Here is a 109540-nt window from a genome sequence, read left to right on the forward strand (position 1 = left end):
GTTGAGGAATCACCCCTCGGCTGCGTTTTCGTGCAGCAGACGGCAGACGTAACACCAGAAGAAGGGCGATTCCCCCGAGATAGAGCAGCGGCTCCAACTGCCAGCCTTTGCGCAGCATGACGAAATGCACGCCGCCAAGGACAACCGCCGGATAGACCAGCCAGTGCAGCCGCCGCCAATTGCGCCCGAGCCTGCGGATCGCGGCGTTATAGGAGGTGGCCGCCAGCGGGATCATCAGGACAAAGGCCGCCATGCCGATGGTGATATAGGGCCGCTTGTAAATGTCGGCGATGATCTGGGACGGGATCTGGACATCGAGCACGATCCATACCAGCAGATGCAGCACGATATAGAAGAAGGCGATCAGCCCCAAGGCGCGGCGGAACTTGATCAGGTTCAGCCCGGCATAGCGGCGCAACGGCGTGATGCAGAGCGAGGCGATCAGGACCTGAAGCCCCAGAAGCCCGATCTTGTGTTCCATCGCCTTGACCGGGTCGACGCCAAGCTGCCCGCTCACTCCGGCATAGAAATACCACGCGGGCGGGATCAGCGCGCCAAGATAGAGCGGCCAGGTCGGAATGCGGCGGGCAAAGCGATTGAGGCGGTCCATCAATATTCCTTGCTCAAGTCCATGCCTTTATAAAGCGCACCGACCTGTTCCTCGTATCCATTGAACTTCACCGTGGCCATGCGGGAGGCAAAGACGCCGCCGCCGATGCGCCGTTCGGTGGCCTGCGACCAGCGGGGGTGGCTGACCTCCGGGTTCACGTTGGAATAGAAGCCATACTCGCGATGGTTCGCGGCCTTCCATGTATTCACGGGCTGCTCGCCGGTCAGGGTGATCTTGACCACCGACTTGATCGACTTGAAGCCGTATTTCCACGGCACCACCAGACGCAGCGGTGCACCGTTCTGGTTCGGCAGCTCCTGACCGTAAAGCCCGGTCGCCATGATCGTCAGCGGATGCATCGCCTCGTCGAGCCGTAGCCCCTCGACATAAGGCCAGTCGAGAATGGGTCGACGTTGCCCCGGCATTTCCTCCGGACGATAGAGCGTTTCGAAACGGACATATTTCGCGGAGGGCTCAACGCCAGCCAGATCGAGAAGCTGATTGAGTTCGAACCCGTTCCAAGGGATGACCATCGACCAGGCCTCGACACAGCGGAAGCGATAGATGCGCTCGTCGATGTCCACCTTCGACAGGATATCGCCCAGCCCATAAGAACCGGGCCGCTCGACCATGCCGTCGATCTCGACGGACCAGGGATCGGTGGTCAGGCTACCAGCATAGCGGGCCGGGTCGTCCTTGCCGGTGCCGAATTCATAGAAATTGTTGTAGTTGGTGATCTCTTCGAAGGTGTTCGGCGTCTCCGTGGTGTCGAAACCCTTGATCTCGAACTTCGGCATGTCTTGCGCCTGCACCCCGGAGGCGGCCAGAAGGCCCGCGCCCGCCATGCCGGCCATGACGGCGCGACGGTTGAGATAGGCCAGCTCCGGCGTGACCTCGGAATATGGCAGGTTGAATCTGGACGTCATGGGTCCCTCCCGATCTGATTTCCCCTAGGGTAAACCGGGCGGGACCACGCTCAAACCAAACTTATCTCACAGATGCGTTGGTCTTTTGTAACTTTCGCCCGCGTATTGGTCGTGGTGATAGCTCGGGACAAGACGGTCGAGCGGCACGGAGGTGCCGTCGGCCTGCACGATGCGCACATGCCGACGCCGCATCTGCCGCGGCTCCAAAACGCCGACCGAGTGGGCGATCATCTCCAGTTCATGGATCGTCGCCGTGGCATAGGCCGCGACTTTCTTGTACTTGTCCTGCACCACGAGACCGCGTTGCAGATGCGGATCATGGGTGGTGATACCGGTCGGACAGGTGTTCTTGTTGCATTTGAGCGCCTGAATGCAGCCGAGCGAGAACATGAAGCCCCGCGCGGAACAGACGAAATCCGCGCCCGCACAGATCGCCCAGGCGACATCCGCCGGGTTCACCAGCTTGCCCGCCGCAACGATGCGGATGCGATCGTGCAGCCCGTATTTGTCGCGCAGATCGACGATGCGGATGAGCGCTTCCTTGATCGGCATGCCCACGAGGTCAATGAGCGGCATCGGGGCCGCGCCCGTACCGCCTTCGCCACCGTCGATGGTGATGAAATCCGGCGCGCTTTCCTCGCCCCGCTCCTTGATCAGGGCAAAGAACTCTTCCCAGGGGCGCGACGAACCCACCACGAATTTGAACCCGACCGGCTTGCCGGTGACGTCGCGAATGTGGTTGATGAAATCCAGAAGGTCGTTGAAATCGTCCACCTCACGGTGCCGGTTCGGGGAGATCCCGTCTTCCCCCGGACGCAGGCCACGAATCGCGGCAATCTCCGGTGTGATCTTGGCGGCGGGCAGGATGCCACCCTTGCCGGGCTTCGCGCCTTGGGACAGCTTGATCTCGAACATCCGCACCTTTTCATGTGCGGCGGCCGCGCGAAGCTTGTCATCGTCGAGGTTGCCCTCCGCGTCCCGAATGCCGTATTTCGCCGTGCCGATCTGATAGACCAGGTCCGCACCGCCTTCGAGGTGAAAGGGCGACAACCCGCCTTCGCCGGTGTTGAGCCAGATCCCCGCCTCCTTCGCACCTTTCGAAAGCGCCAGAACCGCCGGTTTCGAAATGGCGCCGTAGGACATGCCGGAGATGTTGAAGATCGACTTCGCCGTGTAGGGCACCCGGCAATATTGCCCGATCAGCATCGGTTCGGTCACCGCGAACTGATCGTCGAGCGGCGGGAAGGCGGCGTTCATGAAGATCGGCGTGCCGGGGATGGAAAGCGAGCGGGTCGAGCCGAAGGCCACCGTATTGCCCTTGCCGTCGGAGGCGCGGTAAATCCAGTCGCGCTGCGCCCGGTTGAACGGCATCTCCTCGCGATCCATGGCAAAGAAATACTGCCGGAAGAATTCACCCAGTGTCGAGAACCAGTGCCGGAAATGCCCGATCACCGGATAATTGCGCAGGATCGCATCCCGCGTCTGCCGTTTGTCGAGCACGTAAAGCGCCAGAGCGACGAAGACCATCACCCCGATCACAACCACGAACACCAGCGCCAGAACCTGAAGCGCCATCATCGCCCAATGCCAGAAGGTCATCACCTTATCCCTTTGCATTCCGTTTGGCCCGACCCTGACAGAAGACACACAGAAGACAACCGCAAACCGGGGCGTGTTAGCGCTAAAATCTTAGCTGCGATGCGGCGTGACAGGGTCACATTCCTGTGCCTCACTCGACGCATAAACAGGGAGGAATATATCTATGCTCAAAGCACTCATCACCAGCGCGGTTCTCGCGCTCACCACAGGAATGGCCATGGCGGACGGTATCACCCACAAGATCGCGTTTCATATCGACGACAGCGACATGCGCCTGATGAACATGGCGCTCAACAACGCCAACAATGCCCGCAACTATTTCCAGTCGATCGGCGACGATGTCGTGTTGGAAATCGTGGCTTATGGGCCGGGGCTTCAGATGTTCCTGAAAGGTCAGAGCCCGGTGGCCGACAGGATCGAAATGATAGCGCTGGAATATCCCGATGTGACCTTTTCGGCCTGCGAGAACACCCTGCGCAACATGAGCAAAAACATGGACCGTCCTCTGGAGCTTCTCGAAGAGGCGCAAATCGTGCCCTCCGGCGTCGCCCGCCTCGTCGAGTTGCAGGAAGATGGCTACAGCTACATCAAGCCCTGATCCGGTCCCCATGAAAAAGGCGGCCCCGAAAGGCCGCCTCATTTTCCTTACTGTGCCGTCGTTCAATGAACGACAGCATCTTCCGGCGCAGGTCTGTTCGACCCGACGGTGCGCTCGCCGATAATCAGGCCATCGACTCCGGCGGAAACCGGAATGACGTCGCCATCCTTGACATCGCCCGCCAGCAAAAGCTCGGCCAGCGGATCTTGCAGCGCGCGTTGGATCACCCGTTTCAGCGGACGTGCGCCAAACACCGGATCATAGCCTTCATCGGCCAGCCATTGTTTCGCGGCCTCGTCGATCGCCAGCGAAATGTTGCGTTTCGCCAGACGTTTTTCGAGCCGGGCAAGCTGGATCTCAACGATCCCGCCCATATCGCCACGCCCCAGACGGTCGAAGATGATCGTCTCGTCGAGACGGTTCAGGAACTCGGGGCGGAAATGCGCCCGCACCGCGTTCATCACATCCCCTTTGGCCGTCGAACTGTCGGCCCCTTCCGGCAACTGGCTCAGCGCCTGCGACCCAAGGTTCGACGTCAGGATGATCAGCGTCTGTTTGAAGTCCACGGTGCGTCCCTGACCATCGGTCAGCACACCGTCATCGAGGACCTGCAACAGCACGTTGAACACATCCGGGTGGGCCTTCTCGACCTCATCGAACAGCACGACCTGATAGGGTCTGCGCCGCACGGCTTCGGTCAGAACACCGCCTTCGTCATAGCCAACGTAACCCGGAGGCGCACCGATCAGACGCGCGACCGCGTGTTTCTCCATGAACTCGGACATGTCGATGCGGACCATCGCATTGTCGTCGTCAAACAGGAACTCTGCGACGGCTTTCGTCAGCTCCGTTTTCCCGACCCCGGTCGGCCCGAGGAAAAGGAAGGACCCAAGCGGACGGTTTTCGTCATTGAGACCCGCCCGCGCCCGGCGCACCGCATTGGCGACGGCATGCACGGCGGCTTCCTGACCGATGACCCGTTTGTGCAGGCCCTCTTCCATCCGCAAAAGTTTCTCCCGCTCGCCTTCGAGCATTTTCGACGTCGGAATACCCGTCCAGCGTTCGACCACCTCGGCGATCTGTTCGGGGCGCACAGCCTCTTCGACCATGAGATCGCCCTCGGCTTCGATCTCTCCGGCTTCCGCGAGCTGTTTCTCAAGCTGCGGGATGATGCCGTAAGACAGCTCCCCGGCTTTCGCCAGATTGCCTTCGCGTTTGGCGATCTCCAAAGCGGCGCGGGCCTGATCGAGTTTCTCTTTCAGATCGCGCGTGCCTTCGAGTTTTTGCCGCTCGGCTTCCCATTTCGCCGTCATCGCATCCGACTGCTCCATGAGATCCGCAAGCTCCTGTTCGAGCTTCGACAACCGATGCTTGGACGCCTCGTCATCCTCTTTCTTAAGAGCCTCGGCTTCGATCTGAAGCTGCAGGATCTGACGATCGAGCGCGTCGAGTTCCTCGGGCTTACTGTCCACCTCCATCCGCAGACGCGATGCCGCCTCGTCGACAAGGTCGATGGCCTTATCCGGCAGGAACCGGTCGGTGATGTAGCGATGGCTCAAAGTGGCCGCCGCAACGAGGGCGCTGTCGGAAATCCGAACCCCATGGTGAAGTTCGTATTTCTCCTTGATCCCGCGCAAGATGGAAATCGTGTCTTCCACCGTCGGCTCCTCGACCACAACGGGTTGGAACCGGCGCGCCAGAGCCGCGTCTTTCTCGACATATTTGCGGTACTCATCGAGCGTCGTCGCACCGACACAGTGCAATTCACCCCGCGCAAGCGCCGGTTTGATCAGGTTCGCAGCATCCATCGCGCCATCGGTTTTGCCCGCACCCACAAGGGTGTGGATCTCGTCGATGAAAAGGATAATTTCGCCCGCGGCGGCCTCAATCTCTTTCAGGATGGATTTCAGACGTTCCTCGAATTCCCCGCGATATTTCGCGCCGGCGATCAGCGCGCCCATATCGAGCGCCAACAATTTCTTGTTGCGCAGAGATTCCGGCACGTCGCCATTGACGATCCGAAGCGCAAGCCCCTCGGCAATCGCGGTTTTCCCCACGCCCGGCTCCCCGATCAGGATCGGGTTGTTTTTGGTCCGGCGCGAGAGCACTTGCATCGAACGGCGAATTTCTTCGTCGCGGCCAATGATCGGGTCGATTTTCCCGGCCTCGGCGGCCTCGGTCAGGTCACGGGCGTATTTCTTCAGCGCCTCATAACCGTCTTCGGCAGAGGCGCTATCGGCCGTCCGGCCCTTGCGAATGTCGTTGATCGCCGTATTGAGTTTCTGCGCCGTCACACCCCCGGCATCGAGCGCGTCTTTCGCCCCCGAGCGGGTGATCGCCAGCGCCGTCAAAAGCCGTTCGACCGGCACGAAACTGTCGCCCGCCTTCTTGGCGAGCTTTTCGGCCTCATCGAGGACCTTCGCGGTCTGTTGATCGAGATAGGTCTGACCGGCATCGCCGGAGACCTTCGTCAATTTGTTCACGGCAGCCTCGTTGGCGGCCATGACGGCTTTTGCATCGCCCCCTGCCTTGTTGATCAGGTTGGCGGCAAAGCCTTCTTCATCGTCAAGCAAAGCCTTCAAAAGATGCTCGGGTTTCAGAGCCTGATGGCTCTCCCGCATCGCGATCGTTTGCGCGGCCTGAAGGAACCCGCGCGACCTCTCGGTGAACTTCTCCATGTTCATACCGTCTCTCCTCTTCCAAGCGCCCCGGGTGAATTTCCGCGCCCGCTTGGCGGCACGCATGAGGGTCGGGGCCTTCCATCCCTAGATGGGCATCGCGCCAAGGCCCCGCAAGAGGACCTGTTGCATAATTGGAACAAATTTAGCGATCCCGGCGTTGCCCCTCAAACGGCAAACATGCCGGAGCAGTTACGGAGAAATGCCATGCACAGCTACGGCGCAGAAATTCAGGGCCTCATATATAATGCAGCGCTTCAGGCCTATCAGGCCCGCGTCATCTTTCACGAGGCGGGCGAACGGATTACATTTCCCGTCGAGTTCACCGCCCCGATCAGCGCGGATTACGCGACCGTCAGTCGCGGCCTTGCGCTCCGCGCCCGCGCGCTGCGTCATCGCAAACGCGGGGCCAATGTCGCCCGATTGAAGGATGTCGCAGAAATCGCCGCCCATCAAGGCCGATTGAGCGCCTGAGCCTCTTGACCCGACGGGCCTGTCTGCGCAAGGAGGGGCGAACCAGAGAGGATGTGCCCATGACTGCCCAGACCGCCGATGACCGCCTGATCGTTGCTCTTGATGTCCCGAATGTCGTGCAGGGGCTCGACCTTGCCAATCGCATCGGTGATGCCGTGTCCTTCTACAAGATCGGGCTTGGCATGTTGACGGGCGGCGGCTTTGCCCTCGCCAACGAGCTCAAGCAGGAGCAGGGCAAGAAAATCTTCCTCGACATGAAATTCTTCGACATCGGCGCGACTGTGGAAAACGCCGTGCGCGGCGTGGCGCAGCATGACATGGATTTCCTCACCGTGCATGGCGACCCCTATGTGGTGAAAGCCGCGAAAGAGGGCGCTTCCGGGTCGGATATGAAAATCCTCGCCGTCACCATCCTGACCTCACTCGACCGCGCCGATCTCGATGGCGCTTTGATCAAGGACGGCGAAATTCGCGATCTGGTGCAGGAACGTGCGGGCAAGGCCTTTCTCGCGGGTGCCGATGGCGTCATCGCCTCGCCGCAGGAAGCCGCGATGATCCGCGCGCTCCCCGAAGCGGCGGGCAAGCTGATCGTCACTCCGGGTGTGCGTCCGGTGGGTGCCGCGCTCGGCGATCAGAAACGCGTCGCCACGCCCGCACAGGCGATCAAGGACGGGGTCGACCACATCGTCGTCGGGCGTCCGGTCTGGCAGGCGGACGACCCGCGCAAGGCGGCGCTCGCCATTCAGAACGAAATCGCCACGGCCTGAGCCGCAAAAACTCCGCACACAAACCAGACATCAAAAAACGGCGCCCGAAAGGACGCCGTTTCTTTTTGTTTCATCGAATGACGACTTATTCCGAAGCCGGCGCCTCCGGGGCGCTTTCCTCGGTCGTCACATTCAGCGACCCGCCATTGTCCGGCGCGTCGTTGTTGATCGTGACCGAGGCGCCATCAGCCCCTTGCGTCATCGGCGAGGTGTCACCGCCCAGCATCACATAGAGGATCACGCCAAGCACCACGACAATCGCGCCAAGGATAAAATACAGCCCGCCGTTGCCGCCCGAGCTTTGGTTGTAGGACTCATTCTGTGCCATGAGCTTTCCTTTGCGTTTCTATTCCAGTCACGGGGTCAACGCCCTCGCGTCACGCAAGGTTCCCGCTCTGCGCCAAATACCGTCCGAGACGGCCCCGCAGGCCGGTCACCACATCCTCGCGCGTCACGAAATCGCCCACCGGCATCCAAGCCCAACTCTGGCCCTCGTCGCCCAGACAAATCTCCCCATCCGTCAGCGTCTCCCACCGCGCCACGAAGAAATGCACCCGGCCCCCGGGATTGGTATGACCGGCCTCCTCGCGATGATAAATCACCCGCTCCGGCGCGATCTCGACGGACAATTCCTCGAATAGTTCGCGCGCCACGGTCTCAAATGGGCTTTCCACCCCTTCCCGCCCGCCGCCGGGCAGGTCCCAGTCGTTGGGATAGGGAATGTCGGGGCGGTCGTCGCGCAACAGCGTCAGCACATGCCCGCCTCGCAAAATCGCGATTTTGGCCCCGTCGAAGGGGCCAAAATCCTCAGACATCGTCATTGATGTCCTTGTCCCAGACTTTCACCTGGCCTTTGCGCAGGCCGAAAATCTTCCGCATGCCGAGCCAGGCGATCATCGAACAGACCGCGAAGATCAGCGTCAAAAGCGACACATTCGCCCCGATCCAGCCGAGAAACAGCAAAAGCGCCACCACCGCAGCCCCGATGCCAAAGCCAAGGAACAGAAAGCCCGCCGCGATGATTTCAAGCGCCATAAGCGCAATCGCCACCAGCCCCCAAAACCACCATTCGAGCAACAGAACCATGTGCTCCATCACGCCTTGCCTTTCAAAAGCCTGAACGCATCGCCAAAGGCCTCAAGCGCTGCCGAGGGCAGAACGATGGTCTGTTTACCGGTCCCCTCACCTAGCGCCGTCAACGCCTCGACCTGTTTCAGGGCCACCTGATATTGCGCCGCCTCGATGCCGTTCTTGGCAATCGCTTCGGCCACGACCTCGGTCGCATAGGCTTCTGCATCGGCCTGAATCCGGCGCGCCTTGGCCTTTTGCTCAGCGGCGTAAAGTTCGGCATCTGCGGCAAGCTCGACGGAGCGTTTCTCCCCCTCAGCCTCCATCACGGTCGCACGACGCGCACGCTCGGCATTCAATTGCTGCAACATCGCGGCGCGGGTGGCCTCGTCGAGATTGACGTCCAGCACCTCGGCGCGCGTCACCTCGATCCCCCAATTGTCGACCGCATCCTCGACCGCCACCTTGATCGTCGCGATCAGTTGCGAGCGGTTCGATTGCACCTCGTCGAGCTCCATTTTGCCGATCTCGGCCCGGACGATCCCGGCCACGGTCGTAGCAATCGCCGCATCGACATCGCGAATCCGGTAAACCGTCTTTTCCGGCTCGATGATGCGATAAAACACGGAGGTTTCGACCTTGACCAACACGTTGTCAGAGGTGATCGCATCCTGCATCGCATTCGGAAGCTGGCGTTCGAGGATCGAGATCTTATGCGCCACCACATCAATGAGTGGCACGATAAAGTTGATCCCCGGCCCCAAAACGGTGCGCAAACGCCCAAAGCGTTCGACCACGAATTTCTCAGACTGCGGTACGATCCGCACGCCTTTGAGCACCAGAAGAACGATAAACAGCGCCAGCGCCAGAGTGACGATATTGCCGCCGGTCAGAACCTGTGCCGGATCGATGGAATTCATGAGTAACCTCCCCCAAACTGATATGTCGGGGCGCATGGCCCCCTCTCGCAGATGGGTATAGAATAGAACCGGATCAAGAAAGCAAATGATGCCCGCTCCCGCCATGTCCTGTCTGTGCCGCGACTGCCTCACCACATTCGACCATGGAACACGGTGCCCAAGCTGCGGGCGGCCGCGGGTTTTGACACATCCCGAGCTTTTCACCCTCTCGATTGCGCATATGGATTGCGATGCCTTCTACGCCTCGGTCGAAAAACGCGACAATCCGGATTTGCGCGACAAACCGGTGATCGTCGGCGGCGGAAAACGCGGCGTGGTGACCACCGCCTGTTACATCGCCCGAATCAAGGGCGTGCGTTCCGCCATGCCGATGTTCAAGGCGCTCGCACTTTGTCCGGAGGCGGTCGTGGTGAAACCGAGGATGGACGCCTATGTGGCCGCCTCACGCGAGATCCGCGATATGATGGCGGAGCTGACCCCGGATGTAGAACCGCTGTCGCTCGACGAGGCTTTCATGGACCTCACAGGCACCACGAAACTCCATGGTCATCCCCCCGCCGTCATGCTCGCGCGCCTGGTGAATCGGATGCGCGACGAATTGCATCTCACCGGCTCCATCGGCCTATCGCACAACAAATTCCTCGCCAAGATTGCCTCCGACCTCGACAAACCTCGCGGGTTTTCGGTGATCGGCGAAGCGGAAACCATGGATTTCCTTGCCAACAAACCCGTGAGCCTGATCTGGGGAGTCGGACGGGCCACACAGGCCGCGCTTGAGAAAGCCGGGATTCGCACGTTCACCGATCTCAGGCGCTGGGAGAAAGACGATCTGCATCACCGGTTCGGCGCAATGGGCGACCGGCTCTGGCATCTGGCGCGCGGGCAGGACAGCCGCCGCGTTTCCGCTCATCGCCCGGTGAAATCCATCTCGAACGAGACCACCTTTTCCGAAGACATCGGAGCCGCCGACCTGCTCGAAGGTCATCTTTGGCGGCTGGCGCAGAAGGTCTCGGACCGGGCCAAGGCGAAAGACATCGCCGGACGCACCGTCACGCTCAAACTGAAGCGTGCGAGCCATGCCACCCTGACCCGGCGCGTGACCCTGCATGAGCCGACGAATATCGCCGACCGCGTCTACCGCACCGCGCGCGATCTGATGACGCCCGAACTGCCGCAGGGGCCTTTTCGGCTCATCGGCGTCGGGATTTCCGAACTGGGCCCTGCCGATCAGGCCGATCTCTCGCCCGATCTGCTCGATCCCGACGCCACCAAACGCGCCAAGGCCGAGCGTGCCAGTGACGAGATTCGCCGCCGTTTCGGCACGGATGCGATCATGAAAGGTCGGGCGCTTCGGTAAACCGGCACGTTATTCGGCGGCGAGCGGCAGTCCTTCGATCCCGATCTCCGCAATCGAACGTGCCGCCGCAGAGATACGGGTCCGCAACGCCGGAAAATCGGAGCGCGGTACAAGTGTGCGTTCGTTCATGTAGAGAGAACGGTCGATCTCCACCTGAATCGCGTGGCACCGAGACGAGGGGCGCCCGTAGTGCTGCGCCACATAGGCGCCCGCGAAGGGCACATTGCGCGAGACGACAAAGCCCTGCGCCCGAAAGGCCGCCTCCACCGCCGCAACGATCCCCGGCGCCGCCGAGGCCCCGTAACGATCGCCGATCACCACCTCGGGTCGCTTGCCCCGCGCAGTCCGGATCGCATTCAGCGCTTCGCGTGGCATGGAATGACAGTCGATCAGAATCGCCTGACCGAACAGCGACCGCGATTCGTCGAGCACCGCCTTAAGCAATTCGTGATAGGGTCTCCAGACCGTGTCGATCCGCGCCTCGGCCTCCGCCCGCCGGATCTTGCCCCGGTAAATGCTGCGCCCCCCGGCCACGACCCGCGGAACGACACCAAGCCCGGAGGCAATGCGCGGATTGAGTCCGACACGCGCCACATCCTCGACCAGCGCGGGATCGAGCTCATCGGCGCGCCGGTTGAGATCGACCCAGGCACGGGGATAGACAGCGGACAGGAGCACGGCCCCATAAGACGGTACATCGGAAAACAACCGATCCACATAGGCGTCCTCGGAAGAGCGCAACTGCAAGGGATCGAGCACGGAAGCCGCAATCATCTCCGCCGGATAGTCGCGCCCGCTGTGCGGCGAAGCAAAAACCACGGGGGAGCGCCTCCGCTCCGGTCTTTGCAACAGATAGGGCGCTTTGCTCATCGGGGCTCCTTTTCCTCAAAAACTATAGACACGGAAATTCTCTGCCAAAAGCCCTTGAACAATCACCCGACTCCTTTTATACGCTGCCGGACTGACGCGGGAAATGCCCCGCGTCTTGTTCTTTACGCTTCGAAGCGTGATTTGCAAGACGTGGAAATCCCGAGGAAGAATGGGCGTATAGCTCAGTGGTAGAGCACTTCGTTGACATCGAAGGGGTCACAAGTTCGAACCTTGTTACGCCCACCATTCTTCCAAAGTCGACTGGTTTTAACAGGCGCACGCAGGCGCCGCGACAAGGAGAAGAACATGAAAGTTCGCAACTCGCTCCGCTCGCTGAAAAACCGGCACCGCGACTGTCGCGTCGTGCGCCGCAAAGGCCGCGTGTACGTGATCAACAAGACGCAGCGCCGCTTCAAAGCCCGTCAGGGCTGAGCTTCAGCAGCGACTACAAAAAAAACCGCCCGATTTTCGGGCGGTTTTTTTATATCTGCGCTCAGCATGGGATTGGGCGCGCCCCAAAGGGCACGCCCGCAGCGCTCACTTCGACACGTCGATCAGAATCTTGACGTGTTCGCCAGAGGCATCGAGCAAAGCGTCGAACCCTTCGGTCACAGCCTCGTCCAGCACGATTTTCCTGGTCACGACTTTCTCCGCCGGAATCGCACCCGACGCGATCAGGTCGATCACTTTCGGCCAATACGACGTCGGATAGGCCCAGGCGCCGCGCACATCGACATCCTTGAAGGTCACGTCATGCCAATGCAGCTTGCTGTCCTTGGTGTGCAGACCGACCTGAACGATCGTGCCCTGTTTGCGCACGGCCTGAAGACCGGTGTTGAGCGCGGCTTCGTTGCCCGAGGCCTCGATCACCTTGTCACAACCGACGCCCCCTTCGGTCCGGGCGCGAATCTCGGCTACGACATCGTCCTTCATCGGGTTGAAGGTGATCACCTCAGGCAAGATTTCCTTCGCCATTTTCAACCGGGTTTCGTTCACGTCCGAGAGAAAGATCTTCGTCGCGCCGTAAGCTTTCGCCGAGAGCATCGCCAGCATCCCGATCGGACCGGCGCCCGTCACAAGCACGCTGTCGCCCGCCGTCACTTCGCCACGTTCACAGGCATAGACGGCCACGGCCGTCGGCTCGACCAATGCGCCCTCTTCCCAGCTCATGTTGTCCGGGATTTTCACCGCGTTGTAATCGTTGACGATAGCGGCTTCGGCCATGCCGCCGGACATCCAGCTCAGACCGACAAGCGCCAGATCTTCGCTCAGATGAAACAGACCGCGGTCGGCGAAATAGTCGCCCGAGCGCGGCATCACCAGCGGCTGCACCGACACGCGGTCGCCCGGTTTCACATGTGTCACACCTTCACCCACGGCGGTCACTTCGCCGCTGAACTCGTGGCCCAGAACCTGCGGAGCCTGTGCCTTGGTGAAAGGATGCGGCTCGACCGGCACGAAAATCGGCCCGGCGACATATTCATGCAGGTCGGTACCGCAGATGCCGACATATTTGTTCTTGATCGCAACCTGCCCGGGCCCCGGCTGGGGAATATCGTCAATCTCTTCGATGCGAAGGTCTTTCGCGGCATAGAATCTGAGAGCTTTCATGGGGGAGGTCTCCTTTAAAATTCAATCGGCCTCTGCCGGAGGCGTCGTGCCGCGACAGAGCTGCGGGCCGTCGTACCATCTGTGCGATCTCTCTGCCCGCTGCCCCTTACCTAAGGTTATATCCGCAAATGAAAACGTGCATCGCCGCACACAATTCTGTGTAAAGCGAGCCATTGCCACACCTGCGAACAAAAAAGCGCCACGCGGTAGCGCAGCGCCTTGCCGTTTCGTCTTAAAGCCCTCTCACACCTTGCGGTAAATCTCGTCCTCGATCTCGGAGGTATCCACGCCCAGGCTTTCCAGACCGTCCTCCAGATAGTCGGCCAAAAGAGGAATGCCGAGGAGGTATTTCTCCGTCGGGCCGATGGCTTCCTGCTTCGCAGTCTCGAAGGCTTCGTCATAGTCGTCGAAGGTCTCACGCCCAATCCACATGATCGCGACAAGTGCGGCTTTCTCGTCCTCGTTCAAACCGCGGATGAAACTTTGCAACTCGCGCCCGGTCCCATCCGACGGGCGGGATTCGAGGATCGTATCGCCATCTGCATCGTCGGACGGCGTGTCCCAACGACCGACTTTCGCCCCAAGTTCGCGCGCACGCACGATGACATAGGCGACTTTGTGCGGGCTGATATCCATGACAGGGGTCCTCCAATAATCTGACTGAGTGTGCATCTTACACGCATTACGGCACATGACCTAAGTCAAAGAATCAGGATTGAGAAGAGCGCTTTACGTTTTTTGCACAAGGGTCGCGGGGGCGACGGAGGGCGCATCCGGCGCCAGTTCCTCAAAATCGAAATTGTCGAGACGATGCGCGCGCTTGCCAGCCTTTTCGGCAGAGATCTTGATGTCTTCGAGGTCTTTCGCCGCCTGTCCGAAATGCCGGTCGAGATTGCCGACGCGGGTGCCGAGACGCTCGACATCGCCGTGCAAAAGCGACAGTTCCTTACGGATCGCCCCGGCCTGTTCGCGCATCCGTGCATCCTTGAGAATCGCCCGCATGGTGTTGAGCGTCGCCATGCAGGTGGTCGGCGAGACGATCCAGACACGTTTGTCGAAGCCTTCACGCACAAGCTCCGGGAAATTGGCGTGAAGCTCGGCATAGACTGCCTCGGACGGCAGGAACATCAGGGCCCCGTCCGCCGTTTCGCCTTCGAGGATGTATTTTTCGGAAATATCGGCGATGTGTTTTTTCACCGCCTGACGCATGAGTTTGGCGGCCTCGTTCAACTCCCATTGAGTCTCCGCACGCCGCAGCGCCTCATAGGCCTCCAGCGGGAATTTGCTGTCGATGGCAATCGGTCCCGGCGGGTTCGGCAGGTGGATCAGACAATCCGCCCGCCGCCCGTTCGAAAGAGTCGCCTGTAAACTATAGCTGTCCTTCGGAAGCGCCTTGCCCACGATATCGTTGAGCTGAATCTCCCCAAACGCCCCGCGCGTCTGCTTGTTCGACAGGATGTCTTGCAACGACAACACATTGCCGGAAAGCTTCTCGATATTGGCCTGCGCCTTGTCGATGGTCTCCAACCGCTCCTGCAACGCGCCAAGGCTTTTCGCCGTCCGCTGCGCCGAGCCCTGAAGGTTGACGTTCATCGTCTCGGTCACCAAAGCCAGCCGCTTTTCCATCAGCTCCAACATCCGCGCCTGCGAGGCAACCTGCGCCTCCGACACATGGGTCAGGCCACCGGCAAGCTGTTGTTGTCCGTCGGAGAGCATCTGCACCCGCTGACCGAGGTGGTTCATTTGCTGCGCAATCGGCAGGGCCATTTTCGCCGCCTCGCCGGAGCGTTTCAGCACCACGATCAGCAGAGCGAAAAAGACCAGAAGCACCGCCCCGCCAATCACGGCGGCCAGCGTCAGGGGATCGTTGAAATCGAGTGTCATGTGCGTCCGAATAGCCGTTCGATGTCGGAAAGTTTCAGCTCCACATAGGTGGGCCGACCGTGGTTGCATTGCCCGGAATGGGGCGTCGCCTCCATCTCCCGCAAAAGCGCGTTCATCTCTTCGGCATGCATCCGGCGACCCGACCGGATCGAGCCATGACAGGCCACGCGCGACAGAACCGCTTCAATCCGGGCCTGAACCGAGAAACTGTCGCCCAGATCGGAGAGCTCATCGAGAATGTCCTCGATCATCGCCTTGGCATCAACGCGGCCCAGAATGGCGGGCGTCTCGCGCACCGCAATGGCCCCGCCGCCGAAGGGTTCGATTCCAAGGCCAAGCCTGGCCAGATCGTCGGCCATGTCCAAGAGCATCTGCGCATCGTTCGCGGACAGCTCAACAATCTCCGGGATCAAAAGCGCCTGCGCCTTGACGCCATGTTCGGCCATCTGATGTTTGAGTTTCTCGTAGACCAACCGTTCATGCGCCGCATGTTGATCCACGATGACAATGCCACGCTCGGTCTGGGCGATGATGTAATTCTCATGCACCTGCGCCCGCGCGGCGCCGAGGGGCAGCGCCTCCGTCGCGGGGGCCGCTTCGACCTCTTCCATCCGTGCGGAGGGCACGGACATTTCGGCGAAACCCGGAGTTGCCACCGGCTCCCGGCGTTCCGGTGCCTGCCAGTTGTAGCTTTGTTCGATCACCCCGGAAGAGGGACGATAAGGCGCGGAATAGCTCTGCGACGGGCGATCCATCTGATAGACACGCGGCTCAGCCACCTCCGGGCGCATGGCCCCCAGAGTCGCCGTCGCGACCGTAGTGGACGCCCGATGCCCGGCCTCCGCCAAAGCGTGGCGCAGCGCCGAAACGATCAGCCCGCGCGCAATCCCCGGTTCGCGGAACCGCACTTCGGATTTCGCCGGATGCACGTTGACGTCCACCAGATGCGGATCGCAGTCGATGAACAGACAAGCCGCCGGATGGCGGTCCCTCGACAGGAAATCGAAATAGGCGCCGCGTAGAGCGCCGACCAAAAGCTTGTCGCGCACAGGTCGCCCGTTGACGAAGAGATACTGCGCCACGGCAGAGCCGCGCGAATAGGTCGGCAGAGCGGCATAGCCGGTGAGCGTCAGCCCCTCGCGCTCCGCATCAATCGCCAAAGCGTTCTCGGCAAAATCCTTGCCCAACACGGTCGCGAGCCGTCCATGCAGCGCATCGAACATATCGCCGCTCTCGGGGTCGGCGCGGAAGGTCACCCGGCCTTCGCCACCGCCCGAGACATCGCGGAGCGTAAAGCCCACATAGGGTTCCGCCATCGCGAGCCGTTTGATCACATCCGAAATCGCCTGCGCCTCCGCCCGGTCGGTGCGCAGGAATTTGAGGCGTGCGGGCGTGGCGTAAAACAGATCGCGCAGCTCAACGACCGTGCCGCGCGAGAGCGCCGCCGGTTTCACCGGCTCCGCCTTGCCACCGGACACGGACATGCTGACCCCCTCGCCGCCCTGCACGCGGGAGGTCAGTTTCAACCGCCCGACCGCACCCAAGGACGGCAAAGCCTCGCCGCGAAAGCCAAACGTATGAATGTCGAGCAAATCGGAACCGTCGATCTTCGACGTGGCGTGGCGGGACAAAGCCAAAGGCAGGTCCTCGGCACTCATGCCGCAGCCGTCATCACTGACCCGGATCAGCGTCTTGCCGCCATCGGCATAGTCCACTTCGACCCGCGTCGCCCCTGCGTCGATGGCGTTTTCCACCAGTTCCTTGACGGCGGAGGCGGGCCGTTCCACCACCTCACCGGCGGCGATACGGTTGATTGCGCCCTCGTCGAGCTGACGAATGACGGGACGGGGCTGATCCTGGCTTATGTTGCGTGCGGGAGAGTTCATGACACCAGAGGTAGCATGGACCCTCCCGATTCGACCATGAGGAAATCTCAGTTTGTCTGAAGCCCTTCGGGCGATCCGACCACGACGAAGGTCAGGGTCTCGGGGTTATAAAGCCGCTTGATTACCCGGTTCACGTCCTCAAGCGTCACCGCATTGACCAGATCGTTGCGGGTCTTGATATAATCCGGCGAAAGCCCGTCCATCTGCATGCCCACGAGGATGCGGGCGATCGTGCCATTGCCGTCGAAGCGCAGCGGGTAGGCCCCGGTCAGGTAGGTCTTGGTCAGGTCGAGCTCTTCCTGCGTCAGCCCCTTATCGGCGAATTTCGCCCATTCGTCCTTCACCACATTCACCGCCTCGGCGACGACCTCATTGCCGGAGGAAAACTGCCCGAGGATCATCTCGGCATGATCGAAAGACACGAGGTAGGAGCCGACACCATAGGTCAGCCCGCGTTTCTCGCGCACCTCTTCCATCAGCCGCGAATCCCCGTGACCGCCCAGAACCTCGTTGGCGATATAGGCCGGTATGAAATCCGGATCGTCGCGCTTGATGCCTTTCTGTCCGAACAGCACCACCGATTGCGGTGTATCGAACGGCACAACGGTCAGCCCACCCATCAGCGCGGGTTCGACAGTCTCCGGCAACGCCGCCCCGGTCTCCGGCAGATCGCCCAGAAGATCGTCGAGGAGACTGGCAAGTTCCTCGGCTGTGATATCCCCGACCGCACCGACATAAAGCCGGTCGCGGGCCATCACCCGGTCCTTGGCGGCGAACATATCCTCGGGCGTCAGCCCCTCGACACTCTCGAACGTGCCGTTATCGTCGCTGCCATAGGGATGCGCACCGAAAGCCATTTTGTAGAACACTTCGGAGGCGATATCGCCCGGATCGGTCGCCTTCGAGCGCAGGATGGAGGCCACCTGCCCCTTCACCCGCTCCACCGCATCGGCGTCGAATCGCGGCTGCATGATCGCCTGACGCAAAAGCGCCATGGCCTCGTCCCGGTTCTCGCTCAGGAACCGGGCGGAAATGCTCACGGTATCCATGCTGGCGTTAAAATTGAAACTGGCGGCCAGATCGTCGCGCGCCTCGGCGAAACCCTGCGCATCCATCTCGCCTGCGCCCTCTTCCAGCGTCGCCATCATCAGATTGACCTCGCCGCGCTTGCCCTCGCGATCCAGCGAGGTGCCACCACGAAAGCGGATTTCCAGCGCGGTGAAGGGGATGGAATGTTCCTCCACCAGCCAGGCCTTGATCCCGCCGGGGGTCTCTACCGTCTGCACATCGACGGCGGCCTGCACCGGCAGGGTGAACCAGATCAGCGCCACCAGCGCCGCAGCAAAGCGTTTCATCCGTCCGCTCCTTCATTCATTTCGGGCATCAACCAGCCGGTCACGGCGCGGCGGCGGTCGAATACCTCATGGGCGGCAGCCATCACATCTTCGGGCGTCACCGCCTGAAGAATGTCCGGCCAGGCCTCGATATCCGCAAGCGACAGGCCGAGCGCAAGTTCTTCGCCATAGCGCCGCGCCTGGCCTTCGACATCGTCCTCGGCATAGATCAGATTGGCGCGCAGCTTGGTTTTCAGCCGTTCGAACTGGTCGAGGTCGATGCCATCGGCCATGAATTGCGCCACGGCGGCGTCGAGCGCATCTTCCGCCTCCTGCATCGGCACCCCCGGCGAGGGCACGATCACCAGACCGAAGGTGGTATCGTCAATACTGGCCCCGTCGTAATAGGCTCCGGCATAGATCGCGGTCTGATCCTCGAAGGTCAGTTTGCGCGCAAGATAGGAGGTCGTGGAATTGCCGCCCAGAAGCGAGGCGAGAATTTCGAGCGCAGCGGCTTTGGTCTGATCGCCGGGATCGCGTTCCGGGGCGAGATAGCTGCGCATCACCGTGGGTTGCGCCACCCGCGCGTCCGTCATGGTCATACGCCGTTCGGCCAGTTGCGGCGGCTCCTGCGGGCGCACCCGCTCGCCCAGACCGGGCGTCGGCTCCAGCGGGCCGTACCACTCTTGTGCCAGCTTATAGACCTCATCGGGATCGACATCGCCCGCCACCACGAGAATGGCGTTATTCGGCGCATAATAGCGGTGGTAGAAATTGAACGCGTCGTCGCGCGAAAGCTTCTCCATCTCCTGCCGCCAGCCGATGATCGGGATGCCGTAGGGATGGTTGAGATATTGCGCCGCCCGCGTCTGTTCGCGGAACAACGCGCCCGGATCGTTGTCGATCCGCTGATTGCGCTCTTCCAGAATGACCTGACGCTCGGTCTTCACGTCGTCTTCGGTCATCTCCAGATCGCGCATCCGGTCGGCTTCCATCTGCATCATAAGACCCAGACGGTCGGCCGCAACCCGTTGATAATAGGCGGTGTAATCCCACGAGGTGAACGCATTGTCCGATCCGCCGTTGCGCGTCACGGTTTCCGAAAGCTCACCGGCGGCGAGATCGTCCGTACCCTTGAACATCAGATGTTCGAGAAAATGCGCGATGCCGCTCTTGCCCATGGGCTCGTCGGCCGCGCCGATCTTGTACCAGACCGTATGGGCCACCACGGGGGCGCGGTGATCTTCGAGCACCACGACCTCCATGCCATTCTCCAACTCGTAATGGCTCACCTCGGCCGCGACAGCCGGGGAACTCAGCGCGATCAGCGCCGCTGAGACAGCGTATTTCATGAAAACACCCTTGTGCGTCAGAATTGGCTTACTGTTGCCGCAAACGGCGCGCAGGACAACAGGGGCTGACGCGGATGTGAAGCAAAAGGATCGGGTTTGGCAAGGGGCGTGGCGTCAATCATGACGCTTTGCCAGTGCTCTTGGTCCTTGCCCGAGTCTCACTTCTCCGGCGGAGCGCTCGGCACCTTGACGCCAAGGGCGCGCAGGCGCAGCCATTCCTCATAGGCGTCGAGCGCAAAACGCTTGTAAGCGCGCTCGTAGCTGCCCCGGCCTTTGCGCTTTTTCGCATCCGCTTCGGCCAGCTCCGCCCGGATCGTCGGATCGACGCCATATCGCGAGGCATAATTGACGATACCGCCATCGACAGCGCCCGTCGGCACACGCCCGCCCAGCGCGACAATCGCGTCCGCATTCGGCGTCGCATCGGTCAGGTTCGCGCCGCCGGGCGTCGGCACCGGCAGGCTGCTGTAGCTCGCGGGCTCCTGAAGCGGCTTGGCCGGAACGACAGAAAACTCATCGGGTCCGGTTTTCACCTGATTCGCCATGCGGTCGCGAGACTGGCCACAGGCCACAAGGGCACTCAAAGCCATCAGGCACAAACCCGTCCGGAGCACATTCGAGACCATGAAAACCTTCCTCCGCCAAATCGCGTCAGAGCATGTGTAGACGATGGGCGCGCCAAGGTCACGCCCGGTTTTTCGTCTCCCCGGTGAAAAGGATGAGACCGAAAGCCCCGGCAAAGATCGCAATATCGGCGACATTGAAAGAATAGGGGTTGGCAAACCCGCAACAGGACATGTTGAGGAAATCCGCCACGGCGCCATAAACGATGCGGTCGATCGCATTGCCCAGTGCACCGCCGACCAAAAGCCCCGCGCTGATCTGACCCAACGTGGAAAACCGTTCGCGACGGACCCAGAACATGACCCATGTCGAAATCACCACCGCCAGGGCCACCCAGCCCCAGCGCAGCAGATCGCCATGACCGGACAAAAGCCCGAAATTGGCGCCCCGGTTCCATGCCATATGGAACACGAGATAGGGGGGCAGAACGTCGATCTGCCCCACCTCTTTGAGATTCATGCCCTGGACCACGGCCCATTTCGAAAGCTGGTCGATCACGAAAGTGATCAGCGCTGCGAGGATCGTGGTCCGCATGGTTTGACCTTAGTGACGGAAGTGGCGCATGCCGGTGAGGACCATGGCGAGACCGGCCTCATTGGCGGCGTCGATGACCTCTTGGTCGCGCATCGAACCACCCGGCTGGATCACGCAGGACGCACCGGCCGCAGCGGCTTCGAGAAGACCGTCGGCAAAGGGGAAGAAGGCGTCGGAGGCCACAGCAGAGCCTTTGGTGAGCGGCTCCGGCAGGCCCATGGCTTCGGCCATACGCTCGGCTTTCTTGGCGGCGATCAGCGCGGAATCGAGACGCGACATCTGACCGGCACCCACGCCGACGGTGGCTTGGTCTTTGACGTAAACAATGGCGTTCGACTTGACGTGCTTCGCGACTTTCCACGCAAACAGCAGATCTTGCATCTGCTCGGGCGTCGGCGCTTTCTCGGTCACGACCTTCAGATCGTCCACGCCGACAAAACCGGCGTCTTTATCCTGGAACAAATAACCGCCCGCAACCTGACGGATCGTGTTCGGCTTCGCCAAGACGTTCGGCAGGCCTTCGGTGGTCAGAAGACGCAGGTTCTTTTTCGCGGCGAAAATCTCTTTCGCATCGTCGGTGGCACCGGGGGCGATGACGACCTCGGTAAAGATCTCAACGATGGCTTTCGCGGTCTCCGCATCGAGCACCTGGTTCAATGCGACAATGCCCCCGAACGCAGAGGTGCGGTCACAATCGAAAGCGTTGTTATAGGCCTCCAGAAGCGTCGCGCCCTTCGCCACACCACAGGGGTTGGCGTGTTTGATGATCGCCACCGCGGGGGTCTCCGCCGGGTCGAATTCGGCGACCAGTTCGAACGCCGCATCGGTGTCGTTGATGTTGTTGTAGGACAGTTCCTTACCCTGATGCTGCACAGCGGTCGCCACACCCGGACGCTCGGAGCCATCGACATAGAAGGCCGCCGACTGGTGCGGGTTTTCGCCATAACGCAGGGTCTGTTTGATCTGGCCAGCCACCACACGACGACGCGGGGCCACTTCGCCAATCGCGGAGGCCATCCAATTCGACACGGCGGCGTCATAGGCGCCGGTGCGGGCATAGGCAATCTGGGCCATTTTCTGGCGGAAAGCGTAGGAGGTCTGGCCGTCGTTGGCGTCAAGCTCGGCGATCAGCGCATCGTAATCCTCGACATCCACCACAGTGGTGACAAACCCGTGGTTCTTCGCCGCCGCACGGATCATCGCCGGACCACCGATGTCGATGTTCTCGATCATCTCGTCATAGTCGGCCCCGCGGGCCAGAGCGGCCTCGAACGGGTAGAGATTCACGATCAACAAATCGATCCCACCGATGCCGTGCTCATCCATCGCGGCCACGTGTTCGGCATTGTCGCGCAGCGCCAGAAGCCCGCCATGCACACGCGGGTGCAGCGTTTTCACACGCCCGTCCATCATCTCCGGGAACCCGGTCACCTCGGAGACGTCTTTCACATCGAGCCCCGCCTCGCGCAGCGTCTTCGCGGACCCGCCGGTGGACAAAAGCTCGACCCCCTTGGCGGCCAGCGCCTTGCCCAGATCAACAAGGCCAGTTTTGTCGGATACGGAAAGAAGCGCGCGCTTCACGGGATAGAGATCGGTCATGGTGGCAGTCCATCTTTGTGGCGGTCAGATCAGGGTCTCGTCGTCCATCTCAAGATCGCGGAGCGTCGTCGGTGTCTCCTGCGCCTTGGCCAATGTCCAACGGACACGGGTCGCATAATCCATTGCCGCCGCAGATAGAACCACTTGTTTCGCCGCACGCGGCTTTAAGCGGTTTTTTTCGAGGTAAACCGAGCGTTCAAGGCTCATTTTCGCGCGACCGTCATGGCGGAACACCCAAATCTCTCCGGATTTGAGCGCCAGAGACACCGCAGCCCCCCCCATGTCGATCTCCGCATCCACGTCCGGATGCAGATGAAACCGAACTTGAAACGGGATGCCCTGAAGCTTGAGCTTGTCCATCATCCGGTCGAATTGCCGCTCGTCGGCTTCGGTGATCGTCGCCAGAGTGTCCTCGCCCGCGATCCCCCGCCCGTCTTTCGACAGTTCGATCTGGCGGATATGCGTCAGCCCATGAGTGCGCCCGTAGCCGTTGTGCCCGGCCACGAAGCCGCCGCCATCCTCGCTGGTGCGCAGCTCAAGCCGCACGTCATCGGGCACATCCACCAAAAGCTCGCGCAGATGCCCGCCGATCATCCGCTTGGCACCCAGACGCGAGGAGGAAAACCCCTCGATCCCCAAGGTCGAATGCGACGGCGTCGCCCGTCCGGCCCGGCGCCAGTCGGCCCCGAAACTGCCGCCCGCGCCGCAATTCACGATCAGGGGACGCCGCCCGGAGGTCAGCTCGAACGCCAGCGTCGAGGCATGGGCGTTGAACGAGGCCTCCACCCGTGGCGGAACAGCGGCATCGACGATGATCGAAGTCCGCCCCGCCGACAGCCGTAGAAACCCCATATGAAGTCCCTGCCCCGGCGGCGTCTTGTTACCAGAGGCCGCCAGCGCATGATCAAGCCGCCCTTCGGCGCCACGTCCGCCACCATGAAACCGCGCCAGCCCGCCATCGGAATGGCGCAACGCGCGCAATGTCGGCGCGATGCGTTCGATCGCCGCCAGATGCGCCTCCTCGGCGATCCGCCCCGCCTCTGACAAGGCCGCAGCCGCCCATGTCAAAAGCGTGAAAACCTCCAGAAGCTCTTCGGGATTGCGGGTCGGAATACCGCCTTCGAGGTCGATCTCGCTCTCGCATTCCTTCGAGAGCGCCTTCACCGCCGGCGCGACATGCTCCTCCATGCCGACAAGCGACAGCCCGGCATAGATCAACCCCGTCAGCGCCTCGAACCGCGGCAAGCCGGGGCTGGCCGTCTGCCAACGCCGCGCGAGAAAGATCGTCTGCTGCCCGAGCGTTTTATAGAAGGCGGTCGACACCTCCGTTTCCTGCCCCGACAGGAAAAACAGCGCGTGATGGATCCAGCGAATGAGCCGCCGCCCGGTCAGATCCGGCGTCCAGCCCGGTCCCTTGCCGCGCGCATAGCGCTCCATCCAGCCCTTGATCCAATCCTGCGCCCGATGCCGCGCGTTGTAATCGCCCACGGCTGCCAAATCATCGAGCCAGGCAAAGCCATGAATTTCTTCGACAAAACCGGATGCGGGCGCCTCGATGTCCCAGATCGAGGCATTCGGCGCCTCGACCAGATATCCGGCAAAAAGGAAATTCCCGCCGATCAACTGACGCCCACGCGCAAAGGAGCCGATGGATTTGGGTTCGGGTTGCGAAACGAATCCCATCGCGGGTTTTGCACGCGCCGCACGCAGCGCATGAAACCGGTTCATGCGGCGGACGTTCTTCGCGCGCCAATCCTCGCTTTGCGACATTGCCTGCCCCAGCCTGTCGGTTCGTTTTCGTTGCCCGGAAGATAGCGGGCGCACCCCGGGATGTCATCGGGAAATCCCCGAAACCTCCCTGTCGCTCATCCCCGTCGCAAGACCGTGATGAAGAATCCATCCATCCCGCCACGGTCCGCCCAGTAATCCGGACGGGTGCGCAGCCCCTCCGCGCCGATCCATTCCGGATCAATCCCGGGGATCTTCAGCGCATCGAGATCGACGGTCAGATCGGGATGTCGCTCCATCGCGTCGCGCACCTGTTCCTCGCCCTCGTCGATGAGCAGAGAACAGGTGCAATAGACCAGCTTTCCACCGGGTTTGAGCATCCCCAAAGCCCGGTCGATCAGATGTTCCTGCAACTCGAACAGCCCCGGAAAATCCGAGCCGTCCTTGACATGCGGCAGGTCCGGGTGCCGCCGGATCGTCCCCGTGGCGGTACAGGGCGCGTCGAGCAGGATCGCGTCGAAATCCGCCCCTTCGTATTCCAGCGCATCGCCGATGGCGATTTCCGCCGACAGACCGCAACGGGCGAGGTTTTCCTGAACCCGTGCCATCCTTGATTCGGAAATGTCGAGGGCTGTGACCTCGGCCCCCATGGCTGCGAGCTGCATCGTCTTGCCACCGGGGGCGGCACACATATCGAGAATGCGCGCGCCCTTTTCCGGGGCAAGGATTCGCGCAGGCAGGCTGGCGGCAGCATCTTGCACCCACCAATCGCCCGTCTCGAACCCGTCCAGTTTGGTGACTTGCACCGCGCCGCTCAGACGCACCGAGCCGGTCGGCAAGACCTCGCCGCCGAGCTTTTCGGCCCAAGCCTCGGGGTCCTGCTTGACGGTCAGATCAAGCGGCGCGCCCTTGGCCTGCGCCGCCTCCGTCGCGCTGACCGCCGCCTTGCCGAAATCCGCCACCAGCGGCTTGCGCAGCCATTTCGGCAGCATCGGCGCAGGAAGCGCGTCCCATTTCGCCTTTTCCCCGTCGATCTTACGCAGCACCGCATTGACCAGCCCTTTGAAATGGCTCGATTTCGGGCGCTCTTGCATCAGCGTGACATAGGCGTTCACAACCCCATGCGCGGCCTCGCCCATGGCGCAAATCTCGAACACGCCGAGACGCAGCGCATCCATCACATGCGGCGCGGGACGTTTGGCAAGATGCGGCCCAAGCATCCGGTCGCAGCGGTCGATGACGCGCAGAGCTTCGGTCACCAGACGCTGGGAGCGCGCACGATCCTCGGGCGACAAATCCTTGGTGCGCTGCAACAGCACTTCGGACAGGAGCCGTTTCTCCACGAGAACGGCATCCAGAAGGGCCAGAGCGGCCCGGCGGGCAGCGAGCCCGGCGACATCTGTTGATCTTGTTTTCATAGCTCAACCCCGTATATCACAAGGTCAAGCCGGACAAGATCATCCGAAAGGAGCTTCCGATGAGCGACGACACTCCAAAGACCCCCGAAATGCGCGACATCTCCCACCTGCCCGCCGCCGCCCAGCGCGCGCTGGCCGAAGCGGAAGAGCGGCGCAAAGCCCGTGAAGAGGCAGTCAAAGCCATGCCCACCGAATTGGGTGGACGCGACGGGCCGGAACCGGTTCGCTATGGCGATTGGGAGAAAAAAGGCCTCGCCATCGACTTCTAAAGAAAAACCCGCGGAAATCCGCGGGTTTTGTTTTGAGTATTTGGGCTGCAATAAAGCTCAGAGACCCAGAACGTCGAGCATGTCATATTCGCCCGGCTTCTGCCCCTGCCCCCAAAGCGCGGCCTTCAAAGCGCCCTTGGCAAAGAGCGAACGATCCGAGGCGACATGGCGCAGAATGATCCGCTCCCCCTCGCCCGCGAACATCACATCATGCTCGCCCACAATGTCGCCACCACGGATGGAGGAAAAGCCGATGTCGCCCTTCTTGCGCGCGCCCGTGATGCCGTCGCGACCCGAGTCGCGCACATCATCGAGTTTCACGCCACGCCCCTCGGCGGCCGCCTCGCCCAGCATCAACGCAGTGCCCGACGGCGCGTCCACCTTGCGGTTGTGATGCGCTTCGATGATCTCGATGTCGTAATCGGAATCCAGCGCGGCCGCGACCATTTTCGTGAGCTTGGTCAAAAGGTTGACGCCCAGAGACATATTGCCCGCACGGATGATCGTGGCGTGACGGGAGGCGGCTTCGATCTTTTTCAGTTCTTCGGGGCACATGCCCGTGGTGCCGATGACATGAACGCAACGCGCCTGCGCCGCCAGCCCCGCGAATGCGACCGTCGCGGCAGGCGCAGTAAAGTCGATCACGGCCTGCGCCTTGGCAAAGGCTTCCAGCGCATCGTCGGTCACGGTGACCCCGATCGCCGTGCCGCCCATGGCTTCGCCGACATCGCGCCCGACCCAATCGCTGCCCGCGCGCTCGACCGCCCCCACGAGTTTGCACTTGTCCGAGGCCAAAACGGTTTTGATCAACATCTGGCCCATACGGCCGGACGCACCGGTGATGACAATGCCGGGAAGCTCGCTCATGTTCTGCACTCCTAATTCAGTCGCGCGAGCTTTAGCGCGGCCAAGCGGATTTGGCAAAGCCCGCTTGCATGAAAGGCCAATCAAGACTATCTCGCGCCTATGGCAAAACGTTCTCATTCCGGCGGACCTTCGGGTTCGCATCGCACCCTTCGCATTGGCGAGGCCATTCGGCGTCGTCTGTCCGAGATGTTGTCCCGTGGCGAAATCCACGATCCCGATCTCACCGCGATGTCGATCACGGTGGGCGAGGTGCGTGTGACCTCGGACCTGCGGATCGCGACCGCCTATATCCTGCCGCTGGGCGGGAAATCGGCAGGCACCGCTCTGGAGGCGCTGCGTCGCAACAAGGGTGAGATTCGCCATCAGATCGGCAAGGCGCTTGGGATCAAGCATACGCCGGAGCTGAAATTCGAGTTCGACGATACGTTCGACCGGATGGATGCCACGCGCATTATGTTCTCTGACGAACGGGTTCAGCGCGACATTCATCACGACGACGCCCCCGACGAAGAAGAATAACGGAGACATTCAATGGCCCGACGCAAAAAGGGGCGCGCAGTTCACGGTTGGCTGATCGTGGACAAGCCCGCTGGCATGACCTCGACCTCCGTTGTCAACAAAGTGCGCTGGGCATTCGACGCCCAGAAGGCGGGCCATGCCGGCACGCTCGACCCGGATGCGACCGGCGTTCTGGCGGTGGCCTTGGGCGAGGCGACCAAGACCGTGCCGTTCATCACCGAAGCACTGAAATGCTACCGGTTCTCGGTCCGTTTTGGGCAGGCGACGAACACAGACGATGCCGAGGGCGAAGTGATCGCCGAGAGCGATACGCGCCCGACGGATGCACAGATTCTCGATGCGCTGCCGCAGTTCGAAGGCGACATCATGCAGGTGCCGCCGAAATTCTCCGCCGTGAAGATTGACGGCGAACGGGCCTATAAGCTGGCGCGCGACGATGAAGAGTTCGAGATTGCCGCACGGCCGCTTTATGTCGAAGAACTGAAATTCGTCGAGCGCGTCGATGAAGATCACGCGCTCTTTGAGATGACCTGCGGCAAGGGTGGCTATGTCCGCGCGATTGCCCGCGATCTGGGCGAGGCTTTGGGCTGTTTCGGCCATGTCGAATGGCTGCGCCGCGAATGGTCCGGGCCCTGGGATGCCGAGGACGGGATTTCCATCGCCGAGATCGACGAAATGGCCAAGACCGAAGCGCTCGACGCCTATCTGCGCCCGGTCGAAGAGGGCCTGTCCGATCTCGACGAGGTGATGTGTACCCCCGAGGGCGCAACGCGCCTGCGCAACGGCAACCCAGGCATGGTCTACCCGGCAAACGGGGTGGAATACGGCGATGAAGTCTGGGCCTCGTTCGAGGGCAAGCCTGTGGCAGTCGGCATCTACAAATCCGGCGAATTGCACCCGTCTCGGGTGTTCAACCTCTGACCGCTTGATTTCACCGGGCAGAGCGGCCATTCAGAGCGCATGATCACACGCACCCATACCAAGGGCGATGCGCCCTCCACCGCCGTCTATTCCGATTGCGAACGCTATCGTTACTCGCTGGTCCGGGTCTGGGAGCCGGAGGGGCGCAAGGCGCTTTTCGTCATGCTCAATCCCTCGACCGCCACCGAAGTGCAGAACGATCCCACCGTGGAACGCTGTGAACGCCGGGCCCGCGCCCTTGGGTTCGGGTCGTTTTGCGTGACGAATATCTTCGCGTGGCGCGACACCGATCCGAAGAAAATGCGCGCAGCAAGCGATCCGGTCGGGCCAGAGAACGACGCGGCGATTCACGACTGGGCGCTCTGGGCGGATCAGGTCGTTTGCGCCTGGGGCACCCATGGCGCGCATCTGGACCGGGGCGCCGAGGTCGAGCGGATTTTGCGCGGCACCGGACGCGATCTCTATCACCTCGGCCTCTCCAAAGCCGGACACCCGAAGCACCCGCTTTACATTGCCTATACGCAGCAGCCGGAACTCTGGCCCTGATCAGGCGGCGGAAAGCGCCGTGGGGCTGATCTCGACCACGATGTCGCCCAAGGTCACGTTGGGCGAGCCATACAGCACCGCCACCACATCGCCATTGACGACCACCTGGCTCGACAGCCCGTCGGCGGTCTGGCTCACCTCGACATCGAGCGTACCGTCATAGCTTTCACTCGGGTCGAGCGTCACGCGCAGCATGTCCTCTCCCTCGTTGAAATCGGTGATCTCGGCATGGCCGACATCGGCATTGGCATCGTAATAGAGCCAGAATTCATCGGCCCCCGCCCCACCTGTCGCGGTATCTTCCGCATCCATCAAGAGCGTGTCGTCACCATCGCCGCCATACAGCGTATCGGCCCCCTCATCTCCCGAGAGCACATAGGACGATCCCGCGTCATTCCCGGCATAGATCACATCGTCGCCCGCACCACCGGACAGGATCGCCGTGCCATCGCCGCCATAGATCGTATCATTGCCTGCGCCCGCATCGACAATCGCCGCATCGTCGCCGGTCGCGATCACATCGTCGCCCGCCCCGCCGGTCACGATATTCAGCGTGCCATCGGTCTCTATCGTCGGCAGGCCGTCTTCATCGAGAGTCAAGGTCGCATCCGTGCCGCCCTGCATCACGTCATCGGACAGAACCAGCGTTTCTCCCTGATCGCCCAGCACATGCTCCACCGTGTCACCGGTCGGTGCACCCGTTGCCATATCCTCATCCCCCTCCGGCGTCAGGACATCATCTTCCGGATCACCCGCGGGACCGGCCTCGTCAGGGATGCCCGGATCGTTCACCGCGAGCACGTAATCATCGGGATCGCCGTCAGGGCCGGCCTCGTCAGGGATGTCGGGATCGTTCGGGTCGATCGCTCCGAAATCGCCCAGTTCGCTCAGGGCATAGAGCGTGCTTTCCCCGGTTTCGGGGTCCAGCACTTCGACGGAGATATCGCCCACCGGAAGGGTGTCATGACCGAGGAAAGAGAGGGTGGTTTCATCTTCATCCGTGGCATAGGACAGGCTCGTACCGATCTCATTGCCCGCCTCGTCGGTCAGCGGTTCGACAATGAAATCCCCCACCAGGCCATCGGCCAGCGTCAGCGTGACATGATCCTCACCTTCGGTGAAACCGGAGAAAAGCGTTTCGCCGGACCCGCTCGCAACCGCGTAATCCTCGCCCGCATCCTCCGCCCCCTCCACGCCGGAAAATGTTTCATCGTCAGGAGAGGCCTCGGAACCGTCCTCGGGCAGATCGGCTTGCGTGTCGCCGCCCAAGGCGTCAGTCAGCACGTCCCCCTCACCGGGGTCATCGGCGACCTCATCGGCTGTTTCAGCCTCAGGCAGATCGCTCTCTGTCATGGAAGAGGCGTCGGAATCGTCCCCGATCATCGCCACCTCGCTCAAAGCGAGTGCGGCAGGCACAAGTCCCAGCAATGCAAAAGCCCATAACATGTGCCCACACCTCATAATTCACACACCCGCATGAATAATACGTTTTTGAGCCAAAAGGGGAAAGAAAATCTCGAGAAAATTTTATCTAAGCAACTGTTAAGAAAGGTTAATTTTCAATATTCAAAAGCTTTGCAAAAATCATGGTGCACATCTTCGGTCAAAATTCTTGAATCACGGCTTTTGGACAAAGACCGGACGTCCTATGAACAGCATATGCGCCCGCCTTCATCGGATGTGTTGTCTGAAGAGCCGGATGCGTGAGCAGAACGGGTGACTCGCAGGGATGGAGCAGGACATGTCGGACCAGGAAAACGAGCTCTCGAAAGACATCAAAGCGCTGACGGAAGAAATCGACCGGCTCAACAATCACAGGTTCATTCGCATCCAGAATTCCAAATTGCGGATGATGTGGTTTCAGTTCCTGCGCGGGCTGGCTTTCGGCTTCGGCTCGGTCGTCGGCGCCTCCATCGTGGTGTCGATCGTCGGCTATATGCTCAACCAGATGGAGGTTGTGCCGATCATCGGCGACTGGGCCAAGCAACTGGCCGGCGAGATCCTAAGTGAAACGCAGCGGGTCGAGACCGGACAGTAGACCGGACAACGACCGGAAAAAGCTTTCTTTTTCAAAAGAATCCGGTTAAACGCGCGCATTCCCGAGCCTCAGCGCCGGGAAGATTCTCCAAGGGCCCTGCTGGACGACATCCCGGCTTGCGCCATAACCCTTTGTTTTCGAAAGGAGACCCCGATGTCGATCACGGTTGAAGAGAAAGCCCGCCTGATCAAGGAATTCGGCACCAAAGAAGGTGACACCGGTTCCCCCGAAGTTCAGGTCGCAATTCTGTCCTCGCGCATCGCGACGCTCACCGAGCACTTCAAAACCCACAAGAAAGACAACCACGGCCGTCGTGGCCTTTTGATGATGGTCGCCCAGCGCCGCAAGCTGCTCGACTACGTCAAAGGCAAAGACGAAGCTCGCTACCAGTCCCTCATCGAGCGTCTGGGCCTGCGTCGCTAAGCCCGCGGCTGCGCCAAGGCGCACCCTCGTTATGTTTTTCAAAAGACCCTCTTCGGAGGGTCTTTTTTCATCTCGCAACGCTCCGCCGCCCTCAAATCAGCGGACGCTGTCCCACATCCTCTTCCTCGACCAACGCATAGCCCTGCAATGTCTCCCGGTCGAGTATCTGCAATTCGCCATCGCTCCAACGCGCAACATGGCGGCTGCGCAGCACGCCCAGCGTCTTGTTGGTGTGCACCAGAGACAGACCCAACGCGTCCGCCACATCCTGTTGCCGATAGGGCAAGGGCACGCGATTGCCTTTCGCCAGGCCAAGATGTTTCAACCGGTCAAACAGTTTCAATAGTGCCCAGGACACGCGTTCGAGCCCCTTGCGCTGACCGACCGTGACAAGGCTTTGCCCGAGAAACGCTTCCTCCGAGGCCGCCAGCCAGACAAGGTCATAGGCCCGCCCCGGATGGTTCTGAAACAGGCGCCAGAGATCGCTGCGCCGGAAGGTACACAGCACCATGGGCGTCGTCGCCTCGACCGAATGCCCGGCCTCGCCCATCACCCCTGCCTGAAGACCGACGAAATCTCCCGGCAGGATGAAGTTGATCACCTGACGCCGACCGTTCTCAAGTGTCTTGTAGCGTACCCCCATGCCGCTCAGAACGGTGTAGAGATGCGGCGTCTCGGAGCCTTCGATCTGAATCGTCGTGCCCGCATCCACACTCAACTCCCCACTTTTGAACCCTTGGGTAAAGCTCAGCTCCTGCGGCGAGAAGGGCTGAAAACACTCCTTCTGCCGCAAAGGGCAATTTTTACACTCGACGGTCACGCAAATATCCTCCGGCTATGTCGTAGTTTAATTCGCGAAACCTCCTTTTGGTTCATTCTGAGGATGATTTTTCAAGACAGGCTTGCCCAGATATGTTCTCCCACACTGCCGCACCCGCCGTTCAGAACGCGGTTTTCCTGATCCTTGCCGAGGATGGATCACTCGGGGAGAGCCTGCGTCTCGCGCTGCTCGAGATCGCCCCCGGCGCACAGGTGTATCGGGTCGAAAGTCCGGGTGAGGCCATCGTGGTACTGAGCAGGCTGGCCCATGTGACGGCCGCCTTTCTCGCGCTGCCCGCCGCCGAGCTTCATGCCGGTGTCCTGGGGCTGCGGCTGTCGCAACGCGGCGCCCGGATCGTTCTGCTGGTCTCGGCACCGTCCCCGATCCCATCGAACCATGACACTCTGATCTGGCCCCAGGACCCGAAGGCGCTGGTCGCGCTTTTGAACCCTGCGCCCTGCTGAAAGCCGCTCAGCGCGTGTCGTCCACCTGACGGATCACATCCGCCAGCTTTTGCCCGATCACTCGCGAGCCCTTCTTGGACGGGTGGATCATGTCCGCGCCATGAAAGGACCGGTCGCCCTCCGGAACAAGCTCTGACACATCGAGGAAATACACCCCGTCCATCGCCCGCACCATCTGCGTCAGCCGCGCTTCGAAGGCATCGCCAAGCTCGCGACACGAATCGATCACGGACTCCACCCCCGGGCTGCGCAGGTAGCCGAGGTAGATCACCCGCGCCCCGCTCTTGCGAATCTCACGCGCCAGATCCGGGATCGCGCCTGTGGTGCCCTGCTGGGAAATCATTCGGCTCATCTTACGCTCGCAGGCTCCGCAGCCGCAGCCCAGCCACAAATCGTTGCCACCGCCGTTGATCACCACCCAATCCACCGCGTCGCCGCGATACTGCTTGGTGATGTTCATGCCGATGGCGCCCGAAATCGGCAGGCCATACAGGATACGCGCGCCGCCCATGGCCCGATTTTCCACCGGCTCACCGAGGCTTTGCGACAACACATCGGCGATGGAGCTTTTCGAGACGAGATGCCAGGCCATCATGGAGTCGCCCAGCGCCAAAATGCGCGGACCATTCCCTTCGATCTGTGGCGTCTCATTCGCGAGAGCGGCCCGTGAGGCGATCTCATTGCCCGCCGCAAAGCCGGCTTCACCGCCTGCGATCACGGCACAGAGGCTCAGAAACAGGGCTTTCAAAAGGGATGTCATTCGGGCATGCAACATGGGCGACGCTCTTTTCATTCTGGCGACAAAAAAGATTCGTTGGCCCACCCAGCCTTTGTTCTTAAGAAATGCCACAGCGGCCAACCGCAGGGAAACCGAAAAATCGCACGCCCTGCCAAATAGTCAAATTTCCCAATGTTCCGCATTCGTACAGGATTTTTTTTCGTGCAAAAAATCCGAACAACCCAAATTCACCTTATTTAATGGGCGCTACAGTCTTTTCTTGTTTCAAAATGTCACATCTGCATTCTCCCGACAAAATTCCAACAAGGGGAAAACGTCATGGAATTGGGAGTATGGGTCAGTCTGATCCTCTATTTCGCGCTGATGCTCGCCATCGGCTTTTATGCGTGGCGCAAATCCACGGACACGGCCGAAGGCTATGTTCTGGGCGGGCGCAACCTTCACCCGGCCGTCGCGGCGCTCTCGGCGGGGGCCTCCGACATGAGCGGCTGGCTTCTGCTCGGCCTGCCCGGCGCGCTTTACGCCTCCGGCCTGATTGAGGCCTGGATCGGCATCGGGCTTTTCGTCGGCGCATTCATCAACTGGATCGTCGTCGCCCCGCGTCTGCGCGAACAGACCAAGCGCTATGACAACAGCCTCACCATCCCGGAATTCCTGTCGAACCGCTTCCCGACCGCAGCCACCACGCTGCGCGTCGTCTCCGCGGTGATCATCGTCCTGTTCTTCGCCGTTTACACCGCCTCGGGCCTCGTCGGCGGCGGCAAGCTTTTCGCCTCCGCCTTTGACGGCTCTTACATGACCGGCGTGATCCTCACCTTGGGCGTGGTGCTGATCTACACCGTCTTCGGCGGTTTCCTCGCCGTGTCGCTCACCGACTTCGTGCAGGGCTGCATCATGATGTTCGCCCTGATCATCATGCCGATCGTGATCCTCACCACCGGTCAGGGCAATGGCGTCGAACAGGCCGCCGAACGTCTCGCGACCGAGGTGGACCCGAACTACCTGTCGATGACCCACGGGCTGACGCTGTTGACCTTCCTGTCTACGGTCGCCTGGGGTCTGGGCTATTTCGGTCAGCCGCATATCATCGTGCGTTTTATGGCCGTGCGCTCCGTCAAAGAAGTGCCCGTGGCCCGCAACATCGCGATGCTCTGGATGGCGATCTCGCTGATCGGTGCCATCGGCGTCGGCATCTTCGGCCGCACTTATATGGAGCGCAATGGGCTGACGCTCGAGGACCCGGAAACGATCTTCATCGTGCTCTCCGAACTGCTGTTCCACCCGCTGGTGACCGGCTTCCTCTTCGCCGCACTTCTGGCCGCGATCATGTCCACCGTCTCGTCGCAGCTTCTGGTGTCCTCCTCGTCCCTGACCGAAGATTTCTACAAGGTCTTCTTTCGCCGTCAGGCATCGGACCACGAACTGGTCAACGTCGGCCGGATCTGTGTGGCGCTCGTCGGCGTGGCCGCCATCCTGATCGCCTCTGACCCGTCCTCCAACGTCCTGGGCCTCGTGTCCAACGCATGGGCCGGGTTCGGCGCCGCCTTCGGACCGCTGATGATCCTGTCCCTGACCTGGAAACGCATGACCGGCGCGGGCGCCGTCGCAGGCCTCGTCGTCGGGGCGGGCACCGTCGCATTCTGGATCATGTCGGGGCTGAACAAGAGCTTCATGGGTCAGGGTCTCTACGAGATCATCCCGGGCTTCGTCGCCTCCTTCATCGCAATCCTCGTTGTCAGCCTTCTGACCAAAGATCGCGGCGAATTCCGCCCTCTGGAAACGCCTGCCGAATAAACGGCGCCGAAAAGGGTAAAAAATGCGAACGGGCGGCCATGTGCTGCCCGTTTTCCTGTGTTTCACGCACAACTCGCGACTTGGCGCAGAGCGCATTTTGTTGTATGCGCCTTGACCATCTGAGACGTAACGCAACAGACCCCGGCGTTGTGAAGGTAAGATATGGGGTCGGCGGCAATGGGGCCGCCAGATAAACGGGAGACCCGAGAGGGCTCGGGAGCGCTCCCTAACAGGATACACTTGATGTTCAACGAAGTGAAAAAATCGATCCAGTGGGGCGAAGAAACCCTCACGCTGGAAACGGGCAAGATCGCCCGTCAGGCCGATGGCACCGTCATCGCCACCCTTGGCGAAACCTCCGTGATGGCCAACGTCACCTTCGCCAAGACCCAGAAAGAGGGCCAGGATTTCTTCCCCCTCACGGTTCACTACCAGGAAAAATACTACGCCGCCGGTAAAATTCCGGGTGGCTTCTTCAAACGCGAAGCCCGCCCGACCGAAAAAGAGACGCTGACCGCGCGTCTGATCGACCGTCCGATCCGCCCGCTGTTCGCCCCGGGCTTCAAAAACGAAGTTCTGGTGATGTGCACCGTTCTGTCGCACGATCTGGTCAATGACCCCGACGTCGTCGCGATGATCGCCGCTTCCGCCGCCCTGACCATTTCCGGCGCGCCCTTCATGGGCCCGATCGCCGGCTGCCGCGTGGGTTTCGAAGATGGCGAATACATCCTGAACCCGACCGTCGACGACATGCAGGATCTGCGCAACAACCCGGACCAGCGTCTGGACCTCGTTGTCGCCGGCACCAAAGACGCCGTCATGATGGTGGAATCCGAGGCTTACGAGCTGACCGAAGAAGAAATGCTCGGCGCCGTGACCTTTGCGCATGAACAGATCCAGCCGGTGATCGACCTGATCATCGACCTGGCCGAAGAGTCCGCGAAAGAGCCCTTCGACTTCCAGTCCCCGGATTACTCCGACCTCTTCGAGGCCGTGAAAGCCGCGGGCGAAGACAAGATGAAAGCCGCCTACGCGATCCTCGACAAACAGGAACGTGTGGCTGCCGTCGCTTCCGTCAAGGAAGAGATCAAAGCCGGTCTGTCCGAAGAGCAACTTTCGGATGCAAACCTCGGCTCCGCTCTTAAGAAACTCGAATCCAACGTGCTGCGCTCTTCCGTCGTGAAAGAGGGCAAACGCATCGACGGTCGCGCGCTTGATCAGGTTCGCCCGATCACCTGCGAAACCGGCCTGCTGCCGCGCACCCATGGCTCCGCTCTGTTCACCCGTGGTGAAACTCAGGGCCTCGTCGTGACCACGCTCGGCACCGGCGACGATGAGCAGATCATCGACGCGCTGCATGGCAACTTCCGCTCCAACTTCCTGCTGCACTACAACTTCCCGCCGTATTCGGTCGGCGAAGTCGGTCGTGTCGGCTCCCCGGGCCGTCGTGAAATCGGTCACGGCAAACTGGCATGGCGCGCCCTTCAGGCCGTTCTGCCCGCCGCCACCGACTTCCCCTACACGATCCGCGTGGTCTCCGAGATCACCGAATCGAACGGCTCCTCCTCAATGGCTTCCGTCTGTGGCGGCTCGCTGTCGATGATGGACGCCGGTGTGCCGCTCAAATCCGCTGTCGCGGGTGTGGCCATGGGTCTCGTGCTCGAAGACGACGGTGAGTTCGCCGTTCTGACCGACATCCTCGGCGACGAGGATCACCTCGGCGACATGGACTTCAAAGTGGCCGGGACCGAAAAAGGCATCACCTCGCTGCAAATGGACATCAAAGTCCAGGGCATCACCCCCGCGATCATGAAGCAAGCTCTCGCTCAGGCGAAAGAAGGCCGCATGCACATCTTGGGCGAGATGAACAAAGCGCTGTCCGGCGCGGGTGAATTCTCCGCCCATGCCCCGCGCATCGAAACGATGCAGATCCCGACCGACAAGATCCGTGAAGTGATCGGCTCCGGCGGCAAGGTCATCCGCGAGATCGTGGAAACCTCCGGCGCGAAAGTCGACATCAACGACGACGGCGTGATCAAGATCGCGTCCGCCAATGGCGAAGCGATCCAGAAGGCTTACGACATGATCTACTCGATCGTGGCCGAGCCGGAAGAAGGCCATGTCTACAAAGGCAAGGTCGTCAAACTGGTCGATTTCGGTGCGTTCGTGAACTTCTTCGGCAAGCGTGACGGCCTCGTGCACGTCTCGCAGATCGAGAACCGTCGCCTGAACCACCCGTCGGACGTTCTGAAAGAAGGTCAGGAAGTTTACGTCAAACTTCTGGGCTTCGACGACCGTGGCAAGGTCCGCCTTGGCATGAAAATGGTCGATCAGGAGACCGGCGAAGAGGTCAAGAAAGAGGAAGAAGCCGAATAATCGGTTCCCCTTTCGAGAAATCGAAAAGCCCCGCCGTAGGTGGGGCTTTTTTCGTGCGTATGACGCACATCACAGCTTTTGCCACTCGGCGAACTCCCGCCATGGACACCACAAGTTTACCACCTGTGGTTGTGAGTCAACTTTCATCACCTGAGAAAAGGTGTAATACGGTGCCCATAGATTGCCTCAGGCCCACATTCGAAAATCCAATGACAGACACCCGCCTCGACAGACATCTTCGCATCACGGTCGCCGCGCTGACCCGCAAGCGTCCGCAGATGGTCCAGGCGCTGATTGCCTCTTGGGGCGCGATGAAGCTCCCTGAGAACTGCACGGCGCGGTGCCTCATCGTCGAGAATGATGACACGCCGCGCACCCGCGACCTGATCGAGGCGACTGCGGTGCTGCCGAATGGCCTTGAACTCGATTATGTGCTCGAAACCGAGGCGGGCATCTCCATCGCGCGCAATCGCGCCGCGAAGGAAGCTCTGGCGCAGGAAGCCGATCTTCTCATCTTCGTCGATGACGACGAGACCGTGGCGCAGGACTGGCTCGTCAAACTCATCGCGGGCTATCGTCAAAGCGACGCCGTGTTGTTGGGCGCGCCGCTGCGCATCGCCCCGGCCGTCGACAACCTGACGGCTTTCCAGTCCCTGATGTACAAGAGCTTGACCGAGTTCTATCAGAAACGGGAACAGCGCGCGGCAGAGACCGCCACGCTCAACACCCCGGGACGCGCGGTGATCGCCACGAACAACTGGCTCGTGGAAACCCGCATGTTTCGCGATGAGAACATCTGGTTCGACAAAAAGCTGCGTTTCGCGGGTGGCGAAGACACAGAGTTCCTCACCAACGTGCAGGCCCGCGGTTTTACCGTCGGATGGGTTGCGGATGCCCTGGTCTACGAGACCCTTCCCCCCGCACGTCTCAGCTTTATCTATCAATATCGCCGGACACGGGATCAATCCAACACGAACTTTCATCGCCGGATGCGCGAGAAACCGAAGGCGCGCTACAAAATTTTCCTGCGTATTCCCGGCAAGCTCATCCAGATAACTGTGATCCTGATCGCCCTGCCATTCAGCCCGACCCACTCGCTTCTGAAACTCGCCAAAACGGCGGGCGGCTTTTGGGGGAAACTCGGCGCTGCTCTGGGAACACGGTCCCGGCATTATACCTCGACCACCGGTCACTGAGTCCGTTCAGCCCCCGGCAAACCACCGTTTCGCCGCCAGATCCTCGACGCTTTCCGCCTCGATCTGATCGACCTTGCGCATCACGCGTCGAACATGATCCGCCTCGTTCTGGGTCATGTTTGAGCCACGTTTGATCTTGGCCTGAAGCTCGCTGTTCGAGCGCGTGTAATAGTGGTTGAGCTGGATGTGATCCGCCGAATAGAACCCCGGCTTTTTGCGATCCCCGACCGAGGCCCGCACGCCCTTGTCATTCACACTATCCCCTGAGCCATCCGTCTCGATCGAATGCACTTTCATCGCGGTGACATGGCACGGATCCACGATCATCTTGAAATTGCACATGCCTTTCAGGGGGCTCATCGGCTCCGGGTGCCGCCGTGTGTAATTCGCCACGATCCCGCCCTCCGGCGGTTCCTCGAACCCGTTGCGCCCGAACATGTGCCAGGGCAGCGAAATATTCACCTCGCTCTCCAGATGCGCCAGACACTCCGGTAAGGTCTCCGCAGATTTCGGCACAAGGAATTCGTCCACGTCGATGAACGTCATCCAGCGGAACTGATCGCCGAAATTCGCCACCGCATGGGCATAGGCCAAAACCTGATTGTGGATTTCCGCCCCCGCCCCGTCGCGCAGTTTCTGATGCCACGGGATCACCGTGACGTTCTGTACCCCGACGGCGGCCACAAGCTGCACCAGCGTGCCATCGGTGGAGCCGTTGTCATAGACGTAGAAATGCCGCACGCCGGCCTTGGCATGAAACCGCCCCCATTCGCCGATATGGCGCTCCTCGTTGCGCACGATGAGCACCACTGCGATGCCGTGCCGGTCGGCCATGGGCGCGGGCGGATCGAGTGCGATGCGAGAGATGGATCTGGTGCGGCGCAGTGCTGAAAACATGAAAAACCCCTGTTCGCGGGCAGCCTAATGAATTGGGCCACGGGCGAACAGGGGCGATTTTTAATGGCTTACGCCGAAAGCCTTAGGCTTTCACGAAACGCAGGTACGGAAGCTTGATATCCACATCGCCGAATTTCTCGGCGGCCTGCTCGTCGGAGAGAGACAGGGCCGCAATCACGTCCTGACCCACGGTCCAGTTCGCAGGCGTGGCAAGCGGCTTGCCGTAGGTCTTCTGCACACCGTCGAGCGCGCGGAGCACTTCGGCAAAGTTCCGGCCCACGGACATCGGGTAGAGCATGGAAAGCTGCAGTTTCTTGTCCGGGGAGATGATGAACAGCGCCCGCACGGAGGCCGCATCGGCCGCGGTGGCGTTTTCATCGAGGTAAGCGTCGGCCGGCAGCATGTCGTAGAGTTTTGACACGGCCAGATCGGTGTCGCCGATGATCGGGAAACCCGCCGGCGCGCCGGAGAAGGCTTCGATGTCTTTTTTCCACGGGCCGTGCTCTTCGACCGGGTCGGTGGAGAGGCCGATGACCTTCACGCCGCGCTTTTCCCATTCTGCGGAAAGCTGCGCCACGGCGCCGAATTCGGTGGTGCAGACCGGGGTGAAGTCTTTCGGGTGGGAGAACAGAATGGCCCAGCTGTCGCCGATCCAGTCGTGGAAGTTGATCTCACCCTGATCGGTTTTGGCGGTAAAGTCGGGAACGATGTCGTTGATACGAAGACCCATGGTCATCTCCTCTGAATGTAAGTGCGTCGTCTGGTAACTTAGATACATTCTAAATTCTGGATTTCCACCCTGTTTTCAAGTACCGCGACAAATTTACTCGGATTTGTTCAAAACGGGCATTTCGCGGTAAAGGACAATCCCGCCCCACCGTCCGGGTGGCGAAAGCGCAATTGCTCGGCATGGAGCATCAGACGCGGCGCATCCCTGGCCTCGCCCTCCGCATAGAACGGATCTCCCATGATCGGGTGGCCGATGGCCAGCATATGCACCCTGAGCTGATGCGAACGCCCCGTTTTGGGCATCAGCCGCACGCGTGTCTGATTGCCCTCATAGCGCACCACCCGCCAATCGGTGACCGCCGGTTTACCGGTCTCGTGACAGACCATCTGTTTCGGGCGGTTCGGCCAGTCCACGATCAGCGGCAGGTCCACGGTGCCGGTTTTCTCCGCGATATGGCCATGCACCCAGGCGACATAGGTCTTTTTGGTCTGACGTTTCTCGAACTGAAGCCCCAAATGCCGCTGCGCATGGGGCGTCATAGCAAAGACCATCACCCCGGAGGTGTCCCGATCCAGACGGTGCACCAGCAGAGCCTCCGGGAAGGCCGCATTGATCCGCGACATCATGCAATCCGCAAGGTGTTCGCCCTTGCCCGGCACCGACAAAAGCCCGGAGGGTTTGTCCACCACGAGAATCTCGTGATCCAGATGCAGGATGTTCAGCGGGTCTTGCGGGGGATTGTAAGTGTCACTCATCGCGCTCTCTTTCGTCTCCCCGCGCGGGTATCACGCCCGGCTCACATTGGCAAAGACGCTGTCGAGAATCCTGCCAAGCCGCCCGGCATCCTCCTGGGTGAAGGCATCCGGAAAATCGCTGTCGAGATCGAATACGCCAAGAAGCTGCCCTTTCGCATTTTGCACCGGCAAAACAAGTTCCGAGCGCGTCGAAGACGCACAGGCGATATGGCCCTCGAAGGCCTCCACATCCGGGACAAGCTGCACCGTCCTCGTGCGCGCACAGGCACCGCAAACCCCGCGCGCGAACGGAATCAACAGGCAGCCATGCCCGCCCTGATATGGGCCGATCTTTAAAAGATCTTCGGAAACAACGCGATAGAACCCCGTCCAGTGAAAGCGGTCATCCGAGTGGTGCACTTCGCAGGCCACGGTGGCCATCAGCGCAACCTCATCCGTCTCCCCGGCACAGAGTGCGGCGACCCGTGCCGACAAACCGTCGTAATCCGGCATGTTTTTCTCCCTTTTCCTGCTTCGCGCAAACCCATTGGTAAGGTTTCTCCCGTAGGATCAAGCCCGATATAAGAACAAAGGTACGGCATATGAAACTGACCCATCAGGATTTTGATGACGTGCGAATCGTGAGCGTCGTCGAAAACCGCATCGACGCGGCCTGCGCCATTCAGTTCAAGGACGAGATGCGCGCGCTGAGCGACAGTGGCCCGGCGCGCATTCTCCTCGATCTCGGAAATGTCGAATTCCTCGACAGTTCCGGTCTTGGTGCCGTGGTCGCGGCCCTCAAGGCCGTGCGCAACGGGCAACGCCTCGAACTCGCCGCGCTGCACCCCACCGTGCAACGGGTCTTCCGTCTCACCCGCATGGATACCGTTTTCACCATTCACACCAGCGTCGCCGCTGCGGTCGAGGGCATCGCAAATGCGTCCTGAGGGAAATCTCAAACGTCAGGAGACCTGGGAGGTCCCGCCCGAACCGAAAGAGCATATGTTGAGACTCATCCTCCCGGCAACCGAAGCCGCAGTGCGCCGCGGATTGGCCAGTATCAAACACGGGCTGAGCACGGACCACTATGGCCCGGACGAGCTTGCCAGTCTCGAGATCGTCCTCGCCGAAGCGCTCAACAACATCGTCGAACATGCCTATGCGGATCGCTCCGACGGCATGATCGAAATCCACCTGTCCCAGACCCCGAAGGGCCTGTGGTGCACCATCCTCGACAATGGCCAGATGATGCCCGGCGGCGAACCGCCCCTCGGCCGCCGCGCCGATCTCAATTGCGACATCGCCGATCTGCCCGAGGGCGGCTTTGGCTGGTTTCTCATCAGGGAACTGGCGCATGAGCTGGAATATGTCCGGGAGAGCGATCACAACCGCCTCTGCTTTCGCATGTCGATCGGTCAGATGGCCTGAACGCCTCTTCGCTCTGCGCGCCCGACGGCTCAGTTCAACTGGAAATGCAACGGATAGGCGCCATCCTCGAACGGGCCGAACAGGTCGTCGAGATCGGGATGCTGCACCGGCTCCCCGGAATAATCCGCCACGAGATTCTGCTCCGACACATAGGCGACGTAAAAGCTCTGATCGTTTTCCGCGAGCAGGTGATAGAACGGCTGATCCTTGCTCGGGCGCACATCCTCGGGAATGGCGGCATACCATTCCTCGGTGTTGGAGAACATTGCGTCGACATCGAACACCACGCCACGGAAACTGTGTTTCCGGTGCCGGACAACCTGTCCCAGATGATATTTGGCGCGTGATGACATCATGACGTTGCAACCCTCATACTTGGTTAGTAGACCTTTAAAACGGTCTCTGTCCACGGGGGGCAGCCCGGGAAATGGGAAACAGTCTGTGAACCTTGTTTTGACAGTGCTCGAAATCGTGGCGCCGGTGTTCCTGCTGGCGCTGATCGGGTTCACCTGGGTCAAGACCGGCCACGAATACCGGCTGGAGTTCGTCACCAAACTTACCATGACGCTTTCCGTCCCCGCGCTGATCTTCACCGCGCTGGTCAAGGCCGACATCGAGCCCGCCGCGCTTTCCGCCCTCTCGCTGGCCTCGATCGTCGCCTATGGCGGGGTCACAATCGCGGCCTGGCTCGTGGTCAAACTGATGGGGCTCGACAGCCGCACCTACCTCGCACCACTGATCTTCGGCAACACCGGCAACCTCGGCCTGCCGCTCGCGCTCTTCGCCTTTGGCGAGGCCGGGCTGAGCTATGCCGTCGTCGTCTTCGCCGCCATGGCACTCTGGTCCTTCACCTTCGGGGTCTATGTCACCGCAGGCGGCGGCTCTCTCGGCAAGGCGTTCAAGGAACCGCTGGTCTGGGCCACGGCGCTTGGCGCGCTGTTCCTCTGGCAGGGCTGGACGCTCCCGACCTTTGCGATGAACACGCTGTCGCTTCTGGGCCAGATCGCCATCCCGCTGATGCTCATCACCTTGGGCGTCGCCGTCGCACGGCTGCATCCGCACGGGCTCGGGCGCGCCGCCGTCATGGCCGTCGGCAAGGTCGTGCTCTGCGCCGGCATAGCCGCCCTCGCCGGGCTCTGGTTCAACCTCGATCCGGTGCCCTTCGCCGTGCTCGTCGTCCAGATCGCTACCCCGGTCGCCGTCACCTCCTACATGCTCGCGGAAAAATACGGCGCGGATTCGGATGCGGTCGCCGCCCTCGTCGTCTCCTCGACTCTGCTGTCGGTGATCTACCTGCCGATCCTTCTGGCGCTCCTGATCTGAGCGTTTCCGAAACGCCCCCGTTCACAGGAATGCCATTTCACAGCCAGCCCAAATCCGCTATGCTCCTTGGAAAGATAAAGCGAGAGGCAGTTATGAGCAGACGTCTTCGCGCACTTGCGGTCCTTTTCCTGCTGTCCGCCTGCGGCGGCGGTTACAACAGTGCGCCCAGAAATCTCGACAACGCATGTTCCATTCTGGACCAGCGCCCGACCTATTTGCGCGCGATGAAGAAATCCGAACGCAAATGGGGCATCCCGGTGTATGTCCAGATGGCGACGTTCTATCAGGAAAGCAAATTCGACGGCGATGCCCGCACGCCGCACCAGTTCGTGCTCAACGTGATCCCTATGGGGCGGCAAAGTTCGGCCTTCGGCTATGCTCAGGCGCTCGATGCCACCTGGGACGAGTATCGCGTGGAGCAGAACCGCAGGGGCGCCAAACGCACCCGGATCGAGGACGCCACCGATTTCATGGGCTGGTACATGGCAGAAACTTCCGAACGCCTCGGCATTTCGAAATACGACGCCCGCAACCAATATCTCGCCTATCACGAGGGCCGCAGCGGATACGCCCGCGGCAGCTACAATTCCAAAGCCTGGCTCGTGCGGGTCGCCGGTTCCGTCGCCGACCGCGCCGAGGTCTACCGCCAGCAGCTCACCGCCTGCGGCAAGATCTGAACCGGATCAGTCGAGCGGCGTGCCGCGCCGCTTGGCTTCCGTGCGGATGTTGAATTCCCCGTCCGACACCGAACCGCCCAGTTTCATCCTGGTGAGCTGAACCGTGGTCGACCCGCCGGTTTCGTCATGGATCACCCAGGCCTTAAGCACCGGGGTCGCACTGAAAATCATGTCGATGGAGCCGTATTCCGGGTGATCCGGGTCCTGCGCCCGCACAACCGTATCGCCATTTTGTTCGGTGTGCGACACAACCATCTTGGCTTTGCTCAGGTCGACATTGCGCGCCAGCATCAGGGACAGCGGCGTCTGCGACAGCGGAAACCGCTGCGGCGGCTCGTTGGAGCCGGGATCGAACACCGCGACCTGACCGCCCGACACCAGCACAAGCGCATCGTCTCCCCCGCCGTAATCGAGCCGCATGCGCCCCGGGCGTTTGATCGTCACGGCACCTTGCGACCGCGAGCCGTCGTCATTGATCTGGGTGAATTCCGCCTCGACCGTTCCGAGGCCGTTGAGGTAGCTCGAAATCGTCGAGAGCGGCAGTTTCTCCGCCGCCGCAGGACCGGCGAAGGAGAGGGCGACAAGGGCAGGCGCGAGGGCCTTGAGGGAGGCCCGCACAGGGGCACTGAGAATCTGTTTCATGCCTGAGATATAGCCGCTCCCGACGCGACTTCCACCTCTCCTGACTTCACAGGTCGCGGAACTCCGCGTGAGCTTACTGCTCCGGCACCAGAATCTCGCGCTTGCCAACATGGTTCGCAGGCGACACCACACCCTCGTCCTCCATCTGCTCCACCAGACGCGCGGCCTTGTTATAGCCGATCGCCAGTTTGCGCTGGATGTAAGAGGTCGAGCATTTGCGATCCTTGATCACGATGGCCACCGCCTGATCGTAAAGCGCATCCTCACCCGAGGTATTGCCACCGGTGCCAAGCCCGAGAACCGCGTCGATATCGGCGGATTTCTCGTCATCCGGCCCCTCGACCACCCCGCCGACGTAATCCGGCGGACCGTAGGCCTTGAGGTAGGAAACGATCTTTTCGACCTCCTCGTCCGACACGAACGGCGCGTGACAGCGGGTGATCCGGCCACCGCCGCCCATGTAGAGCATGTCGCCCATACCCAAGAGCTGCTCAGCCCCCTGCTCGCCCAGAATGGTGCGGCTGTCGATTTTCGAGGTCACCTGAAACGAAATCCGGGTCGGGAAGTTCGCCTTGATCGTGCCGGTGATGACGTCCACGGAGGGCCGCTGCGTCGCCATGATCAGGTGAATCCCCGAGGCCCGCGCCATCTGCGCCAGACGCTGAATGCAGGCCTCAATCTCCTTGCCCGCCACCATCATCAGGTCGGCCATCTCGTCGACGACAACGACGATGAAGGGCAGCGCTTCGGGCTGGAATTCCTCGGTCTCGAAAATCGGATCGCCGGTCTCCTCGTCAAACCCGGTCTGCACCGTGCGGGAGAACAGCTCGCCTTTCGCCAGTGCCTCTTTGACGCGACCGTTGTAGCCGTCGATGTTGCGCACGCCCATCTTGGACATTTTGCGATAACGGTCTTCCATCTCGGCGACGACCCATTTGAGCGCCACAACGGCCTTTTTCGGGTCGGTCACAACCGGGCTCAGAAGGTGCGGAATGCCATCGTAGACGCTGAGTTCGAGCATCTTCGGGTCGATCATGATCATCCGGCATTCTGCGGGAGTCAGCTTGTAGAGGAGCGACAGGATCATGGTGTTGATCGCCACGGATTTCCCGGACCCGGTGGTCCCGGCAATCAGCAGGTGCGGCATCTTCGCAAGGTTCGCCACAACCGCATCGCCGCCGATATCCTTGCCAAGCGCCAGCGGCAGCGAATGCTTGCCATCGCCATAATCGCGCCCCGACAGGATCTCGCGGAAGGACACCATTTCGCGATGTTCGTTCGGCAATTCGATCCCGATCACCGAGCGTCCCGGCACGGTCGAGACACGCGCGGACAGCGCCGACATCGAACGCGCAATATCGTCCGCCAGACCGATCACCCGGCTGGCCTTGAGACCCGGCGCGGGTTCGAGCTCGTACATGGTCACGACCGGCCCCGGCCGCACCGACACGATCTCGCCCTTCACACCGTAATCGTCGAGCACATTCTCCAACATCCGGGCATTCTCTTCGAGCGCCTCGTCGGACAGCGTATGCCGCACGATATTGACCGGGTTTTCCAGCAGAGACAGCGGCGGCACCTCGTATTCGGCCTCTTTCGGGTCGAATTTCAGGCTGGGCTGCGCCTCTGCCTGGGCCTGTTTCGACGGCACGACAGGTTTGCGCACCGGGTGCTGCACCACGCGTTTCGCCTCGGGGGCTGCGGGTTGCGCATGTTCGAACCGGGCGGGCTGGGGCGCGATATATTCCGGCGTTTCCACCGGTTCATAACCCGCATCGTAACCATCGTCATAACCGTCCTCATAGGCCCCTTCATAGGCTTCGAGCGGCACATAATCCGCCTCGTACCCGTCGGCCTCATAGCCGTCATAAGACGCCTCATGCGGCTGCGGCGCCGCGATCTCGACCATCGGTGTCGCAACCGCAGGCGTGGTGTCGAGGATCATCGGGCGCGGGCCCTTCTTGTATTTCGCCACGGCCTTTTGCGCCGCACTCATCGGCGGCTCGACACGGGTCGCGCCCGGCACAATCGCCCGCGATCCGGCACGCGCCCGCGAGTTGATCACATTGGCGATCTTCGAACGGATGCGGTCGTCCTGCCCCGGCAGCATTTCCACATCGGGGGCCAGATCCCGCTCGATCAGCTCGGGCTCCGGGTCTTCCACCGCATTGCGTTTCAAAAGCGTCGGCATCTTGGCAAAGAGCGACGGCTTGGCCTCCACCTCCGGCGCGGGCATCGGTGCCGCGACCGGCGCCGCAACCGATGCGGAGGCATGCGCCTCCCGCATATCGGCACGGATCACCCGCGACCCGTGGTGCGCGGCCTGTGGCGTCTGCATCTGGGCGTCAAAGGCCGCCTGTTCCTCGGCAATCTGACGCTGCTCTTCCCGACGCGCCTCGCGACGCGCCGCCGCCTTCTCCGCCATGCGCTGGCCGAGATGCACCGAACCGCGCGCGCTGCGCCCCATCAGGTGCAGCATCAGCGCATAAAGCGATACCAGTCCCCAAAGCAGATAGCGACCGATGTCGACCATCTCCGAGCGCGTGAAACCGAAGGCGAAAAGCGCCAGAGCCAGAGCCGCAAAGAACGACAAAAAGGCCAGAACCTTAAGGCTGAGTGCCGCACCGAAAGGCACGATCTGGATCAGCGCCGCCAGAACCGTATCGCCGAACAGCCCGCCAAAGCTCTGCGGTGCGCTGGAAGCGTGAGTCGAGGCATAGACCGCCGCCACCGCAATGGCGATCGGCACGAAGACCGCCCGCGACAGGGCCCGCTCCGAGCCGCGATGGAAAATATACCGCAGCCCCCAGGCCGCAAACCCGAGCGCAAAACCCCACGAGGCCACGCCGACGATGATCATCAGAGGCGAGGCAATCGAGGCCCCGAAACGCCCCAGAATATTGTTCACAGGCGCTTCCGTCGCCGACAGCCAGCTCGGGTCCTCCGGCGTATAGCTTCCCAGCAGCAGCGCAAAGATCAGACCGACCAGCAAAAGGCCGAGCCCGATCAGCTCCTGCCCCCGGCGTTCCAGCAAGATCTGGGTGTTTTTGTCGAACAGCGGATCGCGACCACGTGCCTGATAGGATGCCATGCCTGCCTCTTAACCTTAACCGTACAAACAGTCGCGGAGCTGGATCAGCCCGCGCTGTGTCTCTTCTTTTGGGGCCACCAAGGCGACCCGGATGTAATGCTTGCCGGGGTTCTCCCCGTTCACTTCGCGCGACAGATAGGCCCCGGGCAAGACCCGGATGCCGGTTTCCGTCCAGAGCTTCATCGCCGCCTCTTCGCCATCCGTCACCGGCAGCCAGAGGAAAAATCCCGCCTGTGGCGCCTCCGCGCCCTGAATGCCCGCGAACACCTCATCGGCCATGTCGAATTTCTCAACGTAGAGTTTGTGCGAGGCGATGACGTGATCCTCATCGGCCCAGACACGGGCGGAGACCGCCTGGATCGGGCCGGGCAAAGGCGCGCCTGCATAAGAGCGCAGCCGACGAATGCGGAGCATGTTTTCCGGCCCCGACGCCACAAAGCCAGAGCGCAATCCAGGAAGGTTCGAGCGTTTCGACAGCGAATGGAAAATCACCACACGTTCGGGGTCCGCCCCCATCTCGCGCGCCACTTCCAACGCACTGACGGGCACTTCGTCACGGTAAATCTCGGAATAGCACTCGTCAGAAAACACCTTGAAATCGTGCTTTTCCGCCAAGAAAATCAAATCGCGCAAATAATCGCGCGAGGCAATCGCACCCTGCGGATTCGACGGGCTACAGATATAGGCAATCGCCGTGCGGTCCAGAACCTCGCTCGGAAGCCCTGCGTAATCCGGCAAAAATCCGGTCTCGCGCGTCGCAGGTACGAACACCGGTTCGGCCCCGATGGTCGTCGCGGCGACGGCATAGACCTGATAAAACGGGTTGGGCGTCAGCACGACCGGCTGTTTGCCATTCTTGGTCTCCGGGCAGAGCGCGATACAGGCATTCATCAGCCCCTCGCGCGTGCCGTTGAGCGCCATGATGTCGGTGACGGGATCGACCGTCACACCGAAACGGCGCTTGAGCCACCCGGCAATCGCATCCAGCAACTCATCCGTGCCATTGTTGTTCGGATATTTCGCAAAGCCCGCGATATTCTCCGCCAGAACCTCCCCCACAAAGGGCGGCATGGCATGGCGCGGCTCGCCGATGGTCATATGCATGACCTCGCCCCCCGGCGCATGCACGTCGAGAAGGCTCCGCAAACGCGGAAAGGCGTATTCCGGCAGGTTGGAAAACCGCTCAGGGAACATCATGAAACTGCTACTGCCTCTGTATTTCCGGATCTTTTCGCCCGGGTGTTTGGGATCAAGATAACCGCGCCGGGCCGATTGGTCCAGAAAAAGACGGGCCGCCCCAGCGCCCTCCCGCACAGGTTGTGACTTTTAGGCCAGAACACTCAGGTCAGCGCGGTCTCCGCCGCCTTGCCCAAGCGCAACAACCGCGCTTCGCTCATCGGCGGCGTTTGCAGGATCACGCCACAGGACGGAACCCCCGTCGGAAGTGTCAGCGCGGTCAGCCCCATCAGGTTGCCGACCCGCGTATTGCGCAGCGCCAGAAGGTTCTCGGTGACGTAATACTCCGCATCCGTCATCAGCCGCTCCGCATTGGGCGGCAGGATCGGCGCGGTCGGCAGGATGACGGCGTCATAGCCCGCCGTCGCCTTGAGATAGTCCGCCCGCAGATGCGCGAGTTTCTTCCAGCCGGCCACGAAATCGGCGCCGTTGAACGCGCCCCCCGCCCGGAACCGCTCAAGAATGCGCGGGTACATCACATCGGGATTGGCCTCGATCACCTCGCGCCATTCGGCATAGGCCTCGGTGGTAAACAGAATGCCGGACAGGTCCATCGCTTCGGTGACCGCGGGCACCTCCGCGCGCGTCACCTCGGCCCCGGCCTCCCGGAATTTCTGCACCGACGCCTCAAACGCATCCAGAGGCGCGTCGCGAATGTCGTCGAAGACCACGTTTTCCAGAACGAGCAAACGCTTGCCCTTGAGCGTCGCGCCCTTGAGATCGGGCGCAGGCGACCCATCGAGAATGGCGAGCACTTCGGCAGCATCTTCCACCGTCTTGACCAGCGGGCCGATGGTATCGAAAGCCGCCGCCAGAGGCACAACGCCCTCCAGCGGAATACGCCCCGCGGTGGTTTTCAGCCCGACAAGATCGTTCCACGCCGAGGGGATACGCACCGACCCGCCGGTGTCCGACCCGATCGCACCGGGCGCGAGGCCAAACGCCACAGACCCCGCCGCCCCCGAAGACGACCCGCCCGACACGGCGGCATGATCGTTGACGCAGGGCGTCGTGGCCGTCACCGGATTAAGCCCCAGCCCGGAGAACGCCAATTCCGACATATGCGTCTTGCCCAGCGCCACGAGCCCCGCGTTCGACGCACGCCGGAGCACTTCGGCGTCCCTCAATGGCACGCGGTCTTTCAGCAAAGCCGACCCGGCCTCCGTCGCCACGCCCGCCGTGTCGAACAGGTCCTTCCACGACACAGGAACCCCGTCCAAAAGCCCGCGCCGCACCCCGTCGCGGGCACGCCCATAGGCCGCCTCCGCCTCCGCCATGGCGCGGCCTTCCATCATCCGCGCATAAATCCGATCCGCAAAAGGATGCGCCTTGGCCATATCCAGAAACGCCGCCGCCAGATCGCGCGGATCGACATCGCCCGTGCCGATGGCCCGCCCCAGATCGCTCATGCTCATCTCTGTATACTCGACCATCGTCCGCCCTTTCCTGTTGCCGTCGCAAAGTAGCGGCGCAGGAGCGCATGGACAATCCCGTCTCGCGCGTCATATTTGCGACAAGGAGGCTCTCATGACCCAGAACACCATGCCCAAAAGCGATCTCATCATTGTCGGTGGCGGCCTGAACGGCCCGGCTCTGGCGCTGGCCTCCGCGAACGCGGGTCTGACCGTGACCCTGATCGACAGTCTGCCGAAAGCCCTGCGCATCGGCGACACGTTCGACGGGCGCGGCTATGCGCTCTCGCTCGGGTCCTACAAGCTGATGAAAGCCATCGGCATCCGGGACAAGGTGGCGGCGCATGCCCAGCCGATCCTCGATGTGAAAGTCACCGACGGCAAACCCGGCGAAGGGCCCGCGCCTTTCATGCTCGAATTCCGCGACGGCGAGATCGACGAAAGCCCGATGGGCTACATGGTCGAAGATCGCTATATCCGTCAGGCCTTTCTTGAGGCGCTCGACGCCCAGCCCAAAATCACCCAGATCGAAGGCGAAGTCATCGCGCAAGACGTCACGCTGCATGGCGCGACAGTCACGCTGAGCGATGGCACCGACATCTCCGGCAAACTGATCGTCGGCTGCGACGGGCGCCAATCCGGCACCGCTCTGCGCGCCGGGATCAAACGCACCGGCTGGGGCTATGGCCAGACCGCGCTCGTCTGCGCGATCTCGCACGAGTTGCCGCATCATGGCGCTGCGCATCAGTATTTCCTGCCCTCCGGTCCGCTGGCGATCCTGCCGCTGCCGGGCAATCAAAGCTCCATCGTCTGGACCGAAAAAGACAAACTCGCCGCCGAGATTCAGGCGCTCTCTGACGAGGACTACCTTGCCGTTCTGCGGCCGCGCTTCGGCGATTTTCTGGGCGAGATTTCACTGGCCGGGAAACGCTTTACCTATCCTTTGAACATCACCTTGGCGAATGCCTTTACCGCCCCGCGCATCGCCCTTGTCGGCGATGCGGCGCATGGTATGCACCCGATCTCGGGTCAGGGGCTGAACGCCGGGCTCAAGGATGTCGGCGCATTGACCGAAGTCTTGGTCGAGGCGCATCGGCGCGGCGAAGACATCGGACGCGAAGACGTTTTGGCGCGCTATGCGCAATGGCGGCGGTTCGATGTGGCGACGATGGCGCTCATGACCGACAGCTTCAACAAACTGTTTTCAAACGACAATCCCTTCCTGCGCGTGGCGCGGGACATCGGCATGGGCGCGGTGAACGCGATGGGCGGGCTGAAACGCGCCGCAATCCGCGAGGCGGCGGGGGTCAATGGCGACATCCCCAAACTGCTGCGCGGTGTGGCGCTTTGAGCGCTTGAGTATTTCGGCAGCAAAGGAAACGGGCGCTCAGTCTTCGAGTTTGCGCGCCTCTGACACCAGCATGATCGGAATGCCGTTGCGGATCGGATAGGCAAGGCCTGCGGTTTTCGAAATCAGTTCCTGTTTCTCCGCATCATAGCTCAAAACGCCATGGGTTTGCGGGCACACCAGCGCCTCGATCATCCGGCGGTCGAAAGTCGGTTGGGCATCCATCACATCATATCCTCGTCAGAGCCGCCATGCAGGGCGAATTCCATCAGCGTTATAAGCGTTTCGCGGCGGGTGGAAAGGGAGGGCGCCTCCAAAAGCGCCTGTTTGTCCTCGGGGCTGAACGGGCAGAGCATGGAAAGCGAGTTGATCAGCAATTCGTCTTCGGCCTGACCGAGGCTTTCCCAATCGGTGCGCAATTCCTCTTCGCAGAAATAGCGTTTCAGCAGGTCCATGAAGGGTTTGCGCATCAGCCCCGGATCGTGTTCGGCGGCGCCGAGATCGGCCCCGAAATCGGACCAGTCCACGGTGAATTTGCGATAGGGGCAGAACCCGGTGGTCTCCGCCAGAAGCCGGAACCGCGACACGCCGGTGAGCGTGATCATGTAGCGCCCGTCTTCGGTCTCGGAAAAGGCGGTCAGACGTCCGGCACAGCCGATGGTGTTGAGCTTTCCGGCCCCCGCCCCGCCGCGCGGCTGAATCATGCCGATCAGGCGCGCGGGCGTTTTCATGCAATCTTCGAGCATTTGCAGATAGCGAGGCTCGAAAATATGCAGCGGCAGGCGCGACCGGGGCAACAGAAGTGCCCCGGGCAGTGGAAAGACGGGGATCGTCTCGGGAAGATCGGCTGCGCTCAACATGGTCTAAAGTTAGAACGCAAACGCGATCAGGCAAACAGCATCGACGACAATTTCCGACGACCGTTCAGAACGATCGGATCGTTCGGTTTGAGGCTGTCGAAAATTTTGAACAGCTGTTCCTTGATCGCGCCATCGTTCCACTCACGATCCTGTTTGAACGCCGCCAGAAGCGTTGCGACGGCCTCTTCGACCTGCCCTGCGGCATGTTGCGCCACGGCAAGGTCAAACCGCGCCTGCATGTCGGTCGGGTCGGCCTCGACCTTGGCGGCCAGTTCCGCCACGGGTCCGGCGTTTTCCGCCTCGCGCGCCAGAGCGATCTGGGCATGCACCGCCTCAAGCGCTGCGTCATGCGAGACCTCGGCAGGCGCGCCGTTCAGCACGGCTTCGGCCTCGTCAAGCTCGCCTTTCGCGAGATGACATTTGGCAAGACCGGCATAGGCCCCGGCCAGTTTGTCGTCTTCCTCTAGGATCGCCGCATAGGTCTGCGCCGCGTCGTCGATCTCACCGGCTTCGAACATTTCGTCGGCAGCGGCAACCGCATCGGCGAGGCTTTCGTCCACGCTCAGCGCAGCGATCTTGGTCACGAATTCCTTGACCTGCGACGGCGGCAGCGCGCCTTGGAACCCATCCACCGGCTGCCCTTTATAAAAGGCATAGACGGTCGGGATCGACTGCACGCGCATCTGCCCCGCGATCATCTGGTTTTCGTCGACGTTGACCTTGGCCATCTTGACCTTGCCACCGGCGGCCCCGACCTCGGCTTCGAGAGCCGGGCCGAGCTGACGGCAAGGGCCGCACCAGGGTGCCCAGAAATCGACGATCACAGGGGTTTCCTGAGAAGCATCAATCACCTCGGCCATGAAATCGGCCTCGGTAACATCTTTCACATATGCGCCGTGCGCGGCGCCGTTGGTTTGTCCGAGATCCATCGTCGGTTCTCCCTATATCTGTTTGACGCATATATGCGCCTTTGGGCATGAGTTTTAAAGGTCGAAGGAAGCAAAGACCGGCGCGTGATCCGACGGTTGTTCCCAGCCCCGCGCCGCACGCAGAACCCGGCTGCCATGCGCCGCATTCGAGATGTCCGGCGTGGCCCAGACGTGATCGAGCCGCCGCCCCTTGTCCGCCGCACTCCAGTCTTTCGCCCGGTAAGACCACCACGAATAGAGCAGGCCTTCGGGAATATCCTGCCGCGTGACATCGACCCAACCACCCGCATCCTGCGTCTGCGCCAGATGTTCGACCTCAATCGGCGTGTGCGAGACGATTTTCAAAAGCTGCTTGTGATTCCAGACATCGTCCTCGCGCGGGGCAATGTTGAGATCGCCGACAAGGATGGATTTCTCCGGTTTCCCGGCATGAAACGCATCGCGCATCTCGGTGAGGTAATCGAGTTTTTGCCCGAATTTCTCGTTCACCTCGCGATCCGGCACATCGCCGCCCGCAGGCACATAGAAATTGTGGATCGTCACACCGTTCTCGAGCTTGCCCGCGATGTGACGCGCATGGCCGAGAGAGGCGTAATCCTCGGCACCGGCCTCGACCATCGGGATTTTAGAGAGGATCGCAACGCCGTTGTAGCCCTTCTGCCCCCGCGCCACCATGTGGGTGTAGCCCAGCGCCCGAAACCGCTCCATCGGGATTTTCTCCACCGGCGATTTGCACTCCTGAAGACAGAGCACATCGGGCGCCTCCTCTTCGAGCAGCTTGCAAACGATCGGCTCGCGCAGACGCACGGAGTTGATGTTCCAGGTGGCAAGGGTAAAGGGCATGGCGGGTCCTCGGATCAGATTTACGCCGAACCCTACCCGTCCGTCCGAGCCGTGACCACCCGAAAGCCGTGCAAACCCGTCTCTCAAAAAAATGCCCGGCACAAAGGCCGGGCGTAAGTCGAGGGACGAGGGACTGCACATCATTACCCCGATGTGCGAGGGGTCTTCAGGGGATGAACACGGGGCGGGTACAAAAGGTTCCCGCCTCGCGTCAAATCTCAGGATGCCAGACGATACCCGCCCGCTTCGGTCACAAGAATGCGCGCATTCGAGGGGTCGGGCTCGATCTTCTGCCGCAGCCGATAGATATGGGTCTCAAGCGTGTGGGTCGTCACACCGGCGTTGTAGCCCCAGACCTCATGCAAAAGCACATCGCGCGGCACCACGCCTTCGGTCGAGCGATAGAGGAACTTGAGGATATTGGTCTCTTTCTCGGTCAGACGGATTTTCTTGTCGTCCTCCGTAACCAACATTTTCTGCGCCGGTTTGAACGTATACGGTCCAAGCTGGAAGACGGCCGCCTCCGATTGCTCATGGGTGCGGAGTTGCGCGCGAATGCGGGCCAGAAGCACCGGGAATTTGAACGGTTTGGTCACGTAATCATTCGCGCCGCTGTCGAGACCCAGAATGGTGTCCGCATCCGTATCATGCCCCGTGAGCATCAAAATCGGACATTTCACACCGGATTTCCGCAGTCTTTTGCAAAGTTCGCGCCCATCCGTGTCGGGCAGGCCGACGTCGAGGATGATCAGATCGTAATGTCCTTCCTTCGACTTCTCCATGCCCGCAGCGCCGCAATCGGCTTCGAACACGTCGAAATCTTCGGTCATCACAAGTTGCTCGCTCAATGCCTCACGCAGATCGTCATCGTCGTCGACGAGCAGGATTTTCTTGAGAGTGGCCATCACCGTGACCTCCTTTTGTTGTGCCTTGTCCGTGATCTGAGCGTGACGGCGGTAAAGAACAAGATTTGCAACAAAGCTCTCACGCAAGCGTGTCAAATCACCGCGAAATGTTTCACTTTATGACAAAGATCGCTACATCAGAGCCCTGACACGACAACGGACCGCCGCCATGAGCCTTGCCCCGACCCTCTCCGAGATCATCGCCCGCGCCCGCGCGGACATGCGCATGGGGGTGCCGGTGGTGCTCCGCTCCGAGGCAGGTCATGCGCTCGCCGTCGCCGCCGAAGACCTTTCGACCGAGCGTCTGGGCGATCTGCGCGCATTGGGCGAGGCCTATCTCGCCATCACAGCCCGGCGCGCCGAAACGCTCTCCGCCCGCGCCTATGATTCCGATCTCGCCCGCCTGATCCTGCCCGCCGACGCCGATGTCGACTGGATCAACGCGGTGGCCGATCCCGCCGACGATCTCACCCATCCGATGAAAGGCCCGTTCCGGTCCCTGCGCGGCGGCAACGCAATCTGCGCCCGTGCCGCGATTGCGCTGGCGAAATCCGCCCGCCTTCTGCCCTCTGCCGTCATGGTCGATGTGAAAAACGGGTTTGAGATCGCCGCCGCCAACGGGCTCACCGTCCTGCCTGTCGAGGCCGCTCTGCCGTTGATGGCCGATCTCGCGCCGCTGCACGATATGATTCACGCCCGCGTACCTTTGATCGCGTCCGAGAAATCCCGCGTCCATGTGTTCCGCCCCGAGGACGGCGGCGAAGAGCATTATGTCGTCGAGGTCGGTCGCCCGGATCGCAGCAAACCTGTGCTGGCGCGTCTGCACTCGGCCTGTTTCACCGGCGATATTTTCGGCTCTCTGAAATGCGATTGCGGCCCGCAGCTTCACGCCGCGCTCAACCAGATGGGCGAAGAGGGCGAAGGCATTCTGCTCTATCTCAATCAGGAAGGCCGCGGCATCGGCCATGCCAACAAGATGCGCGCCTATTCCTTGCAGGATCAGGGATTCGACACGGTCGAGGCCAATCACCGCCTCGGATTTGAAGACGACGAGCGCGATTTCCGCATCGGAGCTGCGATTCTCAAGGAAATGGGGTTCAGCGCCGTGCGCCTCCTGACCAACAACCCGAAAAAAATCGCCCGGATGGAAGATCAGGGCATCACCGTCACCGAACGCGTGCCGCTCAAGGTCGGTGAGAATCGCTTCAACGAAGCGTACCTCGCCACCAAGGCGCACAAATCGGGGCATTTGCTGTGAGCAACGGCCCGATGTTAAAAGCCACCGACATCGTCGTCACGCGCTGGGGCGCCCGCTTCATGGGTCGCCGCTTTCCCTGCTCCATCGGCAAGGGCGGCATCTCGGACACCAAACGCGAAGGCGACGGCGCAAGCCCGCGTGGCAGTCACGCCCTTCCTGCACTCTATTATAGAGCTGACCGCATTCCCGCGCTGAACGGCGACAAGATTCGCGTCGGCGATCTCTGGTGCGATGCAGGCGATCATCCCGCCTACAACCATCTCGTGCGCGCGCCGTTCAAACCCAGCCACGAAAAAATGCGCCGCGCGGATCGTCTCTATGATCTGGTGATCATCACCGATTGGAACTGGCCGAATGCCACGCCGGGAAAAGGCTCCGCCATCTTTGTCCACCGCTGGCGCAAACCGCGCCACCCGACAGAGGGCTGCGTGGCCTTCCGCGCAGATCATCTGCGCTGGATCGCCGAACGCATCACGCCCGCGACAAGATTGGTCATTCGCTAATCTAAGCGTTCAGGGTCCGACGGAAGTCCGACAAAAGTCCGACGTTTTGCCGACACTGAAAATCGTCAGGAATAATCCCGCTCGCCAAAGATCGCGGACCCGACCCGAACGTGAGTCGCGCCCTGTGCAATCGCGGTTTCGAAATCGCCGGACATGCCCATGGACAGGCCTGCAATCTGATTCCGGTCGGCGATTTTTTTCAAAAGCGCAAAATGCAGCGACGGCTCTTCTTCGGCGGGCGGAATACACATCAGCCCCTCGATCGACAGCCCCAGATCGCGACACTCTTGTATAAAGGCGTCCGCCTCGGCGGGTAAAACCCCCGCCTTTTGCGGCTCCTCACCGGTGTTCACCTGAATGAAAAGACGCGGGCAATGGCCCAGTTCTTCGGCGAGGCGGGCAATGGTTTTCGCGAGTTTCGGACGATCCACCGTGTGAATCACATCGAACAATTCCATCGCCTGCCGCGCCTTGTTGGTCTGCAACGGTCCTATGAGATGCAGCTCGACACCATCGAAGCGGTCCTTGAACGCGGGCCACTTGCCAGCGGCCTCCTGCACCTTGTTTTCCCCGAAAACCCGCTGGCCTTCTTCAAGCACCGCCTCGACGCGTTCATTGGGCTGAACCTTGGAAACGGCAATCAAAGTGACGCTTTCCGGCGCACGCCCGACACGTTTTGCCTCGGTTTCGACCCGATCCTTGATCTCGGCAAGCCCCATATCTGCCTCCTTGGACGATACAACCCACATTCCTTGGATTTCTTATGCCGCAGAGCGTAGCTCATGCAACAGGTGTGTGGCTAAGTTGCATCATTTTTCAGAGAGCTATGCCCGCCGCCTCTCGTTTTCTTGACCCAAAGCACGGTTCAGCGCATTTCTCTGGCCATGTGTCGGGTAAGCCGGCATGCCTGATATTCAAAATTCCACGAGGGAAAAAATGAAAAATATCCTTCTTTCTTCCGCAGCGATCGCCCTGCTTGCTGGCGCCGCTTCCGCTGAAGTGACCTGGTCCGGTGACGCAGAAATCGGCTACAACGACGACTACGAAGACGGCTTCTACTGGGATGCCGGCCTCTACATCAACATGTCGCAAGAGCTCAACAACGGCTGGACTGCGTCCGCCTCGCTCGACATCGACCTCGAAGACAGCTCGCAAGGCTCCACCTTCAAGCTTGGCGATGTGGACTCCTCTGACTGGGTCGTGTCCATCTCCAACGACATGTTCGGCCTGTCCTTCGGCGACGTCGACACCGCTTACGCGTCCTTCAAAGGCGTGTCCGCTCTGTACGACAACGATTTCTTCGCTCCGATGGACGAAGCCGCTGATCTTCAAGACTTCATCGACGAACAAGTCGACAACGGCACGCTCCCTGCCCTGGGCGCTCCCAGCGTTGATGGCGGCCTCCTGCTGACTGCGGAATATGGCAACTACTCCGCTGCCGCATCCGTTGTGTCTGTGGACGGCGACACTGATGAAACCGGCCAAATCGCCTTGGCTGCCGATTTCGGCATGTTCACTGCTGGCCTGTTCTACGCTGAAAACGTGATTTTCTATGGCCTCCCTTACGATGACACCATCGTTGATGGCATCGACGACATGACCGTTCTGAGCCTCGGCGCTTCCTTCGGTGGCGCGGACTTCACCGCCTCCGTGATGGATTTCGCAGGTGAAACCGGCTATGGCCTTGAAGTTGCTTACCCGGTTGGCCCGGTGACCCTCGGCGCTTACTACGCCTCCTATGATATGCCGTTCTACGGCTCTGAAGAAGCTTACGGTGTTTCCGTCGATTACTCCGACGGCCCGCTCACCGTGGCTGCTTACTTCGAAGAGGACTTCGTTGGCGCTCAAGAATACGCCATTGAAGGTCAATACGACTTCGGCATGGGCCTGGTTGTGACCGCCGGTTACATCGACGGTGACGACGATGGCACCCTTGGCGCCCTCGACGGCGACGACGATTATGCAACCTACATCGTTGCTGAATACGACCTCGGCGGCGGCGCATCCTTCCTCGCTTCCTACGCAGATGCGAACTCGGTTGCTGCTGAATCCACCGACGACATCGACACCGGCATCGGCGGCTACGAGCTGTACTCCGGCGCCACCGTGTCCCTGTCCTTCTCCTTCTAATTCCTAGAAGTTCAGAAGAACAAAAGATTGGGCCGTCCTTCGGGGCGGCCCTTTTCTTTTCTCGCCCACTTCCCTGCACTTGGGGCCTTGTCCCCTGGCGCGGCGGGCGATACGGTTGCCGCGATGTCTTGAGAGGGAGCGCCTGATGTTTCGCCCAACCCATGTACTGGCCGCCTCAGTGGCCGCGATGCTGACGCTTTCGGGCTGTGGCGCATTCGATTCCGTCGGTTCTGTCGGCGACAGTTTCGGCTCCCTGCCGTTTTCCGGCGGCAAGAAAGAGACCGTGGTCACCACCGACGGTGCCACGCAGACCGTCGACACGAAATCCACCGGTCAGGTCGTCGAGATCCCGAACGGCGAGACCATCGTGATCGAGAGCCCGAAACGGCGCACGATTTTCGGCGGCGGACGCGGGTCGGTCTCCGATAGTGTTCAGGTCAACAAATACATCTGGAACGCAGCGCTCGACGTGCTGTCCTTCCTGCCTGTGCAGGAGGCCGATCCTTTCACCGGCGTGATCATCACCGGCTACGGCACGCCGCCGGGTGGCGGGCGTGCATACCGTGCAGTGATCCACGTAACGGACCCGGCGCTCGATGCCCGGACGTTGAACGTGTCGCTCTACACCAAGGGCGGGGCTGTCAGCCAGGACACCATTCAGGCCGTCGAGGACGCAATCCTCACCCGCGCACGCCAGTTGCGCACCGGCAAGTGACGCCGGGATAAACAAGCCCTCTGGACCCCGGAGAGCCAAGGATTTATGACCACGCCGGGCCTATCTGCCCGGCGTTTGTCTGAGACGAAGGATGTGAACATGAGCCGCTACGCGCCCAGCGAGATCGAACCGAAATGGCAGTCTGCCTGGAATGAGGCGGATGTGTTCCTCGCCAAGCGCGACGAAAGCAAGCCGAAGTATTACGTGCTTGAGATGTTCCCCTATCCGTCGGGCCGCATCCATATCGGTCACGTGCGCAACTACACGATGGGCGACGTGGTGGCGCGCTACAAATCCTCCACCGGGTTCAACGTGTTGCACCCGATGGGATTTGACGCCTTTGGCATGCCGGCGGAAAACGCCGCGATGGCCTCTGGCGGGCACCCAAAGACCTGGACCTACAACAACATCGACACGATGGTCGATCAGATGAAGCCGCTGGGCCTCTCGATCGACTGGACCCGGATGTTTGCCACCTGCGACCCGGAATATTACGGACAACAGCAGTCGATGTTCCTCGACATGCTGGAAAAAGGTCTGGTCTATCGCAAGAACGCCACCGTGAACTGGGACCCGGTCGATATGACGGTTCTGGCCAACGAACAGGTGATCGACGGCTGCGGCTGGCGCTCCGGCGCGCCGGTCGAGCGCAAGGAACTCACCCAGTGGTTCTTTAAAATCTCCGACTATTCCGAAGATCTTCTGCAAGCCATCGACCATCTGGACAACTGGCCGGACAAGGTCAAAACGATGCAGAAAAACTGGATCGGCAAATCGCGCGGCCTTCAGTTTGCTTTCTCCATCGTAGACGCCCCCGCGCATCACGACCGGATCGAGGTCTACACCACCCGCCCCGACACGCTGATGGGCGCGTCTTTCGTGGGCATCTCCGCCGATCATCCGCTGGCCAAGGAACTGGCCGCCGAGAACCCGGAAATCGCTGCCTTCTGTGAGGAATGCCGCAAAGGTGGCACCACGGAAGAAGCGATTGAGAAGGCCGAAAAACTGGGCCTCAACACCGGTCTGACCGTGCGCCATCCGTTCGACACGTCGTGGGAGCTGCCGGTCTATATTGCCAACTTCATCCTGATGGATTATGGCACCGGCGCGATTTTCGGCTGCCCGGCGCATGACCAGCGCGACTTTGATTTCGCGACGAAATATGGCCTTCCGATCAACTATGTGTTTGCACCGGTTGAGGGCGAGTTGAACGAGGCCGAAGCCTTTGTTCCGACGAAATCCGAAAGCGTGAAATACATTCGCGGTTTCGCGGGCGAGGAGCTTCAAACCGGCGAGCAGGGCGTGAACAGCGCTGTCGATTTCTGCGAAGCAAACGGTGTGGGCCACGGCGTGACCAAGTTCCGCCTGCGCGATTGGGGCCTGTCGCGTCAGCGCTATTGGGGCTGTCCGATCCCGGTGGTGCATTGCGAGGCTTGCGGCGTGGTTCCGGAAAAGAAAGAAAACCTGCCGATCGAGCTGCCGTTCGATGAAGATGGCAAGGCGATTGATTTCTCCATCCCCGGCAACCCGCTCGACCGTCACCCGTCCTGGCGCAACACGACCTGTCCGAAATGCGGCGGCGCGGCGCTCCGCGAGACCGACACGATGGACACCTTTGTCGACAGCTCTTGGTACTACGCGCGTTTCACCGCACCGCATGCCACGACCCCGACCGTGAAAGAAGACGCCGAGTATTGGATGAACGTCGACCAATATATCGGCGGCATCGAACACGCGATTCTGCACCTTCTCTATTCCCGTTTCTTCGCCCGTGCGATGAATGAAACCGGCCACCTGCCGGACAGCGCGCGCGAACCGTTCGATGCGCTCTTCACCCAAGGCATGGTGACCCACGCGATCTACAAGACCCAAGGTGCGGATGGCCGTCCGAAGTATCACTATCCGGAAGAGGTCGAACTGCGCGACGGCAAGGGTTTCCTGAAAGATGGCACGGAAGTCGAGATCGTGCCCTCCGCCAAGATGTCCAAGTCCAAGAACAACGTGGTGGACCCGGTCGAGATCATCAAACAATTCGGCGCCGACACCGCGCGCTGGTTCGTGCTCTCCGATTCTCCGCCGGAGCGCGACGTGGAATGGACCGCCTCGGGCGCCGAAGCCGCCAGCAAACACCTAGGCCGCGTCTGGCGTCTGGCCGCCGAACTCGATGCCACGCCGGAGCAAGGCACGGGCGACGAGGAGCTTTTGCGCGCCACGCACAAGGCGATGTTCGAGGTCACTCAGGGCATCGAAAGCTTTGGTTTCAACGCCTCGATCGCCAAGCTCTATGGCTTCACCAACACAATCTCCAAGTCTCAGGCCGGTCGCGAGGCGAAACGCTTTGCGCTCAAGACCATGGCTCAGCTCATGTCCCCCATGACGCCGCACCTTGCGGAAGACATGTGGTCCATGCTCGGCGGAGAGGGCCTGATTGCAAAGGCCGCTTGGCCAGTGCCGGACGAGGCGATGCTGGTCGAGGATACGGTGACGCTGCCGATCCAGATCAACGGCAAACGCCGCGACGAAATCTCGGTTCCCAAGGATATGCCGAAGGAAGAGGTTGAAAAGCTGGTGCTGGAAAACGATGCTGTGAAAAAGGCGCTCGATGGCGGGTCGCCGAAGAAACTCATCGTCGTACCGGGCCGCATCGTCAATGTCGTCATTTGATCGCAGAACCTTCCTGATCTCGCTCGCAGCCCTCACGGGCTGCGGCTTTTCCCCGGCTTACGGGCCGGGAGGCGCCGGGGCTCTGCTCCGTGGCAAGGTCGATATCGACGCGCCGTGGGATCGCGAAAGCTACAACCTGAACAAACGACTGACCGAGCAATTCGGCCCCTCTGAGACGCCGCTTTACCGGCTCACCTATAAGATCTCGACCTCCGAGTCGCAGGTTGGCATCACCCGTGATCAGGAAATCCTGCGGTATCATGTTGAGGGGCAGGTCAACTATACGCTTCTCAACATCGCAACCGGCCAGCCCCTCATTGCGCGCTACGTGTCCAGCTTCACCAGCTATTCCGCCACCGGCTCGTCGGTCGACACGCTGACCGCGTCGCGCGACGCCTATGCCCGGCTCATGGTGCTCCTCGCCGATCAGATGGTCAGTCAGATCATCACCCTTGCAACGCCCACTCCCGCCGAATGAAACTCGCCGCCCGAGACGCCCTGTCCTATTTCGCCAAACCCGATCCGGGCAAGGCCGGGGTCCTGCTTTACGGTCCCGACGCCATGCGCATCGCGCTCCGGCGTCAGGAGGTGATCGAGGGGCTGATCGGCAAACAGGGCGAAGAAGAAATGCGACTGACCCGGATCACGGGCGGAGAGCTGCGCAAGGACAAGACTCTTCTGCTCGATGCCATCAAGGAACAGGGGTTCTTTCCCGGTCCCCGCGTTGCCTTTGTCGAAGACGCCACCGATCAGGTGAGCGACACGGTGAAGGACGCACTGTTCGACTGGCGCGAAGGCGATGCACAGATCGTCGTCACCGCCGGTCAGCTCAAGGCCACCTCGAAACTGCGCAAGCTGTTCGAAGGCCACCCAAGCGCCTACGCCATCGCGATCTATGCCGATCCGCCTTCGCGTGCGGAGATCGAGACGACGCTCGGCAAGGCCGGGGTTGGCAATATTACGCGTGAGGCGATGACCGACATCGAAGCCCTCGCACGCACGCTCGATCCCGGCGATTTTCGCCAGACACTCGACAAGCTCGCGCTCTACAAGATCGGCGACCAAAGCCCGGTCAGCAGCGAGGACGTCCAGAACTGCGCCCCCGCCACCACCGAGGCCGAGGTGGACGATGTGCTGAACGTGGTGGCCGAAGGGCGGGCGAACGAGCTTGGCCCGCTGATGGTCAAGATCGCGGGCCAGGGGATCGACCCGGTGGCGCTGTCGATCTTTACCATGCGGCATTTCCGCAGTCTCCATGCCGCCGCCTCGCATCCGAATGGGGCCTCCGCCGGTATCGCCGCAGCCCGTCCGCCGATCTTCGGGCCGCGGCGCGACCGGATGACCCGGCAGGCTTCGAACTGGGGCATGTACAAACTCGAAACCGCGCTCGGCATTCTGACCGACACGGACCTGACCCTGCGTTCGGCCTCGCGTGCCCCAACCATGGCGGTGATGGAACGCGCTCTGATCCGGCTTGCCATGTTGGCGCAACGGCGCTGAGCGCAAACGCAGTTTGAACGGCGGCAAAAACATCCCAGATTGGAACAAAAGGAGCCGCACATGATCCCCTATTCCCTTCTCGATCTTTCCCCCGTCCCCGAAGGCGTTTCCACCGCACAGGCGCTGAAGAACTCCGTCGATATGGCGCAACATGCCGAGGACTGGGGGTATAACCGCTACTGGCTGGCCGAGCATCACAACATGCCGGGGATCGCTTCGGCAGCGACCGCCGTGGTGATCGGGCATATCGGGGCGCATACGACACGGATGCGGATCGGTGCGGGCGGGATCATGTTGCCGAACCACGCGCCTTTGCAGGTGGCCGAAGCCTTCGGCACCCTGCGCGAGCTTTACGGAGATCGGATCGACCTCGGCGTCGGGCGCGCACCAGGGACAGATATGCCGACAGCCCGCGCGCTCAGGCGCAATCTCACGCCCGGCCACGCCAATGGCGAAACCTTCCCGCAGGACGTGCAGGAACTCATGGCCTATTTCGGCGACATGCCCGAGGACGCCCCCGTGCGCGCCTTTCCCGGCACGGGCACCCATGTGCCGGTCTGGATGCTGGGCTCCTCGACCTATGGTGCGGAACTGGCGGCACTTCTGGGCCTGCCCTATGCGTTTGCCTCGCATTTCGCACCTGCCGCACTGGATCAGGCGGTCAAGATCTATCGCGATCTCTTCCGCCCCTCCGAATATCTCGACAAGCCCTATTTTATGCTCGCCACCAATGTGTTTGCCGCAGAAACCGTCGAGGAAGCGGTCTATCTGCGCTCGTCCATGATGCAGACCTTCGCCAATCTGCGCATGGGCAGACCCGGCAAACTGCCGCGCCCGGTAGAGGATATTGCCTCCGTCGTGCCCGCCCGGTTCCTGCCCTCGCTCGATGCGATTTTTGCGGTTTCCGCCACCGGCACGAAGGAAATGGTCAAAGACAAGATCGGCGCGCTGATCGACCGCTATCGGCCGGAGGAAGTGATCTTCGCCGCCAATATCCATGACCACGACAAACGGCTCCGATCCTTCGAGATCGCTTCCGAGGTCATGACAGGCGTGTAAGCGCACCCTCTCCAGCGAGGCGCCCGGTCGCGAGACAGGCGGTCAGAAGATAACCGCCTGTTGGCGCATCCCAGTCGAGCATCTCTCCGGCGAGGAATAAACCCGGCTTTCTCCGGGCTTCGAGCCTGTTCGTCAGACTTTCGAACCGCGCGCCACCGGCGGTCGAAATGGCCTCGTCCATCGGGCGCAGCCCTGCACCTTTGATCTCGAGAGCCTTCAAGGACCGCAAAAGATCATCGGGGCGCGGCCCCGCGAATTCCATCACCAGAGCGGTCTTTTCCGGCGCCAGACGGAGCACACGTTTCAGGAATTTTGTCAGAGTTTCTTTCGATTTCCGCTGGATTAGAGCCTGTTTCAACTTCTCCGGCTCCCAATCGGGCAGGAGATCGAGGTGCAGCATCGCCCCCTCCCGCAGGCCGCGGGTCACTGCGTAAATCCCGCCGCCCTCAAGACCCCGTGCCGAAATCACGAATTCGCCACGGCTCTCATAGGTTCCCGCGGTGAGCTTCACGCCTTTCACAGGCCTGCCGAAATGCGCCGCCATATGGGGCGTCCAATCCATCAGGAGACCGACATTGGAGGGGGCGAAGGGGGCGCTCTCCACATAGGGGGCAAGCATCTCGACCCAGTCGCCATTCGACCCCAATCTGGCCCAACTGGCACCACCGAGGGCCAGAATGACGGTTTTTGCCTGCATATTGACCGGCCCGCCCGGCGTCTCGAATGCAACGCTCTCGCCCAGCCCCACCATGCGCCAGTTCCGCCACAGAGTGACGCCCTGCGTCTCCAGTCGTGCGAGCCAAGCGCGCAGCAACGGAGAAGCTTTCATGACTTTCGGGAACACCCGCCCCGAGGACCCCGTGAACATCTCCTGACCCAGCCCTTCGGCCCAGGCCATCGCCTCTTGTGGACCGAAGGCCTGCAAAGCCGCGCTCACTGTCGGATGCAGTGGCTCATAGGCCTTGAGAAAACGTTCCATCGGTTCGTTCTTGGTCAGATTCAGACCCGATTTGCCCGCCATCAGGAATTTGCGCGCGGGCGAGGGTTTGGCCTCCGCCACCATGACGGAATGCCCGGCGGCAGAGATCACCTCCGCCGCCATCAGCCCCGCAGGTCCAGCGCCAACGACCAGAGCGTCGATCGGTTCGGCGGTCCTGCTCACGGGTGGATCAGCGCCTTGATCCCGGCGATATGATCGGAGGAGGCGGCCAGCGGGGCTTCGACCAGTTCTGCGATGGCGACCCCCTGCTCGGCGGCGGGCACCAGACGGTCCACCAGCCCCCAGGACAGGGCCTCATCGGCGGCAATCTTCTGCCCCGCCATCAGGATCATCTTGGCCCGCGCCGGTCCGATCAGCGTTGCCATACGTTTCGGGTCCGACGGCTGCGGCAGGAAGCCGAGCTTCATCACCGGGTAAAAGAACTTCGCCCCCGGATCGGACAGCCGCAGATCGCAGGCCAGAGCCATCCCGAAGGCCCCGCCCGCCAGCGTGCCGTTCAACGCCGCGATGGTGAGACAGGGCAACTCGGCAATCACCCCGGACAGGTCCTCCCACAAGGGAGACGTGGCAAGCCCTGCGCGCGCCTCGTCGAGATCGGCGCCTGCGGAAAACACCTTACCCGCCCCCGTGAGGACGAACACCTTCGCCGCGCTTCGCGCCTCCTGTGCAATCGCGATCAGATCGGACAACATGGCAGAGGTCAGGGAATTGGCCTTTTCGGGCCGGTTCAGGGTCACGGTCCAAAACGCGCCGTCACGGGTCAGGTCTATCATGCGATCAATCCAAGTTGGCGGCGGAAACTTTCGTCCCGCAGTTGCAATTCCTCGCCCAGATGGGCATCGGCATCCTCTCCGCACAGCCACAGAAGCGCACGGGCAGGCCAGTCCGGCGGGACGTGATCGGACCAGTCGAGCTGGCTCACGGCGTTGATGCCCGAAGCCTTGATCTCCCGCTGCATCTGGGTCGCGACCGTGCCAGGCGAAAGACCCATGGCGCGAATGCCATGGCTGCGCTCTTCGAGATCGAGCATGGCAGTCAACATTGCCGCCCCGGCTTTCGAACTGCAATAGGCGCTCCACCCCTCGACCGGGCGATGCGCTGCGCCGGAAGAGACAGTCAGAACGGTGCCGCCACCGCGTGCGACCATCTCCGGCACGATCCGGCGCATGGCATAGAACACACCTTTGATATTGATGTCGATGAGGCGCGACCAATCGTCCGGATCCACGGTGGACAGTGCGCCGATCGGGTCGATCACACCGGCGTTGTTGACCAGAATGTCAATCGGGCCGAGATGATCCTCGACCTTTGTCACCGCCTGATCAAGCTCGGCATAGGAGGAAATATCGCAAGGCACGGCCAGAGCTTGCGGACCGATTTCGCCCGCGATCCGCGCAATTTCCGTGGCGCTGCGTGCGATCAGGGCCACCTTGGCACCCTCTGCCGCGAAAAGCCGTGCGGTCGCCTCGCCGATCCCCCGGCTTGCCCCGGTAATCAAAGCGGTTTTCCCCATCAGTTGCGACATAATCCGACCTCCCTCGTTTCAGGGGGAGCTTATGCTGTGAACTCACCGGGTTCCAGTCTTGACCCTCCGGCCAAAGCACGAAAATGTGTGCGCGACTGTTTCAGGAGATTTATCATGCGTACCATGTTCTGGGCCACCGCGCTCACCACCACCTGCCTCACCGCCGGTCCCGTTTTCGCAGATGTCACGCCGGAGGAGGTCTGGGCCTCTTATCAGGACATGATGACCAACATGGGCATGACCCCCACGGCCGAAGTGAGCCGTGACGGCGACACTCTTGTCGTGCGCAACATGGTCTATAGCATGAACCTCGACATGGGCGAGGCCTCGGTCTCGGACACCACCACCGTACCCGAGATCCGGTTCCAGGAACGTCGCCGCGGCACGGTCGCAATGTGGTTCCCCGAACCGCTGACCTCGGTCATGAGCGCACCGACCGAGCCCGGCACGGAGGAAGGCGACACCGTCGAGACCCGCTCCACCGTGACCTATATCGGCGAGGCCATCGTGTCCGGCTCCCCCGACGATATGCTCTACACCATCGAGGATGCCGCGATGACGATGTCCTCCGAACCGGTGGTGGTCGATGGCATGACGGTCCAGCCCGGGGTGACCGGCAAATTCGCTGGCATTTCCGGCACCTCCACCGTGGTCCGCAAGGGCGACAGCCTGTTTTCCAACATGGACATGACGGCCGCGACGCTGACCTATGAGGTGGATGAGATCGAGGATGGCGAAGGCAGCACCGTGGAGGCGGGCTTCATCGGCAACACGCTTGCGATCAAGGGCTCCATCCTCCTGCCGCAGAGCGACAGCGAAAACATGCTCGCAAATCTGCTGGGCCGGAGCACGATGGATGTCACCATGACCATGGCGGACAGCTCCTCTTTCATGACGATCAGCGGTGAAGACGCGTCCTCGAACATGGACATCCGCGCCGCGACCGGTGCGTCCAAGCTGGACGTGGCCTTCCAGGAGGGCACCATCGGCTATGATGTCGCGGCGGGGAATCTCAATGTCACCGTCGCCGGTGCGCAAATCCCCGGCGGCCAGGTTGCCGTGTCCATGGCGGAATATTCCGCGGCCTTCCTGTTCCCGCTGGCGGCCTCCGAAGAGGATCAGCCGTTCAGCGCCAAGATCGGGCTCAAGGATCTCATCCTGCCGGAGATTGCCTGGATGATCGCCGATCCGACCGGCCAGCTGCCGCACGATCCGGCAAACCTGCGCCTGGCCTTCGAGGGCACCCTGAACAGCGACGTCGACCTGTTCGATTTCGAGACGCTGATGGCGCTCGAGGAAGAGAGTGCCGAAGAGATGCCCTTCGAGGTGAAAACCCTTGCCCTGCCCGAGATCTTTCTTGCGCTGGCCGGTGCGACCGTGGCCGGGAATGGCGCGGGGCATTTCCTCGATCAGGAGCCCCAGGTGCCCGGCGGTATGCCGCCCTTTGCCGGCAAGCTGAACCTGACGCTGAACGGTGTGACCGATCTGATCACCAAACTGTCCTCCACCGGCATCCTGCCGCCGGAGACCGCGATGTCGGCACAGATGATGCTCGGTCTGTTTGCCCGTCCGGGTGATGCGGAGGGCGAACTGGTCTCCGAGATCGAGATGACCGAAGACGGTGCGATCATCGCCAACGGCCAGCCGCTGCCATTCTAAGGCACCCGAAAGACACCGGGCCGCTTGCGCGACGCGCGCAGGCGGCCTAATTGCATCTGCATGAGATGCAACAATGCGAGATATGGAGGCACACCATGGCAGGAGATCTTTCAGAACTGACCGGGGCGCTTCTTGAAGCCGCGAAAAGGGCCGGGGCCGAGGCCGCAGATGCCCTGGCGATCGACGGCACCTCGCTGTCCATCGGGGTGCGTCAGGGCGCGCTCGAACAGGCGGAACGCTCCGAAGGCATCGACATCGGGCTGCGCGTGCTGATCGGGCGGCGTCAGGCCTGTGTTTCCGCCTCCGACACCCGCCCCGAAACGCTCGCGACCATGGCGGAGCGCGCGGTGACCATGGCGCGACTGGCCCCCGAGGACCCGACCGCCGGGCTGGCCGATCCGTCGCAGATCGCCGCCAACACCGACATTTCCGCGCTCGAGATGTTCGACCCTTCCGACGAACCCTCGCCCGAAGCTCTGAAAGACGACGCTTTGCGCGCCGAGGCCGCGGCACTGGCGCAGAGCGGGATCACCAAGGTGGAAAGCTCCGCCGCCTATGGCAAGCGCCGTATTCATCTCGCCGCGACCAACGGGTTCTCGGGTGGTTACACCCGCACCGACCGGATGATCTCGACCGTCGCCATTGCGGGCGAAGGCACTGGGATGGAACGCGATTACTATGGCGACAGCCGGATTTTCGGCGCGGATCTGCTCTCGCCCGAAGAGATCGGCGGTCTCGCTGCCGAACGCACTCTGGCGCGGATCGGCGCCAGGAAACCGAAGACCGGTTCCTATCCCGTGCTGTTCGACGAACGGATTTCCTCCTCGCTCGTGGGCCATCTTCTGGCCGCGATCAACGGCACGGCGATTGCCCGCGGCGCAAGCTGGCTGCGCGACGCCATGGGGGCGGATGTATTGCCCAAGGGGCTGTCGCTGATCGAGGACCCGCATCGCCCGCGCACCTCCGGGTCAAAGCTTTTCGATGCTGAGGGTCTTGCGACCTCGAAACGCGCTCTGGTGCAAGATGGCGTCTTGCAAAGCTGGGTGCTCGATCTTGCCACTGCACGCAAACTTGGGCTTGAAAGCACGGCGAATGCGTCGCGCGGGGTGTCTTCTCCGCCCTCGCCCTCCTCCGGCAACGTGGCTCTGACGCAAGGCGAGAAAAGCCGCGAAGAGTTGATTCGCGAGATGGGCACCGGGCTTTTGGTCACCGGTATGATCGGCGCCTCGATCAACCCGACCACCGGCGATTATTCGCGCGGCGCGAGCGGGTTCTGGGTCGAAAATGGTGAAATCGTCTATCCGGTCAACGAATGCACCATCGCGGGCAATCTGCGCGCGATGCTGATGACGCTGATCCCCGCCAACGATGCACGTCTGCATCTGAGCCGCGTCGTGCCCTCGCTTCTGGTCGAAGGAATGACGCTTGCCGGTGACTGACGACCTGACAGAGGATCTGGAGCTTCTGATCGAGGCCGCGCGCAACGCGGGCGAGATCGCCAGCCCCTATTGGCAGGCGAATCCGCAGGTCTGGGACAAGGGCGGTGGACAAGGCCCCGTGACCGAGGCCGATCTGGCCGTGGACCGGATGCTGCACGAATACCTTTTGTCGGAGCGGCCCGACTATGGCTGGCTTTCGGAAGAGACCGTCGACACCACCTCGGAGCGCCTCGGGCGCAAGCGCGTGTTCATCGTCGATCCGATCGACGGCACGCGCAGTTTCATCCATGGCGATCGTAACTGGGCGCATTCCCTGGCCATCGCGGAAGAGGGGCAGGTGATCGCCGCCGTGGTGTTCCTGCCGCTGCGCGAGCGTCTCTTCGCGGCGATCAAGGGCGGCGGGGCCTGCCTGAACGGCAATCCTTTGCGAGCAGGCAAAAGATGCGATCTCGACGGTGCGACGGTTCTTGCCCCGCGTCAGCATCTGAGCGACGAACACTGGCGCGGAGGCTCCCCGAAATTCATTCACAAGTTCCGCCCCTCTCTGGCCTACCGGCTCGCTTTGGTGGCGCAGGGGCGCTACGACGCGATGTTCACCTTTCGCAAGACCTGGGAATGGGACGTGGCGGCTGGCACCCTGATCCTGTCGGAAGCCGGGGGCCAGGTCACAGACCTGCTCGGTCAGCGCCCGGTGTTCAACCAACCCGTGCCACAGCTCGACGGCATGGTGGCGGGATGCCCGCAACTGGCACAGGCCATCCTCGCACGCCTCAAATAAAGCATCACGCCTTTAACCTGAGGCATCAGATAAAGGCGACGCGCGTGCAACGCTTATATCTTGTACTGCGCTCCGCCCAAAGCTGTGTCTCAGTTTTTTGGCGAAAGGCTTTAGTTATTTATAGTCCTCCATATCCTCGGCCACGGCGCGCGCCATAGCGGCGATGATGTCCGGATCGGCGGCATGGACCCGCGACCAGTTCGGGATGAACGGCGTCTCCATCGGGTTTTCCAGAAACACGTTGCCCGCCTGAATGATGTTGTTGGCAAACAGTTCGACCGCCTGTTCTTCGACATGGCGGTCGACATGCAGCCCGTTCATTCGCGCATCGTTGAAATAGGTTTCGATGAGATCGAGTGCGCCGCGATAATAGGTAGCCTTGATCGAACGGAAGATCTCTTCGGAAAACACCGTGCCATCGGCGGCGAGCTTGCGATAGAGCGCCTTGCAAATGTCGACCGACATGCGCGACAGTCCGGTTGAGGCATCCTCCTGCGACAGGTCCTGATGCTTGTGATCGTAACGGTCGGAAATCTCGACCTGACAGACCGCGCGCGGGCTGAGGTTGCGCCAAGCCTCCGACAAAAGTCCGATTTCAAGTCCCCAGTCGGAGGGGATACGCATATCGGGCAGGATTGAGGTCCGCATGGCGAATTCACCGGCGAGCGGGTAGCGGAAATCGGCGAGGAAATCGAGAAAATCCTGCGGCCCCAAAACCTTCGAGAGCGCATGGATCATCGGCGTCACCAGAAGCCGCGTCACCCGGCCGTTCAGCTTGCCATCGGCGACACGGGGATAGAACCCCTTGGACATCTGATAGGGAAAGGTCGGGTTCGCCACCGGATAGACCAGCCGCGCCAGCATCCCTGCCGAATAGGTCACGACATCGCAGTCATGCACCGCGACCACGGCACTGTCGGCGCGCGAGATCGTATAGCCGAGACAGAACCAGACATTGCGCCCCTTGCCGGGCTCGGAGGGCGACAGTTCAAGCTCCTTGAGACGCGCATCCACCGCCCGAAGCCGCGGCCCGTCGTTCCAGAGCACAACATGATCGGCCTTGAGGCGGGAAAAGAATTTCCGTGCGTAGCGATATTGTTCCTCGGTGGCGCGATCGAGACCGATCACGATGCGATGGACGAAATCCACCTTGTTCAGCTCGTCGATGATATTCGGCAGCGCCTCCCCTTCGAGTTCGGAAAACAGCGAGGGCAGGATCAGCGTGATCTTGCGCGAGGAAGCAAAGGCATTGAGATCCCGGCTCAGATCCTCTTCGGAATTGATGCGCAGGTTGTGCAGCGTCGCCACATGCCCGCCCTGATGAAAATCCGCCATTTGTCAGCCTTTCTCTTTGTAGTCTTGTGCAATGCGTTCAAGCACCGCAATGTTCCAACCTTCAGGCCCCGGCGCATGCGTGCGCGTGATCCGGCCCGTGGCCTCTCCCGCAAGGGTCGGGATACCCGGCCCGTGTGAATTCATGACGACAGTGCCGAAATCGGCGGTCTCGATCATCTCGACATCGTTGGGCGCATCGCCCAGAGCCATGGTGACCGGACGGGGATCATAGCGCGCGACGATGTCGGCCATGCGGTCCGCTTTGGTCGCGCCGAAGGACAGGGTGAGATAGCGCCCGCCCTGCCGCGCGGTGATGCCTTTTGCCGCCAGAGCCGCCTCAAAGGCCTTTTGATCCTCCGGTGTACCGGACCAAAGCCCCGGTTCGGAAAACTGTCGCTGCGCCGCAAGCCTTGCCTGGGCCAGAGGCAAGCCGGTGTTCTCGGCAACCTGCTCCACGCTCCAGTCGGAAAATCCGCTGAAACAGGCGCGCAGGTCGGCGGGCAGTTCCGTAAGCGCGAACAAGAGCGCGGCATGCGCGCTGCGATCCGCCTGCATCGCCTCCCCCGGGGGCAGAATCCCGGCTCCGTTCTCGACAATGGCCGGGCAATCGGAAAACCCCATCTCACGCCGAAGATCCGCGATCTCGAAAGCGGTCTTGGAGCTTGCCAGAACCAGCGGGACACCCAATTCACGCATCCGGCGCAATGCCGGTTTCGCAGGGGCCCAGGAATAGCTGCCATGATCGAGCAGCGTGCCGTCCAGATCGGAAACCACGATCAGGCGGGGAGCATTGTGATCCGTCCTCATGGCTCCATGATGGCCTTTGAGGCAGGAGAGGGAAACCGCCAATGCGGAAAATCTCCCGATCCCGCAAGAAAGCGCCCAGAAATTAGGCATGTCCCGATGGCCGCTTGACCCCCATTCTGATTGGACTAGGGTGCGCCACATATAATCCCAGGAGACGTTCCATGGCACAAAGACTGCACCTCGTGTTCGGCGGCGAACTCATCGACCCGTCCAAAACCGTATTTCGCAATGTGGATGATATTCACATCGTTGGGATTTTTCCGAATTACGAAACCGCGCATTCCGCCTGGAAAGCCGAGGCCCAACGCACCGTGGACAACGCCCATATGCGCTATTTCATCGCTCATCTGCATCGCCTGCGGGATGAGGAGCAACTGGCCTCGCCGACCGAAGAGCTCGGAGCATAACGGCAGGCCCAGATGGCCCGACCCCTCGCCTTCCTGCTTTACTCCGGCCTGAACGGACGGTCCGAAAGACGTCACACCGAACGTCTGGACCGTCTGTTGTCCGAAGGCACACTGACGCAACAGGCGCGTGACGCCCGGCTGGCCCTCGATTTGCCGCCCCGCCCGCGCGGAGAGGTTCTCTGGTTGCATGCCGCGACCCAGTTCGCGCTCGGACCGGCGGTCGAGCTGTTTGCCCGGATCGCCGAGGACCGACCCGATCTGGTCGGGGTGATCACCATGAGCCCCGGCGTGCATCCCCCGAACGGTCAGAGGCCGGACGGGGCGATCTTTACCGAAGCGCCCGAGGATGAAAACACCATCGTGCGGCGGTTCCTGTCCCATTGGCGCCCCGATGGGCTGATCTGGATCGGTGGCCGGTTTCGACCGACATTGTTGCGCGCCGCGCATGACGACGGCGTCCCCTGCCTCTCGATCGAGGCACCGCACAGCCCAAGCACGCTTGACCTGCCCACGCCGGTTCCAGGCCTGCGCAACGCGGTGCTGAACTGTTTCGATCATGCAATCACCGCCAGCTCCGACAGTCACGGGCTGTGGCGACGAGCCGGGCTCGATCCGGCTCAGATCGAACGTCTCGGCTATCTCGAAGAGGGCGGCATCGCCCCGATCATCGACGATGACGAACTGTCTCACCGGTCCGGAGACATCGGCACGCGCCCCTGCTGGTTCGCCGCGCAAGTCGAACTGTCCGAGTTGAGCAACGTGCTTCGGGCACACAAAAGCGCATTGCGACGTGCCCACCGGTTGCTCCTTGTGATGTCTCTCTCCGATCCTGCGACGTTGGATGGCGTTCTTGCGCAATGTGAGGATGCCGGGCTGACTGCCATGGCCCTTGGCCCTGCGGAGAACATTTCCGAAGCCCTGCAAATCGCCGTTCTGACCGGAGATTCCCCGGATCGGGACGGGCTATGGCACCGGCTTGCCCCGGTGAGCTTTCTCGGGCGCTCCCTCGGCCCCTTCGGCGGCGTCGATCCCTATCCGGCCGCGGCCATGGGGTCGGCCATCCTACATGGCCCACATGTCGACAATCACGCCACCGCCTATGCCCGCCTCGCCGCAGGCAACGCCACGCGTCAGGTCCGCGACGGGCATGAACTTGGCGAGGAACTTGGCCAGTTGATGTCCCCGGATCAGGCGGCGCTGATGGCGTCAGCCGCCTGGGAAATTGCCTCGACCGGCGCGGAGGTCACAGACCGGGTCTCTGCCCTTGTGCAGGACATTCTCGATCTTCACGAAAGGCGGCCGCGATGAAAGCACCGCTGTTCTGGTCGAATTCGCAAGACACTCCGGGCTGGCAAGCCCATCTGCTTGCACCGCTGTCGGCCCTTTATGCCCGCGCGACCGCCAGACGCGTCGCCCGCTCGGGCTACAAGGCCGGCGTTCCGGTGATCTGTATCGGCAACATCAACGCGGGCGGCACCGGCAAGACGCCGACCACCATCGCCCTTGTGCAACGCCTGATCGAACGCGGGCACACCCCCCACGTCGTCTCGCGCGGTTACGGCGGGCGGCTCGAAGGCCCCGTGCGTGTCGATGAACGCCAGCATAGTGCCGATGACGTCGGGGACGAACCGCTCCTGATCGCGGCCTTCACCCCGGTCTGGGTCGCCAAGAATCGCGCCGCCGGAGTGCGTCAGGCCGAAGCTGCGGGCGCGGATGTCATCCTGCTCGATGACGGCATGCAGAACCCTTCGGTCGCAAAGGACCTGACCGTCATCGTGGTCGATGCCTGGCGCGGCTTTGGCAACGGGCGGGTGATCCCTGGCGGCCCGCTTCGCGAACCCGTGGCTGCGGGTATGGCCCGCGGCGATATTTTGATCTCGATCGGAGATCGCCGCGGTCAGGATCGTTTTGAGTCGAATTGGGCCGGATTGGTCTCTGTTCCGCGCGTGGAGGCGACGTTGAAACCTCTGCCGACAGGGCTCGAATGGCGGGGCCAGAAGGTCATGGCCTTTGCCGGGATCGGCCATCCGGAGAAGTTCTTCCAGACCCTCTCCGGGCTCGGCGCCGATCTGCTGCGCACCGAAGCCTTGAAGGATCATCAGCCGCTTTCCATCCCGCTGATGAAACGGCTGGAGGTCGAGGCTCTCGCCCTCGGCGCCCAGATGGTCACCACGGAAAAAGACGCGGTGCGTTTGCCCCGCGCCTTTCGCATGAAGGTGGTGACCCTGCCCGTGCGCCTCGAGATCACCGACTGGTCGCCTATTGACGACCGGCTCGGCCGATTGGGGCTGGATTAAGGTCTTATTCGGCGAGTTTCGCGTCGAGGATCTTCTTCAGATCGGCGTAGCTCATGTTGGAATGCTTCTCACCGTCGATCACCAGAGAAGGCGTCGCGTCGATGTCATATTCCTCCATTTCAGCCGTGAACTTCGCATAGAGCTTCTCGGCCATGTCGCCGTCGTTCAGACAGGCATCGAGGTTTTCATCGGTAAGCCCGGCCCGCTTGCCGATCTTGCGCAGGTTCTCGACGATCTGCATCGTGTCGCGACCACCGGCGATCCAGTCGCTCTGTTCGTCATAGAGCATCTTCTGGACACCGAAATAGCGCATCTCTCCGCCACAACGTGCGACCATGGAGGCCCAGAGACCAAACTTGTCGAAATACACTTCGCGATAGACGAACCGCACCTTGCCGGTGTCGATGTACTCCTTCTTGAGCGGCTCGAACACGGTCTTGTGGAAGGTCGCGCAATGCGGACAGGTGTAGGAGGCGTATTCGATCATCTCGACCGGCGCGTCCTTGTCGCCAAGCGTCAACTCGAAGATGTCGGAAGTATCCGGCATGTCCTCGGCCTGCGCCGGTGTCACCAGAAAGGAGGTGACGGCAGAGGGCATGAGCCCCACGCCCAAGGTCGCGAGTGCGGTCGTGATCATGAATGTGCGGCGGTTCATTTCTCTTCCTTCGGTTTGCAGTGTTGCCGGGTCAGGAATGTTCCGGCGAATTTTTCGAGCGCCTGACGTAAGGCCTGATCATGTACACCCTCCGAGAGGGCGCGGGCTTCGGCCCTGGTTTCCGGCGTGATGTCGGGGGCGGGTTCGGGCCTCGGAGCATGAAACGCCACGCGCCCCTCCGAGAACCCGGAGGGCGCGGTTTGCGTCACATGAATGCGGCTGATCGCATTGTACCCGTAAACTGCATTCACCCGGTCGCGGATTTTCGGCACTTCGGCCTGCACCATCGGAGCAAAGGCCCCGGTGGTCAGAAGCGTGAGCGTCGCCCCGAAACCGCCCTTGGCATAGGAGACTTTCACCGGGCGCGACATGGCTGCGGTGGCCTCTCCGACAATCTCTTCCCAATGGGTCAGCAGACGGGATTCGGAAAACCCGCGCGCCTCGGAGGCTTCGCGAATGCGCGTCTGCAAAAGACCGGAGGTGCGTTCGAACCCCCGTTTGCGTCTTTTGGCCTCTGTCTGCGCGCTCGTCATGCTTGTCCTGTGATTTGCCGGGCTGGTGTCTGCCTGTCTTCCGTCTATTTTAGAGGTGCGCGCGCAGGGCGCCAGAAGAAAGCGGATGACAGGACCTAAAGATTGCGTGACGGGATGAAACACGGAGACGTCGCAACGGCGCTTCTCGATTGGTATGATGGTCACGCCCGGGAGTTGCCATGGCGCGTGTCCCCCGCGGATCGTGCGGCTGGCATTGAGCCGGATCCCTATCGGGTCTGGATGTCTGAGATCATGCTGCAACAGACCACGGTTGCGGCGGTGAAAGCCTATTTCCTGCGCTTCACCACGCTCTGGCCGACGGTGGTGGATCTCGCCGATGCCGAGGACGAACGTGTGATGGGTGAATGGGCCGGGCTCGGATATTACGCTCGCGCCCGTAATCTGTTGAAATGCGCACGGGTGATCCGGGACGAGTTCAATGGCATTTTCCCCCGGACGAGGGCTCAATTACAGGCGCTGCCCGGTGTTGGGCCTTATACTTCCGCCGCGATTGCCTCCATCGCCTTTGACCGACCGGAGACGGTGGTGGACGGCAATGTCGAACGGGTCGTGTCGCGCCTGTTTCGGGTCGAAACGCCGTTGCCCACCGCCAAAGGCGCGCTGACAGAGCTGGCGGAGACGCTAACGCCACAAAGCCGTCCCGGCGATTACGCCCAGGCGATGATGGATCTGGGCGCGACGATCTGCACACCGAAATCACCGGCCTGTGGCACTTGCCCTCTGACGGTCGATTGTGCGGCCCGTCGCGCCGGCGACCAGTCTCGTTTCCCGTTGAAAACGCCTAAAAAACCGAAACCAACGCGCCATGGGCACGCCTATGTCGGGCGCACCGCAGCAGGCGAATGGGTGTTGGAAAAGCGACCCGAAAAGGGGCTTCTGGGCGGCATGATGGGCTGGCCCGGCACGGAATGGCAGGAGGCACATCCGCCCGAACCTCCCTTTCCCGGCAACTGGCAGGACCTCGGCGAGGTACGACACACCTTCACGCATTTTCATCTGATCCTGACGGTGCATGCCGCCTCCCATGTGACAAATCCGCCCAAAACCAGCGTTTTAAAGGGGAATAACGCCTTTCAGCCCTCCGATCTGCCGACCGTGATGCGAAAGGCGTTTGACCTGGCGCGCAGCAGTCTAGAAACTTAACCGCATCCCCTGCGGAGGTGCCCCACCATGGCTCAGATCAGTTTTCGCAACGCCCTGCCGTTCTGGCTGTCGCTGACCCTGTTGCCGTTCCTTTGGCTCGGAGCATTCGTCGGCGGCTGGACCGTGATCATCGTGCCGCTTTATGCGTGGTACATGTTCGGATTCCTCGACGGGATTCTAGGGCTGAACACTGAGAATGCAGACCCGAACACGGCGGAAAGCGAGCTTTTCTGGTATCGCGCCATTACGATCATCTGGTTCCCGGTGCAATTCGTGAACATTTTTGCGCTGATCTGGTTCGTGACCCATACGGATCATCTCTCGACGCTCGAAACCATCGTGCTGTTCTTTGGTCTTGGCGTGTCTTCCGGCACGACCGGCATGGTTTATGCCCATGAGCTTTGCCACCAACGCAACAACATGGAGCGATGGCTTGGGGATTTGCTTTTGGCTTCAGTTCTTTACTCGCATTTCCGGACCGAACATCTGCTGGTACATCACAAACATGTCGGCACCCGGCGCGATGCGGTCACGGCGCTCTATAACGAAGGGTTCCATCGCTATTTCCTCCGCGTGCTTCGAGAGTGCCCACGCTCGGCCTGGGAGGCGGAAAAGGCGCTGCTGGCGCGTAAGGGATTGTCCGAATGGAACCCGAAAAACCCGCATTTCCGCTACTGGACCTTGCAGATCCTGATGCTGATCCTTGCCACTCTGGTCGGTGGCACAACTGGATTTTTTCTCTTTATCTGGCAGGCTTTAGTGGCGATCTGGCAGCTCGAGCTGACCAATTACGTCGAACATTACGGCCTCACCCGGCGGCATCTGGGGGATGGGAAGTATGAGCATGTGAAGCCGCATCATAGTTGGAATGCGGCGCATATGGCCACCAACTGGTTGCTGATCAATTTGCAACGCCATTCGGATCACCACTACAAACCTGACCGCCGGTTTCCGCTTTTGCAGACTTACGACGAGACCGAGGCCCCGCAATTGCCCTATGGCTACACCGTCATGGGGGTGGTCGCGATGGTGCCGCCGCTGTGGCGACGGATGATGAATCCCAAGGTAAAACAATGGCGTAGCCAGTATTACCCGGACCTCGAAACCTTCGAGGACTGGGAGCCTTACAAGAACGGCACCAACCCTCTGCCCCGGCTCTAAGCGCAAAAAAAAGCCCCGCTGCGCAGACACAGCGGGGCCAAGGTGGTGCCGCGAAGTCAGGCCGCAGGCACCAGGCGGTAACTCTGAATTTCGGGAATTTCCCCTGTCGGATTTGCGTCGGATAAGTGTCGGACTTTTGTCGGACACTTATCCCGCTCTGTCGCTTATTGCATCTCCGCGCGGATCTGCTGGCGCAACACGTCGATCGGAACGGTCTTGCCATCGCGCTTGAAGGTCCAATAGGTCCAACCATTGCACGAGGGCGCACCTTCGAGATGGGCGCCGACCTGATGGATCGAACCTTTCACGTCATTGGCAATCAGCGTGCCATCGGCGCGCACCTTGGCCTTTTGACGCCCGTTCAGCGAATAAAGCTCCTCGCCCGGACGCAGCATGCCGCGCTCCACAAGCTGACCGAAAGGCACACGCGGCTCCGCCCGTTTCGAGGTGGAAACGCGCAGTGCGTCCTTGTCGAATTTGCGCACGGAGGCGATGCGTTTTTCTGCAACCGCGCGGTATTTCTCTTCGCGCTCGATGCCGATGAACTCACGTCCAAGCATCTTGGCAACCGCGCCGGTGGTGCCGGTGCCGAAGAACGGATCGAGGATCACGTCGCCCGGATTGGTGGTGCCGACGATCACACGATGCAACAGGCTTTCGGGCTTTTGCGTCGGGTGGGCCTTGTCGCCATTGTCGTCTTTCAAGCGCTCGCCACCGTTACAGATCGGCAGAACCCAATCGGAGCGCATCTGGATGCCCTCGTTCAGGGATTTCAGCGCTTCGTAGTTGAAGGTGTATTTCGCCGCTTCGTTCTTCGACGCCCAGATCAGCGTCTCATGCGCGTTGGTCAGGCGTTTGCCCCGGAAGTTCGGCATCGGGTTGGATTTGCGCCACACGACGTCGTTCAAAATCCAGTAGCCCTGATTCTGAAGCTCTGCGCCGAGGCGGAAGACGTTGTGATAAGATCCGATCACCCAGATCGCACCATTCGGCTTGAGGATGCGCCGCGCGGCCTTGAGCCACTCACGGGTGAAATCGTCATAAACCTTGAAACTGTCGAATTGATCCCAAGCGTCATCGACCGCATCCACCTTGGAATTGTCCGGACGATGCAGATCTCCCCGCAGTTGCAGGTTATAGGGCGGGTCGGCGAAAATCAGGTCGACGCTTTCCTCGGGAAGCGCGTTCATCACCTCGATGCAATCACCAGACAATATCTCATTGAGAGGGAGCGCGTTGGCCCCCTTGCGGATGGTGTTCTTCATGTTCTGCCTCATGTCGCGCCCCTTAAGGGACGTCGTTTAACGCGCCATTTTTGGCGTCATTTATGGGTCCCAAAATGAGTCATCCGGGATTCCAGGTCAATTTCTTTTTCGAATCAGTCACTTATGTTTTTATCTTGATACAAGATGTTGTGGACCGGTTTGAACGAACGTCTATGGTGTGGTGTCACACCAAGATTTCGGAGCCCTTCAATGTGGGTTTTGGTGCCGTAACCGGCGTTCTTTTCCCAGCCATAGCCGGGGTAGTGTTGCGCCAAATCCACCATCAGCCGATCGCGCCAGATTTTCGCAACGATCGAGGCCGCCGAAATCGACAGAGACCGGGCATCGCCTTTGACAATGGCCTCCGCATCGAGACCGAAAGCGGGGGGCAATTTGTTGCCGTCGACCAGAACATAATCGGCTTTGACCTTCAGCCCCGCCACGGCGCGCTCCATGGCGCGCAACGAGGCCTGAAGGATATTGATCTCGTCGATCTCCTCAACCGTACAGGAGGCGATAGACACATCGGCCACGGCGAGGATTTCGTCATAAAGGACTTCGCGACGTTTGGCGGTCAGCGCCTTGGAGTCATTGAGGCCTAAGGGGATGCGGGCCGGATCGAGCCAGACGGCGGCGGCGACCACGGGACCGGCCAGCGGACCACGGCCGACCTCATCGACCCCGACAATGCGGGTGTAACCGCGACGGGCGGCGGCTTCTTCGAAACTGTAATCGGGCGTTGTCTTTGTCATACCCCCTGTGAAGCCGAAGCCCGACAGCGGCGCAAGAAAAAAGCGGGTGAGATATCTCACCCGCCAAGTGGCGCGGCCATGGGAACATGAGAACCGCGCGTTTCTGCTCGTTATGGAACTCAGTTGCGGCGGGTATCGCGATCCGTGGTGCGGCGCGCATCGCGGTTGCGTTCGACGCGATAGCCGAAATTGGTGAGGCAGCCGACATCGTAAGCGTCAACCTTGCCCTGACGGGTCTTGACCCGCGTTTCGCAGGCGCGCGGCAAGTGGACCTGAGCACGGCGGTCACGCTCGATACAGTTCTCGAAGGCGACGAGGCGCTGTTTGGCGCCCTGCCCGGCGCTGGCGACACATTGGTTCGGGATGCCGAAATCCCGACCGCGATTGCGGTCCTGCCAGGGCTCATTGCGATGACCGTCGCGATAGCGCGAAGTGCTCACGGCGACCTTGTCCTTGTTCTTGTCGTCGAGCGCCTTGCCGAGCACGAAGAGCGTCGCAAGCCCGCCCAGAACCAGAGCGGCGTCATTGTCGCCGGCGCGCGCAGGGGCGGCGGCGAAACCGGCGGTGGCGATGGAAAGCGCGACCAGCCCTGCGGTGAATTTCGTGAGTTTCATCGGGTGTCCTTTCAGATCCTGTGCCCTGTGGAGCGGGCTTGCGAGGGTGATGGGACGGTGATGGCCGGTTTTCCGGAAATCGCTCAATAACAGCGGATTGTCATCGGATAACAGGGCCGGAAAACGGCTTTGCTATTGAATAACATCGCGCTTGCTCACAGGATCGCGAGCATGAAAAAGCACCTTCTCCCCCTTCTCGTCGCGCTTGTGGTCCTTCCGGGACTGGCGAACGCGTCCTGTTACGCCAGCTACAAGGCCAAGCGTGACAACCCGCTCAAGCTGCATTTCGGCGTGGCCGAGGTGAGCGCTTCTCAATGCACGAAACAGGCGGCGGCCAAGGCTCTGGCACCGCGTCTGGAAAAAGAGGGCTGGCACCTTTTGTCCATCGTCGCAATGATCCCGGAAGAGAAACTGGGCGAGGTGAAGGCCGATGCTGGCGACTATTTCCTCCGATACTGACAGCCGTAAAGTCTCGCGCGTGGCGATTTACGGCGTCGTGGCGATTGTCGCGATTCTGTTGATTGCGGCGGTATTGCTCTTCGTGAACCTGCCGGATGCGAATGCGTTCAACGCGCGGGTGGAGCGGATCTTTGTCGAAAACGACCTGACCACACAGGCGGAGATCAAGCTGCTGGAGATTCTCGCGCAATCGGGCACAGCGTTTTCCGGTGTACTGAATTCCTACCGCATGGTGATTTTCGTGCTCTTGGTGTTCGCGACAGCTCTGCTGATCGCGGCACTGGTGTTTCTCGTGATGATCGTCGCGCTGAGCCGGCGGATGAGCGAGATCGAGAAGCGGGGAATCGAGGTGTCGTCGCTTTTGATTTCGCGCGCCGAGAACACGGTTTACCTGAACAACATGGAATTCAAACTGACCCCTGCGGCGATCGAGACGCTGTCGGTGCTGGCGGAGGCGCGGCTGGACGACGATGTGCTCTCGGGCGCAGAGATCGAAGCGGTGATTTCGGGCCGGAATGCGGTGGATTGCGAAGAGGCGGCGGGGGCGACCCGGATCAAGCGGCTGCGCGATACGCTTGGCAATCAGATGGTGAGCGAATTGCTGGTGAAAAACATCGCGCGGAAGGGCTATATGCTGTCCTGTCCGCGCGATGTGATCAAGATGGTGTAGCCGTCAGGGCCCCGTTTAAGGCCAGGGATAGTCCGCGACGGTGATGCCCATCGCGGTCAACTCATCGACGGCAAGACGACGATAGGCGACCACGTCGGGGACGGGTTCGGCGCGACGCCGGGTGACTTCTTCCTCGGTGAAATGCACCGGAGCCTCGCCGCTGTCGGTTTCACCCCAGACGTCGAGGATATAGTTCATCACCTCGGCGATCTCGCGATTGTTGAGCGAGGCGCTCACCACGCCCGGCACATGCATCATATAGGTGCGGCCCAGCTCGGTGCCCGCGATATAACCGACACTGTCCGGAAAGGCCGGAATGCCGCCCTCGGGCGTGCCGCCGCCTTCGAACCCGTGACAGCCAGCGCAGCGCAAAATGTAATTCGTATGCGCGGTGCGCGAGGGCTGGTCCGCCGCCATCAGGGAGGCCGGGACAAGCGCAAGCGCGAAGCTCAGGGGTTTCAACAGAGACATGTCTCTTCCTTTCTGTCTACCGGCTCAGTCGACCGCGGGGCGCATCGCCCGCAGATCGGCATGGGTCGGACGGGTCTCGCGCGCGGCCTCGAGAAGCTCCTGGGTCATCACAGCTTCGGTCTCGCCAAGGGTCTGGAGCACCCATGTGCCGATCTCGACCAGTTCCTCGTCCGTGGTGCTGGCCACCGGCGGCATGATCAGGCCGATGTACATCTGGCCCTGAATGTCGAGTTTTCCAGCCATGCCCGAGATCACCACTCCGGCGAGATATTCGGGCGCGGTGTCACCCAGCGCCTGCCAGAACACGGGACGGTTGAGTGGCGGGGCAAGACCCGGATTGCCGATCCCGCCGGTGTTGTGACAAGCGGCGCAATGAATCTCGAAAAGCTCCTCCGGGGTCTCGGCAGAGACCGGGAGGGGGAGGAGGGCCATGGCGCATGCCACAGCCCCCGTGAGTGTCGTCAAAAGGCGCAATTCGGGATCACTCCGCCAGGCCCACAACCACGGACACCGTGCAGTGGTAACCTTTGTCGGTGTTCGCCATGCACCAGTTGATGTCGTTGTAGAGACCCATGCGGTAGCCCGGACGCTCACCCTCGGAGGTGTAGCAGAAGGTCGCGGAGGCCACCGACGGTTTGCCGCAGCAGTCGTTATAAGACACGAGGTAATCCTTGCCGTCGTCCGGGTTGGTGCAGGTGCCGACCCAGGACACGGAAGAGGCGGACGAGCCCGGAGGACATTGCGTCAGAGACCCGCCGGAGGTGGAGCAGAGGTTGCCGTCGAGGGCGCAGTGACGCCAGTAGGAGCATTCGTCCTCCGGCAGTTCGGAAGCGTTGGCGCGACGGTCGAAGGGCAGGATCGGGGTCGCCACGGCGGCGCCCAGAACCGAGGCCCCGGCCTTCGCCATGAAGCTGCGGCGGCCAAGGTTACGTGCGGCGGTGCGGGCACCGGTTTCGACGCTTTTGTCGAGGGTCTTGAGAAGTTTGTCGATCAGTCTGGTCATAATCAGATCCTTTCGGAGGAAAATTGAGTGGCGCCCATCTGTTGGGCGACCGCAGCCTGGTAGGAGGGAATGCCGGTCTCGGAGGCGTTGAACAGGCTTTCGAGCTGTTCGCGGGAATTCACGAGACCCTTGGCGCGCACCTTGCCGTCCGGCCCGATGAGCACGGCAAAGGGCAGTTTCGCGACCTTGAAGGTCATGCCGAGATCGGAGGACAGCGCATAGGGGAAGGCCCCGAGGTCTTCCGCCTCGATGAGCCGCCGGTGCGCCGCTTCGCGCCCGTCGGAGGCCAGCGCGACATCGAGCCAGCCTTTTTCATCGTCCCGGATCGACTTGATCGCGGGCAGGAGCGCCTTGCAGATCGGACAGGTGGTGGAGAGGAAGAACACGAGCTGTGCCCGCCCTTCCGGCCCGCCCAGTGCAAATTCCGGCCCGTTGAGATTGGGCAGGGTCATTTGCGGCACGGCTTCACCGATGTCCGGCCCGCTGTCCGAAATCATCGCGCCCACCGGGGACACCCGTTCGAAGAGGATGCCGATCTGGCGGGCGAGCGCGAAGATGATCGCGATCTGGACCAGCACGACAACCCAGAGGGCGATGTTGGAAAAGATGAGTATGGTCATATCGTTCTGTCCTCTCTCATCCGGCCTGCCGGATGTGGGGGAGATGGGAGGCGAGTTTTTCCGCCACGCCGTAGATCGCGAAAAGCGTGATCCCGGCAGTGATCGCCATGATCGCCCCCATCGCGCCAAGCGGCCCGACAGAGATCATCGCGACGGCCAGCGCCATGACGGTCAACACGGCATTGCGCCCGAGGGTCAGGCCGGAGACGATCTGCGGCGTGCCACCGCAGCCACAATCGATCTCCGTCTGTCCCCGAAGCAAAGCCGCTGCCATCAGCACGCCGTACCCCGCGAACAGCCCCGCCGCCATCAGCCCGCCGAAGGGACGGGTGACGGGAAGGAGGAGTGCGAGGACCGTGAGGGCCTCGGCCCCCGTCAGTCCGCGCACGATCGCGGGCACCATGTGACGGGGCACAAGCCCATAGCCCTGCGCAAACCCCACCGTCTCATAGAAGGCCTGCCACTTGTGCCAGGCCGCGCGCGCCAGGACGAGCACGAGAAAGCTCGTCAGGGTTGCCGAGGTGAGCTGCGACAGGTCTCCCATCAGCGATCAAGCTCCATCACGGTCGGCCAGCCACCGATATTGAACTCTTCGGTCATCTCGAGGAAGACCTCATCGCCCATCTCGACGGAGTAGAGGTAGACATCGCCTTCCTCATTGGCACCATAGAGCATCGGCTCTTCGGTCTGCGTCACGATGAGCCCGTTTTCATGATGCGCGGTGGAGCGACCGACGACGGTCTTGCTGTCCATGTCCACGGCCCAGATCTGCTCCGCACCGTTTTTGTGCGAACCGTTGTAGGCCCCGGAGTGCATCAGCACGAAAGCGGTGTTGGTCGGGGCGTTATAAGCGATCAGCTCGGAGCCGGAGGGGGCCCATTTGCCGAGCACGCCTTCGGTCAGCGCGATGGTCTCGGAGAGGACCGGCACGTCGCCGCTGTCGTCCACGACATAGAGATTGCCGTTGTAGGACACATAGACGAGGGTTTCGCCGATGCGCACACCGTTGGTGAAGAGCGCATCGTCATCGACGTCGAAGATTTTCTCAGACTTGCCCGGATCGCCGAAGGTGCCATCGGCGGCGTAAGAATAGGTCTGGAAGGTGCCGTCACCGCAGATCGTGGTGAATTTCATACCGGAGGTGGAGGGAAAGATGCCCCAGCAACCCGGCGTCGGAATTTCGGCGATGGCGGCGCCAGCGGCGATGTCGATCACCGAGACGGAGGTCGCGGGCGTGGCGTTCTGGGCCAGCGCATAGGCCTCGTCGGAGGAGAGCGTCAGCAGCGCCGGCTGGCTTTCGACATGGGCCATTTTCACGCCGAATTCGAATTCGCTTTTGATCTTGAGCGTGTCGACGTCCCAGGTGTGGAACACGTTGGTGATCGGGCCGTAGGTGTAGCGCTCGAAATAGACCGAGGTGGTGTACATGGTCTTGCCGTCGGCGGAGAGCACCATCTGCGCGGTGGTGCCCGGGCCCATGTTGCCCTTCATCGCGAAATCTTTGGCGCCCAGCACGTTGATCGAGGACGGGCCTTTCCAGGCCTGATCGAGTACGAAGAGGTTCGGGCCCTCGTCGATGGTTTCCTTGACGGAGAGGGTTTCGGGTTCGATGGCGTCTTGTGCGAAAGCCGGTCCGGTCAGCGCGGCAAGCACCACGAAAGCGGCGGTTGTGGATTTCATCATCTGTCTCCTGGTGATGGTCTCGTGATCAGCATAGGGGCTGGTTTTCAGCCCGCGCTATCCGCCCCGGAGGGATAATTTCGCACATAAAATATGCAGCGCGTGAATCTTACCGTTTTGCGCACTGCAATTCTTGACACCTGCTGCCAAGCGGCATCTCACAATGGGAAAACTAAAATATTCCGGTTACTTATCATGCACACAGAGATCAAACCCCGAACCCGGGTACGCGAGGTCCGGTTCGACAGTTTCGTCGATCAGGAACGGGGGCTGGACGGCTGGAACCAGCTTTACCGGCAATTGTCGCCGGGGGCGTTCGAGGGGCATATCGCGGCGCTGGAGTGGGAGGACATCACGCTCTATCGAGAGACCGTGAACCAGAAGATGGAGAACATCTACCGGGTGCCCGATGGCTATGTCTGTGTCGGATTTTCGCTTGGCCGACGCCTGACAATGGCCGGAGTGTCCAATGCGATCGGAACAGGCACCGGCATGATCCATGTCGCCGGAGAGGATTATCACATCTTCACCGACAGCGACGCGGATTACATCATGCTGACCCTGCCGCAGGATTGTCTGCCGGAGGACATCATCTGTGGCGCCCGCGCGGTGACGCCGCAGGAAAGCCATGGCATCGCGGAGTGGATGCTCACCCTGATGGAAAGTGCGCGCCAGGGCATCGCGCAACAGGCGGTGCTGGATCTGGCGCCGGATCTTCTGCTCGACCGGATCTCGCTTTGGGCGCGACAGGCCAGCCGGGTCCGGTCGCGGAAACTGCCGCGTGGCCTGATGGCGGATATTCTCGCAGCCTGCGACAGCCTTCCGTTCGACAAGATGAGCGTCAGCCATCTGGCGAAACATCTCGACCGGGATCGCGCGATGCTGCGCGCGGCCTGCCTTGAGCGCACCGGCATGACGCTCGACGACATGCTCAAGGGGCGTCGGCTGAGCGAGGTACACCGCCGGTTGCGGTTCTCGGACCCGCGCAGCACGAAAGTGTCGGATGTCAGCATGGAATTCGGCTATTACCACTGGGGCCGGTTCTCACAAGGCTATCGCGCCATGTTCGGCGAACGCCCCTCCGACACCCTGCGCCGGGCCACGCCGCAGCCCCACTGATCCCGTCCGGACCGGTCATCGTCCTCAGGTCTCTTCGATCATATAGCCCATCGCCTCGGAAATACGCTGCGCGGCGTCCATCGTGATGGTGCGAAAGGCGCGCGGCTGAATTTCATGTCGGGTGCGCGGCACGGAGATCGACAGAACCGCGACGGGAATATCGGCATGATTTCGGATTTGCGCGGCACAACAGGTGATGTCCCGGTCGTTCAGAAGCGGCCCGCTGGCATATCCGGCCTGTAACACGTCCGAAAGCTGCTGCGTCCAACGGTCTTTCGGCAAGAGCGGGAAACGCGAATCGGCATGGGTCGCCACATAGGCCGCCAAGCGCTCCGGCCCTGCGGTGGAGAGATGCAGCATCCCCGCCGGGCTGAAATGCGGCGCCAGTTCCGGCCCAAGAACGGCGCGGGACACCCGCAGGGTCTGGGTGCCGACCAACGCATCCGCGACCACGATCCGCGACTGATCAAGCACCGTAAGATGAACGGTTTCACCGTAATCCTCGACGAGCTTGACCATGACGGGACGCGCGGCTTCGATCAGGGCCGAACTGTCCACGAGGATGTGATAGAGCGAGGCGACCGTCGGCCCGAGACGGTATCGCCCCCGGTCGACCTTTTGCAGCAGGCCGATTTTCGCAAGCCCATCGACAAGGTCATGCGCGCCGCTGGTGGACACGCCCAAACTGCGCGAAATCTCCGACACGCCATGCTCCGGCGCAGCGGCGGAATAGAGACTCAGGATTTGGCCGATTTTTCGAATTGATTTCATTCACTTGGCCTCCAGCCGATCAAGTTTCCGGTATTATCGGAAAATATGCGAGTATTATTCGATACCTTCCAATATTTTTTACGCAAGCCATGGTGATCCCGGGACGCAGGAGGAGCTGTGTCCGCCAGGGAGGAATATATGAAAGACCAAGTCACACAGGGAACTGTGCCCTATACCGGTGCCGAATTTCTGGAGAGCATTCAGGACGGGCGCGAAATCTACGTCCATGGCGAGCGTGTCAAGGACGTCACGAAACACCCCGCGTTCCGCAACTCGTCCCGCATGGTCGCGCGCTGGTATGATCGGCTTCATGAGAAAAAAGACATCCTCGGGCGCGCCACGGACACCGGTTCGGGCGGCTGGACCCACCCGTATTTCCAGGGCCCGAAGACCTCGGAACATCTCGTGGCCGGACGCGATGCGATTGCCGAGCTGCAACGGGTGTCGAACGGGTTCATGGGGCGCTCGCCGGATTACAAGGCGGCGTTCCTCGGCACGCTGGGCGCCAATGCGGGCTTCTACGGCGAATATGCCGAGAATGCGAAGACCTGGTATGCCCGCACGCAGGAGCGCGTCGACTACTGGAACCACGCCATCGTCAACCCGCCCATCGACCGGCACCTGCCGGTGGAGGAGACCGGCGACGTCTATATGCAGGTCGAGAAGGAGACCGATGCGGGTGTCGTGGTGTCGGGCGCGAAAGTGGTCGCCACCGGATCGGCGCTGACGCATTACAACTTCATCGCGCATTACGGCATTCCGATCAAAGAGAAGAAATTCGCCCTGATCTTTACCGCTCCGATGGGCAGCCCCGGCGTCAAACTGATTTCGCGGGCGAGCTATGAGCTGAACGCCACGGTCATGGGGACGCCCTTCGATTATCCGATGTCTTCGCGGCTGGACGAGAACGACGCGATTCTGGTGTTCGACAAGGTGCTCGTGCCCTGGGAGAACATTTTCGTCTATGGCGATGTCGAGAAGATCAACACCTTCTTCCCGGCCTCGGGCTTTGTGCCGCGTTTCACCCTGCACGGCGCGACGCGTCTGGCGGTCAAGCTGGACTTCATCGCAGGTCTGTTCTCCAAGGCGCTGGAGGCGACCGGATCGCGTGTGTTCCGTGGGCCGCAGACGGCGGTGGGCGAGGTTCTGGCCTGGCGCAACCTGTTCTGGGGCATTTCGGACGCCATGGTGAAATCGCCGGTGCCGTGGGAGGGGACAGACGGTTATGTTCTGCCCAACATCAACTACGGGCTCGCAAGCCGGGTGTTCGCGCCAATGGCCTACACCCGGATCAAGGAACTGATCGAGCGCAACGTCGCCTCCGGTCTGATCTACCTGCCATCCTCGACGCTGGATTTCGCCTCCGACGATGTGCGGCCCTATCTCGACCGTTTCGTGCGCGGTTCGAACGGGATGGTGGCAATCGACCGGGTGAAGCTTCTGAAACTACTCTGGGATGCGATCGGCTCCGAATTCGGCGGACGGCATGAGCTTTACGAGGCCAATTATGCCGGGAATTACGAGAACATCCGGATCGAGACCATGCTGACGGCGCAGGCCACCGGCGAGATGGACATGCTGCACCAACTGGTGGACGATTACATGTCCGAATACGACCTCGACGGCTGGCGGGCACCGGACATGATCAATCCCTGGGACATCAACCGTCTGAAAGCCGGGTTCAACGGCTGATCCTGATGGGCTGTCCCCGACCGGTATCGGGGGCAGCCTGCAAGCCTGAAAGAGGAAATGCTCATGTTCAGCTACGATGGCGCACAGACAGTCATTCTGACCGACCGGCAGGTCCGCCTGCCGCGCAGCCTCGTGACCATCGGGGCCTTCGACGGGGTGCATCGGGGACACCAGACCCTCGTGCGCGGCGCGATCCGAGACGCGCAAGAGCTGGGGGTGCCCAGTGTCGTCTGGACCTTCGATCCGCCGCCCAAGGTGTTCTTTGGCCGCGCCCGTCCGCTCTGCACACTGGAGGAAAAACTGGTGCGGCTCGCCCGGATGGGGCCGGACGTCATCGTGGTCAGCCGGTTTTCCGAGACCTATTGCCGTCGTTCCGCCGAAACGTTCCTTGGCGATCTGGGACGTGTGAACCCGATGCGCATCCATGTCGGGGCCGATTTCCGGTTCGGCAGCAAACAGGCGGGAACGGTGGCGCTTCTGGCGCAGCATTTCGACGTCGCGATCGCACCGGAGGTGCGCTGCGATGGTGGCGAGGTGATTTCCTCGACCCGGATCCGGGCGCTGCGCGCCGATGGGGACAGTGCAACTGCAAAACATCTGCTTGGAGCCGACAGTGACGCGTTGCGCCTGTCGGGTGCCATGGCCAAGCATGATTTACGACTGGGAGAAGAATACCATGTCTCATCCGATTGACCCGCGCAGCCTGCGCGATTGCTGCGGCAGCTTTGCCACCGGCGTCACCGTGATCACCACCCGGACAGAGGAGGGCGATCACGGCATGACCGCCAATGCCTTCATGTCCGTGTCGCTCGATCCGCCGCTGGTGTCCATCTCGCTCGATCGCGGCACGAAAATGCTGGACAAGATCCGCGCCTCGGGAGCTTACGCGGTGAGTATCCTGGCACAGGACATGCATCCCCATGCGATGCATTTCGCGGGACGACCGGACGCCAGCCTCGAAGACCTGCTCGAAGAGCGCGGCGGCATGCCCGTGCTGCGCGGCGCAGCGGCCCATATCGTGGCCGAGGTTGCCCAGGAGGTCGAGGCCGGGGATCACATTCTGTTCATCGGGCGGGTGGTCGATCTGGACCGGAACGCGCAGGCACAGCCCCTGCTGTTTCATTCCGGCAAATTCGGTCGGCTGGCCGAGGCTTAGGCACGCCCCCAACCGGGTTCAACCCGCTGAAACCACTCGAACAGCCCGGGAAGGACGGAGCCGGAACGTCCCCCCTCCGTTCTTCCCGGAGGCAAATCTATGCGACGCCCCCGCATCAAGAAGTCGGTGTCTCCTCTTCCGGGGGAAGGCTGTTGAACTCCTCCAGCAGATCGAGCAAGAGCCGATACTTCTCTGCCCCGAACCGCTGTTCGAAGCGGTCCGTGATTCCCCGGCTCATCGCACTGTACTCCGACAGCAGTCTGAGCCCCTCCGGGCAGATCGACACAACCTGCCGACGCCGATTGAGCGGGTTCTGAACCCGGGCGATAAGCTTTCTTTCCAGCATGGACTGGAGAATTCGCGATACGGAGGCCGGTTGCAGACAGGCGGCGCGGGCCAGTCCCTGGCCGGACATCGGTCCGGCCTCCGCAAGAACCCTCAGGATGCGCCATTGCGGTTCGCTGACCCCGGCCTCCGCCAGCATGCGACGAAGCGGCACGAGAAGTGCCTCCCGCGCCCGGATCAGGGCAAAAGGCAAGGCCCGTGTCGTGCGGGCCAATTCCACCTGCGGGAGACCGTCATCCATAATGCATCGTCCTTCTCTCACCCGTTCCAGCCCTTGCATACGGCCATATTTCGCATGGCCTGCATAGCTCATAGCAGCATAAGCGACAGTGCCGGCACGCTGACCAGCAGCAAAAGCCGCAGGATGTCCGCAATCCAGAATGGCACGATGCCGCGAAAGATCACGCCCAGAGGAATATCCGGCAAAGTGGCTCGCAGGATGAACACATTCATGCCCACCGGCGGGGTGATCAGGCTGATTTCCGTCACAACGACCACAACCACGGCAAACCAGATCAGGACGTTCTCCGGATCGGACAGCAGCCCCGTTCCGAAATCGAGTTGATAGATGATCGGATAGAACACCGGCACGGTCAAAAGGATCATCGACAGGCTTTCAAAGACACAGCCCATCATCAGATAGATCAGCACCATCATCGCGATCACCGCCCAGGGGCTGATGTCCATCTCGTAGATCAGATCCACCAGAGCGTCCGGCAGTCCGGCAAAATTCACGAAGGCGGAAAAGATTTCGGCCCCGATGACAATCGCAAAGATCATGGCGGAGGAGATGACCGTTTCCCGGCAGGCCATCCAGAACCCCGCACGGCTGAGGCTGCGCATCATCAGCGCCAGCAGCAATGCAAAGATCGCCCCCATGCCCGCCGCTTCGATAGGGGTGAAGAACCCGCCGTAAATCCCGATCATGATGAAGGCGAAAAGCGCCAGCGTGCCGAACACCCCCATCTTGTCCGTCCGCGACATCGGTTCGGGATCGGTCACGGGCGGCGCCAGATCGGGTTTGATCCGCACCGCGATCATCACTGCGAGCAGATAGAACACCACCCCAAGGGCGCCGGGGATCAGCCCTGCGATGAACAGCTTGCCGATGTCGCTTTCGGTCAGGAGCCCGTAGATGATCATGATCACCGAGGGCGGAATGAGAATGCCAAGCGTGCCACCCGCCGCAATCGAGCCCGCCGCGAGACTGTCGGAATAGCCGAAGCGCCGCATCGGCGGCATCGCCACCCGGCTCATCGTCGCCGCCGTCGCCAGAGACGAGCCCGACACGGCGGAAAACCCGCCACAGGACAGCACCGCAGCGAGCGCAAGCCCGCCCCGCATGCGTCCGAACAGTCGGTCCGCCCCGGCAAAGAGCCCGTGCGCGATGCCCGAATGCGCGAGGATATTGCCCATGAAAATGAACAGGGGCACGACGGACAGCGAATAGGAAAAGCCGGTTTCGAACACGGCGCTGCCAACCATGGCACCCGCGGCATCGAGCCCGCGCATCCAGGCAAAGCCCACCGCGCCGACCACAGCCATGGCAAAGGCGATCGGCACGCGGGAAAAGACCAGAAACAGCAGAACGACCAGGGCAATCAGCGATTCGATCATGGGCGCATCTCCCGCATCAGACCAAAGAGCGCCGCGACGAGACAGGTCAGCGCGCCCAGAAAAGCAAACGGTGCCAGAGGAACGCCCATCGACACGGAACGGGCCCCGTCCGTGACCTGAGTGATCCCGAGCACCGCGAGACGCCAGGCGAAAAAGGCCAGCACAACCGCCGAGACGATCGCTGCCATACGCCCCATCACACGGGAAACGGCACGCGGCACAACGCTCACCAGCAGATCGACCTCAACATGCGCGCCCGCGCGGCTCACCAGAGGCAGGGCGACGAACACCAGCGCCCCGAGCAGAAGCTCCGTCAGCTCGAACGCCCCGGACAGCGGTGCGTTGAACAGGTATCGACCGATGACATCAATCCCCGTCACGGCCATGAGGGCCAGCAGCAAGAAAGCTGCCAGCCCCATCAGACCGTTTTCGATCCGTTTCGCGGTCATTGCGGCACCGTGACCCCGGTCATCGCGCGCAACCGGGTCAGGGCCGCCAGACCGTCTTCGTCCTCGGGCAAGGATTCGGCCCAGGTTTCCTCCTGCCGCCGTGCGGAGGCTTGCAGAGCCGTGAGCACCGGCTCGGGCGCCGGGTAGAATTCGATGTCGCTGTCCGCAAGCTCCTCGCGCGCGGCCGCATCCGCATCGTTCCAAGCCTGTCCGACGCGTTCGGCGAAGGCGAGACCGGAGATGGCGTCGATGGCGGCCCGGTCCTCGGGCGAGATACTGTTCCACTGGTCCTCGTTGACCACGAGGAACCATGTGGTGTTATACACGCCGCCGGGCACGGTCATCGAATATTTCACATCGTCCGCCAGGTTGAACGCGGTCAGCGCCTCATAGGTGAACGCCACCCCGTCGATCACCCCGCGCGACAGCTTTTCATACACTTCCGTCGAAGACATGAAGAGGGAGGTTCCGCCCAAATCGTCCACCAGAGTGCCGACATAACTGCTGGGCACCCGGATCTTGAGCCCCTCGACATCTGCGGGGGTCTCCAGCCGATGCTTGTTGTTGTGCAACAGTCCCGGACCATGGGTGAACAAGCCCAGAAGATGCGTGCCCTCATGTTCTTCGCGGGCATTCAGGTCTTCGGTGTAGACTGTCCAGAAGGCTTTGGAACTGGTGACGGCATCGTCGCCGATAAAGGAGAACTGACCCAGCAAACTGCCCTTGAACCGATCGTCCTGCGTGAAGCTGTGCAGGCCATAGGTGATGTCCGCGACCCCGTCCCTCGCCATGTCGAAATGCGCGGGCGGCGAGCCAAGGGGTTTGCCGAGCACCCGGATCGACACGCGACCCTCGGTGACCTGTTCGACGTCCTTGGCCCAGGGCTTGATCGCGTTGACCACGATCGGATGGCGCGGCGGCAGCCAGCTCGACAGCGCGAGTGTCACATCGGCGGCCTGAGCCGCCAGAGGCGTGAGCAGGGTCGTAATGGCCAACAGGCCAGCTTGTGTCAGACGTTTCATATGTTGTTTCCTCCCAGTTGAAGTCGGACCCGCAGGCGGTCTCCTTCCCCCCGCGCGCCAGTGTTGAAGTACGGTTTTCGTCAGGCACCCCGATCCGGGTGAACCCGGTCCGGATGGGCCGCCGCAAAGGCCGGCAGTCCGGCACAGGTTTCGGCGACCCGGGTGAGACGCCGCAGATCTTCTGTCGGCACCCCCCAACGCTCTGCATTGTACAATTGCGGGATCAGCACCAGATCGGCCTGGCTGAGACGCTCTCCCATCGCATAGGGCCCCACGGCATCGAGCATCGCCTCGACAGCGACCAACCCGGGCCGGATGAAATGGCGCATCCATTCCGCACGATCCGTCCCACGACCGGTCAACTCCACCACATGCGCCGCGACGCGCTGATTGCAGACCGGGTGCAGGTCGCAGGCAATCGCCTGCACCACGCCCCGCATCTTCACCGCGACCGCCGGATCAGCGGGGCGCAGGTTGAGCCGCCCGGTGTCCTCAAGATAATCGAGGATCGCCATGGATTGCGTGAGCCGCAGCCCGTCGATGTCGAGCACCGGCACCAGGCCCTGCGGATTGCGCGCCAGATGCGGCGCGGTGCGTTGTTCCCCCGCCACGAGATCCACCGGCACCGCCCGGTAGGCGATCCCCGCCAGATTGAGAGCGATACGCAAACGGTAACTTGCCGTCGAACGCCAGTAATCGAAGAGCACGGTCTCTGCGGACATTCTGTGTCCTTCAGCTTTCAACCGTGCCCCGGGCTGCGCGCAGCGCCTCGGACAGGGTTTCGGCATTGCCGATCTGGTTCATCAGGATCAGGATCAGCCGGGCATTGAGCGCTTCGCTCGCCTCCCGGTCCAGCCCCTCGTGCGCGGCAATCAGCCCGGCATAGATATCATCCGGCGCCTCGACATTCGGTGTCAAAATCAGGCTCATGCTCGGCCCCTCCCCGTGGCCTTTCGCAGCGCGGCGCGCAGCTCGGTTTCCTCCCAGGCGGACCACCGCCCGGCGATATGCTGATCCGGGCGGATCAGGTAGACGGCATGAGAGCAGGTCCCGAGATAACGCGCGCGCAGCTCCGGGCCGATCTCCTCCGCTGACAGGCTCAGAACCTGTGCCGTGATGCCGTCTTCGGTCACCGGTTCCGGTGCCTCTGTTCCGAGCGCGAGAATCGTGAACCCTCCGCCCAACTGCTCCAGAAGAAAGCCGTTGTTCAGCGGCGCATCGGAACAGGGTGCTCCCGGACGGCTCCGCGCCGGGGCTTCGAGCAGGCCATCGACGCTGTTGAGCGTCGAACCGTCATAGACGCAGGGCACCGACAAACGCCCGGAATTCACGAAGGGCCGGGCAAATTCATACCGCCCGGACAGGTCCAGAACCGCGTCCCGGAACATCCGGCTCACACCGGATTTCGGCGTGATGAAATCCGTCGAGCGGGTCGAATTGAGAATGTTCTCGTCGGCGCCGTGAATACGTTCCTGATCGTAACTGTCGAGCAGGCTCTCCGGTGCCTCGCCCCGCACCACCAGCCCAAGCTTCCAGCCGAGGTTGTCCACATCCTGAAGCCCGGAATTGGCGCCGCGCGCGCCGAAAGGCGACACCTGATGCGCCGCATCGCCCGCAAAGATCACCCGGCCATGGCGAAACCGCTCCATCCGTTTGCATTGAAACGTGTAGATCGACGACCAGACGATGTCATACTCCACATCCGCCCCCAGCATCGCGTCGAGGCGACGGCGGATGTTTTCCTCTTTCATCTCTTCCTTGCGGTCCACGTCCCAGCCGATCTGGAAATCCACCCGCCAGGTGTCGTCCGGCTGTTTGTGCAGCAAGGTCGAGGCACCGCCCACATGGGTCGGCTCGAACCAGAACCAGCGTTCGGTCGGGAAATCCGCCGTCATGCGAATGTCGGCGATCAGGAAACTGTCCTTGAACACCTTGCCCGAGAATTCATGGCCCAGCATAGCGCGCAGGGGCGAATTGGCCCCGTCCGCCCCGATCAGCCAATCGGCGGCGATGCGATACGGCCCGTCCGGTGTCGTGATGTCGAGCAGCACATGATCGTCCCGCACCTCGACCGCATCGACCCGGTTCTTGCCCCGGATCTCGATCGGTGCGCCCGCCGCCTGCGCCTCGCGTACCCGCTCCACCAGAAAGCGTTCGAAATAGGGTTGCTGAAGATTGATGAAGGCCGGGTATTTATGGCCTTCTTCCGGCAGGAGATTGAACTCGAACACCTGACTGTCGCGGTGGAACACCTTGCCGACATTCCACACCACGCCCTTGTCCAACATCGGCTGACCGCACCCGTAGCGGTCCGCGATCTCGAGACTGCGTTTGGAAAAACAGATCGCACGCGAGCCCATGCCGATGCCCTCGTGATCGTCGAGCACCACCACCGGTATCCCCTGCAACCCGAGATCGAGCGCGGTGGCGATCCCGATGGGTCCGCCCCCCATCACCACGACGGGATGGCGCACGATCTCCTCACTGTCCTGGTCGGCACAGCGCGCATAAGGATAAAGCCGGAAAGCCAGCGAATAGCGGTCCTGAAACATGTTGTCCTCCTCCCTGAACCCCAGGCGTCAGCCCTGAAGGGCCTCCCACATTTCTCGGTCGCGTTCTGCGGTCCAGACGCGCGGCGTGTCGATGCCGCGGGCTTCATCATAGGCGCGCGCCACGTTGAACGGCAGGCAGTGTTCGTAGATCGCGTAGTCGCCGAATTTGGCGTCACAAGATGCCCGCACCGCGTCCCAGGCCTCTTTCAGAGAGCCGCCACGGGCCACGATCCGCGCCACCGGCGCATAGGTGCTGTCGACAAAATCGCGGGTTGCGGCGATGGCTTTGCCGACCATCTCTTCACCCACAAGCGCGTCGCCCCGGCCCGGTGCGATGGACTTCGGCTTATAACCTGCGATGGCGTCAAGCGTGCCGCCCCAGTCGCCGAAATGCCCGTCGCCGCAGTAGCAGGCGGAGTGGTATTCGACGATGTCGCCGGTGAACATCACCTCCTGATCCGGCACCCAGATCACCGCATCACCTGCGGTATGCGCGCGGCCGAGCGTCATGATGTCGACCCGGCGCTTGCCGAGGTAGACGGTCATCTTGTCACGGAAGGTCGTGGTCGGACGGGTCAGGCCGGGGATTTCCTCATGGCCCTGGAACAGGCGCGGGAAGCGACCGAATTCGCTGTCCCAGTCCTCCTGACCGCGCTCTTCGACCATCGCGGCGGCTTTCTCCGACATGATGATCTCACGCGCGCCGTAAGCACTCGCGCCCAGCACGCGGACGGCGTGATAATGGGTCAGCACGACGTGGGAAATCGGCTTGTCGGTGACGGTGCGCACGCATTCAATCACCTTGCGCGCCAGACGCGGCGTCGCCTGTGCCTCGACGATCATCACGCTCTCGTCGCCGATGATGACGCCGGTGTTCGGATCGCCCTCGGCGGTGAAGGCATACAGCCCCTCGCCCACTTCGGTGAAGCTCACCGTCTTCTCTTCCAGGTCCCCCTGGCTCGCGAATGCTTTCGCCATGTGCGTTGTCCTTTTTCTTCCGCCTGACGGAGCGCGCAGCATGGCGCCCCTGCGGGTTATCTGTTTTCAGAACCATGGCCTCCGGACCATCCGGAGCGCCATGAGGAAATCGGTCGTCAGGCCGTCGGCAATTCGGCCGCTGCGGCCGGACGCACCGTGCCGGAACAGGCCCCGAAGCCGATGCGATAGCCATCGCCTTTCGCCGCGCCATAGAGCGTCAGCCTGTCGCCATCTTCCAGAAAGCTCCGGGGTTCGCCCGTGTCGAGCGTCAGAGGCTCCTTGCCGCCCCAGCTCAGCTCCAGAAGCGAGCCGCGGCTATCCGGCGTGGTTCCCGAAATCGTGCCCGACCCCAAGAGATCACCCACCCGCATCGGACAGCCCGAGGTGGTGTGATGACAAAGCTGTTGCGCCGCCGAATAATACATATGGGTGTAATTGGTCCGGGCGATCACAGTCTCGGCCTTGCCCTCGGGGGCGAGCCCCACAGAGAGGTCGATGTCGTAAAGCATCGGCCCCGGTTCGGCGAGATAGGGCAACAACGGGCGTTCACGTTCCGGCGTCGGGCGGCGGAACGGCTCCAGCGCGGCTTTCGTGACGATCCAGGGGCTGATGGTGGTCGCGGTGGCCTTGGCCTGGAACGGCCCCAGAGGCTGGTATTCCCAGGCCTGAATGTCGCGCGCCGACCAGTCGTTCAAAAGGACATAGCCGAAAATCATGTCGTCGGCCTCGGCGACGGAGACCATGCCGGAAGACGGTTGACCGACGATGGCCCCCATTTCCAGTTCCAGATCGAAACGTTGGCAGGGCGCGAAGACCGGCAGGTCCTGATCCGGTGCCTTGAGCTGGCCCAGCGGGCGCTGCACCGGCGTGCCCGACACCACGACCGAAGACGCCCGCCCGTTGTAGCCGATCGGGATCGACAGCCAGTTCGGCGGCAGGGCGTTTTCCGCGCCGCGGAACATGGTGCCGACATTCACCGCATGGTTTTTCGAGGCGTAGAAATCGGTGTACTCGGTCACGGCAAAGGGCATACGCATTTGCACCGTCTCCAACGGCACGAGATGCGGCTCCACGGCGGTGCGATGGGCTTCACCGGCCAGAAGCTCCGTCAAACGGGCCCTGAGTGCAGCCCAGACCTCGGGACCGGCGGCCATGACCGCGTTCCAGGACGGTGCCGCAAACAAGGACGGGTCGAGCCCGTGATCCACCTGCACCACATCGAGCACGAAGGCCCCGATGGCCACGCCCATACGCGGGCCCTGCCCGGCATCGAACACGCCATAGGGCAGATTGTTCAGCGGAAAATCGCATTCCGGGTCGTTTGCGCTCTCGACCCAGCTTCTGATGAGACTCATGTCTCCTCCCTTCCTTCTTGTGGTCAGGACGCCGGCAAACCGCCGCCGCCCTCCGCTTCATTTCTCCCAGTTGCCTTCCGGCGTCCCGTCAAAGCGTTTCTTCAGGCTGTCCCAGCAGTCGATGTAATCGTCCTGAAGCGGGGCCTCTGTCGCGGCGAACCGTGTCAGGTGCTGCGGGAAACGGGTCTCGAACATGAAGGACATGGTGTTGTCGAGCTTCTCGGGTGCGAGATCGGCGAATGTCGCCTTCTCGAAGGCATCGTTGTCCGGCCCATGCGGCAGCATCATGTTGTGGAGGCTCAGCCCGCCCGGCACGAAACCCTGCGGCTTGGCATCATATTCGCCGTAGATGTTGCCCATCAGTTCGGACATCACGTTCTTGTGGTACCACGGCGGACGGAAGGTGTTTTCCATCGTCATCCAGCGCTCGCGGAACAGCACGAAGTCGATGTTCGCGGTCCCCGGCACGCCAGACGGCGCGGTCAGCACGGTGAAAATCGACGGGTCGGGGTGATCGAACAGGATCGAGCCGACCGGGCAATAGGTCCGCAGATCGTATTTCACCGGCGCATAATTGCCGTGCCAGGCCACCACATCGAGCGGCGAATGCCCGATCTTGGTCTCATGGAACTGGCCCTGCCATTTGATTGTCACGGTCGAGGGCGTCTCGCGATCCTCGAAAGCGGCCACCGGCGTCTTGAAATCGCGGCGGTTGGCCATGCAATTGGCCCCGATCGGCCCGCGCCCCGGCAGTTCGAATTTCTGGCCGTAATTCTCACAGACAAAGCCCCGCGCCGGACCGTCCAGAAGCTCGACACGGTAGACAAGACCGCGCGGCAGAATCGCGATTTCCTTGGGTTCGAGGTCGATGACCCCCAGCTCGGTGCAGAACCGCAGACGCCCTTCCTGCGGCACCACCAGAAGCTCGCTGTCGGCGGAGTAGAAATAGGCATCCACCATGGATTCGGTCACCAGGTAGATATGCGTCGCCATGCCGACCTGAGTATAGACATCCCCCGCCGTGGTCATCGTGCGCATGCCTGTCAGCCAGGTCAGCGGCGCGTCCGAATGCGGCACCGGGTCCCAGCGGTACTGACCCAGGCTGATCACATCGGGATCGACACAGGGTGCGGACGCCCAAAGCGGCAGGTCGATCTTTTCATAGCGATGCGAGTGTTTGACCGAAGGCCGGATGCGATAACACCACGTCCGCTCGTTCTGATGACTCGGCGCCGTAAAGGCCGTACCGGACAATTGTTCGCCGTAAAGGCCGTAGGCACATTTCTGCGGGCTGTTCATTCCCTGAGGCAGAGCCCCGGGAAGCGCCTCGGTTTCGAAATCATTGCCAAAGCCAGGCATGTAGCCTTCGTGCGCTGTGGAAATCCCAACGGCGCGGGTCAGCCCCGAGATCGTGCTCATATCGTTCATTCAGAAAGCCCTCCCAGTCTGATCTGTCCTGTCTGATTATTGACATGTTGATAGTTGCTTTTGTAACTAACAAGGGTGATTTTTGTATCGGGAGAGAAAAGTGAACCGCGAGGATTTCGAGCTTTCAGTCTTTACGCCCTATCTGCTCAACCAGGCAGCAGAACAGCAAAGTCGTGTTTTTTCAAATACCTACAAAAACCTCTACGGCATGCTGCAAACCGAATGGCGGGTGCTGTTTCATCTCGGGCGCTACGGCGCAATGACAGCGAAAGAAATTTCCATACGCGCCAGCATTCACAAAACCAAGGTTTCTCGCGCCGTGCGCGCGCTTGAACAAAAGCGTTTTCTCGGACGTGAGGTCAGCCATGAAGACCGGCGCATGGAACGGCTGACCCTGCGCCCGGCAGGTCAGGACGCGTTCAACGTCCTGACCGCTGCCGCCGCAGATTACGAAACCGCATTGGCCACCCGGCTCGGCCCGGAGGACATGAAGCACTTAAAGCGTCTGCTCATGGCGCTCGCCTGAGCCGCGCACCGCAGCCCCCTGCCGACAGAGTGCGAACAGGGCACCTTTCGACGAAATCCCCAGCTTGGCATAGGCGCGCTTGCGATAGGTGGCGATCGTCTCCGGCGACACGGACAGTTCGAGCGCGATCAGCTCCGCCTTTTTGCCGTCGAGCATCCCGAGACAGACCTGACGCTCGCGGGCGCTGAGCACATCGAGGGCCGGTGGCGGACCGGTGCGTGACAGCCCTTCGAAATGCATCAGCGCGATTTTTGCGGCCAAAGATGCCAGAGCCGCCTCCGGCCCGCCGCCCTCCCCCTGCGCAGCAAGGTAGAAATTGACGATGATCCGACGCTCCTCACCGACAGCGAGAACCGCCAGCTTGCCGGACAGGCCCGGTGTGCTGAAAAACCTCTGACGATAGCTTTCGGACATATCGCTGTCCCGCACCCGAACGTGCACCAGTTTGCGCTGTCCCGGCGACAGTGCGGTCAGCACTGGCAATAAGGGATCCTCCCGGAACCCGCCCTCCAGATAAGCCTCGGCCAGCACCTCGCCCAAGCGTTCGCGGGAAAAATTGCGGGACAACAGGCAACAGGCCTGCGACCCGCTCAGATCGAAAATCATAACCTGTCGAGCACCGCTTTGCTCCGCCAGTTCTGAAAACACCTGTCCGAAACGCTCCGAGCCACAGGCGTCGAGACAGGCCTCGACCATGGTCAACACATTGCTCACCTGTGCGCCCTCCGTGTCCTCGTGCGATCCCTGCCCCAAGGGATGCCCCGGATCGGCCCTTATGTCCAGAATGTCCCCGGAACACCCGCATTGCGCCTGGTGTCCCTTGTTGCGGGGGACAGACCCGTCCCCCCGCTCCCCCTATCCTGCCCGTTCCACTTCGAACCATGGGAGGAGCCGTAGTGAGACCTCAGGGACGGGCCGAGACCGACTCGCTTTATTTCAGCTATCCACATTTTGACGCCCCGCAAGCGCGTCAGACGTTGAGTGACCCCGCCCGGGTGGCCATCGTCGGTGCGGGCCCGGTTGGCATGACGGCCGCGCTGGCGCTGGCGCATGAAGGCGTGGCATCCGTGCTGTTCGACAACAAGGCGACGTTCAACGACGGCAGCCGCGCCATCTGCATCGCCCGACCGAGCTTTGCCATTCTCGACCGTCTGGGCGTGGTGGCGCCGTTTTTGGAAAAATCGCTGGGCTGGACCACCGGACGGTCTTTCTACCAAGGGCGGCAAATCCTCGAATTCGAGATGCCGGACAGCGCGGAAGAGAAGTTCCGCCCGATGTACAACCTGCAACAGCAATATATCGAGGCCTATCTCTGGCAGGCGGTCGCAGCCAGCCCTCTGATCGACATCCGCTGGCAGAGCGAAGTGACCGGCCTGCGCGACACCGCCACCGGATTGCGTCTTGCAATCACCGACCCCAACGGCAGTTACGAGATCGACACCGACTGGTGTCTGGCCTGTGATGGTGCCCGCAGCCCGGTGCGCAAACTGCGTGGCAAACGGCTTCAGGGGCAGAATTTCGAAGGCCGCTATGTAATCGCGGATGTGCAGATGGAGCACGATTATCCGACGATCCGGCGCGCCCTGTTCGACCCGGAGAGCCGCCCCGGCGGCACGGTACTCATTCACCGCCAGCCGGATAATATCTGGCGCATTGATTACCAGTTGCGCGATGACGAAGACGAAAGCGAGGCGATCCGGGAGGACAATGTCCGCATCAGTGTCCAGGCCGTGCTCGACGACATCGGCCACAAGGGGCCTTGGGAGCTTGAATGGTGGAGCGTCTATTCTGCCAACACGCTGGCGCTCGACGATTATCGTGACGGGCGGGTGTTCTTTGTCGGGGACAGCGCGCATATCGTGCCGATCTTCGGCGTGCGCGGCCTCAACAACGGGCTCGCAGATGCCGCCAATATCGGCTGGAAACTGGGTTGGGTGCTGACGGGGCGCGCGGGAGAGGCGCTGCTCGACAGTTATTCGCCGGAACGCCGCGGCGCGACACTCGACGTTTTTGACAATGCTGCGAAAAGCGCGCGGTTCATGACACCCTCCACGCATGGCTGGCGGCTCATGCGCGATGCCGCCCTGTCTCTGGCCCTCGACCACCCGTTTGCGGGCAACCTTGCCAATCCCCGGCAAATGACGGCCTACAGCTATCACGACAGCCCCGCGACCCTGCCGGACGACCCGCGCTTTTCCGACGGCCCGCTCCCCGGTGCCCATGTGCCGGAGATGCGGATGGAGAGCGGGTTTCTCTCCGACCGTTTCGGGGCGGGTTTCACCCTGTTGTGTTTCGAGGACACACAGGAGGATTTGTCCAAACAGGTCCGCACACAGGCGCCCGAGGGGATATCGGTGGTGACCTTGCCCTATCCGTCCACGCTCGCCTCCCGTTTCGGCGCCACGTCCGGATCGGCCTATCTGATCCGGCCCGACCTGCATATCGCGGCCCGCTGGTACACTGCCGAGGCGCAAAATGTTTGCGACGCCTTTTCCCGCCTCACCGAGACACAGGAGCGCTGAGATGACCCCCGCAGATCTGGAAACCGTTTACGAAGCTCTCGCGGAGGACATCGACCGCGTCGGCCCGGAGAAAAGCGCGCTGTTTCTCTCGAAGCTCGCGCTGCTTCTCGCTCAGGACATCGGGACGGCAGCGCCGGTTCTGGCCCGCATCAAGGAAGCCTCGGCGCATCTGACGGTTGAAACGCTGAAACCGTGATTGCCTAATATACCTAATATATATCTCGCTCTCTGCCCGGGAAACGATCCCCGGAACAACGGGCCGAAAACGTCAAACCAAAATGCCTGCTGGCCGATGCTTTGCTCGGCCAGCAGGCGCTGAAGGATCGACGTCCGCAAAATGTCACGTCCGCCGAATATTCACGGCGAAACGGATCCTATCCGCTTACACGCCGGCGTAGACCGGGAACATGCTGGCGTCGCCGTAGTCCTTGATTTTCTCCATGGCTTTGAGGGCGTCCATGTCCTCGGCGGAGATTTCGAAATCGACGGCGGCGTTGCTTTCCATGTGGGCAGGCGTCGCGGTTTTCGGCAGCGGCAGCAGACCCATTTGCAGACAGTAGCGGATCGCCAGTTGCGGCAGGCTCACACCGTATGTGTCGGCCATGGCCTGCACTTCGGTGTTTTTCATCAGTTCGCCGTGGCCCATCGGGGAATAGGCTTCGACGAGGATGTTTTTGCTCTGGCAATAGTCGATCAGTTCGAAGGGCGTGTTGGTCACGTGGGCCAGCACCTGGTTGACCATCGGGGCCACGGTGCCGTTGTCGATCAGGTTGTCGAGATCGGCTTTCTCGTGGTTCGACACGCCGATGGCGCGGATTTTGCCCGCTTTGTAGAACTCTTCCAGCGCGGTCCAGGCGGCCAGGTTGCCCTCGAAGAAGCGATCTTCGCCCCCGAAGTTTTCCCAAGGCGTCGGGCTGTGAATGATCATCAGGTCGATGTAATCGACGCCCAGGAGATCGAGCGAGCCCTGGATCGCGGCTTTCGCGCCCTCGTAATCCTTGATGCCCGCATCCAGTTTGGTTTGCAGGAACAGCTCTTCGCGGGCCACGCCGCAATCGCGCAGGCCCTCGCCCACGCCGCGTTCGTTGCCATAGGCCTGTGCGGTGTCGATGTGGCGGTAGCCGAGTTTGATGGCGGTCTTCACGGACTCGGCCACTTTGTCGTCGTCAATCATCCAGGTGCCGAGGCCGAGTTTCGGGACTTCGACGCCATTGGAGAGGGTGAATGTCTCTTGAAGGATCATGAGATCTTCCTTTCTTTGCGTTTGGCCGTTTGCCGAACTGGGCAAACGGGGCAAACGGGGCTGTTTCCATCTGTCCCAGACGGGACATCGAACAGCCGGTGTCATCTTGATGTGCTCAATCTAGGCCAAAGCGTGAGCTATTATAATCTGGGCAAAATAGATGTCACTCATGACTCAAAATCATGAGTGACTCCATTTTGCTCAAATCTAAGGTCAGCCGTTGTAATCTTCGTCCGCGACCTTCTCCATCCAGGTCACGGCGGAGCCATCGACGGTCTCTTGGATCGCATAGTGGCTCATGGCGGTCTCGGGTGCGGCCCCATGCCAATGTTTCTCGCCAGCCGGGAACCAGACGACATCACCGGCGCTGACCTCTTCGACCGCCCCGCCTTCGCGCTGAACGCGACCTCGACCGAATGTGATGATGATGGTCTGCCCTGCGGGGTGCGTGTGCCATGCGGTGCGCGCCCCCGGCTCGAAGGTCACATGCGAGCCACCGACGCGGCCCGGCTCTTCGGCCTGGAACATCGGATCGACACGCACGGTGCCGGTGAACCAATCTTCGGGACCGGCCATGGAGGGGATGCTGCCGGAACGGATGATTTTCATGGGGATACTCCTTTCAGAAACGCGGGATCAGCCGCGCAATTTGTCGAAACGATAGGTCAGCGCCGGGCCGCCGGGTTGAACATAAGCCAATTCCACGGTCGCCATGGCGAAGGGTTCGATGAAGCGGGCGTTGTGCAGGCCGCCGCAGTCCAACGGCTCAAAACCGACATCGCGGATCAGCCCGAACGCGATCTCCTTGGCACCCGCGTCGTCGCCATAGGTCATGACCTGCGGGGCAGGCGCCTGCCCCTTTCGGGCAAAGACAGGATAAAAGCTTTCCGACGGGTTGGTGTTGAAACACGACACCCAACGGGCGTGAGGCCGCAGTTTCGCCAGCTCTTCGGCGCCAGACGAGGTGGTGCCGACGACCAGAGCGGAATCGCTGTCGTTCAAAGGCAGGGAGCAGTTCAGCACAACCATGCCCGCCAGATCGCCCGCCTGCTCCAAAACATCGGCGCGGCGCGACCAATGCACCGCCAAAAGCACCGCGTCGGCCTCCTCGATGGCCTCGGCCACGCTGCCCGCAGAGGCGCCGACCTCGCCTGCGAGCCGGTCGAGCTTCGCACGATCCCTGGCGTAGGAAAAGGTCACGTCGTGCCCCGCCTCGGCCCAGATGCGACCCAGTTTGCCGCCCATGAGACCCGATCCCAGAATGCCGATTTTCATGCCAAGCTCTCCTTTCATCGCCTCAGTTTACTCTGCGCGGTTCTCAAACACCTCTTTCGCGACCGGCATGGCCGAGAAGACCTTCGGCCAGCCCGCGTAGAAGGCGAGATGCGACAGCATGGCGCCGGCTTCCTCTTGGGTCAAACCATTGTCCATGGCTCGGTTGAGGTGGAATGTCATCTGCTCCGGCTGACCGGCGGCGATGAGGGCGGCGACGGTGACGAGGCTGCGGTCACGCGGCGCGAGGTCCGGGCGGAGCCAGAGATCACGGAACAGCACGTCGCGGGTGTTGTCCACCACGCCGATGCTGACATCGCTGTAAAGCCCGCTGACAAGCGCCTCGCGCGCGTCCTCGGCCTCTTGGTTCAGCGGCAGAAATTCGACCTCGGCGCCCGGCAGGCTCTCGGGCGCGATGCCACGGGATTCGAACACGGGCGCGGCAGCCTCGGCGGCGGCGGTGGCGTTGCCAAGACCGGTGTAGAAGGCCAGATGGGTGATCGTCTCCGACAGTTCCGCAGGCGTCACACCGGCGTCCAGGGCCAGCGCCACATAGCTTGCGAGGTTTTCGGTCTCATGGCGGGTCATGAGGGCGGCAAAGGTCACAAGCGCACGGTCGCGCACGGACATGGCCTCATTGTTCCACTCGGAGCCGAGGATCACTTCGCTCGTATAGGCCTCAAGCGCCGGGGCGACTTGGGCAACTGAAGCAGGCACAGTCTCGCGCACATCCTGAGCGAGTGCCGCGCTGGTCACGAGGGCAAAGGCGGAGGCGGCAATCGGGGTCTTTCTCAGGGAGGTCTTCGGCGAGGTCATGGGGGAACTCCTGTTGTCTGTGTCTCCCATAGATTTGGCGCCTTTCCCGGAGAGATTAATGCCGCCTCACATCACCCCACTCATGAGCCGTTTTCATCAATCTCTTTCAGGCCGATTTCAGGCCCGCTCCCTGAGCGCGTCCAAGACCACGGTGAAGGCCGTGGACGGCCTCTGGCGGCTTGGGTAATAGAGGTGAAACCCCGGGAAATACGGGCAATAGTCCTCAAGGCACATGCGGAGCGCGCCACTGTCGAGATGCGGCTGCGCCAGACGTTCCGGGATGAGCGCCAGCCCATGCCCGTCAATCGCCGCCTGAAGCACCGGGTTGACGGTGTTGAAACAGGCCTGCCCCTTGACCTTGACGTTGATCTCCTGCCCGTCCTTGTCCTCGAACTCCCAGGCATAGAGCGCACCGTGAGTCGAGAGCCGCAGGTTGATGCAGCGGTGATCGACCAGATCCTGCGGCACCTCCGGCGTGCCCAGCGCCTCGAAATATTCCGGCGCGCCGACACAGATCATCCGCTCGTCCGGCCCGATCCGCATAGCGATCATCCCATCGCTGACCTGATCGCCATAGCGCACACCGGCGTCACATTGCGAGGCGGCCAGATCGGTGTAGCCGTAATCCATGACGAACTCGACATTGACCGACGGGTATTGCTTGAGCACCGGCGAGAGTTTCGGCCAGAG

General features: G+C 61.5%; 117 protein-coding genes and 1 tRNA gene (2 of these 118 cut by a window edge). 46 read left to right on the forward strand and 72 right to left on the reverse strand.

All coding sequences use genetic code 11. The annotated features are described in order from the left end of the window. From msrQ to CEW89_RS11620, 3 genes are all read right to left on the reverse strand, one after another. A protein-coding gene (msrQ, locus tag CEW89_RS11610) for a protein-methionine-sulfoxide reductase heme-binding subunit MsrQ (RefSeq protein WP_096806008.1) crosses the window boundary here: on the reverse strand, window positions 1-610 show its 5' portion. 14 nt of this gene lie to the left of the window's left edge; only the first 610 of its 624 coding nucleotides appear in the window; its start codon is at window positions 608-610; its stop codon lies off the left edge, out of view. Then, window positions 610-1536 (reverse strand): protein-methionine-sulfoxide reductase catalytic subunit MsrP, encoded by a 927-nt coding sequence (msrP, locus tag CEW89_RS11615; protein WP_096806009.1) that lies wholly within the window; start codon window positions 1534-1536, stop codon window positions 610-612. The genes msrQ and msrP overlap by 1 nt, the downstream gene beginning before the upstream one ends. Window positions 1537-1602: 66 nt before the next feature. Further along, window positions 1603-3135, reverse strand: a complete 1533-nt coding sequence (locus CEW89_RS11620) for an FMN-binding glutamate synthase family protein (protein ID WP_066704517.1) — start codon at window positions 3133-3135, stop codon at window positions 1603-1605. A 163-nt stretch (window positions 3136-3298) separates the two neighbouring features. On the opposite strand from CEW89_RS11620, the gene CEW89_RS11625 reads away from it, so the two are divergent. After that, window positions 3299-3733 carry a DsrE family protein gene (locus CEW89_RS11625; protein ID WP_096806010.1) on the forward strand — a complete coding sequence of 145 codons (435 nt, stop codon included), beginning with the start codon at window positions 3299-3301 and terminating at the stop codon, window positions 3731-3733. A gap of 62 nt (window positions 3734-3795) precedes the next feature. Here CEW89_RS11625 and clpB read toward each other — a convergent pair whose 3' ends face one another. Then, window positions 3796-6417, reverse strand: coding sequence for an ATP-dependent chaperone ClpB (gene clpB / locus CEW89_RS11630; protein WP_096806011.1), 2622 nt, complete (start codon window positions 6415-6417; stop codon window positions 3796-3798). A 201-nt stretch (window positions 6418-6618) separates the two neighbouring features. Between clpB and CEW89_RS11635 the strand changes: the two genes are divergently transcribed. Both CEW89_RS11635 and pyrF read left to right on the forward strand, forming a co-directional pair. Further along, a complete protein-coding gene (locus CEW89_RS11635; RefSeq protein ID WP_066704524.1) occupies window positions 6619-6885 on the forward strand; it encodes a hypothetical protein in 267 nt (88 codons plus the stop codon). Between the two features lie 59 nt (window positions 6886-6944). Next, a complete protein-coding gene (pyrF, locus tag CEW89_RS11640) occupies window positions 6945-7652 on the forward strand; it encodes an orotidine-5'-phosphate decarboxylase (RefSeq protein ID WP_066704525.1) in 708 nt (235 codons plus the stop codon). Window positions 7653-7737: 85 nt separating this feature from the next. Here pyrF and CEW89_RS11645 read toward each other — a convergent pair whose 3' ends face one another. From CEW89_RS11645 to CEW89_RS11660, 4 genes are read right to left on the reverse strand one after another with little or no spacing between them, the layout of a single operon-like run. Then, complete coding sequence (locus tag CEW89_RS11645) at window positions 7738-7980, reverse strand: hypothetical protein (RefSeq protein ID WP_066704527.1); 243 nt, start codon at window positions 7978-7980, stop codon at window positions 7738-7740. Window positions 7981-8029: 49 nt separating this feature from the next. Next, window positions 8030-8467: an NUDIX hydrolase gene (locus tag CEW89_RS11650; protein ID WP_157779832.1), complete on the reverse strand. Its 438-nt coding sequence runs from the start codon at window positions 8465-8467 to the stop codon at window positions 8030-8032. After that, the gene (locus tag CEW89_RS11655; protein ID WP_066704530.1) at window positions 8460-8747 is read right to left on the reverse strand and encodes an NfeD family protein; all 288 of its coding nucleotides are present in this window, start codon (window positions 8745-8747) and stop codon (window positions 8460-8462) included. Before CEW89_RS11655 ends, CEW89_RS11650 begins: the two co-directional genes overlap by 8 nt. Next, a complete protein-coding gene (locus CEW89_RS11660; protein ID WP_198403413.1) occupies window positions 8747-9640 on the reverse strand; it encodes an SPFH domain-containing protein in 894 nt (297 codons plus the stop codon). The genes CEW89_RS11655 and CEW89_RS11660 overlap by 1 nt, the downstream gene beginning before the upstream one ends. A 103-nt stretch (window positions 9641-9743) precedes the next feature. Here CEW89_RS11660 and CEW89_RS11665 point away from each other — a divergent pair, with 103 nt between their 5' ends. After that, window positions 9744-10997 carry a DNA polymerase IV gene (locus CEW89_RS11665; protein WP_096807216.1) on the forward strand — a complete coding sequence of 418 codons (1254 nt, stop codon included), beginning with the start codon at window positions 9744-9746 and terminating at the stop codon, window positions 10995-10997. 9 nt (window positions 10998-11006) lie between these two features. Here the strand turns inward: CEW89_RS11665 and CEW89_RS11670 are convergent, their stop codons facing one another. Then, window positions 11007-11867 carry an N-formylglutamate amidohydrolase gene (locus CEW89_RS11670; protein WP_066704532.1) on the reverse strand — a complete coding sequence of 287 codons (861 nt, stop codon included), beginning with the start codon at window positions 11865-11867 and terminating at the stop codon, window positions 11007-11009. 171 nt (window positions 11868-12038) lie between these two features. On the opposite strand from CEW89_RS11670, the gene CEW89_RS11675 reads away from it, so the two are divergent. Next, window positions 12039-12113, forward strand: a tRNA-Val gene (locus CEW89_RS11675). Between the two features lie 60 nt (window positions 12114-12173). Beyond that, entirely contained in the window at window positions 12174-12299 is a 126-nt protein-coding gene (gene ykgO, locus CEW89_RS11680) for a type B 50S ribosomal protein L36 (protein ID WP_005850168.1), read from the forward strand. 105 nt (window positions 12300-12404) lie between these two features. Here the strand turns inward: ykgO and CEW89_RS11685 are convergent, their stop codons facing one another. The 11 genes from CEW89_RS11685 to CEW89_RS11735 all read right to left on the reverse strand — a co-directional run bounded on the left by CEW89_RS11685 (window position 12405) and on the right by CEW89_RS11735 (window position 25837). Continuing rightward, window positions 12405-13478 (reverse strand): 2,3-butanediol dehydrogenase, encoded by a 1074-nt coding sequence (locus CEW89_RS11685; protein WP_066704541.1) that lies wholly within the window; start codon window positions 13476-13478, stop codon window positions 12405-12407. A gap of 243 nt (window positions 13479-13721) precedes the next feature. Beyond that, window positions 13722-14114 carry a DUF3775 domain-containing protein gene (locus CEW89_RS11690; RefSeq protein WP_096806013.1) on the reverse strand — a complete coding sequence of 131 codons (393 nt, stop codon included), beginning with the start codon at window positions 14112-14114 and terminating at the stop codon, window positions 13722-13724. A gap of 93 nt (window positions 14115-14207) precedes the next feature. After that, entirely contained in the window at window positions 14208-15362 is a 1155-nt protein-coding gene (locus CEW89_RS11695; protein ID WP_096806014.1) for a DNA recombination protein RmuC, read from the reverse strand. Next, a complete protein-coding gene (gene mutL, locus CEW89_RS11700) occupies window positions 15359-17248 on the reverse strand; it encodes a DNA mismatch repair endonuclease MutL (RefSeq protein ID WP_096806015.1) in 1890 nt (629 codons plus the stop codon). Before mutL ends, CEW89_RS11695 begins: the two co-directional genes overlap by 4 nt. Window positions 17249-17295: 47 nt before the next feature. Continuing rightward, window positions 17296-18603 carry a M16 family metallopeptidase gene (locus CEW89_RS11705; protein WP_096806016.1) on the reverse strand — a complete coding sequence of 436 codons (1308 nt, stop codon included), beginning with the start codon at window positions 18601-18603 and terminating at the stop codon, window positions 17296-17298. Beyond that, window positions 18600-19934 carry a M16 family metallopeptidase gene (locus CEW89_RS11710; protein ID WP_096806017.1) on the reverse strand — a complete coding sequence of 445 codons (1335 nt, stop codon included), beginning with the start codon at window positions 19932-19934 and terminating at the stop codon, window positions 18600-18602. The genes CEW89_RS11705 and CEW89_RS11710 overlap by 4 nt, the downstream gene beginning before the upstream one ends. A 158-nt stretch (window positions 19935-20092) precedes the next feature. Continuing rightward, window positions 20093-20560: a DUF3035 domain-containing protein gene (locus CEW89_RS11715; protein WP_244906050.1), complete on the reverse strand. Its 468-nt coding sequence runs from the start codon at window positions 20558-20560 to the stop codon at window positions 20093-20095. A gap of 58 nt (window positions 20561-20618) precedes the next feature. Beyond that, complete coding sequence (gene lspA, locus CEW89_RS11720; RefSeq protein WP_066704554.1) at window positions 20619-21092, reverse strand: signal peptidase II; 474 nt, start codon at window positions 21090-21092, stop codon at window positions 20619-20621. Window positions 21093-21101: 9 nt separating this feature from the next. After that, the gene (purH, locus tag CEW89_RS11725; protein WP_096806018.1) at window positions 21102-22691 is read right to left on the reverse strand and encodes a bifunctional phosphoribosylaminoimidazolecarboxamide formyltransferase/IMP cyclohydrolase; all 1590 of its coding nucleotides are present in this window, start codon (window positions 22689-22691) and stop codon (window positions 21102-21104) included. A gap of 24 nt (window positions 22692-22715) precedes the next feature. Then, window positions 22716-24461 (reverse strand): heparinase II/III family protein, encoded by a 1746-nt coding sequence (locus CEW89_RS11730; protein ID WP_096806019.1) that lies wholly within the window; start codon window positions 24459-24461, stop codon window positions 22716-22718. Window positions 24462-24556: 95 nt separating this feature from the next. Continuing rightward, entirely contained in the window at window positions 24557-25837 is a 1281-nt protein-coding gene (locus CEW89_RS11735) for an RsmB/NOP family class I SAM-dependent RNA methyltransferase (protein WP_096806020.1), read from the reverse strand. A gap of 59 nt (window positions 25838-25896) precedes the next feature. On the opposite strand from CEW89_RS11735, the gene CEW89_RS11740 reads away from it, so the two are divergent. Beyond that, on the forward strand, window positions 25897-26106 hold the full coding sequence (locus CEW89_RS11740) for a DUF1674 domain-containing protein (RefSeq protein WP_066704562.1): 210 nt from the start codon (window positions 25897-25899) through the stop codon (window positions 26104-26106). A gap of 57 nt (window positions 26107-26163) precedes the next feature. On the opposite strand, the gene dapB is transcribed toward CEW89_RS11740, so the two are convergent. Then, entirely contained in the window at window positions 26164-26973 is an 810-nt protein-coding gene (gene dapB, locus CEW89_RS11745; protein ID WP_096806021.1) for a 4-hydroxy-tetrahydrodipicolinate reductase, read from the reverse strand. A 99-nt stretch (window positions 26974-27072) separates the two neighbouring features. On the opposite strand from dapB, the gene rbfA reads away from it, so the two are divergent. The 3 genes from rbfA to CEW89_RS11760 are packed head-to-tail and all read left to right on the forward strand — an operon-like array spanning window position 27073 to window position 28959. Beyond that, window positions 27073-27492 (forward strand): 30S ribosome-binding factor RbfA, encoded by a 420-nt coding sequence (gene rbfA, locus CEW89_RS11750; RefSeq protein WP_096806022.1) that lies wholly within the window; start codon window positions 27073-27075, stop codon window positions 27490-27492. 12 nt (window positions 27493-27504) lie between these two features. After that, window positions 27505-28413, forward strand: a complete 909-nt coding sequence (gene truB / locus CEW89_RS11755; RefSeq protein WP_066704570.1) for a tRNA pseudouridine(55) synthase TruB — start codon at window positions 27505-27507, stop codon at window positions 28411-28413. 39 nt (window positions 28414-28452) lie between these two features. Next, window positions 28453-28959 carry a DUF1643 domain-containing protein gene (locus tag CEW89_RS11760; protein WP_066704572.1) on the forward strand — a complete coding sequence of 169 codons (507 nt, stop codon included), beginning with the start codon at window positions 28453-28455 and terminating at the stop codon, window positions 28957-28959. Here CEW89_RS11760 and CEW89_RS11765 read toward each other — a convergent pair whose 3' ends face one another. Then, window positions 28960-30405, reverse strand: coding sequence for a calcium-binding protein (locus CEW89_RS11765; RefSeq protein WP_096806023.1), 1446 nt, complete (start codon window positions 30403-30405; stop codon window positions 28960-28962). It lies immediately after the preceding gene. A 295-nt stretch (window positions 30406-30700) separates the two neighbouring features. Between CEW89_RS11765 and CEW89_RS11770 the strand changes: the two genes are divergently transcribed. Both CEW89_RS11770 and rpsO read left to right on the forward strand, forming a co-directional pair. Beyond that, on the forward strand, window positions 30701-30997 hold the full coding sequence (locus CEW89_RS11770) for a DUF5665 domain-containing protein (protein WP_096807219.1): 297 nt from the start codon (window positions 30701-30703) through the stop codon (window positions 30995-30997). 153 nt (window positions 30998-31150) lie between these two features. Next, window positions 31151-31420 (forward strand): 30S ribosomal protein S15, encoded by a 270-nt coding sequence (rpsO, locus tag CEW89_RS11775; protein WP_066704574.1) that lies wholly within the window; start codon window positions 31151-31153, stop codon window positions 31418-31420. A 91-nt stretch (window positions 31421-31511) separates the two neighbouring features. On the opposite strand, the gene CEW89_RS11780 is transcribed toward rpsO, so the two are convergent. After that, on the reverse strand, window positions 31512-32213 hold the full coding sequence (locus CEW89_RS11780) for a Crp/Fnr family transcriptional regulator (protein WP_244906051.1): 702 nt from the start codon (window positions 32211-32213) through the stop codon (window positions 31512-31514). Between the two features lie 119 nt (window positions 32214-32332). Here CEW89_RS11780 and CEW89_RS11785 point away from each other — a divergent pair, with 119 nt between their 5' ends. Next, window positions 32333-32704 carry a hypothetical protein gene (locus CEW89_RS11785; protein ID WP_066704576.1) on the forward strand — a complete coding sequence of 124 codons (372 nt, stop codon included), beginning with the start codon at window positions 32333-32335 and terminating at the stop codon, window positions 32702-32704. Window positions 32705-32711: 7 nt separating this feature from the next. On the opposite strand, the gene CEW89_RS11790 is transcribed toward CEW89_RS11785, so the two are convergent. After that, the gene (locus CEW89_RS11790) at window positions 32712-33479 is read right to left on the reverse strand and encodes an SGNH/GDSL hydrolase family protein (protein ID WP_244906052.1); all 768 of its coding nucleotides are present in this window, start codon (window positions 33477-33479) and stop codon (window positions 32712-32714) included. 282 nt (window positions 33480-33761) lie between these two features. Between CEW89_RS11790 and putP the strand changes: the two genes are divergently transcribed. From putP to CEW89_RS11805, 3 genes are all read left to right on the forward strand, one after another. Beyond that, window positions 33762-35237: a sodium/proline symporter PutP gene (putP, locus tag CEW89_RS11795; RefSeq protein WP_066704578.1), complete on the forward strand. Its 1476-nt coding sequence runs from the start codon at window positions 33762-33764 to the stop codon at window positions 35235-35237. Between the two features lie 243 nt (window positions 35238-35480). After that, the gene (gene pnp / locus CEW89_RS11800; protein WP_066704580.1) at window positions 35481-37613 is read left to right on the forward strand and encodes a polyribonucleotide nucleotidyltransferase; all 2133 of its coding nucleotides are present in this window, start codon (window positions 35481-35483) and stop codon (window positions 37611-37613) included. Between the two features lie 209 nt (window positions 37614-37822). Then, a complete protein-coding gene (locus tag CEW89_RS11805; RefSeq protein ID WP_096806025.1) occupies window positions 37823-38809 on the forward strand; it encodes a glycosyltransferase family 2 protein in 987 nt (328 codons plus the stop codon). Window positions 38810-38815: 6 nt separating this feature from the next. Here CEW89_RS11805 and CEW89_RS11810 read toward each other — a convergent pair whose 3' ends face one another. The 4 genes from CEW89_RS11810 to CEW89_RS11825 all read right to left on the reverse strand — a co-directional run bounded on the left by CEW89_RS11810 (window position 38816) and on the right by CEW89_RS11825 (window position 41683). Further along, window positions 38816-39706 carry a glycosyltransferase family 92 protein gene (locus tag CEW89_RS11810; RefSeq protein WP_096806026.1) on the reverse strand — a complete coding sequence of 297 codons (891 nt, stop codon included), beginning with the start codon at window positions 39704-39706 and terminating at the stop codon, window positions 38816-38818. 82 nt (window positions 39707-39788) lie between these two features. Continuing rightward, a complete protein-coding gene (locus CEW89_RS11815) occupies window positions 39789-40436 on the reverse strand; it encodes a peroxiredoxin (protein ID WP_096806027.1) in 648 nt (215 codons plus the stop codon). A gap of 107 nt (window positions 40437-40543) precedes the next feature. Beyond that, window positions 40544-41191, reverse strand: coding sequence for an RluA family pseudouridine synthase (locus CEW89_RS11820; protein ID WP_066704588.1), 648 nt, complete (start codon window positions 41189-41191; stop codon window positions 40544-40546). A gap of 30 nt (window positions 41192-41221) precedes the next feature. Further along, complete coding sequence (locus CEW89_RS11825; RefSeq protein WP_096806028.1) at window positions 41222-41683, reverse strand: GAF domain-containing protein; 462 nt, start codon at window positions 41681-41683, stop codon at window positions 41222-41224. An 89-nt stretch (window positions 41684-41772) separates the two neighbouring features. On the opposite strand from CEW89_RS11825, the gene CEW89_RS11830 reads away from it, so the two are divergent. Then, window positions 41773-42117 (forward strand): STAS domain-containing protein, encoded by a 345-nt coding sequence (locus CEW89_RS11830; protein ID WP_096806029.1) that lies wholly within the window; start codon window positions 41773-41775, stop codon window positions 42115-42117. Window positions 42118-42172: 55 nt separating this feature from the next. Next, window positions 42173-42598 carry an ATP-binding protein gene (locus tag CEW89_RS11835; RefSeq protein ID WP_238379704.1) on the forward strand — a complete coding sequence of 142 codons (426 nt, stop codon included), beginning with the start codon at window positions 42173-42175 and terminating at the stop codon, window positions 42596-42598. Between the two features lie 29 nt (window positions 42599-42627). Here the strand turns inward: CEW89_RS11835 and hspQ are convergent, their stop codons facing one another. After that, the gene (gene hspQ, locus CEW89_RS11840) at window positions 42628-42954 is read right to left on the reverse strand and encodes a heat shock protein HspQ (RefSeq protein WP_066704595.1); all 327 of its coding nucleotides are present in this window, start codon (window positions 42952-42954) and stop codon (window positions 42628-42630) included. An 85-nt stretch (window positions 42955-43039) separates the two neighbouring features. Between hspQ and CEW89_RS11845 the strand changes: the two genes are divergently transcribed. Beyond that, window positions 43040-43921, forward strand: a complete 882-nt coding sequence (locus CEW89_RS11845; RefSeq protein ID WP_096806031.1) for an AEC family transporter — start codon at window positions 43040-43042, stop codon at window positions 43919-43921. Window positions 43922-44013: 92 nt separating this feature from the next. Further along, entirely contained in the window at window positions 44014-44598 is a 585-nt protein-coding gene (locus CEW89_RS11850) for a transglycosylase SLT domain-containing protein (protein ID WP_066704600.1), read from the forward strand. 6 nt (window positions 44599-44604) lie between these two features. On the opposite strand, the gene CEW89_RS11855 is transcribed toward CEW89_RS11850, so the two are convergent. The 4 genes from CEW89_RS11855 to CEW89_RS11870 all read right to left on the reverse strand — a co-directional run bounded on the left by CEW89_RS11855 (window position 44605) and on the right by CEW89_RS11870 (window position 51000). Continuing rightward, window positions 44605-45240, reverse strand: a complete 636-nt coding sequence (locus CEW89_RS11855; RefSeq protein WP_066704601.1) for a LolA family protein — start codon at window positions 45238-45240, stop codon at window positions 44605-44607. A gap of 73 nt (window positions 45241-45313) precedes the next feature. Further along, window positions 45314-48331 (reverse strand): DNA translocase FtsK, encoded by a 3018-nt coding sequence (locus CEW89_RS11860; RefSeq protein ID WP_096806032.1) that lies wholly within the window; start codon window positions 48329-48331, stop codon window positions 45314-45316. 15 nt (window positions 48332-48346) lie between these two features. Continuing rightward, the gene (locus CEW89_RS11865; RefSeq protein WP_096806033.1) at window positions 48347-49528 is read right to left on the reverse strand and encodes an aminotransferase class I/II-fold pyridoxal phosphate-dependent enzyme; all 1182 of its coding nucleotides are present in this window, start codon (window positions 49526-49528) and stop codon (window positions 48347-48349) included. A gap of 143 nt (window positions 49529-49671) precedes the next feature. After that, the gene (locus CEW89_RS11870; RefSeq protein WP_096806034.1) at window positions 49672-51000 is read right to left on the reverse strand and encodes an amidase; all 1329 of its coding nucleotides are present in this window, start codon (window positions 50998-51000) and stop codon (window positions 49672-49674) included. 94 nt (window positions 51001-51094) lie between these two features. Between CEW89_RS11870 and CEW89_RS11875 the strand changes: the two genes are divergently transcribed. Continuing rightward, window positions 51095-52330, forward strand: coding sequence for an FAD-dependent monooxygenase (locus CEW89_RS11875; RefSeq protein WP_157779834.1), 1236 nt, complete (start codon window positions 51095-51097; stop codon window positions 52328-52330). A 36-nt stretch (window positions 52331-52366) separates the two neighbouring features. Here the strand turns inward: CEW89_RS11875 and CEW89_RS11880 are convergent, their stop codons facing one another. The 5 genes from CEW89_RS11880 to CEW89_RS11900 form a co-directional block, all read right to left on the reverse strand. After that, a complete protein-coding gene (locus tag CEW89_RS11880; protein WP_066704610.1) occupies window positions 52367-52552 on the reverse strand; it encodes a Trm112 family protein in 186 nt (61 codons plus the stop codon). Beyond that, the gene (locus CEW89_RS11885) at window positions 52552-53187 is read right to left on the reverse strand and encodes an LON peptidase substrate-binding domain-containing protein (protein WP_096806036.1); all 636 of its coding nucleotides are present in this window, start codon (window positions 53185-53187) and stop codon (window positions 52552-52554) included. Before CEW89_RS11885 ends, CEW89_RS11880 begins: the two co-directional genes overlap by 1 nt. Before the next feature lie 26 nt (window positions 53188-53213). Continuing rightward, the gene (locus CEW89_RS11890) at window positions 53214-54116 is read right to left on the reverse strand and encodes a thioredoxin family protein (protein WP_096806037.1); all 903 of its coding nucleotides are present in this window, start codon (window positions 54114-54116) and stop codon (window positions 53214-53216) included. Between the two features lie 54 nt (window positions 54117-54170). Then, window positions 54171-54959, reverse strand: a complete 789-nt coding sequence (locus CEW89_RS11895; RefSeq protein ID WP_066704618.1) for an exodeoxyribonuclease III — start codon at window positions 54957-54959, stop codon at window positions 54171-54173. A gap of 218 nt (window positions 54960-55177) precedes the next feature. After that, window positions 55178-55864, reverse strand: a complete 687-nt coding sequence (locus CEW89_RS11900) for a response regulator transcription factor (RefSeq protein WP_066704619.1) — start codon at window positions 55862-55864, stop codon at window positions 55178-55180. A 169-nt stretch (window positions 55865-56033) separates the two neighbouring features. Between CEW89_RS11900 and ribA the strand changes: the two genes are divergently transcribed. Both ribA and CEW89_RS11910 read left to right on the forward strand, forming a co-directional pair. Continuing rightward, window positions 56034-57122 carry a GTP cyclohydrolase II gene (gene ribA / locus CEW89_RS11905; RefSeq protein WP_096806038.1) on the forward strand — a complete coding sequence of 363 codons (1089 nt, stop codon included), beginning with the start codon at window positions 56034-56036 and terminating at the stop codon, window positions 57120-57122. 11 nt (window positions 57123-57133) lie between these two features. Then, window positions 57134-57625, forward strand: coding sequence for a L,D-transpeptidase family protein (locus CEW89_RS11910; RefSeq protein WP_096807221.1), 492 nt, complete (start codon window positions 57134-57136; stop codon window positions 57623-57625). 65 nt (window positions 57626-57690) lie between these two features. Here the strand turns inward: CEW89_RS11910 and CEW89_RS11915 are convergent, their stop codons facing one another. Continuing rightward, the gene (locus tag CEW89_RS11915; RefSeq protein WP_096806039.1) at window positions 57691-58344 is read right to left on the reverse strand and encodes a YggS family pyridoxal phosphate-dependent enzyme; all 654 of its coding nucleotides are present in this window, start codon (window positions 58342-58344) and stop codon (window positions 57691-57693) included. A 184-nt stretch (window positions 58345-58528) separates the two neighbouring features. Here CEW89_RS11915 and CEW89_RS11920 point away from each other — a divergent pair, with 184 nt between their 5' ends. From CEW89_RS11920 to CEW89_RS11945, 6 genes are all read left to right on the forward strand, one after another. Further along, a complete protein-coding gene (locus tag CEW89_RS11920) occupies window positions 58529-59755 on the forward strand; it encodes a porin (RefSeq protein ID WP_096806040.1) in 1227 nt (408 codons plus the stop codon). A 145-nt stretch (window positions 59756-59900) separates the two neighbouring features. Further along, on the forward strand, window positions 59901-60470 hold the full coding sequence (locus CEW89_RS11925) for a DUF3576 domain-containing protein (RefSeq protein WP_238379705.1): 570 nt from the start codon (window positions 59901-59903) through the stop codon (window positions 60468-60470). A gap of 99 nt (window positions 60471-60569) precedes the next feature. Further along, window positions 60570-63134 (forward strand): leucine--tRNA ligase, encoded by a 2565-nt coding sequence (leuS, locus tag CEW89_RS11930; RefSeq protein ID WP_096806041.1) that lies wholly within the window; start codon window positions 60570-60572, stop codon window positions 63132-63134. Then, window positions 63121-63612 (forward strand): LPS assembly lipoprotein LptE, encoded by a 492-nt coding sequence (lptE, locus tag CEW89_RS11935; RefSeq protein WP_066704632.1) that lies wholly within the window; start codon window positions 63121-63123, stop codon window positions 63610-63612. Before leuS ends, lptE begins: the two co-directional genes overlap by 14 nt. After that, window positions 63609-64634 (forward strand): DNA polymerase III subunit delta, encoded by a 1026-nt coding sequence (holA, locus tag CEW89_RS11940; RefSeq protein ID WP_096806042.1) that lies wholly within the window; start codon window positions 63609-63611, stop codon window positions 64632-64634. The genes lptE and holA overlap by 4 nt, the downstream gene beginning before the upstream one ends. Window positions 64635-64694: 60 nt before the next feature. Continuing rightward, window positions 64695-65693, forward strand: a complete 999-nt coding sequence (locus CEW89_RS11945) for an LLM class flavin-dependent oxidoreductase (protein ID WP_198403414.1) — start codon at window positions 64695-64697, stop codon at window positions 65691-65693. Here the strand turns inward: CEW89_RS11945 and CEW89_RS11950 are convergent. From CEW89_RS11950 to CEW89_RS11960, 3 genes are read right to left on the reverse strand one after another with little or no spacing between them, the layout of a single operon-like run. Further along, the gene (locus tag CEW89_RS11950; RefSeq protein ID WP_280522618.1) at window positions 65677-66855 is read right to left on the reverse strand and encodes a TIGR03862 family flavoprotein; all 1179 of its coding nucleotides are present in this window, start codon (window positions 66853-66855) and stop codon (window positions 65677-65679) included. The two genes, CEW89_RS11945 and CEW89_RS11950, sit on opposite strands and share 17 nt — an antisense overlap. Next, the gene (locus CEW89_RS11955; RefSeq protein ID WP_096806043.1) at window positions 66852-67466 is read right to left on the reverse strand and encodes an enoyl-CoA hydratase/isomerase family protein; all 615 of its coding nucleotides are present in this window, start codon (window positions 67464-67466) and stop codon (window positions 66852-66854) included. Before CEW89_RS11955 ends, CEW89_RS11950 begins: the two co-directional genes overlap by 4 nt. Further along, entirely contained in the window at window positions 67463-68218 is a 756-nt protein-coding gene (locus CEW89_RS11960) for an SDR family oxidoreductase (RefSeq protein WP_096806044.1), read from the reverse strand. The genes CEW89_RS11955 and CEW89_RS11960 overlap by 4 nt, the downstream gene beginning before the upstream one ends. Before the next feature lie 114 nt (window positions 68219-68332). On the opposite strand from CEW89_RS11960, the gene CEW89_RS11965 reads away from it, so the two are divergent. The 3 genes from CEW89_RS11965 to CEW89_RS11975 all read left to right on the forward strand — a co-directional run bounded on the left by CEW89_RS11965 (window position 68333) and on the right by CEW89_RS11975 (window position 72094). After that, window positions 68333-69877, forward strand: a complete 1545-nt coding sequence (locus CEW89_RS11965; protein ID WP_096806045.1) for a hypothetical protein — start codon at window positions 68333-68335, stop codon at window positions 69875-69877. A 95-nt stretch (window positions 69878-69972) separates the two neighbouring features. Continuing rightward, the gene (locus tag CEW89_RS11970; RefSeq protein WP_096806046.1) at window positions 69973-71316 is read left to right on the forward strand and encodes a TldD/PmbA family protein; all 1344 of its coding nucleotides are present in this window, start codon (window positions 69973-69975) and stop codon (window positions 71314-71316) included. Beyond that, a complete protein-coding gene (locus tag CEW89_RS11975) occupies window positions 71303-72094 on the forward strand; it encodes a 3'(2'),5'-bisphosphate nucleotidase CysQ (protein ID WP_066704779.1) in 792 nt (263 codons plus the stop codon). The genes CEW89_RS11970 and CEW89_RS11975 overlap by 14 nt, the downstream gene beginning before the upstream one ends. Before the next feature lie 114 nt (window positions 72095-72208). Here the strand turns inward: CEW89_RS11975 and CEW89_RS11980 are convergent, their stop codons facing one another. Continuing rightward, complete coding sequence (locus CEW89_RS11980) at window positions 72209-73429, reverse strand: glycosyltransferase family protein (RefSeq protein WP_066704645.1); 1221 nt, start codon at window positions 73427-73429, stop codon at window positions 72209-72211. 3 nt (window positions 73430-73432) lie between these two features. Then, window positions 73433-74236 (reverse strand): HAD-IIB family hydrolase, encoded by an 804-nt coding sequence (locus CEW89_RS11985; RefSeq protein WP_096806047.1) that lies wholly within the window; start codon window positions 74234-74236, stop codon window positions 73433-73435. Between the two features lie 161 nt (window positions 74237-74397). Here CEW89_RS11985 and CEW89_RS11990 point away from each other — a divergent pair, with 161 nt between their 5' ends. From CEW89_RS11990 to lpxK, 3 genes are read left to right on the forward strand one after another with little or no spacing between them, the layout of a single operon-like run. Further along, the gene (locus tag CEW89_RS11990) at window positions 74398-74643 is read left to right on the forward strand and encodes a DUF4170 domain-containing protein (RefSeq protein ID WP_066704649.1); all 246 of its coding nucleotides are present in this window, start codon (window positions 74398-74400) and stop codon (window positions 74641-74643) included. 12 nt (window positions 74644-74655) lie between these two features. After that, entirely contained in the window at window positions 74656-75951 is a 1296-nt protein-coding gene (locus CEW89_RS11995; RefSeq protein WP_096806048.1) for a 3-deoxy-D-manno-octulosonic acid transferase, read from the forward strand. Further along, the gene (gene lpxK, locus CEW89_RS12000) at window positions 75948-76940 is read left to right on the forward strand and encodes a tetraacyldisaccharide 4'-kinase (RefSeq protein WP_066704652.1); all 993 of its coding nucleotides are present in this window, start codon (window positions 75948-75950) and stop codon (window positions 76938-76940) included. Before CEW89_RS11995 ends, lpxK begins: the two co-directional genes overlap by 4 nt. A 4-nt stretch (window positions 76941-76944) precedes the next feature. Here lpxK and CEW89_RS12005 read toward each other — a convergent pair whose 3' ends face one another. Next, window positions 76945-77595, reverse strand: a complete 651-nt coding sequence (locus tag CEW89_RS12005) for a DsbA family protein (RefSeq protein WP_096806049.1) — start codon at window positions 77593-77595, stop codon at window positions 76945-76947. Further along, complete coding sequence (locus tag CEW89_RS12010) at window positions 77592-78128, reverse strand: DUF721 domain-containing protein (protein ID WP_066704656.1); 537 nt, start codon at window positions 78126-78128, stop codon at window positions 77592-77594. The genes CEW89_RS12005 and CEW89_RS12010 overlap by 4 nt, the downstream gene beginning before the upstream one ends. Window positions 78129-78242: 114 nt before the next feature. Here CEW89_RS12010 and mutY point away from each other — a divergent pair, with 114 nt between their 5' ends. Together mutY and CEW89_RS12020 are read left to right on the forward strand one after the other, a co-directional pair. Then, window positions 78243-79292: an A/G-specific adenine glycosylase gene (gene mutY / locus CEW89_RS12015; protein ID WP_096806050.1), complete on the forward strand. Its 1050-nt coding sequence runs from the start codon at window positions 78243-78245 to the stop codon at window positions 79290-79292. Between the two features lie 27 nt (window positions 79293-79319). Continuing rightward, window positions 79320-80453, forward strand: a complete 1134-nt coding sequence (locus tag CEW89_RS12020; RefSeq protein WP_096806051.1) for an alkane 1-monooxygenase — start codon at window positions 79320-79322, stop codon at window positions 80451-80453. 164 nt (window positions 80454-80617) lie between these two features. On the opposite strand, the gene CEW89_RS12025 is transcribed toward CEW89_RS12020, so the two are convergent. From CEW89_RS12025 to CEW89_RS12035, 3 genes are all read right to left on the reverse strand, one after another. Beyond that, window positions 80618-81718 (reverse strand): site-specific DNA-methyltransferase, encoded by a 1101-nt coding sequence (locus tag CEW89_RS12025; protein WP_096806052.1) that lies wholly within the window; start codon window positions 81716-81718, stop codon window positions 80618-80620. Window positions 81719-81831: 113 nt separating this feature from the next. After that, on the reverse strand, window positions 81832-82470 hold the full coding sequence (locus CEW89_RS12030) for a ribonuclease HII (RefSeq protein WP_096806053.1): 639 nt from the start codon (window positions 82468-82470) through the stop codon (window positions 81832-81834). A gap of 119 nt (window positions 82471-82589) precedes the next feature. Then, complete coding sequence (locus CEW89_RS12035; protein ID WP_066704669.1) at window positions 82590-83084, reverse strand: hypothetical protein; 495 nt, start codon at window positions 83082-83084, stop codon at window positions 82590-82592. 171 nt (window positions 83085-83255) lie between these two features. On the opposite strand from CEW89_RS12035, the gene CEW89_RS12040 reads away from it, so the two are divergent. After that, the gene (locus CEW89_RS12040; RefSeq protein WP_096806054.1) at window positions 83256-83543 is read left to right on the forward strand and encodes a hypothetical protein; all 288 of its coding nucleotides are present in this window, start codon (window positions 83256-83258) and stop codon (window positions 83541-83543) included. Then, complete coding sequence (locus CEW89_RS12045) at window positions 83515-84213, forward strand: winged helix-turn-helix domain-containing protein (protein ID WP_096806055.1); 699 nt, start codon at window positions 83515-83517, stop codon at window positions 84211-84213. The genes CEW89_RS12040 and CEW89_RS12045 overlap by 29 nt, the downstream gene beginning before the upstream one ends. 15 nt (window positions 84214-84228) lie before the next feature. On the opposite strand, the gene CEW89_RS12050 is transcribed toward CEW89_RS12045, so the two are convergent. From CEW89_RS12050 to CEW89_RS12075, 6 genes are read right to left on the reverse strand one after another with little or no spacing between them, the layout of a single operon-like run. Then, on the reverse strand, window positions 84229-84684 hold the full coding sequence (locus tag CEW89_RS12050) for a c-type cytochrome (protein WP_066704676.1): 456 nt from the start codon (window positions 84682-84684) through the stop codon (window positions 84229-84231). A gap of 24 nt (window positions 84685-84708) precedes the next feature. After that, complete coding sequence (locus CEW89_RS12055) at window positions 84709-85116, reverse strand: c-type cytochrome (protein WP_096806056.1); 408 nt, start codon at window positions 85114-85116, stop codon at window positions 84709-84711. Window positions 85117-85165: 49 nt separating this feature from the next. Continuing rightward, complete coding sequence (locus CEW89_RS12060) at window positions 85166-85687, reverse strand: methylamine dehydrogenase light chain (protein ID WP_066704681.1); 522 nt, start codon at window positions 85685-85687, stop codon at window positions 85166-85168. 2 nt (window positions 85688-85689) lie between these two features. After that, window positions 85690-86307 (reverse strand): redoxin domain-containing protein, encoded by a 618-nt coding sequence (locus CEW89_RS12065; RefSeq protein WP_096806057.1) that lies wholly within the window; start codon window positions 86305-86307, stop codon window positions 85690-85692. A gap of 16 nt (window positions 86308-86323) precedes the next feature. Then, complete coding sequence (locus CEW89_RS12070) at window positions 86324-86851, reverse strand: MauE/DoxX family redox-associated membrane protein (protein WP_066704684.1); 528 nt, start codon at window positions 86849-86851, stop codon at window positions 86324-86326. Continuing rightward, a complete protein-coding gene (locus CEW89_RS12075) occupies window positions 86851-87990 on the reverse strand; it encodes an amine dehydrogenase large subunit (RefSeq protein WP_096806058.1) in 1140 nt (379 codons plus the stop codon). Before CEW89_RS12075 ends, CEW89_RS12070 begins: the two co-directional genes overlap by 1 nt. 192 nt (window positions 87991-88182) lie before the next feature. On the opposite strand from CEW89_RS12075, the gene CEW89_RS12080 reads away from it, so the two are divergent. Continuing rightward, entirely contained in the window at window positions 88183-89106 is a 924-nt protein-coding gene (locus CEW89_RS12080; RefSeq protein ID WP_157779835.1) for a helix-turn-helix domain-containing protein, read from the forward strand. A gap of 24 nt (window positions 89107-89130) precedes the next feature. Here the strand turns inward: CEW89_RS12080 and CEW89_RS12085 are convergent, their stop codons facing one another. After that, the gene (locus tag CEW89_RS12085) at window positions 89131-89877 is read right to left on the reverse strand and encodes an IclR family transcriptional regulator (protein ID WP_096806060.1); all 747 of its coding nucleotides are present in this window, start codon (window positions 89875-89877) and stop codon (window positions 89131-89133) included. Between the two features lie 138 nt (window positions 89878-90015). Here CEW89_RS12085 and CEW89_RS12090 point away from each other — a divergent pair, with 138 nt between their 5' ends. From CEW89_RS12090 to CEW89_RS12100, 3 genes are all read left to right on the forward strand, one after another. Then, window positions 90016-91569: a 4-hydroxyphenylacetate 3-hydroxylase N-terminal domain-containing protein gene (locus CEW89_RS12090; RefSeq protein ID WP_066704691.1), complete on the forward strand. Its 1554-nt coding sequence runs from the start codon at window positions 90016-90018 to the stop codon at window positions 91567-91569. Window positions 91570-91632: 63 nt separating this feature from the next. Continuing rightward, window positions 91633-92262, forward strand: coding sequence for an FAD synthetase (locus CEW89_RS12095; RefSeq protein ID WP_096806061.1), 630 nt, complete (start codon window positions 91633-91635; stop codon window positions 92260-92262). Continuing rightward, window positions 92246-92725, forward strand: coding sequence for a flavin reductase family protein (locus CEW89_RS12100; RefSeq protein ID WP_198403415.1), 480 nt, complete (start codon window positions 92246-92248; stop codon window positions 92723-92725). The genes CEW89_RS12095 and CEW89_RS12100 overlap by 17 nt, the downstream gene beginning before the upstream one ends. 115 nt (window positions 92726-92840) lie before the next feature. Here CEW89_RS12100 and CEW89_RS12105 read toward each other — a convergent pair whose 3' ends face one another. The 10 genes from CEW89_RS12105 to hmgA all read right to left on the reverse strand — a co-directional run bounded on the left by CEW89_RS12105 (window position 92841) and on the right by hmgA (window position 102471). Then, the gene (locus tag CEW89_RS12105; RefSeq protein ID WP_066704693.1) at window positions 92841-93311 is read right to left on the reverse strand and encodes a MarR family transcriptional regulator; all 471 of its coding nucleotides are present in this window, start codon (window positions 93309-93311) and stop codon (window positions 92841-92843) included. A gap of 68 nt (window positions 93312-93379) precedes the next feature. Continuing rightward, window positions 93380-94687: a TRAP transporter large permease gene (locus tag CEW89_RS12110; RefSeq protein WP_066704695.1), complete on the reverse strand. Its 1308-nt coding sequence runs from the start codon at window positions 94685-94687 to the stop codon at window positions 93380-93382. Then, entirely contained in the window at window positions 94684-95136 is a 453-nt protein-coding gene (locus tag CEW89_RS12115) for a TRAP transporter small permease (protein ID WP_066704697.1), read from the reverse strand. Before CEW89_RS12115 ends, CEW89_RS12110 begins: the two co-directional genes overlap by 4 nt. Beyond that, window positions 95133-96158 (reverse strand): TRAP transporter substrate-binding protein, encoded by a 1026-nt coding sequence (locus CEW89_RS12120; protein ID WP_096806062.1) that lies wholly within the window; start codon window positions 96156-96158, stop codon window positions 95133-95135. The genes CEW89_RS12115 and CEW89_RS12120 overlap by 4 nt, the downstream gene beginning before the upstream one ends. Window positions 96159-96238: 80 nt before the next feature. Next, window positions 96239-96880: a maleylacetoacetate isomerase gene (gene maiA, locus CEW89_RS12125; protein ID WP_096806063.1), complete on the reverse strand. Its 642-nt coding sequence runs from the start codon at window positions 96878-96880 to the stop codon at window positions 96239-96241. Window positions 96881-96890: 10 nt separating this feature from the next. Then, the gene (locus CEW89_RS12130; protein ID WP_066704704.1) at window positions 96891-97088 is read right to left on the reverse strand and encodes a DUF2783 domain-containing protein; all 198 of its coding nucleotides are present in this window, start codon (window positions 97086-97088) and stop codon (window positions 96891-96893) included. Continuing rightward, window positions 97085-98710, reverse strand: coding sequence for an FAD-dependent oxidoreductase (locus CEW89_RS12135; protein WP_096806064.1), 1626 nt, complete (start codon window positions 98708-98710; stop codon window positions 97085-97087). The genes CEW89_RS12130 and CEW89_RS12135 overlap by 4 nt, the downstream gene beginning before the upstream one ends. A 27-nt stretch (window positions 98711-98737) precedes the next feature. Then, window positions 98738-99688, reverse strand: a complete 951-nt coding sequence (locus CEW89_RS12140; protein WP_096806065.1) for an MBL fold metallo-hydrolase — start codon at window positions 99686-99688, stop codon at window positions 98738-98740. 116 nt (window positions 99689-99804) lie between these two features. Continuing rightward, window positions 99805-101043 (reverse strand): fumarylacetoacetase, encoded by a 1239-nt coding sequence (fahA, locus tag CEW89_RS12145; protein WP_096806066.1) that lies wholly within the window; start codon window positions 101041-101043, stop codon window positions 99805-99807. A 57-nt stretch (window positions 101044-101100) separates the two neighbouring features. After that, window positions 101101-102471, reverse strand: a complete 1371-nt coding sequence (hmgA, locus tag CEW89_RS12150) for a homogentisate 1,2-dioxygenase (RefSeq protein WP_096806067.1) — start codon at window positions 102469-102471, stop codon at window positions 101101-101103. A 100-nt stretch (window positions 102472-102571) separates the two neighbouring features. Here hmgA and CEW89_RS12155 point away from each other — a divergent pair, with 100 nt between their 5' ends. After that, window positions 102572-102997 carry a MarR family winged helix-turn-helix transcriptional regulator gene (locus tag CEW89_RS12155; protein WP_066704714.1) on the forward strand — a complete coding sequence of 142 codons (426 nt, stop codon included), beginning with the start codon at window positions 102572-102574 and terminating at the stop codon, window positions 102995-102997. Here CEW89_RS12155 and CEW89_RS12160 read toward each other — a convergent pair. Then, the gene (locus CEW89_RS12160; protein ID WP_157779836.1) at window positions 102968-103711 is read right to left on the reverse strand and encodes a response regulator transcription factor; all 744 of its coding nucleotides are present in this window, start codon (window positions 103709-103711) and stop codon (window positions 102968-102970) included. The genes CEW89_RS12155 and CEW89_RS12160 overlap by 30 nt on opposite strands. A gap of 167 nt (window positions 103712-103878) precedes the next feature. Here CEW89_RS12160 and CEW89_RS12165 point away from each other — a divergent pair, with 167 nt between their 5' ends. Beyond that, the gene (locus tag CEW89_RS12165) at window positions 103879-105519 is read left to right on the forward strand and encodes an FAD-dependent monooxygenase (RefSeq protein WP_198403416.1); all 1641 of its coding nucleotides are present in this window, start codon (window positions 103879-103881) and stop codon (window positions 105517-105519) included. 1 nt (window position 105520) lies between these two features. After that, window positions 105521-105715: a DUF2783 domain-containing protein gene (locus CEW89_RS12170; RefSeq protein WP_155846090.1), complete on the forward strand. Its 195-nt coding sequence runs from the start codon at window positions 105521-105523 to the stop codon at window positions 105713-105715. 186 nt (window positions 105716-105901) lie between these two features. Here the strand turns inward: CEW89_RS12170 and CEW89_RS12175 are convergent, their stop codons facing one another. The 5 genes from CEW89_RS12175 to CEW89_RS12195 form a co-directional block, all read right to left on the reverse strand. Continuing rightward, window positions 105902-106762 carry an aldo/keto reductase gene (locus CEW89_RS12175; protein WP_096806069.1) on the reverse strand — a complete coding sequence of 287 codons (861 nt, stop codon included), beginning with the start codon at window positions 106760-106762 and terminating at the stop codon, window positions 105902-105904. Window positions 106763-106975: 213 nt separating this feature from the next. Beyond that, on the reverse strand, window positions 106976-107371 hold the full coding sequence (locus CEW89_RS12180) for a (R)-mandelonitrile lyase (RefSeq protein ID WP_096806070.1): 396 nt from the start codon (window positions 107369-107371) through the stop codon (window positions 106976-106978). Between the two features lie 27 nt (window positions 107372-107398). Next, on the reverse strand, window positions 107399-108037 hold the full coding sequence (locus CEW89_RS12185; protein ID WP_096806071.1) for an NADPH-dependent F420 reductase: 639 nt from the start codon (window positions 108035-108037) through the stop codon (window positions 107399-107401). Between the two features lie 27 nt (window positions 108038-108064). Further along, on the reverse strand, window positions 108065-108850 hold the full coding sequence (locus CEW89_RS12190) for a carboxymuconolactone decarboxylase family protein (RefSeq protein WP_198403417.1): 786 nt from the start codon (window positions 108848-108850) through the stop codon (window positions 108065-108067). Between the two features lie 117 nt (window positions 108851-108967). After that, on the reverse strand, window positions 108968-109540 hold the 3' portion of the coding sequence (locus tag CEW89_RS12195; protein ID WP_066704732.1) for a LysR family transcriptional regulator. Its footprint extends 324 nt past the window's final position; only the last 573 of its 897 coding nucleotides appear in the window; its start codon lies beyond the right edge, outside the window; the stop codon is at window positions 108968-108970.

The organism is Celeribacter ethanolicus, assembly GCF_002407265.1.
Lineage (GTDB): Bacteria > Pseudomonadota > Alphaproteobacteria > Rhodobacterales > Rhodobacteraceae > Celeribacter > Celeribacter ethanolicus.

Excerpts from the sequence above, each read along its gene's own strand:
- CEW89_RS12115 (WP_066704697.1), bottom strand. The coding sequence starts at position 95,136 with ATGACCGCGAAACGGATCGAAAACGGTCTGATGGGGCTGGCAGCTTTC.
- rbfA (WP_096806022.1), top strand. The coding sequence starts at position 27,073 with ATGGCAAAACGTTCTCATTCCGGCGGACCTTCGGGTTCGCATCGCACC.
- CEW89_RS12110 (WP_066704695.1), bottom strand. The coding sequence starts at position 94,687 with ATGATCGAATCGCTGATTGCCCTGGTCGTTCTGCTGTTTCTGGTCTTT.
- CEW89_RS11685 (WP_066704541.1), bottom strand. The coding sequence starts at position 13,478 with ATGAAAGCTCTCAGATTCTATGCCGCGAAAGACCTTCGCATCGAAGAG.
- CEW89_RS12100 (WP_198403415.1), top strand. The coding sequence starts at position 92,246 with ATGTCTCATCCGATTGACCCGCGCAGCCTGCGCGATTGCTGCGGCAGC.
- CEW89_RS12040 (WP_096806054.1), top strand. The coding sequence starts at position 83,256 with ATGAAAAAGCACCTTCTCCCCCTTCTCGTCGCGCTTGTGGTCCTTCCG.
- CEW89_RS11690 (WP_096806013.1), bottom strand. The coding sequence starts at position 14,114 with ATGGATATCAGCCCGCACAAAGTCGCCTATGTCATCGTGCGTGCGCGC.
- CEW89_RS11830 (WP_096806029.1), top strand. The coding sequence starts at position 41,773 with ATGAAACTGACCCATCAGGATTTTGATGACGTGCGAATCGTGAGCGTC.
- CEW89_RS11865 (WP_096806033.1), bottom strand. The coding sequence starts at position 49,528 with ATGATGTTCCCTGAGCGGTTTTCCAACCTGCCGGAATACGCCTTTCCG.
- CEW89_RS11740 (WP_066704562.1), top strand. The coding sequence starts at position 25,897 with ATGAGCGACGACACTCCAAAGACCCCCGAAATGCGCGACATCTCCCAC.
- CEW89_RS12025 (WP_096806052.1), bottom strand. The coding sequence starts at position 81,718 with ATGAAGAACACCATCCGCAAGGGGGCCAACGCGCTCCCTCTCAATGAG.
- CEW89_RS11895 (WP_066704618.1), bottom strand. The coding sequence starts at position 54,959 with ATGCCCTTTACCCTTGCCACCTGGAACATCAACTCCGTGCGTCTGCGC.
- clpB (WP_096806011.1), bottom strand. The coding sequence starts at position 6,417 with ATGAACATGGAGAAGTTCACCGAGAGGTCGCGCGGGTTCCTTCAGGCC.
- CEW89_RS12090 (WP_066704691.1), top strand. The coding sequence starts at position 90,016 with ATGAAAGACCAAGTCACACAGGGAACTGTGCCCTATACCGGTGCCGAA.
- CEW89_RS11730 (WP_096806019.1), bottom strand. The coding sequence starts at position 24,461 with ATGTCGCAAAGCGAGGATTGGCGCGCGAAGAACGTCCGCCGCATGAAC.
- CEW89_RS12095 (WP_096806061.1), top strand. The coding sequence starts at position 91,633 with ATGTTCAGCTACGATGGCGCACAGACAGTCATTCTGACCGACCGGCAG.
- CEW89_RS11870 (WP_096806034.1), bottom strand. The coding sequence starts at position 51,000 with ATGGTCGAGTATACAGAGATGAGCATGAGCGATCTGGGGCGGGCCATC.
- hmgA (WP_096806067.1), bottom strand. The coding sequence starts at position 102,471 with ATGAACGATATGAGCACGATCTCGGGGCTGACCCGCGCCGTTGGGATT.
- CEW89_RS11660 (WP_198403413.1), bottom strand. The coding sequence starts at position 9,640 with ATGAATTCCATCGATCCGGCACAGGTTCTGACCGGCGGCAATATCGTC.
- CEW89_RS11995 (WP_096806048.1), top strand. The coding sequence starts at position 74,656 with ATGGCCCGACCCCTCGCCTTCCTGCTTTACTCCGGCCTGAACGGACGG.
- CEW89_RS11825 (WP_096806028.1), bottom strand. The coding sequence starts at position 41,683 with ATGCCGGATTACGACGGTTTGTCGGCACGGGTCGCCGCACTCTGTGCC.
- CEW89_RS11855 (WP_066704601.1), bottom strand. The coding sequence starts at position 45,240 with ATGAAACAGATTCTCAGTGCCCCTGTGCGGGCCTCCCTCAAGGCCCTC.
- CEW89_RS12190 (WP_198403417.1), bottom strand. The coding sequence starts at position 108,850 with ATGACCTCGCCGAAGACCTCCCTGAGAAAGACCCCGATTGCCGCCTCC.
- CEW89_RS11860 (WP_096806032.1), bottom strand. The coding sequence starts at position 48,331 with ATGGCATCCTATCAGGCACGTGGTCGCGATCCGCTGTTCGACAAAAAC.
- CEW89_RS11650 (WP_157779832.1), bottom strand. The coding sequence starts at position 8,467 with ATGTCTGAGGATTTTGGCCCCTTCGACGGGGCCAAAATCGCGATTTTG.
- CEW89_RS11670 (WP_066704532.1), bottom strand. The coding sequence starts at position 11,867 with ATGAGCAAAGCGCCCTATCTGTTGCAAAGACCGGAGCGGAGGCGCTCC.
- CEW89_RS11790 (WP_244906052.1), bottom strand. The coding sequence starts at position 33,479 with ATGTTGCATGCCCGAATGACATCCCTTTTGAAAGCCCTGTTTCTGAGC.
- leuS (WP_096806041.1), top strand. The coding sequence starts at position 60,570 with ATGAGCCGCTACGCGCCCAGCGAGATCGAACCGAAATGGCAGTCTGCC.
- CEW89_RS11770 (WP_096807219.1), top strand. The coding sequence starts at position 30,701 with ATGTCGGACCAGGAAAACGAGCTCTCGAAAGACATCAAAGCGCTGACG.
- msrP (WP_096806009.1), bottom strand. The coding sequence starts at position 1,536 with ATGACGTCCAGATTCAACCTGCCATATTCCGAGGTCACGCCGGAGCTG.
- CEW89_RS11915 (WP_096806039.1), bottom strand. The coding sequence starts at position 58,344 with ATGGGGCTTGCCGAGATCAAGGATCGGGTCGAAACCGAGGCAAAACGT.
- CEW89_RS12050 (WP_066704676.1), bottom strand. The coding sequence starts at position 84,684 with ATGTCTCTGTTGAAACCCCTGAGCTTCGCGCTTGCGCTTGTCCCGGCC.
- CEW89_RS12120 (WP_096806062.1), bottom strand. The coding sequence starts at position 96,158 with ATGAAACGTCTGACACAAGCTGGCCTGTTGGCCATTACGACCCTGCTC.
- truB (WP_066704570.1), top strand. The coding sequence starts at position 27,505 with ATGGCCCGACGCAAAAAGGGGCGCGCAGTTCACGGTTGGCTGATCGTG.
- CEW89_RS11665 (WP_096807216.1), top strand. The coding sequence starts at position 9,744 with ATGTCCTGTCTGTGCCGCGACTGCCTCACCACATTCGACCATGGAACA.
- CEW89_RS11920 (WP_096806040.1), top strand. The coding sequence starts at position 58,529 with ATGCCTGATATTCAAAATTCCACGAGGGAAAAAATGAAAAATATCCTT.
- CEW89_RS11635 (WP_066704524.1), top strand. The coding sequence starts at position 6,619 with ATGCACAGCTACGGCGCAGAAATTCAGGGCCTCATATATAATGCAGCG.
- CEW89_RS11705 (WP_096806016.1), bottom strand. The coding sequence starts at position 18,603 with ATGAAACGCTTTGCTGCGGCGCTGGTGGCGCTGATCTGGTTCACCCTG.
- CEW89_RS12170 (WP_155846090.1), top strand. The coding sequence starts at position 105,521 with ATGACCCCCGCAGATCTGGAAACCGTTTACGAAGCTCTCGCGGAGGAC.
- CEW89_RS12020 (WP_096806051.1), top strand. The coding sequence starts at position 79,320 with ATGGCTCAGATCAGTTTTCGCAACGCCCTGCCGTTCTGGCTGTCGCTG.
- CEW89_RS11985 (WP_096806047.1), bottom strand. The coding sequence starts at position 74,236 with ATGAGGACGGATCACAATGCTCCCCGCCTGATCGTGGTTTCCGATCTG.
- maiA (WP_096806063.1), bottom strand. The coding sequence starts at position 96,880 with ATGTCCGCAGAGACCGTGCTCTTCGATTACTGGCGTTCGACGGCAAGT.
- CEW89_RS12060 (WP_066704681.1), bottom strand. The coding sequence starts at position 85,687 with ATGACCAGACTGATCGACAAACTTCTCAAGACCCTCGACAAAAGCGTC.
- CEW89_RS12080 (WP_157779835.1), top strand. The coding sequence starts at position 88,183 with ATGCACACAGAGATCAAACCCCGAACCCGGGTACGCGAGGTCCGGTTC.
- fahA (WP_096806066.1), bottom strand. The coding sequence starts at position 101,043 with ATGAGTCTCATCAGAAGCTGGGTCGAGAGCGCAAACGACCCGGAATGC.
- CEW89_RS12130 (WP_066704704.1), bottom strand. The coding sequence starts at position 97,088 with ATGAGCCTGATTTTGACACCGAATGTCGAGGCGCCGGATGATATCTAT.
- CEW89_RS12055 (WP_096806056.1), bottom strand. The coding sequence starts at position 85,116 with ATGGCCCTCCTCCCCCTCCCGGTCTCTGCCGAGACCCCGGAGGAGCTT.
- CEW89_RS11645 (WP_066704527.1), bottom strand. The coding sequence starts at position 7,980 with ATGGCACAGAATGAGTCCTACAACCAAAGCTCGGGCGGCAACGGCGGG.
- CEW89_RS11900 (WP_066704619.1), bottom strand. The coding sequence starts at position 55,864 with ATGGCCACTCTCAAGAAAATCCTGCTCGTCGACGACGATGACGATCTG.
- CEW89_RS12185 (WP_096806071.1), bottom strand. The coding sequence starts at position 108,037 with ATGAAAATCGGCATTCTGGGATCGGGTCTCATGGGCGGCAAACTGGGT.
- CEW89_RS12005 (WP_096806049.1), bottom strand. The coding sequence starts at position 77,595 with ATGAACCGCCGCACATTCATGATCACGACCGCACTCGCGACCTTGGGC.
- CEW89_RS12175 (WP_096806069.1), bottom strand. The coding sequence starts at position 106,762 with ATGATCCTTCAAGAGACATTCACCCTCTCCAATGGCGTCGAAGTCCCG.
- CEW89_RS11890 (WP_096806037.1), bottom strand. The coding sequence starts at position 54,116 with ATGGATCTCGGACAAACCAACGGCGCCGCGCACGGCGCATATGTGAAA.
- ribA (WP_096806038.1), top strand. The coding sequence starts at position 56,034 with ATGAGCCTTGCCCCGACCCTCTCCGAGATCATCGCCCGCGCCCGCGCG.
- pnp (WP_066704580.1), top strand. The coding sequence starts at position 35,481 with ATGTTCAACGAAGTGAAAAAATCGATCCAGTGGGGCGAAGAAACCCTC.
- hspQ (WP_066704595.1), bottom strand. The coding sequence starts at position 42,954 with ATGATGTCATCACGCGCCAAATATCATCTGGGACAGGTTGTCCGGCAC.
- mutY (WP_096806050.1), top strand. The coding sequence starts at position 78,243 with ATGAAACACGGAGACGTCGCAACGGCGCTTCTCGATTGGTATGATGGT.
- CEW89_RS11735 (WP_096806020.1), bottom strand. The coding sequence starts at position 25,837 with ATGAAAACAAGATCAACAGATGTCGCCGGGCTCGCTGCCCGCCGGGCC.
- CEW89_RS11965 (WP_096806045.1), top strand. The coding sequence starts at position 68,333 with ATGCGTACCATGTTCTGGGCCACCGCGCTCACCACCACCTGCCTCACC.
- CEW89_RS12035 (WP_066704669.1), bottom strand. The coding sequence starts at position 83,084 with ATGAAACTCACGAAATTCACCGCAGGGCTGGTCGCGCTTTCCATCGCC.
- CEW89_RS11970 (WP_096806046.1), top strand. The coding sequence starts at position 69,973 with ATGGCAGGAGATCTTTCAGAACTGACCGGGGCGCTTCTTGAAGCCGCG.
- CEW89_RS11850 (WP_066704600.1), top strand. The coding sequence starts at position 44,014 with ATGAGCAGACGTCTTCGCGCACTTGCGGTCCTTTTCCTGCTGTCCGCC.
- CEW89_RS11955 (WP_096806043.1), bottom strand. The coding sequence starts at position 67,466 with ATGATAGACCTGACCCGTGACGGCGCGTTTTGGACCGTGACCCTGAAC.
- CEW89_RS11715 (WP_244906050.1), bottom strand. The coding sequence starts at position 20,560 with ATGGTCTCGAATGTGCTCCGGACGGGTTTGTGCCTGATGGCTTTGAGT.
- CEW89_RS11760 (WP_066704572.1), top strand. The coding sequence starts at position 28,453 with ATGATCACACGCACCCATACCAAGGGCGATGCGCCCTCCACCGCCGTC.
- purH (WP_096806018.1), bottom strand. The coding sequence starts at position 22,691 with ATGACCGATCTCTATCCCGTGAAGCGCGCGCTTCTTTCCGTATCCGAC.
- CEW89_RS11620 (WP_066704517.1), bottom strand. The coding sequence starts at position 3,135 with ATGACCTTCTGGCATTGGGCGATGATGGCGCTTCAGGTTCTGGCGCTG.
- CEW89_RS12135 (WP_096806064.1), bottom strand. The coding sequence starts at position 98,710 with ATGTTTCAGGACCGCTATTCGCTGGCTTTCCGGCTTTATCCTTATGCG.
- CEW89_RS11695 (WP_096806014.1), bottom strand. The coding sequence starts at position 15,362 with ATGACACTCGATTTCAACGATCCCCTGACGCTGGCCGCCGTGATTGGC.
- CEW89_RS11875 (WP_157779834.1), top strand. The coding sequence starts at position 51,095 with ATGACCCAGAACACCATGCCCAAAAGCGATCTCATCATTGTCGGTGGC.
- CEW89_RS12070 (WP_066704684.1), bottom strand. The coding sequence starts at position 86,851 with ATGGGAGACCTGTCGCAGCTCACCTCGGCAACCCTGACGAGCTTTCTC.
- CEW89_RS11765 (WP_096806023.1), bottom strand. The coding sequence starts at position 30,405 with ATGTTATGGGCTTTTGCATTGCTGGGACTTGTGCCTGCCGCACTCGCT.
- CEW89_RS11880 (WP_066704610.1), bottom strand. The coding sequence starts at position 52,552 with ATGGATGCCCAACCGACTTTCGACCGCCGGATGATCGAGGCGCTGGTG.
- CEW89_RS11655 (WP_066704530.1), bottom strand. The coding sequence starts at position 8,747 with ATGGAGCACATGGTTCTGTTGCTCGAATGGTGGTTTTGGGGGCTGGTG.
- CEW89_RS12045 (WP_096806055.1), top strand. The coding sequence starts at position 83,515 with ATGCTGGCGACTATTTCCTCCGATACTGACAGCCGTAAAGTCTCGCGC.
- CEW89_RS11625 (WP_096806010.1), top strand. The coding sequence starts at position 3,299 with ATGCTCAAAGCACTCATCACCAGCGCGGTTCTCGCGCTCACCACAGGA.
- CEW89_RS11980 (WP_066704645.1), bottom strand. The coding sequence starts at position 73,429 with ATGGCGGATTTTCATCAGGGCGGGCATGTGGCGACGCTGCACAACCTG.
- CEW89_RS12030 (WP_096806053.1), bottom strand. The coding sequence starts at position 82,470 with ATGACAAAGACAACGCCCGATTACAGTTTCGAAGAAGCCGCCGCCCGT.
- pyrF (WP_066704525.1), top strand. The coding sequence starts at position 6,945 with ATGACTGCCCAGACCGCCGATGACCGCCTGATCGTTGCTCTTGATGTC.
- CEW89_RS11835 (WP_238379704.1), top strand. The coding sequence starts at position 42,173 with ATGTTGAGACTCATCCTCCCGGCAACCGAAGCCGCAGTGCGCCGCGGA.
- CEW89_RS11785 (WP_066704576.1), top strand. The coding sequence starts at position 32,333 with ATGTTCTCCCACACTGCCGCACCCGCCGTTCAGAACGCGGTTTTCCTG.
- CEW89_RS11990 (WP_066704649.1), top strand. The coding sequence starts at position 74,398 with ATGGCACAAAGACTGCACCTCGTGTTCGGCGGCGAACTCATCGACCCG.
- CEW89_RS12140 (WP_096806065.1), bottom strand. The coding sequence starts at position 99,688 with ATGGCGAAAGCATTCGCGAGCCAGGGGGACCTGGAAGAGAAGACGGTG.
- CEW89_RS12180 (WP_096806070.1), bottom strand. The coding sequence starts at position 107,371 with ATGAAAATCATCCGTTCCGGCAGCATCCCCTCCATGGCCGGTCCCGAA.
- dapB (WP_096806021.1), bottom strand. The coding sequence starts at position 26,973 with ATGAGCGAGCTTCCCGGCATTGTCATCACCGGTGCGTCCGGCCGTATG.
- CEW89_RS11910 (WP_096807221.1), top strand. The coding sequence starts at position 57,134 with ATGTTAAAAGCCACCGACATCGTCGTCACGCGCTGGGGCGCCCGCTTC.
- CEW89_RS11710 (WP_096806017.1), bottom strand. The coding sequence starts at position 19,934 with ATGAAATACGCTGTCTCAGCGGCGCTGATCGCGCTGAGTTCCCCGGCT.
- lspA (WP_066704554.1), bottom strand. The coding sequence starts at position 21,092 with ATGCGGACCACGATCCTCGCAGCGCTGATCACTTTCGTGATCGACCAG.
- CEW89_RS11925 (WP_238379705.1), top strand. The coding sequence starts at position 59,901 with ATGTTTCGCCCAACCCATGTACTGGCCGCCTCAGTGGCCGCGATGCTG.
- rpsO (WP_066704574.1), top strand. The coding sequence starts at position 31,151 with ATGTCGATCACGGTTGAAGAGAAAGCCCGCCTGATCAAGGAATTCGGC.
- CEW89_RS12010 (WP_066704656.1), bottom strand. The coding sequence starts at position 78,128 with ATGACGAGCGCGCAGACAGAGGCCAAAAGACGCAAACGGGGGTTCGAA.
- holA (WP_096806042.1), top strand. The coding sequence starts at position 63,609 with ATGAAACTCGCCGCCCGAGACGCCCTGTCCTATTTCGCCAAACCCGAT.
- CEW89_RS12085 (WP_096806060.1), bottom strand. The coding sequence starts at position 89,877 with ATGAAATCAATTCGAAAAATCGGCCAAATCCTGAGTCTCTATTCCGCC.
- CEW89_RS11805 (WP_096806025.1), top strand. The coding sequence starts at position 37,823 with ATGACAGACACCCGCCTCGACAGACATCTTCGCATCACGGTCGCCGCG.
- mutL (WP_096806015.1), bottom strand. The coding sequence starts at position 17,248 with ATGAACTCTCCCGCACGCAACATAAGCCAGGATCAGCCCCGTCCCGTC.
- ykgO (WP_005850168.1), top strand. The coding sequence starts at position 12,174 with ATGAAAGTTCGCAACTCGCTCCGCTCGCTGAAAAACCGGCACCGCGAC.
- CEW89_RS12065 (WP_096806057.1), bottom strand. The coding sequence starts at position 86,307 with ATGACCATACTCATCTTTTCCAACATCGCCCTCTGGGTTGTCGTGCTG.
- CEW89_RS11945 (WP_198403414.1), top strand. The coding sequence starts at position 64,695 with ATGATCCCCTATTCCCTTCTCGATCTTTCCCCCGTCCCCGAAGGCGTT.
- CEW89_RS12165 (WP_198403416.1), top strand. The coding sequence starts at position 103,879 with ATGGGAGGAGCCGTAGTGAGACCTCAGGGACGGGCCGAGACCGACTCG.
- lptE (WP_066704632.1), top strand. The coding sequence starts at position 63,121 with ATGTCGTCATTTGATCGCAGAACCTTCCTGATCTCGCTCGCAGCCCTC.
- CEW89_RS11960 (WP_096806044.1), bottom strand. The coding sequence starts at position 68,218 with ATGTCGCAACTGATGGGGAAAACCGCTTTGATTACCGGGGCAAGCCGG.
- lpxK (WP_066704652.1), top strand. The coding sequence starts at position 75,948 with ATGAAAGCACCGCTGTTCTGGTCGAATTCGCAAGACACTCCGGGCTGG.
- CEW89_RS11820 (WP_066704588.1), bottom strand. The coding sequence starts at position 41,191 with ATGAGTGACACTTACAATCCCCCGCAAGACCCGCTGAACATCCTGCAT.
- CEW89_RS11810 (WP_096806026.1), bottom strand. The coding sequence starts at position 39,706 with ATGTTTTCAGCACTGCGCCGCACCAGATCCATCTCTCGCATCGCACTC.
- CEW89_RS11885 (WP_096806036.1), bottom strand. The coding sequence starts at position 53,187 with ATGTTGAGCGCAGCCGATCTTCCCGAGACGATCCCCGTCTTTCCACTG.
- CEW89_RS12105 (WP_066704693.1), bottom strand. The coding sequence starts at position 93,311 with ATGGATGACGGTCTCCCGCAGGTGGAATTGGCCCGCACGACACGGGCC.
- CEW89_RS11815 (WP_096806027.1), bottom strand. The coding sequence starts at position 40,436 with ATGGGTCTTCGTATCAACGACATCGTTCCCGACTTTACCGCCAAAACC.
- CEW89_RS12075 (WP_096806058.1), bottom strand. The coding sequence starts at position 87,990 with ATGATGAAATCCACAACCGCCGCTTTCGTGGTGCTTGCCGCGCTGACC.
- putP (WP_066704578.1), top strand. The coding sequence starts at position 33,762 with ATGGAATTGGGAGTATGGGTCAGTCTGATCCTCTATTTCGCGCTGATG.